Origin of the sequence: Hahella chejuensis KCTC 2396 (assembly GCF_000012985.1) — a bacterium.
GTDB lineage: Bacteria > Pseudomonadota > Gammaproteobacteria > Pseudomonadales > Oleiphilaceae > Hahella > Hahella chejuensis.
Window position 1 is genome coordinate 6,432,158 of sequence record NC_007645.1, and the last position, 115,343, is coordinate 6,547,500.

General features: G+C 51.5%; 111 protein-coding genes and 3 pseudogenes (2 of these 114 running past the window's edge). 50 read left to right on the plus strand and 64 right to left on the minus strand.

Annotation, left to right across the window (positions count from 1 at the left end; translation table 11 throughout):
• From HCH_RS28385 to HCH_RS28410, 6 genes are all read left to right on the plus strand, one after another.
• A protein-coding gene (locus HCH_RS28385; protein ID WP_011399998.1) for an SDR family oxidoreductase crosses the window boundary here: on the plus strand, positions 1–34 show its end. Its footprint begins 755 nt before the window's first position; only the last 34 of its 789 coding nucleotides appear in the window; its start codon lies off the left edge, out of view; its stop codon occupies positions 32–34.
• 114 nt (positions 35–148) lie between these two features.
• Positions 149–406, plus strand: a complete 258-nt coding sequence (locus HCH_RS28390) for a hypothetical protein (RefSeq protein ID WP_011399999.1) — start codon at positions 149–151, stop codon at positions 404–406.
• A complete protein-coding gene (locus HCH_RS28395) occupies positions 399–968 on the plus strand; it encodes a DUF924 family protein (protein WP_011400000.1) in 570 nt (189 codons plus the stop codon). Before HCH_RS28390 ends, HCH_RS28395 begins: the two co-directional genes overlap by 8 nt.
• Positions 969–1,088: 120 nt before the next feature.
• Complete coding sequence (locus tag HCH_RS28400) at positions 1,089–1,559, plus strand: hypothetical protein (protein WP_011400001.1); 471 nt, start codon at positions 1,089–1,091, stop codon at positions 1,557–1,559.
• 487 nt (positions 1,560–2,046) lie between these two features.
• On the plus strand, positions 2,047–4,719 hold the full coding sequence (locus HCH_RS28405; RefSeq protein ID WP_011400002.1) for a response regulator: 2,673 nt from the start codon (positions 2,047–2,049) through the stop codon (positions 4,717–4,719).
• 163 nt (positions 4,720–4,882) lie between these two features.
• Complete coding sequence (locus HCH_RS28410; protein WP_011400003.1) at positions 4,883–6,508, plus strand: methyl-accepting chemotaxis protein; 1,626 nt, start codon at positions 4,883–4,885, stop codon at positions 6,506–6,508.
• Between the two features lie 115 nt (positions 6,509–6,623).
• Here the strand turns inward: HCH_RS28410 and HCH_RS35305 are convergent, their stop codons facing one another.
• Both HCH_RS35305 and HCH_RS28415 read right to left on the minus strand, forming a co-directional pair.
• Positions 6,624–6,731 carry a PEP-CTERM sorting domain-containing protein gene (locus HCH_RS35305; RefSeq protein WP_083769837.1) on the minus strand — a complete coding sequence of 36 codons (108 nt, stop codon included), beginning with the start codon at positions 6,729–6,731 and terminating at the stop codon, positions 6,624–6,626.
• Positions 6,732–7,149: 418 nt separating this feature from the next.
• On the minus strand, positions 7,150–8,043 hold the full coding sequence (locus HCH_RS28415) for a peptidoglycan DD-metalloendopeptidase family protein (protein ID WP_011400004.1): 894 nt from the start codon (positions 8,041–8,043) through the stop codon (positions 7,150–7,152).
• 204 nt (positions 8,044–8,247) lie between these two features.
• Here HCH_RS28415 and HCH_RS28420 point away from each other — a divergent pair, with 204 nt between their 5' ends.
• On the plus strand, positions 8,248–9,039 hold the full coding sequence (locus tag HCH_RS28420) for an RMD1 family protein (protein ID WP_011400005.1): 792 nt from the start codon (positions 8,248–8,250) through the stop codon (positions 9,037–9,039).
• A gap of 34 nt (positions 9,040–9,073) precedes the next feature.
• Here HCH_RS28420 and egtD read toward each other — a convergent pair whose 3' ends face one another.
• Together egtD and egtB are read right to left on the minus strand one after the other, a co-directional pair.
• Positions 9,074–10,054 (minus strand): L-histidine N(alpha)-methyltransferase, encoded by a 981-nt coding sequence (gene egtD / locus HCH_RS28425; RefSeq protein ID WP_011400006.1) that lies wholly within the window; start codon positions 10,052–10,054, stop codon positions 9,074–9,076.
• Positions 10,047–11,342: an ergothioneine biosynthesis protein EgtB gene (gene egtB / locus HCH_RS28430; RefSeq protein ID WP_011400007.1), complete on the minus strand. Its 1,296-nt coding sequence runs from the start codon at positions 11,340–11,342 to the stop codon at positions 10,047–10,049. Before egtB ends, egtD begins: the two co-directional genes overlap by 8 nt.
• Before the next feature lie 422 nt (positions 11,343–11,764).
• Here egtB and HCH_RS28435 point away from each other — a divergent pair, with 422 nt between their 5' ends.
• A complete protein-coding gene (locus HCH_RS28435) occupies positions 11,765–11,959 on the plus strand; it encodes a DUF6316 family protein (protein WP_011400008.1) in 195 nt (64 codons plus the stop codon).
• 180 nt (positions 11,960–12,139) lie between these two features.
• Complete coding sequence (locus HCH_RS28440) at positions 12,140–12,595, plus strand: DUF2489 domain-containing protein (RefSeq protein ID WP_011400009.1); 456 nt, start codon at positions 12,140–12,142, stop codon at positions 12,593–12,595.
• Positions 12,596–12,669: 74 nt separating this feature from the next.
• On the opposite strand, the gene HCH_RS28445 is transcribed toward HCH_RS28440, so the two are convergent.
• From HCH_RS28445 to HCH_RS28460, 4 genes and pseudogenes are all read right to left on the minus strand, one after another.
• Complete coding sequence (locus tag HCH_RS28445) at positions 12,670–12,921, minus strand: hypothetical protein (protein ID WP_011400010.1); 252 nt, start codon at positions 12,919–12,921, stop codon at positions 12,670–12,672.
• 232 nt (positions 12,922–13,153) lie between these two features.
• Positions 13,154–14,560, minus strand: a complete 1,407-nt coding sequence (locus HCH_RS28450; protein ID WP_011400011.1) for an HDOD domain-containing protein — start codon at positions 14,558–14,560, stop codon at positions 13,154–13,156.
• Between the two features lie 160 nt (positions 14,561–14,720).
• A pseudogene (gene recG, locus HCH_RS28455) lies at positions 14,721–16,793 on the minus strand (ATP-dependent DNA helicase RecG); the annotation flags it as partial.
• Between the two features lie 21 nt (positions 16,794–16,814).
• A complete protein-coding gene (locus HCH_RS28460; RefSeq protein WP_011400013.1) occupies positions 16,815–17,753 on the minus strand; it encodes a hydrogen peroxide-inducible genes activator in 939 nt (312 codons plus the stop codon).
• 318 nt (positions 17,754–18,071) lie between these two features.
• Between HCH_RS28460 and HCH_RS28465 the strand changes: the two genes are divergently transcribed.
• Positions 18,072–18,953, plus strand: a complete 882-nt coding sequence (locus HCH_RS28465; protein WP_011400014.1) for a sugar nucleotide-binding protein — start codon at positions 18,072–18,074, stop codon at positions 18,951–18,953.
• Between the two features lie 65 nt (positions 18,954–19,018).
• Here the strand turns inward: HCH_RS28465 and HCH_RS28470 are convergent, their stop codons facing one another.
• The 4 genes from HCH_RS28470 to gmk form a co-directional block, all read right to left on the minus strand.
• Positions 19,019–19,405 carry a RidA family protein gene (locus HCH_RS28470; protein ID WP_011400015.1) on the minus strand — a complete coding sequence of 129 codons (387 nt, stop codon included), beginning with the start codon at positions 19,403–19,405 and terminating at the stop codon, positions 19,019–19,021.
• A gap of 183 nt (positions 19,406–19,588) precedes the next feature.
• Positions 19,589–21,718 (minus strand): RelA/SpoT family protein, encoded by a 2,130-nt coding sequence (locus HCH_RS28475; RefSeq protein ID WP_011400016.1) that lies wholly within the window; start codon positions 21,716–21,718, stop codon positions 19,589–19,591.
• A 162-nt stretch (positions 21,719–21,880) separates the two neighbouring features.
• Positions 21,881–22,090, minus strand: coding sequence for a DNA-directed RNA polymerase subunit omega (gene rpoZ, locus HCH_RS28480; protein WP_011400017.1), 210 nt, complete (start codon positions 22,088–22,090; stop codon positions 21,881–21,883).
• Positions 22,091–22,139: 49 nt separating this feature from the next.
• Entirely contained in the window at positions 22,140–22,766 is a 627-nt protein-coding gene (gene gmk, locus HCH_RS28485) for a guanylate kinase (RefSeq protein WP_011400018.1), read from the minus strand.
• Positions 22,767–23,142: 376 nt separating this feature from the next.
• On the opposite strand from gmk, the gene HCH_RS28490 reads away from it, so the two are divergent.
• Complete coding sequence (locus HCH_RS28490) at positions 23,143–24,102, plus strand: LysR family transcriptional regulator (protein ID WP_011400019.1); 960 nt, start codon at positions 23,143–23,145, stop codon at positions 24,100–24,102.
• Between the two features lie 121 nt (positions 24,103–24,223).
• On the opposite strand, the gene HCH_RS28495 is transcribed toward HCH_RS28490, so the two are convergent.
• The 5 genes from HCH_RS28495 to eat form a co-directional block, all read right to left on the minus strand.
• Positions 24,224–24,940: a GMP synthase gene (locus tag HCH_RS28495; protein WP_011400020.1), complete on the minus strand. Its 717-nt coding sequence runs from the start codon at positions 24,938–24,940 to the stop codon at positions 24,224–24,226.
• 16 nt (positions 24,941–24,956) lie between these two features.
• The gene (locus HCH_RS28500; protein ID WP_011400021.1) at positions 24,957–26,120 is read right to left on the minus strand and encodes an iron-containing alcohol dehydrogenase; all 1,164 of its coding nucleotides are present in this window, start codon (positions 26,118–26,120) and stop codon (positions 24,957–24,959) included.
• A gap of 59 nt (positions 26,121–26,179) precedes the next feature.
• Positions 26,180–27,568: an aldehyde dehydrogenase family protein gene (locus tag HCH_RS28505; protein ID WP_011400022.1), complete on the minus strand. Its 1,389-nt coding sequence runs from the start codon at positions 27,566–27,568 to the stop codon at positions 26,180–26,182.
• 64 nt (positions 27,569–27,632) lie between these two features.
• A complete protein-coding gene (locus HCH_RS28510; protein WP_011400023.1) occupies positions 27,633–29,012 on the minus strand; it encodes a glutamine synthetase family protein in 1,380 nt (459 codons plus the stop codon).
• Between the two features lie 97 nt (positions 29,013–29,109).
• Positions 29,110–30,588 carry an ethanolamine permease gene (eat, locus tag HCH_RS28515; protein ID WP_011400024.1) on the minus strand — a complete coding sequence of 493 codons (1,479 nt, stop codon included), beginning with the start codon at positions 30,586–30,588 and terminating at the stop codon, positions 29,110–29,112.
• Positions 30,589–30,854: 266 nt separating this feature from the next.
• On the opposite strand from eat, the gene HCH_RS28520 reads away from it, so the two are divergent.
• On the plus strand, positions 30,855–31,328 hold the full coding sequence (locus HCH_RS28520; RefSeq protein ID WP_011400025.1) for a hypothetical protein: 474 nt from the start codon (positions 30,855–30,857) through the stop codon (positions 31,326–31,328).
• Positions 31,329–31,340: 12 nt separating this feature from the next.
• Here the strand turns inward: HCH_RS28520 and zapE are convergent, their stop codons facing one another.
• Both zapE and HCH_RS28530 read right to left on the minus strand, forming a co-directional pair.
• Complete coding sequence (gene zapE / locus HCH_RS28525; RefSeq protein WP_011400026.1) at positions 31,341–32,528, minus strand: cell division protein ZapE; 1,188 nt, start codon at positions 32,526–32,528, stop codon at positions 31,341–31,343.
• Positions 32,529–32,598: 70 nt separating this feature from the next.
• The gene (locus tag HCH_RS28530; RefSeq protein WP_011400027.1) at positions 32,599–33,492 is read right to left on the minus strand and encodes a GIY-YIG nuclease family protein; all 894 of its coding nucleotides are present in this window, start codon (positions 33,490–33,492) and stop codon (positions 32,599–32,601) included.
• Positions 33,493–33,742: 250 nt separating this feature from the next.
• Here HCH_RS28530 and HCH_RS34925 point away from each other — a divergent pair.
• From HCH_RS34925 to HCH_RS34935, 4 genes and pseudogenes are all read left to right on the plus strand, one after another.
• Positions 33,743–33,880 (plus strand): annotated as a pseudogene (locus HCH_RS34925) (type II toxin-antitoxin system HipA family toxin); the annotation flags it as partial.
• Between the two features lie 13 nt (positions 33,881–33,893).
• Entirely contained in the window at positions 33,894–34,355 is a 462-nt protein-coding gene (locus HCH_RS28535) for a hypothetical protein (protein ID WP_202945279.1), read from the plus strand.
• Between the two features lie 140 nt (positions 34,356–34,495).
• On the plus strand, positions 34,496–34,996 hold the full coding sequence (locus HCH_RS34930; protein ID WP_011400030.1) for a hypothetical protein: 501 nt from the start codon (positions 34,496–34,498) through the stop codon (positions 34,994–34,996).
• Positions 34,956–35,588, plus strand: coding sequence for a hypothetical protein (locus HCH_RS34935; RefSeq protein ID WP_011400031.1), 633 nt, complete (start codon positions 34,956–34,958; stop codon positions 35,586–35,588). Before HCH_RS34930 ends, HCH_RS34935 begins: the two co-directional genes overlap by 41 nt.
• Positions 35,589–35,620: 32 nt before the next feature.
• Here HCH_RS34935 and HCH_RS28545 read toward each other — a convergent pair whose 3' ends face one another.
• Complete coding sequence (locus HCH_RS28545; protein ID WP_011400032.1) at positions 35,621–36,496, minus strand: MerR family transcriptional regulator; 876 nt, start codon at positions 36,494–36,496, stop codon at positions 35,621–35,623.
• A gap of 147 nt (positions 36,497–36,643) precedes the next feature.
• Here HCH_RS28545 and HCH_RS28550 point away from each other — a divergent pair, with 147 nt between their 5' ends.
• Positions 36,644–37,078, plus strand: coding sequence for a helix-turn-helix domain-containing protein (locus tag HCH_RS28550; protein ID WP_011400033.1), 435 nt, complete (start codon positions 36,644–36,646; stop codon positions 37,076–37,078).
• 11 nt (positions 37,079–37,089) lie between these two features.
• On the opposite strand, the gene HCH_RS28555 is transcribed toward HCH_RS28550, so the two are convergent.
• The 6 genes from HCH_RS28555 to HCH_RS28580 form a co-directional block, all read right to left on the minus strand.
• Entirely contained in the window at positions 37,090–38,403 is a 1,314-nt protein-coding gene (locus HCH_RS28555) for an ATP-binding protein (protein WP_011400034.1), read from the minus strand.
• A gap of 392 nt (positions 38,404–38,795) precedes the next feature.
• Positions 38,796–41,222 carry a TOTE conflict system archaeo-eukaryotic primase domain-containing protein gene (locus HCH_RS28560; protein WP_011400035.1) on the minus strand — a complete coding sequence of 809 codons (2,427 nt, stop codon included), beginning with the start codon at positions 41,220–41,222 and terminating at the stop codon, positions 38,796–38,798.
• Between the two features lie 226 nt (positions 41,223–41,448).
• Complete coding sequence (istB, locus tag HCH_RS28565; protein ID WP_011395129.1) at positions 41,449–42,204, minus strand: IS21-like element ISSpu5 family helper ATPase IstB; 756 nt, start codon at positions 42,202–42,204, stop codon at positions 41,449–41,451.
• An 11-nt stretch (positions 42,205–42,215) separates the two neighbouring features.
• The gene (gene istA, locus HCH_RS28570) at positions 42,216–43,757 is read right to left on the minus strand and encodes an IS21 family transposase (protein WP_011395130.1); all 1,542 of its coding nucleotides are present in this window, start codon (positions 43,755–43,757) and stop codon (positions 42,216–42,218) included.
• 493 nt (positions 43,758–44,250) lie between these two features.
• Entirely contained in the window at positions 44,251–45,117 is an 867-nt protein-coding gene (locus tag HCH_RS28575; protein ID WP_011400036.1) for a YicC/YloC family endoribonuclease, read from the minus strand.
• A 259-nt stretch (positions 45,118–45,376) separates the two neighbouring features.
• Positions 45,377–45,757: a hypothetical protein gene (locus HCH_RS28580; RefSeq protein ID WP_011400037.1), complete on the minus strand. Its 381-nt coding sequence runs from the start codon at positions 45,755–45,757 to the stop codon at positions 45,377–45,379.
• A 282-nt stretch (positions 45,758–46,039) separates the two neighbouring features.
• Between HCH_RS28580 and rph the strand changes: the two genes are divergently transcribed.
• Positions 46,040–46,756, plus strand: coding sequence for a ribonuclease PH (gene rph, locus HCH_RS28585; RefSeq protein ID WP_011400038.1), 717 nt, complete (start codon positions 46,040–46,042; stop codon positions 46,754–46,756).
• Positions 46,757–46,844: 88 nt separating this feature from the next.
• On the opposite strand, the gene HCH_RS28590 is transcribed toward rph, so the two are convergent.
• Positions 46,845–47,618 carry an exodeoxyribonuclease III gene (locus tag HCH_RS28590; RefSeq protein WP_011400039.1) on the minus strand — a complete coding sequence of 258 codons (774 nt, stop codon included), beginning with the start codon at positions 47,616–47,618 and terminating at the stop codon, positions 46,845–46,847.
• 81 nt (positions 47,619–47,699) lie between these two features.
• Here HCH_RS28590 and pyrE point away from each other — a divergent pair, with 81 nt between their 5' ends.
• On the plus strand, positions 47,700–48,347 hold the full coding sequence (gene pyrE / locus HCH_RS28595; RefSeq protein ID WP_011400040.1) for an orotate phosphoribosyltransferase: 648 nt from the start codon (positions 47,700–47,702) through the stop codon (positions 48,345–48,347).
• Here the strand turns inward: pyrE and HCH_RS28600 are convergent.
• Positions 48,344–49,123 carry a sulfite exporter TauE/SafE family protein gene (locus HCH_RS28600; protein WP_238384942.1) on the minus strand — a complete coding sequence of 260 codons (780 nt, stop codon included), beginning with the start codon at positions 49,121–49,123 and terminating at the stop codon, positions 48,344–48,346. The two genes, pyrE and HCH_RS28600, sit on opposite strands and share 4 nt — an antisense overlap.
• Before the next feature lie 83 nt (positions 49,124–49,206).
• Between HCH_RS28600 and HCH_RS28605 the strand changes: the two genes are divergently transcribed.
• Entirely contained in the window at positions 49,207–49,851 is a 645-nt protein-coding gene (locus tag HCH_RS28605) for a hypothetical protein (protein WP_011400042.1), read from the plus strand.
• 67 nt (positions 49,852–49,918) lie between these two features.
• On the opposite strand, the gene HCH_RS28610 is transcribed toward HCH_RS28605, so the two are convergent.
• The gene (locus tag HCH_RS28610; protein WP_011400043.1) at positions 49,919–50,293 is read right to left on the minus strand and encodes a hypothetical protein; all 375 of its coding nucleotides are present in this window, start codon (positions 50,291–50,293) and stop codon (positions 49,919–49,921) included.
• A gap of 368 nt (positions 50,294–50,661) precedes the next feature.
• Here HCH_RS28610 and HCH_RS28615 point away from each other — a divergent pair, with 368 nt between their 5' ends.
• From HCH_RS28615 to HCH_RS28625, 3 genes are all read left to right on the plus strand, one after another.
• Positions 50,662–51,939, plus strand: coding sequence for an MgtC/SapB family protein (locus HCH_RS28615; RefSeq protein ID WP_011400045.1), 1,278 nt, complete (start codon positions 50,662–50,664; stop codon positions 51,937–51,939).
• A gap of 39 nt (positions 51,940–51,978) precedes the next feature.
• Positions 51,979–53,319, plus strand: a complete 1,341-nt coding sequence (gene yegQ, locus HCH_RS28620) for a tRNA 5-hydroxyuridine modification protein YegQ (RefSeq protein ID WP_011400046.1) — start codon at positions 51,979–51,981, stop codon at positions 53,317–53,319.
• Positions 53,320–53,550: 231 nt separating this feature from the next.
• Entirely contained in the window at positions 53,551–54,036 is a 486-nt protein-coding gene (locus tag HCH_RS28625; protein ID WP_011400047.1) for a fibronectin type III domain-containing protein, read from the plus strand.
• A 42-nt stretch (positions 54,037–54,078) separates the two neighbouring features.
• Here the strand turns inward: HCH_RS28625 and HCH_RS28630 are convergent, their stop codons facing one another.
• On the minus strand, positions 54,079–55,044 hold the full coding sequence (locus HCH_RS28630) for a homoserine kinase (protein ID WP_011400048.1): 966 nt from the start codon (positions 55,042–55,044) through the stop codon (positions 54,079–54,081).
• Positions 55,045–55,128: 84 nt separating this feature from the next.
• On the minus strand, positions 55,129–55,407 hold the full coding sequence (locus tag HCH_RS28635) for a DUF2782 domain-containing protein (RefSeq protein ID WP_011400049.1): 279 nt from the start codon (positions 55,405–55,407) through the stop codon (positions 55,129–55,131).
• 187 nt (positions 55,408–55,594) lie between these two features.
• Here HCH_RS28635 and polA point away from each other — a divergent pair, with 187 nt between their 5' ends.
• The gene (gene polA, locus HCH_RS28640) at positions 55,595–58,330 is read left to right on the plus strand and encodes a DNA polymerase I (RefSeq protein WP_011400050.1); all 2,736 of its coding nucleotides are present in this window, start codon (positions 55,595–55,597) and stop codon (positions 58,328–58,330) included.
• A gap of 76 nt (positions 58,331–58,406) precedes the next feature.
• Here the strand turns inward: polA and HCH_RS28645 are convergent, their stop codons facing one another.
• Positions 58,407–59,534 carry a PilT/PilU family type 4a pilus ATPase gene (locus HCH_RS28645; RefSeq protein ID WP_011400051.1) on the minus strand — a complete coding sequence of 376 codons (1,128 nt, stop codon included), beginning with the start codon at positions 59,532–59,534 and terminating at the stop codon, positions 58,407–58,409.
• A gap of 62 nt (positions 59,535–59,596) precedes the next feature.
• Positions 59,597–60,631 carry a type IV pilus twitching motility protein PilT gene (locus tag HCH_RS28650; RefSeq protein WP_011400052.1) on the minus strand — a complete coding sequence of 345 codons (1,035 nt, stop codon included), beginning with the start codon at positions 60,629–60,631 and terminating at the stop codon, positions 59,597–59,599.
• A gap of 157 nt (positions 60,632–60,788) precedes the next feature.
• Between HCH_RS28650 and HCH_RS28655 the strand changes: the two genes are divergently transcribed.
• From HCH_RS28655 to HCH_RS28705, 11 genes are all read left to right on the plus strand, one after another.
• Positions 60,789–61,472 (plus strand): YggS family pyridoxal phosphate-dependent enzyme, encoded by a 684-nt coding sequence (locus tag HCH_RS28655; RefSeq protein WP_011400053.1) that lies wholly within the window; start codon positions 60,789–60,791, stop codon positions 61,470–61,472.
• A 105-nt stretch (positions 61,473–61,577) separates the two neighbouring features.
• Positions 61,578–62,408, plus strand: coding sequence for a pyrroline-5-carboxylate reductase (proC, locus tag HCH_RS28660; RefSeq protein ID WP_011400054.1), 831 nt, complete (start codon positions 61,578–61,580; stop codon positions 62,406–62,408).
• A 75-nt stretch (positions 62,409–62,483) separates the two neighbouring features.
• Positions 62,484–63,023, plus strand: a complete 540-nt coding sequence (locus tag HCH_RS28665) for a YggT family protein (RefSeq protein WP_011400055.1) — start codon at positions 62,484–62,486, stop codon at positions 63,021–63,023.
• Positions 63,016–63,324, plus strand: coding sequence for a DUF167 family protein (locus HCH_RS28670; RefSeq protein ID WP_011400056.1), 309 nt, complete (start codon positions 63,016–63,018; stop codon positions 63,322–63,324). Before HCH_RS28665 ends, HCH_RS28670 begins: the two co-directional genes overlap by 8 nt.
• 185 nt (positions 63,325–63,509) lie before the next feature.
• Positions 63,510–65,468 carry a dynamin family protein gene (locus HCH_RS28675; RefSeq protein ID WP_011400057.1) on the plus strand — a complete coding sequence of 653 codons (1,959 nt, stop codon included), beginning with the start codon at positions 63,510–63,512 and terminating at the stop codon, positions 65,466–65,468.
• Positions 65,469–65,641: 173 nt separating this feature from the next.
• On the plus strand, positions 65,642–66,799 hold the full coding sequence (metX, locus tag HCH_RS28680; protein WP_011400058.1) for a homoserine O-succinyltransferase MetX: 1,158 nt from the start codon (positions 65,642–65,644) through the stop codon (positions 66,797–66,799).
• Entirely contained in the window at positions 66,789–67,382 is a 594-nt protein-coding gene (metW, locus tag HCH_RS28685) for a methionine biosynthesis protein MetW (RefSeq protein WP_011400059.1), read from the plus strand. The genes metX and metW overlap by 11 nt, the downstream gene beginning before the upstream one ends.
• A gap of 7 nt (positions 67,383–67,389) precedes the next feature.
• Entirely contained in the window at positions 67,390–67,857 is a 468-nt protein-coding gene (locus HCH_RS28690) for a DUF4426 domain-containing protein (RefSeq protein WP_011400060.1), read from the plus strand.
• A 44-nt stretch (positions 67,858–67,901) separates the two neighbouring features.
• Complete coding sequence (locus HCH_RS28695; RefSeq protein ID WP_011400061.1) at positions 67,902–68,501, plus strand: XTP/dITP diphosphatase; 600 nt, start codon at positions 67,902–67,904, stop codon at positions 68,499–68,501.
• Entirely contained in the window at positions 68,494–69,660 is a 1,167-nt protein-coding gene (gene hemW, locus HCH_RS28700) for a radical SAM family heme chaperone HemW (RefSeq protein WP_011400062.1), read from the plus strand. The genes HCH_RS28695 and hemW overlap by 8 nt, the downstream gene beginning before the upstream one ends.
• Positions 69,661–69,719: 59 nt before the next feature.
• A complete protein-coding gene (locus HCH_RS28705) occupies positions 69,720–70,247 on the plus strand; it encodes a hypothetical protein (RefSeq protein ID WP_011400063.1) in 528 nt (175 codons plus the stop codon).
• A 35-nt stretch (positions 70,248–70,282) separates the two neighbouring features.
• Here the strand turns inward: HCH_RS28705 and trmB are convergent, their stop codons facing one another.
• Positions 70,283–70,969: a tRNA (guanosine(46)-N7)-methyltransferase TrmB gene (gene trmB / locus HCH_RS28710; protein WP_041598991.1), complete on the minus strand. Its 687-nt coding sequence runs from the start codon at positions 70,967–70,969 to the stop codon at positions 70,283–70,285.
• A 532-nt stretch (positions 70,970–71,501) separates the two neighbouring features.
• Between trmB and HCH_RS28715 the strand changes: the two genes are divergently transcribed.
• Positions 71,502–72,353 carry a hypothetical protein gene (locus HCH_RS28715; protein WP_011400066.1) on the plus strand — a complete coding sequence of 284 codons (852 nt, stop codon included), beginning with the start codon at positions 71,502–71,504 and terminating at the stop codon, positions 72,351–72,353.
• A 283-nt stretch (positions 72,354–72,636) separates the two neighbouring features.
• Here the strand turns inward: HCH_RS28715 and HCH_RS28720 are convergent, their stop codons facing one another.
• The 5 genes from HCH_RS28720 to HCH_RS28740 form a co-directional block, all read right to left on the minus strand.
• Complete coding sequence (locus HCH_RS28720; protein ID WP_011400067.1) at positions 72,637–73,137, minus strand: ATP-binding protein; 501 nt, start codon at positions 73,135–73,137, stop codon at positions 72,637–72,639.
• 518 nt (positions 73,138–73,655) lie between these two features.
• Complete coding sequence (locus tag HCH_RS28725) at positions 73,656–74,240, minus strand: hypothetical protein (RefSeq protein ID WP_011400068.1); 585 nt, start codon at positions 74,238–74,240, stop codon at positions 73,656–73,658.
• Between the two features lie 184 nt (positions 74,241–74,424).
• A complete protein-coding gene (locus tag HCH_RS28730) occupies positions 74,425–75,561 on the minus strand; it encodes a HEAT repeat domain-containing protein (protein ID WP_148212683.1) in 1,137 nt (378 codons plus the stop codon).
• Between the two features lie 189 nt (positions 75,562–75,750).
• The gene (locus HCH_RS28735) at positions 75,751–76,704 is read right to left on the minus strand and encodes a hypothetical protein (protein ID WP_011400070.1); all 954 of its coding nucleotides are present in this window, start codon (positions 76,702–76,704) and stop codon (positions 75,751–75,753) included.
• 9 nt (positions 76,705–76,713) lie between these two features.
• On the minus strand, positions 76,714–77,892 hold the full coding sequence (locus HCH_RS28740) for a hypothetical protein (protein ID WP_011400071.1): 1,179 nt from the start codon (positions 77,890–77,892) through the stop codon (positions 76,714–76,716).
• A 700-nt stretch (positions 77,893–78,592) separates the two neighbouring features.
• Here HCH_RS28740 and HCH_RS28745 point away from each other — a divergent pair.
• Positions 78,593–78,799, plus strand: a complete 207-nt coding sequence (locus HCH_RS28745; protein WP_041598994.1) for a hypothetical protein — start codon at positions 78,593–78,595, stop codon at positions 78,797–78,799.
• A 154-nt stretch (positions 78,800–78,953) separates the two neighbouring features.
• Here HCH_RS28745 and HCH_RS28750 read toward each other — a convergent pair whose 3' ends face one another.
• Positions 78,954–79,301 (minus strand): helix-turn-helix domain-containing protein, encoded by a 348-nt coding sequence (locus HCH_RS28750; protein WP_011400072.1) that lies wholly within the window; start codon positions 79,299–79,301, stop codon positions 78,954–78,956.
• A 167-nt stretch (positions 79,302–79,468) separates the two neighbouring features.
• On the opposite strand from HCH_RS28750, the gene HCH_RS28755 reads away from it, so the two are divergent.
• Together HCH_RS28755 and radC are read left to right on the plus strand one after the other, a co-directional pair.
• Entirely contained in the window at positions 79,469–79,756 is a 288-nt protein-coding gene (locus tag HCH_RS28755; RefSeq protein WP_011400073.1) for a hypothetical protein, read from the plus strand.
• 200 nt (positions 79,757–79,956) lie between these two features.
• On the plus strand, positions 79,957–80,469 hold the full coding sequence (gene radC / locus HCH_RS28760) for a RadC family protein (RefSeq protein ID WP_041598995.1): 513 nt from the start codon (positions 79,957–79,959) through the stop codon (positions 80,467–80,469).
• A gap of 51 nt (positions 80,470–80,520) precedes the next feature.
• Here the strand turns inward: radC and HCH_RS28765 are convergent, their stop codons facing one another.
• The 15 genes from HCH_RS28765 to HCH_RS34040 form a co-directional block, all read right to left on the minus strand.
• Positions 80,521–81,027 (minus strand): class IV adenylate cyclase, encoded by a 507-nt coding sequence (locus tag HCH_RS28765; RefSeq protein ID WP_011400075.1) that lies wholly within the window; start codon positions 81,025–81,027, stop codon positions 80,521–80,523.
• Positions 81,028–81,032: 5 nt separating this feature from the next.
• Positions 81,033–82,214, minus strand: coding sequence for an adenosylhomocysteinase (locus tag HCH_RS28770; RefSeq protein WP_083769839.1), 1,182 nt, complete (start codon positions 82,212–82,214; stop codon positions 81,033–81,035).
• 30 nt (positions 82,215–82,244) lie between these two features.
• Positions 82,245–85,250, minus strand: a complete 3,006-nt coding sequence (locus HCH_RS28775; protein ID WP_041598997.1) for a type IV secretory system conjugative DNA transfer family protein — start codon at positions 85,248–85,250, stop codon at positions 82,245–82,247.
• A 6-nt stretch (positions 85,251–85,256) separates the two neighbouring features.
• Entirely contained in the window at positions 85,257–85,763 is a 507-nt protein-coding gene (locus HCH_RS28780; protein ID WP_041598998.1) for a hypothetical protein, read from the minus strand.
• A 305-nt stretch (positions 85,764–86,068) separates the two neighbouring features.
• Positions 86,069–87,274 (minus strand): type IV secretory system conjugative DNA transfer family protein, encoded by a 1,206-nt coding sequence (locus HCH_RS28785; protein WP_148212684.1) that lies wholly within the window; start codon positions 87,272–87,274, stop codon positions 86,069–86,071.
• Positions 87,275–87,431: 157 nt separating this feature from the next.
• The gene (locus tag HCH_RS28790) at positions 87,432–87,812 is read right to left on the minus strand and encodes a hypothetical protein (protein WP_011400080.1); all 381 of its coding nucleotides are present in this window, start codon (positions 87,810–87,812) and stop codon (positions 87,432–87,434) included.
• Between the two features lie 91 nt (positions 87,813–87,903).
• Positions 87,904–88,491, minus strand: coding sequence for an IS630 family transposase (locus HCH_RS28795; RefSeq protein WP_148212685.1), 588 nt, complete (start codon positions 88,489–88,491; stop codon positions 87,904–87,906).
• A 22-nt stretch (positions 88,492–88,513) separates the two neighbouring features.
• Complete coding sequence (locus tag HCH_RS28800) at positions 88,514–88,930, minus strand: helix-turn-helix domain-containing protein (protein WP_049781129.1); 417 nt, start codon at positions 88,928–88,930, stop codon at positions 88,514–88,516.
• A gap of 28 nt (positions 88,931–88,958) precedes the next feature.
• Positions 88,959–89,531, minus strand: coding sequence for a hypothetical protein (locus HCH_RS28805; protein ID WP_011400082.1), 573 nt, complete (start codon positions 89,529–89,531; stop codon positions 88,959–88,961).
• 172 nt (positions 89,532–89,703) lie between these two features.
• Complete coding sequence (locus HCH_RS28810; protein ID WP_011400083.1) at positions 89,704–90,474, minus strand: hypothetical protein; 771 nt, start codon at positions 90,472–90,474, stop codon at positions 89,704–89,706.
• 60 nt (positions 90,475–90,534) lie between these two features.
• Entirely contained in the window at positions 90,535–91,011 is a 477-nt protein-coding gene (locus HCH_RS28815) for a hypothetical protein (protein ID WP_148212686.1), read from the minus strand.
• A gap of 180 nt (positions 91,012–91,191) precedes the next feature.
• Entirely contained in the window at positions 91,192–92,754 is a 1,563-nt protein-coding gene (locus HCH_RS28820) for a DUF6035 family protein (protein ID WP_011400084.1), read from the minus strand.
• A gap of 230 nt (positions 92,755–92,984) precedes the next feature.
• Positions 92,985–93,179 (minus strand): hypothetical protein, encoded by a 195-nt coding sequence (locus HCH_RS28825; RefSeq protein ID WP_011400085.1) that lies wholly within the window; start codon positions 93,177–93,179, stop codon positions 92,985–92,987.
• Positions 93,180–93,812: 633 nt separating this feature from the next.
• Positions 93,813–95,360 (minus strand): recombinase family protein, encoded by a 1,548-nt coding sequence (locus tag HCH_RS28830; protein ID WP_049781130.1) that lies wholly within the window; start codon positions 95,358–95,360, stop codon positions 93,813–93,815.
• Positions 95,361–95,393: 33 nt separating this feature from the next.
• A complete protein-coding gene (locus HCH_RS34040; RefSeq protein WP_011400087.1) occupies positions 95,394–95,600 on the minus strand; it encodes a hypothetical protein in 207 nt (68 codons plus the stop codon).
• Positions 95,601–95,653: 53 nt separating this feature from the next.
• Here HCH_RS34040 and HCH_RS32785 point away from each other — a divergent pair, with 53 nt between their 5' ends.
• Positions 95,654–97,033 (plus strand): hypothetical protein, encoded by a 1,380-nt coding sequence (locus tag HCH_RS32785; protein WP_049781131.1) that lies wholly within the window; start codon positions 95,654–95,656, stop codon positions 97,031–97,033.
• Positions 97,034–97,134: 101 nt separating this feature from the next.
• Positions 97,135–97,347 (plus strand): DUF3892 domain-containing protein, encoded by a 213-nt coding sequence (locus HCH_RS28840; RefSeq protein ID WP_011400089.1) that lies wholly within the window; start codon positions 97,135–97,137, stop codon positions 97,345–97,347.
• Between the two features lie 329 nt (positions 97,348–97,676).
• Here the strand turns inward: HCH_RS28840 and HCH_RS28845 are convergent, their stop codons facing one another.
• On the minus strand, positions 97,677–99,167 hold the full coding sequence (locus HCH_RS28845) for a deoxyguanosinetriphosphate triphosphohydrolase family protein (RefSeq protein ID WP_011400091.1): 1,491 nt from the start codon (positions 99,165–99,167) through the stop codon (positions 97,677–97,679).
• Positions 99,168–99,205: 38 nt separating this feature from the next.
• Positions 99,206–99,541 carry a hypothetical protein gene (locus HCH_RS28850; RefSeq protein ID WP_041599001.1) on the minus strand — a complete coding sequence of 112 codons (336 nt, stop codon included), beginning with the start codon at positions 99,539–99,541 and terminating at the stop codon, positions 99,206–99,208.
• Between the two features lie 453 nt (positions 99,542–99,994).
• On the opposite strand from HCH_RS28850, the gene HCH_RS28855 reads away from it, so the two are divergent.
• The 5 genes from HCH_RS28855 to HCH_RS34515 all read left to right on the plus strand — a co-directional run bounded on the left by HCH_RS28855 (position 99,995) and on the right by HCH_RS34515 (position 104,045).
• The gene (locus tag HCH_RS28855) at positions 99,995–100,507 is read left to right on the plus strand and encodes a phosphoribosyltransferase (protein ID WP_158304999.1); all 513 of its coding nucleotides are present in this window, start codon (positions 99,995–99,997) and stop codon (positions 100,505–100,507) included.
• Positions 100,508–100,513: 6 nt separating this feature from the next.
• A complete protein-coding gene (locus HCH_RS28860; RefSeq protein WP_011400092.1) occupies positions 100,514–101,215 on the plus strand; it encodes a DNA-processing protein DprA in 702 nt (233 codons plus the stop codon).
• A gap of 417 nt (positions 101,216–101,632) precedes the next feature.
• A complete protein-coding gene (locus HCH_RS35310) occupies positions 101,633–101,965 on the plus strand; it encodes a helix-turn-helix domain-containing protein (protein WP_041599003.1) in 333 nt (110 codons plus the stop codon).
• A gap of 5 nt (positions 101,966–101,970) precedes the next feature.
• Complete coding sequence (locus HCH_RS28870) at positions 101,971–102,477, plus strand: hypothetical protein (protein ID WP_148212688.1); 507 nt, start codon at positions 101,971–101,973, stop codon at positions 102,475–102,477.
• A gap of 47 nt (positions 102,478–102,524) precedes the next feature.
• Positions 102,525–104,045 (plus strand): recombinase family protein, encoded by a 1,521-nt coding sequence (locus tag HCH_RS34515; protein ID WP_011400093.1) that lies wholly within the window; start codon positions 102,525–102,527, stop codon positions 104,043–104,045.
• On the opposite strand, the pseudogene HCH_RS28880 reads toward HCH_RS34515, so the two are convergent.
• Together HCH_RS28880 and HCH_RS28885 are read right to left on the minus strand one after the other, a co-directional pair.
• A pseudogene (locus tag HCH_RS28880) lies at positions 104,018–105,061 on the minus strand (YifB family Mg chelatase-like AAA ATPase); the annotation flags it as partial. The gene HCH_RS34515 and the pseudogene HCH_RS28880 overlap by 28 nt on opposite strands.
• A gap of 106 nt (positions 105,062–105,167) precedes the next feature.
• Entirely contained in the window at positions 105,168–105,446 is a 279-nt protein-coding gene (locus HCH_RS28885; protein WP_011400095.1) for an accessory factor UbiK family protein, read from the minus strand.
• 411 nt (positions 105,447–105,857) lie between these two features.
• On the opposite strand from HCH_RS28885, the gene glnK reads away from it, so the two are divergent.
• From glnK to HCH_RS28900, 3 genes are all read left to right on the plus strand, one after another.
• Positions 105,858–106,196 carry a P-II family nitrogen regulator gene (gene glnK, locus HCH_RS28890; protein ID WP_011400096.1) on the plus strand — a complete coding sequence of 113 codons (339 nt, stop codon included), beginning with the start codon at positions 105,858–105,860 and terminating at the stop codon, positions 106,194–106,196.
• 51 nt (positions 106,197–106,247) lie between these two features.
• Positions 106,248–107,519 (plus strand): ammonium transporter, encoded by a 1,272-nt coding sequence (locus HCH_RS28895; protein ID WP_011400097.1) that lies wholly within the window; start codon positions 106,248–106,250, stop codon positions 107,517–107,519.
• Between the two features lie 176 nt (positions 107,520–107,695).
• Entirely contained in the window at positions 107,696–107,947 is a 252-nt protein-coding gene (locus tag HCH_RS28900) for a SemiSWEET transporter (protein ID WP_011400098.1), read from the plus strand.
• Between the two features lie 15 nt (positions 107,948–107,962).
• Here HCH_RS28900 and HCH_RS28905 read toward each other — a convergent pair whose 3' ends face one another.
• The 4 genes from HCH_RS28905 to speE form a co-directional block, all read right to left on the minus strand.
• The gene (locus HCH_RS28905; RefSeq protein ID WP_011400099.1) at positions 107,963–108,499 is read right to left on the minus strand and encodes a L,D-transpeptidase family protein; all 537 of its coding nucleotides are present in this window, start codon (positions 108,497–108,499) and stop codon (positions 107,963–107,965) included.
• 236 nt (positions 108,500–108,735) lie between these two features.
• Entirely contained in the window at positions 108,736–109,950 is a 1,215-nt protein-coding gene (gene fabB, locus HCH_RS28910) for a beta-ketoacyl-ACP synthase I (protein ID WP_011400100.1), read from the minus strand.
• Positions 109,951–109,981: 31 nt separating this feature from the next.
• The gene (gene fabA / locus HCH_RS28915; protein ID WP_011400101.1) at positions 109,982–110,533 is read right to left on the minus strand and encodes a bifunctional 3-hydroxydecanoyl-ACP dehydratase/trans-2-decenoyl-ACP isomerase; all 552 of its coding nucleotides are present in this window, start codon (positions 110,531–110,533) and stop codon (positions 109,982–109,984) included.
• Between the two features lie 220 nt (positions 110,534–110,753).
• Complete coding sequence (gene speE, locus HCH_RS28920; RefSeq protein ID WP_011400102.1) at positions 110,754–111,617, minus strand: polyamine aminopropyltransferase; 864 nt, start codon at positions 111,615–111,617, stop codon at positions 110,754–110,756.
• Between the two features lie 256 nt (positions 111,618–111,873).
• Between speE and speA the strand changes: the two genes are divergently transcribed.
• Positions 111,874–113,784, plus strand: coding sequence for a biosynthetic arginine decarboxylase (gene speA / locus HCH_RS28925; protein ID WP_011400103.1), 1,911 nt, complete (start codon positions 111,874–111,876; stop codon positions 113,782–113,784).
• 60 nt (positions 113,785–113,844) lie between these two features.
• Here speA and HCH_RS28930 read toward each other — a convergent pair whose 3' ends face one another.
• Positions 113,845–115,343, minus strand: the 3' portion of a protein-coding gene (locus HCH_RS28930; RefSeq protein WP_011400104.1) for an alpha-amylase family glycosyl hydrolase. Its footprint extends 172 nt past the window's final position; 1,499 of the gene's 1,671 nt are visible here — the last part of the coding sequence; the start codon falls outside the window, past its right edge; the stop codon is at positions 113,845–113,847.

The following is a 115,343-nucleotide window of genomic DNA, read 5'->3' on the forward strand; positions in this document are numbered from 1 at the left end:
CATTCTGGCCAATGGCGGTTACACCACGAAGTAGCCCGCCTTTCTGCAGGCCCCGGCGGCGCTATTCCGCCACCGGGGCCGTTCTACGCCTCGGCATAGGGTAGCCCCCTTCTTACGTTTTAAGTCAACCAACAGCGGAACCATAACCATGCACACACTTCTTGTGATCTTCGGCGGACTCTCCCTGCTGGCGATCTGTCTGATGCTTGGGCGCTATTTCGGCGCATTGGCCTTGGCGGCGCTGATCTTCATCCCTGTCTGGGCAGTCGCGGCCGCCATCAATATGTGGATTGGCGTTTCCCACGCCGGCTATTCCATTATGGAAGAAGCCCCTATATTCCTGCTCATCTTCGCCATTCCCTCTGCTGTCGCCCTGTTTTGTTGGTGGAGATTTTCCCGTGACTAGTCTTAATGCGCCGACAACACATTCCGCGCAGACGATCGCCGACGTTATCGCGTTTTGGTCAGACGCCGGCCCGCAACGCTGGTTCGCGAAAGACCCCGCCTTTGACGACATCTTTCGCGACCGGTTTCTTAAATTGCATATGCGCGCCGCAAAAAGAGAACTGGACCATTGGGCGCAATCGCCGGATGGCGCGCTGGCGTTGCTGATACTGTTGGACCAGTTCCCTCGTAACGCCTTCCGCGGCAGCGCGCACATGTACGCCACCGATGCGCTGGCGCTGCTGTTCGCAAAGACAGCGCTAACGCAGGGTTTCGACAAACAGATCGATCCTGCGTTGCGGTTGTTCTTTTATCTTCCCTTCGCACACTCTGAACATGAAGAAGATCAGCATCTGTCAGTGCGTCTTAATGCGCAATTAGGTGCTGACTACACCGCGCACGCCCGCAGCCACCGCAACATCATCCAGCGCTTCGGCCGCTTTCCTCATCGCAACGCCATGCTGGGACGCGTCACCACACAAACAGAGCAATTTTTTCTCGACGCCGGTGGATTCGCCGGATGACCGCCCCCCTTCGCGGGTTGCAAACCGTTACTGTCCGCTAAGAAAGAACAACTGAAATTGACTGAAGCATTAATTAGCATCACAGGTTATCGCTACAACACTGCAGAGGGTCGGTACACAATGCGTCTTTCCCCCGCCAAGCTGTTGCTCGTCATTCAGTGCTCCACCGTTCTTTTATCCGCTTTGATCATGATCGAAGGCAGCCGCGTCATGCACAGCGACCTGGTGAAAGGCGGACTGATGATCGCCATCTGCCCCCTTCTGTTGATGTTCCTGGGCCATCGTCTGGGTCGCGAGTGGGTGATTGAATCACTGTGCGCTTTGGACGACGAAGTCAGCCCGCAAGAGAGTGAGCGTAACGCCGCGGCTTCATTGCTGCGCCTGAGCACTATCTGCGTCAGCCGCACCCTGCTCAAACTGGTGGGCATTCTGTTGGCGGTGGTCGTCACTCCCGCCCTGTTGCTGCCGGAAATCCTGCAGACACCGGACCTGTGGCAACAAGCCCTCACAGGATCGATTGCAGTCATTCTGCTGCTGACCGCCGCCCAAGTTACTCACAACAGCCTGACTTCGCGCCCCTCCATGAAATAACCGCGTCGCCGTTGCGAAACCGCCACTGCGATTATTAATATGGCAATGATATTGGCATGTTAATCATCAGGCGCATGGATGCGCCTGCGCGGCGGCCAGCCGCGGGAGACAGGGCCTGACATGTGCAGGCCCTGTCGTTGCAGACAAATCGTCGCAGACAAATAGAAGGAAGCTATTTGTCTGCCTGATTAACAGCAACAAAGGCGCCGCGAAGAGTCCGTACTTTCCGAAGCGCCAGATGGACAATATCCATAGGCCCTCCGGTCGACTAGACTATCCAACACAGTCGTGTATGGAAATGCTGTAGCGAGTCAAGCGCCAAGCTAATCCGCCCGTTGAGGCGTTAGATGCTTGCAGCCGCTCGCCAGCGTCGACGGGGGCCGAGCGCAGGACAGCCTTTACTATAATTAGGTCTGTCAGCTTTTCGGCGTCACCACTGCTGCGCCTGAACCGGCGTGGCGAATAACAACAACCGCGCGTGTGAGTAGTGAAAAGGAAAGCCGAGTTACAGACCGCACAGAAATCGACCCAGGTGCGCAATGGATATGTGTTGCGCGTTATCGCCTGCATGATCGTTTTGTGCCTGCACATCGCGATATTCAAATTTTCCGGCCACCCGCTGATGTGGGGGCTGATCGTCCTGCACACGCTGATTTACCCTCATCTGGCTTATTTCTTTTCCGAGTCCAAGCAGCAAGAACTGGACAACATACTGGTGGATTCCTTCGCCTATGGCGCATGTATCGCGCTATGGGGCTTCAACCCTTTGATCACGCTCGCTTTCATCTGCGGAGCCTGGATGACCAATCTGGCCGCCGACGGGGCGATCTTCTTCTTCAAAGGCATCGTCGCCAATGTCACCGGAGCCCTGCTGACAGGCTTGATCACTGATTTTTATTTTCGCCCCAGCCTGGAGCTGACGCCCACGTTGATCGCCTCCGCCGGTCTATTCGGCTACACCATGAGCCTGGGTATGCTGCTGCATCGCATCAATCTCAAGCTCAACCAAACCAAACAACGCCTGCTGGAGCAGAAAGAGTCGCTGATCGACATCAGCTCACTGGCCCATGCGGTCAATACCCACCTCGAACTGGACCTGATCATGGGCCGGGTCATGCAGGCGCTAAGGCGTATCCAGCCGTTCGAGCAGGTTTACATCACGCTGTTCGAAGACAATATGGAGCGTCTGGTGCTGGTGAAAAGCTATGGCGATGCGTTGACGGCGCAGGAGGTGAAGCAGTCGGAGGGGTTCACGTTTTTCCTCCCCGAAGATGAAAACAGCATCTTCGTCCGCCCTTTGGTGAAAGACGAGCCGCTGTTTATTCCCCGGGTGCCACCCCCTGACGCCACGACCTCAAAAGTGGACAAGCGCCTCTACGATTTTCGCGCGCCCATATCCATCGCCTATTTCCCCCTGCACGTCGACAACAAAGTCATCGGCGGCTTTGGATTCGTCAACTACGTTCAACCTCTGGATCTGGACATCGCCGCCATCGAATCTATCGCCGAGTACCTGGTGCAGGTCGGCACCGCCGTGCGCAACGCGCAGCTTTTCGAACAGGCCCGGCAGGCCAAGGAGCAAGCGCTCAACGCCCAACGCGCGGCGGAAGTGTCGGAAGCCGCCAAAAGTCGTTTCCTCGCCAATATGAGTCACGAGATACGCACGCCCATGACAGCGATTCTCGGCTACTCGGAATCGCTGCGGGAGAGCAACCTGAGTCGCGAGGAGCGCAACCAGTTTATCGACATCATCGTGCGCAGCGGCCGCCACTTGCTCACCATCATTAATGACATACTCGATCTGTCGAAAATCGAGGCGGAGAAAATCGAAATCGAGCATATGCAGATCTCGTTGCCGAACCTGATTGAAGATCTGCGCTCTCACATCGGCATGCGCGCTCACGAAAAAGGCCTGACCCTGGACATCACGCCGAAATTACCGCTGCCCGCTCACTTCGAGTCGGACCCCACACGTCTCAAGCAGATCTTGTTCAATCTCGGCGCCAACGCCACCAAGTTCACCCACAAGGGGAGCATTCACTTCGGCGTCAGTTATGAGAAGGACACCAACCTGCTGCGTTTCACCGTCACTGACACAGGCATTGGACTGGGGCCGGGCGAGCTGAAGAAAATCTTCGAGCCCTTCGTGCAGGCGGACAGCTCCACCACTCGCCAATACGGCGGCACTGGACTGGGACTTTATATTTCCAGACAGTTGGCCCACATGCTCGGCGGCGAACTCACCGTTGACAGCTCCCAAGGAGAAGGCAGTCGCTTCAGCGTCACCATCAACGCTGGCGACTTAAGCCAGACGTCATGGATAAACAGTCTGGAGGAATTCGAGAAAGCCCGTCAGCGCCTGGAGTTGAACGGCGCCGCGTGGAGCGCCCCCCGCCTGCGCGGCAAAGTACTGCTGGCTGAGGACAATCTCGACAACCAGACACTGTTTCATCGCTTTCTGGTGGAAGCCGGCCTCAGCGTCACCCTGGCGAGCAATGGCAAACAAGCAGTGGAAACGGCGTCCGCGTCCCGCTTTGATCTGATTTTACTGGATATCCAGATGCCGGAAATGGGAGGCGATGAAGCCATTCTGCATCTACGCGAATTCAGCCAGACGCCCCCAGTGATCGCGTTGACCGCAAATGTTATGCGTCACCAGTTGGATGAATACCGGCAGCTGGGTTTTATTGACTTCATCGCCAAACCGATCGACCGCCTGCATTTTTATCAAAAACTGCGGCTTTACCTGCCAACCGTACCTGAGGACCTCACCGGCCGCATTCTGGTGGCGGAAGACAACGATGTGAACAGGCTACTGTTCAAACGTCAGATCGAGCGCATCGGCCCCGCCTTGACGGTAGTAACCGTAGAGAATGGCCAGGAAGCGCTGGAGGCGGCGTTGGCGGAAAGTTTCGACCTGATACTGATGGACATTCAAATGCCTGTCATGGATGGTTTGGAAGCGCTGCGCGCTTTACGCGCTCAGGGTTACGCCCAACCGGTTTACATTATTTCCGGCAATACCGAGCCCGCCGATATCGCTACCTACATGGAGTCTGGCGCGCAAGGCTATCTCGGCAAACCACTGGACCGGAATCAGCTCGATCAGCTTCTACAGGAGCTGCTCGGGCACTGCGCCACCGCCGCTCCCCAAGCCTGACATTCGCTCAAAAATCACCCACACTCCCACTAACGTTCAGCGTTCTGTCATAAAACTGCAACAAACGTGCGACATCCCGCCATAAATAGCAAAAATCCTTCTATATGCTATTACTTTATAGATACATATCACTCTTCGCTCTCATCCGTTTCCGGAGTCACTCATGCAATGGTTATCCAGAAGTTTGTTTAATCAGCTGTTAGCGGTCGTCGCCTTGAGCGGACTGTTGACGCTGGCGGCAGGCATTTTCAGCGCCCTCTCCAATGAGCGTCGCATCAGCGAGCTGGAATTGTCCCTCGCCAGAAATGGAGATCTACTGCAGGAAGCGAATGAGTCCGTGGCCTTGTTTAAAATTCAAGTGCAGGAGTGGAAAAACGTGCTGTTGCGGGGCAACAATCCGGATAACTTGAAAAAGTACTGGGACCGCTTTGTGGAGACGGAGTCCAAGGTTCAGGAAAAGGTTGCGGCCATCCGCCCGCTATTGCCGGAAGACTCAATGAAATCGATCCTGGATCAGTTTATAAACCGGCACAAGATCATGGGCCAGGCATATCGGGAAGGCTTTGCGGAGTTTAAGAGCGCAGGCTTTAATCCGCAGGCCGGCGATAACGCTGTATCCGGCATCGACAGAGAGCCCACCAAGCTTTTGCAGGATCTGGCGGACAGCCTGAAGGCGCATGTAACAGAGTCTTACAAACAAGCTCATACTGAATTCAGCAGCAGTTTCGCCTTCTGGAGCCTCGTTCTGGCTGCGGTGACGCTGGCGTCGGCGGTAATCGTGCTGACCCTGATCAATGTGCGCATCGTGCGCCCTACCCGCACCATCATCGACAAAATCACCAAACTCAGCCACGGCGAGCTGGGTCATGATTTCTCTTCCGACCGACAGGATGAGCTGGGAAGACTGGCCAATTCCGCCGCCGAGTTACAGACATTCCTCAGCGATTTCGCCACCGCCATGGACAAAACGGCGGTGGACCTCAGTGAAAACATCACTATCATTACTCGCGCTGCGGACGATATCGTTAACTGCTCTCAAGACTCCAACGGTCGCACTATTCATGTCGCCACCGCGATGCAGGAGATGACCGCAGCCTCGCAACAAGTCGCCGAGAACGCCAGCAATGCAGCGGAAGTGGCCCATGAAACAGATGTCGCGGCGAAAGACGGTATGGATGCGATGAAGCGCGCCAACGACGCCATCAAACGTCTGTCGCAGCAAGTATCGAGCAGCTCGGATACGGTGAAGAAGCTGGCGGAGGACACCAAAAACGTGGGCACCGTGCTAAACGTGATCCGTGGCATCGCCGAACAAACCAACCTCTTAGCCCTGAACGCCGCCATTGAAGCAGCCCGCGCGGGTGAGCAGGGACGCGGCTTCGCGGTGGTGGCGGATGAAGTACGCTCGCTGGCGCAGAAAACCCAGAACTCCACAGCGGAGATAGAGTCCATCATAGACAGTGTGCAAAACGGCGCTAAAAATACCGTATCCGTTATGGAGGCCAGTAATCGCATCACCGATGAGTGCAGCGGTTATTTCGCCAGCGCCTCGGAGAAACTCTCTTCCATCAGCGAAGCCATCGCCAAAGTAAACGCCTTGAATACTGAAGTGGCCACCGCTTCCGACGAGCAATTGTCGGTCTCTGAGGATATCGCCAAGAATCTGGAGGAAGTGTCGGAACTGACGGATGAGTCCGCACGCAACGCCACATCAGCCAAAGATAAGATCGGCCGTCTGAGCCATCTCGCCGAACGCGCCTCTGAGCTGTCATCCCGCCTGCGGCGCTAAGTCCGATCTCTTTTGCAATGCCCCTAAGACCAGGGAAGGTTTACGGCGAACTTTCTTCAGGGCAAAAAAAACCCTCTTAACATAACGCTAAGAGGGGTATTCACCGCCAATGAATTTAACCGTGTTTCTTGGATTTCATACTCCGATAGAGGATGATCGCCAAGAGCGCTATACCATACAGAGCCAACGTCGCAGGCTCGGGAACAGTTACTATCGGAGGCATACTTCATTCTCCCAACTGTCTGTATAACACTATTGCCCCATATACTGCACAGCCGAGGCCACAAAAATAAAATCATTTTAATAACAATGAGTTAATAACAATAAAAAGAAAGGTGAACTGGGTCACATGAGAATTTCGGGAAAAAAAGTCGCGAATGAGCCATCAACTGTAAAAATTACTGACTAGAGGTAACCGATTGGTCAGCTTTAAATCACTTTTTCACTTGAATTTGCCTTCTCCCCCTCCGCCGCACCAGACAACAGCGTAAGCCCATCGGCCTAGCCCTATAGACAAAGCCAGCTTGTTAACAGCCTTTTGTCCTATGCCCGAAATACGCGTAAAAAAAATGGACGCTTGGCGTCCATTCTTATATTGCATCAATGTTGACGCGTCATATATTCCGACAGGGATTAGGTCTTTACCAGCCAACCATTCGAGTTCTCTCCCTAATGGGATAGTCATTCCCCTCCGCGTCCTGCATGCGAAAGCGCAACGACTGCAAATCCAGTCCGACATTTCTGCGCACGACAAAGTGCAAATGCGGCCCGGTAGAAAAACCGGTGCTGCCGGAACGCGCCAGCGCCTGACCGCGCTCCACCCGATCACCAGGACGCACCTGTAAACTCCCCTGTAAAATATGCGCGTACATACCCGTAGTGCCATCGTCATGCAGTACCATGACGAAGTTGGCTTTATCCAGAAAATATGCGAATGCGGCGCTGCCGATGCTGTAATTCTCCTCCACCGCCATCACCACGCCTCCCCGGGCGGCGTGAATATAACTGCCGACAGGCATGGCGATATCCACCGCATAGGTGTTGGGCTCTTCCATATGAGAAAACTGACCGTTGAAGCCCTGGGAAATCATGTAGGACTCGCCACTGGCGAAGGGCGGCGAATAGATAACGGTATAATCGGGTTTGGCTTCGGGATCGCCGGGGATGTAATAGTACTGATAATCCACCTGCCCCTGAATCTTGAAGTGACGCGTGGAATCCGCTTCCACCAGGATGCTGTCGCGCTGATACTCTCCGGTTTTCCGTATCTGCAGCAGGAATTGCACAGGCCCCCGCCACGGATTCACGGCTGTCAGAATCGTGACGTTGTCCTCTATTTTGGAAGTAATGGAGGGTTTGTCCTGAGAATCCCGGGAGGAGGACAACTTCACCTGCTCATGCTTGCCCTGTTGCGGCGCTTTATCGGTGAAATGCCAACGACCACTGGCGTCTTGATACTTGTAGACGGTCTGCGCCGCACTGGAAAAAGCGCACAAACAGGCTGTCGCCAGAGTAAGGTAACGAAGGTATTTCAAAGGCGCGGGACTCCGGGTAGATAACTGCTTCTGAACGCAATGACAGCTTGAGCTGAGCGTCCTTAGGAAATATACCAATCCTGGGCTTTTCCGTCCTCTACCTTGTTCACTTTCGTGCTAAGCTCATTGAAGACGGCGCCGTTTCGCGCCCGGTATTCAGCGGGAGTGCGGGAACCGTCATTTTTTGTTAAATCAGGATTTTCGATGTTTCAGGATATCAGTTCATTGCTTATCCGGGCGCTTTATATTGGCGACCAGATAGATATTCGTCAGCTAGAAAAAGTAAAAGCCTGCGCCCGCAATCCACTTACTCTGATGGTGGAGCAGGAAGCCGCCTACGTGACCATCTTCCGCTACGGCGTAGTGGTGATGTTCAACGTCAAGCCTCAGGACGAGGCGGCGTTGATGCGGGAAATCATGCTGCATACCAAACGGCCGCTGGAAAAACCGGTTGTGGAAGAGTCGGAACTCTCCATCACCACCACGCCGTCAGATACCGTTGCTGACAACATCATCAGCGTGTTCGCGCCCACCGTGGAGAAACTACAGATTATCGCCGACGTTATGGCGAAATCCGTGATCCTGGAATTCTATGAACTGGAGGAAAGCCGCAACCTGGAGCGTATCAGTCCTCTTGCGGAATTCCTGCACTCCCAAGGCCGCACCGGCGCCAAGACACAGGAGTTGCTGAAGCAAATCGGTAAGGTTCTGCTGAATCAGCAGATCATGGTGGGTCGCGTCGAAGTAGGCGAAAAGCCGGACCTGCTGTGGGATTTTCCCGAGCTGGAGCGTTTCTACCTGCGTCTATCCGATGAGTTTGAAATACGGGAGCGGGACAAGGCGCTGGAGCGTAAAATGGAAATCATTTCGCGCACCTCGCAGACCGTGCTCGACATCATTACCGCCAAGCGCAGTCTGCGAGTAGAGTGGTATATCGTCATCCTGATCGTCTTTGAGATACTGCTGACGCTCTACGAGATGTTTTTCACTCATTAGTTCGTCGAATGCGGGGCCTCTCGGGCCCCGTTTCTCAATCCGTCATTCTGACGCCGCCCTCATACTGCAGCAAATGCATGCTGTACATATCGTCCTCCGCCAGCCATACCCGGCGCGACTGCCAGCCAGCGGAAGCCGCCAGGTTCTGAAAGCGCTCCACGGTGTACTTGTGAGAGTTTTCAGTATGGATGGTTTCGTCTTTCGACAAATGGAAGTACTTGCCGCCGACAGCGATAAACTGGTCGCACAGACTGCGCAAGTGCATCTCTATACGGCTTTTCACTTCATTGAACCGGGCTTCATGGGCAAACTGCTGCAGCGTCAGCTCTGCTCCCAGCTCCTGCTGCATTCGCCGTAACAGATTGAGATTGAACTCTCGCGTCACGCCACTGGCGTCATCGTAGGCGCGCAATAGAATGCGGCGGTCTTTCAGGGTATCCACGCCAACCAGCAAATACCCACCCTCTCCAAGTGTGCGGCCCACTCGATACAGGAAGCGCCGCGCGTCCTTCGCCTCCAGGTTGCCGATGGTGGAGCCGGGAAAAAAGCCCATGCGCGGCGCAGTGGTTTCCGGCAGCGGTTGCGCTTCCATGAAGTCGCCTACCACTGGCGTCACTTTCAATGCCGGATAACGCCTGCTCAGATTTTTTACGCTCTCCAACAAAAACGCTTTTGAGACGTCTATGGCGACGAATCCATCGACCTGGGGATGTGCATCCAGCAGTCGCTGCACCTTCTCACAGTTTCCGCAACCAAACTCCACAATCTGTCCGATATGCGGAAGTCTCTGCGCCATTTCCCTGGCCACGTAATCAATCATGCCCATTTCCGTGCGAGTCAGATAATACTCGTCCACTTCGCATATCTGCTCGAACAGCTCCGAACCGCGCTGGTCGTAAAAGTATTTACACGGCAGCGTTTTCGGCCAGCCGGACAGGCCTTGCACCACGTCCGCTAAAAACGCCTCATCAATGACTTCGTCTTCACATAGTTCCTTAATGACTGGTTCAATCATCTCGCGCCAACCTCACTCCTGTCGCCTGCCAACGTTGATGGGGATAAAAGAAATTGCGATAGCTGGCCCGCAACAACCGCCGCGGAGAGGTAAAGGCGCCTCCGCGCAACACAAACTGACCACACATAAACTTGCCGTTATATTCTCCCAGGGCTCCCTCCAAAGGTCTGAAGCCCGGGTACGGGGAATAGGCGCTCTGCGTCCATTCCCACACATTGCCGAACATATCCGCCAGGGCCTGTCCTTCCAGGGGCCGACTAACAGAGGGAGTCCAGCGCCCCTGTTCCATAAAATGGCCTGGCAAGACGCCCCCTGGCTCCCCTTCTTTGGCTATGCCCGCCAGGAAACTGCGAGCCGCGATCTCCCACTCGGCCTCATTGGGTAAACGCGCCTGAGCCCAGCGGGCGTATGCGTCCGCTTCAAAATAGTTCACATGGCACACCGACTCGTCCAGATTAAGAGGCGCCAGACCATGAGGAGTAAAACGCAGCCAGCCGCCGTCGCGCTTAATCCAGTAAAGGGGCGCGCGCCAGTCTTCCTGCATCCGCGCCGCCCAGCCGTCAGAAAGCCATAGTTTAGGGTCCTCATAGCCGCCGGCGTCCATAAAGGCCAGCCACTCGCCATTGGTCACAGGCCTGGAGGCGAGACGAAAGGGCGCCTGGAACACCTTGTGACGGGGACCTTCGCAGTCGTAACTGAAACCTTTGCCAAGCGCGCCGATTTCAAATAAACCGCCATCGCTGTCAAACCATTCAAGAGGGACGGCGGACTTGGATTCAGTATCAGAAGGAAGCGGCGGCTTCCAGGCGGGATAGGCGGGGTTAAAACTGAGAGCGTGCAGCATGTCGGTGATCATGAGTTCCTGATGCTGCATCTCATGATGCAGACCCAGTTCGACTCGCTGTAGTAGTTGCGGGTCCGGGTCAGGCTTGTTCAACAGGGCGAGGATATGACGATCGACATGCTTACGATACGCCAGCGCCTCTTCCAGAGACGGCCGGCTCAACATGCCTCGTCGAGCCCGGGGATGCCTCTCCCCCAACGCTTCGTAATAGGAATTGAAGTAATAGCGAAAGCCGTCGTTCATACGTTCATAACCGTTCATGAACGGGGCGAGAATCAGTTCTTCGAAAAACCAGCTTGTGTGGGCGAGATGCCACTTGATAGGACTGGCGTCGTTCATGGACTGCAGCAGCATATCCTCAACGCTTAATCCCTGGATCAGCTCATGGGAGGCGCCTCTGACGGCCGAAAAAAATTCAGCCAGAGTCTCCTTCGTCACCGCCATAGGTTCTATTCCTTGTTCTTGATGGGGTTTGACGTAGGCTGCCCGAACGGCGGATCAGAAGACGGCTGGCGCCGTCTGGTTCACAGCGGAAGTTCGGGTACTGCGAGCTCTCACATCACCATAGCAGACAAATTTCACAAATGCCTGATCAATTAACGCTCTCCCGGAGGACGACTATAATTGGCCGCCATAGCCCATGGGGCCCGGGCTTGCAGGCCCTGACGCCTTTAAAATTCAATGCATCCAGTAGGAACCCAGGCGCCATTTTCAATCTCCCTGCTTCGGCGTTTATACCTGCACGCCCCGTGAAACAGTACTTTTTATAGCCAATAAGTCTAACAATAGATCAAAAAACAACCTAACCTTAAAATAGGTTCTTATGCCCATTTCCTCGTAGTCCAAGCAGTAAGAGGTAGCAGGCTATGAAAGTACGCGCAGGCGAAGCCGACCGTTCCTGGTTCCGTAGTGAGCGATTCATCCATACTTCCGACGGGTGGTATTTCATGACTCGAGAAAACACCCAGGAAGGCCCTTACCGATCCATCACCGAAGCTGAAAACGAACTGGCCATGTATATCCGCATGACCATTCAGGCAGACCAGTTCTCCAACGCCTGAACCTGCTTTCGCGCATCTTCCCCACTATCCTGCCGCGCCTGTGTGACAGAACCATGTCCCTGGCCAGGTCATTGTGGCGCGGGTATCATTTTGCCGCCGGATCGCCAATAATCTGCACCATGATCATGTCGGCGCGAGGCCGGCGTCCGCGCGAATTGAATACCTACCGGAATTGCCCCAATGTCTGCTTCTTTACAATGGATTCTTATTTTGGTCGGTGTGGCCGCTTGTCTGTTTCTGGGATTTTTTATCCGCCGCCAGCTCCATGTTTTACGGGAACACCGCCGACTGGAAGCGGAGCAGCAAAGCCGCACTGCGGCGAATCGCGCCCGCGCTATCGAAAGCATCACAGTGCTGGCCCGCTGCATCCTGTCTGATCAGGTGGAACTGTCCGAAGGCAGCATCCGCATAAAAGTATTGCTCGACGCCGTCGACCCCAGCCTGCATGAACAGGAGCCCTACGCCATCTTCAGTAAGATCTACAAAGAAACCGAGCACATGCCCACACATGGCGCCCGTAAGGCAGTGGACAAACGCTTTCTATTCAAGCTGGACAAACAACGCTGGGACCTGGAGGAAAAGTACCGAGAGCAGATTATCAGTGCTTCCAGGGCGATTCTGGAGCACTCATTCTGAAGACAGCCGTCCTTCAATAAAAGCCCCGCAGGACGGGGCAAAAGGACTAAAGTCTCTGGGGTTTACACTAAGAATTAATTCCAGAGCTTCGGAGGAACCACGCCTCGGGACACAAGTTCTTTAATCAGTTCCGGCTCCAGTTCATGCGCGAACTTGCGGAAATATTTCTGGATAATGATGTCTGACGATTGCGATGACTTGGTAATAAGCTCCATGCGCGAACTTTCTTCAGAAAGCCGGTACCGTTCACCGAATCGACGGCGGAACTGATACTCCAACTGCTGCAAGTGATAAATGCTGGCTTGATTGAAAATAAGCGCGCCCATGACAGCCCTCCTGTCGGTAAAGTTTATCAAGCGCCTTCAGTAATGGGTTATTGCGTCCGTTCGACGGCCTTGATTGGTGGCCTTGGGAACGGATCGGTTGGTTGATGGTTCTTAAAGAGCTTACAACTTAACTATAGACACAGTTTCGAAATAATGTGAAACCTGTCACATTATTTTTTAATTCCCGCTAACACAAAGTAACCACGAAGGGGAGCTTAATCCTGGAAACGGATCAACTGCGTGTGGCCTCCGCCAGATTGTCCGCCAGACTCTTCATATCCTCGGACATGCTGAGCAACTCCTGCAGCACTTCCTCGGCGCGCTCGCGGGTCAGACCGAGATAGTCCCATACGGACTGCGGCGCGGGCTGAGCCGGGCCTTCGCCGATGCCGTGTTTACGCAGCAGTTGGGTGGCGACGAACAGCAAGGCGCTGTAAACCGAATAATCGCCGTTGTAGTAGGGGTTTTTCTGATAACGCAGCGCCATGCAGACTTCTTCCGGCATATTCCACATTTCCATCAGCTTGCCGCCCATTTGCTCACGGGTGATGCCTAACAAATACTGCTCGCAATTCTCAGAGTCCACATGCCGGTTGGCTTCACTGTAACGGCATATCAAAGAGAAGTGCGGTGGAAAAACATGCGCTAACACCAAATAACCAAAGTTGTGCAGTAACCCGACCAGATAAGCCAGTCCAAATTCGGGACGGCGCTCTTTAGGAATCGCCGTGGTCAGCGCGCCGCACAGCGTCGCGGTCCACACTGACTGCTCCCAATAGGGCGTAAAGCCATCGCCGCGCTCCTCTGGAACTTCCAGCGTTCTGCCCAACGCCAGCCCCATAGACAGGTTCATGACCAGATCAAACCCCAGCACCCGCACAATGGCGTCATGCACGGAGCGAATCTTGCCCGGCGCGGCGTAAAATGAGGAGCTGGCCCAACTGACCACCTGGGCCGACAGGCTGGGGTCCGTCTCCACAATGTCCGCCAGCTCGGAAATGCCGGCTTCCGGGTCCACGCGCAGTTTGATAATGCGTTGGGCGGTTTCCGGTAACGGCGGCATTTCCAGGGTATCCTCCAGACGACGCTGAATACGCAGGCTGGTGAAGCTGGAAATGGCCTTGTTGATCTGATCCATGTCTTTCGCCGGCTGGTTATGATTAACGGCGATTTCAGGTAGGCGCACGCTGATCTGCATGCTCTTGACGGCGCCCATAGCGGCTTCAAACAGACGCCGGCTCATGCACAGGTATTTGTCTTCTTCCGAGGACGGCAGATAAATCTCTTCGAATGCGCTCAAGCGGGCGTCGATCACCGCTTCGCAGCCAGTTAGATCCGGCAGCGCCGGGACTTCATACCATTGCAGGCGTTTGCGCAGTTCATCCAGTTCCGCCAGAGGCAAAGCCCGCAAGTTGCGGCCGGCGCCTTCATTCAGGCGATCCAGGTCAAGTATGGTGCTTTCTGGTATCACCGCCTGCAGAACGCCGGTCTCATCGTGCAGCATAATCGCCCGCACTCTCGCTTCCGTCGGCGCGTCTTTGCCCGTTACCTCCCGCACTTTAGCGGCATCTTCCGCCAAGTCGCTCCTTTGAGTGCTGTAGTCCTCTAATAAACGCGCAACGGCTGCTGGAACGGCCATATCTCTTATCGCCTCATATGGAAGAAATAAAATAAACCGGCTTCTTATATCAGGTGGGTTTTTCATCATTACTTTAATTGTAGCTTAGCAGGTTTCGGGGGTTCTGCTGGCTTAAGGTTTCTTTTGTAATGATTGGTAAAGGATTGCTGCGCGCGCCGCTCTAAACTTTGCCGTACAGCGCGCGGTGGCCGATCCAGCGACGGATAAGGGCTTCTGTGACATCGGGCTGATCAATGACGCTCAAGGCCATTTCCTTCACCACCGGCAACCATTGACGGTCCCGTTGCAGATCGGCGATGCGGAACTGAATCAAACCGGTTTGGCGGGTGCCGAGCACTTCTCCCGGCCCGCGAATCTCCAGATCCTTCTCCGCAATGACAAAGCCGTCGTTACTATCCCGCATGACCTGCATGCGCGCTTTGCCGGCCAGGGACAGCGGTGGGTGATACATCAGCACGCAATAACTCTCATGGCTGCCGCGACCGACCCGGCCGCGTAGCTGATGCAATTGCGCCAGTCCCAGGCGCTCCGGGTTCTCGATGATCATCAGACTGGCGTTAGGAACGTCCACGCCAACTTCGATGACAGTGGTAGCCACCAACAAGTGCAGACGGTTGTGCTTGAAGTCATCCATGACGGCGGTTTTCTCCGCCGCCTTCATTCGCCCGTGCACCAGGCCTACGCGCAAATCCGGCAGGGCTTCCGCCAAGTTCGCCGCCGTCGCTTCCGCAGCCTGGCACTGCAACACTTCGGACTCCTCGATCAGAGTGCACACCCAATAGGCCTGACGTCCTTCGAGACAGACTTTTCGCACCCGCTCCACCACATCGTCCCGCTTAATATCGGGTATGACCGCCGTCACCACGGGCGTGCGTCCCGGCGGCAGTTCGTCGATCACGGAGGTGTCCAGATCCGCGTAGGCGCTCATCGCCAGGGTGCGGGGAATCGGCGTCGCGGTCATGATCAGCTGATGCGGCGCCTGTCCGGAGCGCGCGCCTTTCTCCCGCAGCGATAGCCGCTGATGCACGCCGAAACGGTGCTGTTCGTCGATAATAGCGAGACCTAGTCGGGCGAACTCAACTTGGTCCTGAAACAAGGCATGGGTGCCGATAGCCAATTGCGCTGCGCCGGATGAAATCGCATCCAGCACTTTTTGCCGCTCACTGGCCTTAAGCTTACCGTTAAGCCACACCACGCTGACGCCCAGAGGCTCCAGCCACTGGCTAAGCGTTTTGTAATGCTGCTCGGACAGTATTTCCGTCGGCGCCATCAACGCCGCCTGATGGCCGGCTTCAATAGCGCACAAGGCCGACGCCGCAGCAACAACGGTCTTGCCGGAGCCGACGTCACCCTGCACCAGACGCAACATGGGAACCATGGCGCGCACATCCTGTTCGATCTCCCCGATCACGCGTTTCTGCGCGCCGGTCAGAGCGAAAGGCAACTGCTCGATAAAGCGCTGTTGTAAAACGCCGGCTCTCAGCGCCGGGGCCGGTTGCGACTGCACTTCCTGCCGCAACTGCAAGAGGCTGAGGTGGTGCGCCAGCAGCTCTTCCGCCACCAGACGTTGTTGATTGGGATGACGACTTTCCGCCAGCGCCGTCACATTGGCGCCTACCGGCGGGTGATGCAGGTAGTCCAGCGCCGCATTCAATTCCGGCATCTGATAATGGCTGCGTAACTCCTGGGGCAGCCAGTCTTTGATGGGGTAACGGCGCATCAGCGTCAGAGCCTGCTGGCATAGATCGCGTAACCGTTTTTGCATTAGCCCTTCAGTGGTTGGATAAATAGGCGTAAGACGTTGCTCCATTTCCGCTGGCTTTAGCTCGTCCACCTGCGTGGTTTCGGGGTGGTACATTTCCAGCCCGCTACGGCCGAGGCGAGCCTCGCCATAGCATAGAAATTTGCGGCCAGGGCTGAAGCGATTTTTTTGCTGCGCGGTGAAGTAGTAAAAACGCAGGCCGATCTCACCGCTATCGTCGCGCACCCGCACCAGCAGACTGCGTTTGCGTCCCAGCTCGACCCGGGAGTCCACCACGGTCGCTTCGACTTGCGCTGGCATACCCACTCGAACCTGCGCAACCGGCGTCACTCGGGTGCGATCCTCATAACGCAGGGGCAAGTGAAACAGCAGGTCTTGCACCGTATGCAGGCCCAGCTTCGCCAGCTTTTCCGCCAGGGCCGGCCCGACGCCCTTCAGTTCGGTCAACGGCTGTTCGATAGACACGCTGCGGCGATCCTTTTCCGTCTTTCTTTAACTGGCGCGCTTCTCAACTACCCGGCACTGCCCCGCCGCCAAAGCCACCATATCGATCGCTTTCGGGCGCGGGAAGGTGACGCGCCAGGCCAGTCCCACCGTACGGTAGGGCGCAGGAGATTTGAATGGCCGCGTCGTCAGCAAGCCGCTGGCGTAGCGGTCTTCCCGCACGGCGGACAAAGGCAGAACGGTGATGCCAAGGCCGGAAGCGACCATGTGGCGAATGGTTTCCAGCGAACTGCCTTCTGTGATGATATGCGCAGACCGGTCGCTGCGGGCCGGCTCTTTACCCATACGGTTGAACAGTTCCGGACAGGCGTCCAGCACCTGATCGCGGAAACAATGTCCTGGGCCCAATAACAGCAAGTCGTGGGCGGGCAGCATTTCACTGTCGATTTCGTCGTATTGAGTCAGTTCGTGGTCTTCCGGCATCAGTACGACGAACGGCTCGTCATACAGCGGCAGGGTCACCACTTCCGGCTCATTGAAGGGCAGCGCCACGATAATGGCGTCCAGCTCGGAGTGGCGCAGTTTTTCCCGCAATACGGCGGTGTAGTTCTCTTCTATATACAGCGGCATTTGCGGCGCCGCCCGGTGCAATTCAGGCATCAGATGGGGAAACAGATATGGCCCGATAGTATAAATCGCACCGACGCGCAGCGGCTGAGACAACTGGTCTTTACCCGCCTGGGCGATATCCTTGATGACGCTGACCTGATCCAGCACGCGCAACGCCTGATCTACAACGCGCTTGCCGGTGTCAGTAACGGTGATGTGGCTCTTGCTGCGCTCGAACAGGGTGACCCCGAGTTCATCCTCCAGTTTTTTCACCGCCACGCTCAAGGTGGGCTGACTGACGAAACAGCGCTCAGCGGCGCGGCCGAAATGCTTCTCTTCAGCCAGAGTGACAATGTAACGCAATTCAGTCAGGGTCATGTGTTTCTCACTATGTTGTTTACCATCCGTTAAGCGCCCAGTCATCTTTCCGGACGACTACTTATCGGCTCAAATCTCTTTATGGACAGTCGTCAGGAGCAGGCGTTCCTGTATCTCCCCCCTGGAAAACCATTTCCGAGCGCCAGGGAATACTCTACCCTGCATCACTGGTTTTCAAGGGTTCCTAATGCGCCAATCTATACGCCTGGCGCGCCGGTTAAGAAACCACCTCGCGGACTTGTCTTAATAGTCTGATCGTATTGAACTTTTCGACTTAATAGCCAAGAGCTAGCATAAGCCTGATTGGAGATAGACGCAATGCATCAACCACGCCTGTTATTACTCGGTTTCGGGGCGTTGAATCGCCAAGTGGCGGCGCGCCTGCATGACCGTTTCGACATCCTCGCGGTATCGCGTACGCCGCAACAGCCAGAGGGCGTCGCCCATTATGCGCTGGACCTGGAGCAGGACGCTTTAGACGACCTGCCCGACGATATCGACGTCGCCATCTATTGTCTCACGCCCTCCGCCTTTACCCCAGAGGGCTACGAAGCCGTCTATGTAAAAAGCCTGCAACGCGTTCTGGAGCGCCTGCGCAGCAGTTCGATCAGGCGCTTGCTGTTTGTTTCTTCCACCAGTGTGTATGGCCAGGAAAACGACGAATGGGTCGATGAAGACAGCGTCACGGAACCTTCCGGCTTCTCCGGCGCCACTCTACTGAAAGCGGAGTCCTTGCTGGCGGACTCTGATATCGCCACCACCGTCGTACGTTTTTCCGGCATCTATGGCGCTGGCCGCACACGCTTGTTGCAGCAGGCGCTGGATGGTCAGGTCGCCCTTTCGGGCCCTAGCGGCTATACCAATCGCATCCATGAACAGGACGCCGTAGGCGTTTTATGTCACTTGACGGAACTTGCCGCCGACAAGCCGCTGCAATCCTGCTATCTGGCCAGTGACTGCGAGCCGGTGCGCATGCACGAAGTGGCGCAATGGATTCGGGAACAAGCCTGCTCACGCGTGGAGTGCGCGCCGGAAGCGGCGCCAGCCCAACAAAAGCGTCGCGCAGGCAGTAAACGCTGCGCCAACCAACGACTACGGGCCAGTGGCTTTCACTTCCGCTATCCCACATTCAGAGAAGGCTATGGGGAAATGATTGAGGCCTATATCGCCGAGAGCGGGCGGGAGAACTCAAAAGAATAGTTGTCAAGCGTCAGCAGAGAAGGCTTCCCGGTCCAGAATCGGACCGGGGAAAAGAAATCAACGGATCAGGAAGTCACCATGATGCCGTCCATTTCCACCAAAGAACCTTTCGGCAGCTGGGAAATGCCGATGGCGGCGCGAGCGGGATAAGGCTCCTTGAAATAAGTCGCCATGATTTCATTGACGGTAGCGAAGTTGCTCAGGTCAGTCAGATAGATATTCAGCTTGACGATATCGCCCAGGTCGCCGCCAGCGGCGCGGCATACCGCGCGCAGGTTATCGAATACTTGTCTGGTCTGTTCGGCGAAATCGCCGCTCACCAGCTCCATGGTCTCAGGGTTCAATGGAATCTGACCGGACAGGTACACGGTTTGACCGGCTTTAACCGCCTGGGAGTAGGTGCCGATCGCCTTGGGCGCATTTTCGGTCTGGATAACGGATTTATTAGTCATATCTGTTGCCTCATTATTCTCGTTCCGCCGCGGACAACGCCGCATTGGATATAGTTACCGCCGATACTGTGTTGAAAGAACGGCATCTTACCGGATTTCTCCGGTTTGCGAATACTGTCAGACAGTATTCAGGAAACGGATCAGCCAGCAGGATAGATAGGTTGGCGCGGCGTTCCTGGCCGCTTAGTGTTTCACCCTGGAAATGGAAGTGACCGCCAGCAAATGGCGCAAGCGACGCATGACGCGAGCCAGATGGATACGGCCCTGAACTTTGATGATCAGGCTCACCACGCTGAGACGGGCGTTTTGCTCTTCCACATTGATTTTTTCGATATTGCCGTCGGCCATGGTGACCGCGCTGGCGATTTCGGCGATGACGCCCCGCTGACGCTCCACTTCCACCCGCAAGGCCACAGAGAACTCGTCGGTGATGTTCTTGGCCCAGGTCAAATGGATGCAGTGCTCGGGGTCGTGAAGGAATTTCTTGATCTTGTCGCAGGTCTCGGAGTGAATCATCAGGCCTGCGCCGCGATTGATGACGCCGACGATAGGATCGCCGGGAATCGGTTTACAGCAGTGCGCCAGATTCAACACCTGGCCATCAGCGCCTTCCACCATCAAGGACGGCTTGTTGTCGTCCTCGCGGTATTCCATGTCATGGCTTTCCGTCGGTTCGCCATCTGACACCAGTTGCCGGGCCACGATATACGCCATGCGGCTGCCCAGCCCGATTTCCTCCAGCAGCCTGTCGAAGCTGCTCGCCTGATTGTGCTTGAGCACTTTCTCTTTGTGCTGCTCGTTGATGTCGTCGAGTCGCTTGCCGAACGCCTGCAGATTTTTCTTCAGGAGACGACGTCCCAGTTCACGGGATTCGCTTTGGCGCTGCTGCTTCAGATAGTGGCGGATGTTGCTCTTCGCCTTGCCGGTGACGACAAAGTTGAGCCACCCCGGGTTCGGCTTGGCGCCGGGCGCGGTAATGATTTCCACCGTTTGTCCGCTCTTCAGCGGCATGCTGAGCGACGCCAGATGCTTGTTGATGCGGCAGGCGACAGTGGAGTTGCCGATATCCGTGTGTATCGCGTAGGCGAAATCCACCGGGGTCGCCCCGCCGGGCAGCTCCATGATGCGGCCTTTCGGAGTGAATATGTAGATTTCGTCCGGGAACAAGTCGATTTTGACGTGCTCGATAAATTCCAGGGAGTCGTCCGCCCGCTCGCGCAACTCCATCAAATCCTTCACCCACTTCTGCGCCCGCATCTGCTGATTGTCCGCCAGGTCGGAGGTTGCGCTCTTATAAACCCAATGCGCCGCAATGCCGCTGTTGGCGACTTTGTCCATTTCTTCGGTGCGGATCTGGATTTCGATATTGACGTGGGAGCCGAACAGCGTGGTGTGAATGGATTGATAACCGTTGGCCTTGGGCAGGGCGATATAATCTTTGAAGCGGCCCGGCACAGGCTTGTACATGCCGTGGACCACCCCGAGGGTTCGGTAACAGCTGTCCACCGAGTCGGTAATAATGCGGAAGGCGTATACGTCCATGATGTCATGGAATGAACGCCGCTTGGCCTTCATCTTCTGGTAAATGCTGTGCAGGTGTTTCTCCCTGCCCTGAATACGCACGGAGAGACCGCGCTCTTTCAGTTTGCCTTCCAGCTTGTGCTTGATCTCTTCGATGATCTCGTAATGGGTGCCGCGCAGTTTGCGCACCGCTTCCTGAATATACTTGGCGCGCATCGGGAACATGGCCTGAAAGCCGAGGTCTTCAAGCTCCACGCACATGGTGTGGATGCCAAGGCGATTAGCGATCGGCGCGTAGATATCCAGCGTCTCCGTCGCGATGCGTCGGCGCTTCTCCGGTTTCAATGGCCCCAGCGTGCGCATGTTGTGCAGACGGTCCGCCAGCTTCACCAGGATAACGCGAATGTCCTTGGCCATGGCCAAAGTCATCTTTTGAAAGTTTTCCGCCTGGGCTTCCGCTTTGGACTTGAACTCGATCTGAGTCAGCTTACTGACGCCGTCCACCAGTTCGGCGATGCTCTCTCCGAATTGGCTGCTGAGCGCGTCCTTGGGTATGCCGGTGTCTTCGATCACGTCGTGCAGCATAGCAGCCGCGAGACACTGATGATCCAGTTGCAGGTCGGCCAGGAGATTAGCCACCGCCAGTGGGTGGGTGATGTAAGGCTCGCCGCTTTGCCGGTATTGCCCCTCATGCGCCTGCTCGGCGTAGTAAAACGCTCGCCGCACCACATTGATATGGTGGTTATCCAGATAGGTTTTCAAACGTTCAGCAAGCGCATCAATCGTCGGCACAAGGGACCTTCACAACATAAGCGGTACACAAAATAAAAATGGCGGAGATGAAAAAAACCGGGCGATCAACCCAGATTTTTTACAGCTGTATAAATCAATATAAAGATAAAGAGGGGAATTTCAAGAGAGGGTGAAGTCAGGCCCCTTTGCGGGGCCCGGACGTTAGTCTTCGTCTTGCTCAAGCATCTCAGATGTGATGAGGCCTGCAGCGATTTCGCGCAGTGCGACGACAGTGGGCTTATCATTTTCCCACTCGACTTTAGGGTCTTTGCCATACTGGCTGATCTGACGAGCGCGCTTTGAAGCCAGCATGACCAGCTCAAAACGGTTATCTACATGATCCAGACAATCTTCAACGGTTACTCGCGCCATAACACACCCTTTACCAGTGCCAGTTCAGAAAATGACCGCGTAGTTTAGGCTAACTCGACTGGGATGACAACATCCCGCGTAGCTCTGCTTCGAAGCGCACCTGCTGCACGGACAAACGCAGCCGCTCAGCCCGGAAAACGGACTTCAATTCTTCCAGCGCATGATCGAAGTCGTCGTTGAATACAAGATAGTCGTATTCCGGATAATGGGAAATTTCATTAGCCGCTTCCTGCAAACGACGCTGAATCACTTCGGCGCTGTCCTGCCCGCGAGACTCCAGGCGCTGTTGCAAGGCTTCCAGAGAAGGCGGCAGGATGAATATGGATTTGGCTTCTGGACGCAACTTGCGCACCTGTTGCGCGCCCTGCCAGTCAATTTCCAGGATAACGTCAACGCCTTTCGCCAAAGTGGACTCCACCCATGCCTGCGACGTGCCGTAGAAATTGCCGAACACTTCCGCGTGCTCCAGGAAGTCTCCCGCCTGAGCCTGCGCCAGAAACTCTTCGCGGGAGATGAAAAAGTAATTCACTCCATCCTGTTCACCTGGACGCACCTGACGAGTCGTGTGGGAAATGGAGACTTGCGCCAGTTTATCTTCTTTGAGTAAAGCCGACACCAAACTGGTCTTACCCGCCCCGGAGGGCGCTGAAATAATATATAACTGACCTCTGGCCATGAGATATCCTTCGTTATTCTGGGTACTGCCGAAAAATGATTAAGTAATCCGGTCAGTTAACAAATCAAGTTAACCAACACGCTCTAGTTAACCAACAATATTAATATGGCAATGATATTGGCATGTTAATCATCAGGCGCATGGATGCGCCTGCGCGGCGGCTGGCCGCGGGAGACAGGGCCTGACCTGTGCAGGCCCTGTCGTTGCAGACAAATAGAAGGAAGCTATTTGTCTGCCTGATTAGCTATTTGTCTGCCTGATTAATAGTACCAGAGTTGTGATGGGTTGTAGCGGACCTTTGCATTCCGGCCTCGCTCCGTGCAATCCTGCAACAGGCGATTAACGCCCATGCAAACAACCGTGATTCGTAGAAGTTATGGCAACACGTTTCGGTTTCGATCTCCGCGCTCTAAGCATTTTCGCCCATGTCGCCAAGACCGGGAATATGAGCCATTCCGCAGAGCAGCTGGGGATGACGCAAAGCTCTATTTCCCAGGCCTTGTCCAAACTGGAGGAATCGCTGCAGACCCGGCTGTTCGACCGCACCGTACGCCCCATGGAACTGACCAGCGCCGGACGCTTTCTGTATGACCGCAGCACGCGGCTGTTGCAGGAGGCGGAACAAACCAGCCAGGCCATTCTGCAATCGGACTTTGCGCAATTGCGCCTGATAAAGATCGCGTTAACCGATTCCATCGTCACCTCGGTGGGACGATCGCTGCTGGATGCGGTGAAAAAACGCGCGCACGACTGGTCGATCAGCACAGGTCTGTCGCATCTGCACGGCCATTCCCTGCTCTCGCGCAATACCGATATTATTATCTCCGATGACGCTTTGGAGGACTACGCCGATCTATCCCGCTATCGCATTTTGCGGGAACCCTTCATTCTCGCGCTGCCCAATGACTATGACGGCCCCGTTGACGATCTCAATAAGCTGGCGTCGGAATTGGATTTCGTGCGCTACGGCGCCCACTCCCTCATTGCACGGGGGATCGAACGGCATCTGCGCGCAGTGCGGGTGGAAGCGCCGGACCGGCTGCAGCTGGACAACTCTTACGCCATTGTCTCCGCCGTATCAGCGGGTATGGGCTGGACCATCACCACGCCCCTGTGCCTGTTCCAAAGCGGCATCAAGCAACATCACGTACAGATTCGCCGATTACCAGGGGAACAGCTGTTCCGCTCCATTACCTTGACGGCCCGCAAAGGCGAATTGGGCGACCTGCCCCGGGAAGTCGCCCAGGACTGCATCGCCATTCTCAAGCAGGACTTCCTGGCGCTGATGGCGACTGAACATCCCTGGATGATGGAATATCTGACATTGGGGGATTAACCCAAAAAAACGGCCGCGCCCTGCGCCGCCCAAGGGGACGCGAGCGCAGCCAAAGAGGGTTGAGGGGAAACGACGCAGAGCCAGACTCTACGTGTTCGTTGTCATGTGCAGAGAGAGCGGCTTAACGAGTCAGCCGCCCGCCTGCGAAAAAGTTAATAATCCATTGCATCATCAGACGATCGTCCACCGGCGCCGACAGCGATGTCTTGCCTTCGCGGATGCGAGGCGCGGGAATGCGATCCGTACGCTTATCCATCAACGCGCTGGAATAAGCCTTGCTGAACTCGGGATGTCCTTGCACCGTCATCAGGTCAGAGCCGTACTGCAACAGGTAATAGGGACAGAAGCCGCTGCTCGCCAGCACCTCCGCGCCTTCCGGCAACTGCGTAATCTGATCCTGGTGGCTGACCACCAGATCCAGGGAAGGCTGATAAGGCTCCATCCAGTTTTTACGCACGCCTATTTGATTGAAGGACATGCCCACTCCCCAGCCGCGATTGGACTTCTCCACCTGCCCGCCCAGCGCCTTGGCCAGCAACTGATGCCCAAAGCAGACGCCTACGAACTTGACCCCCGCCGTAGCGACCGCCAGTAAAAAACTCTCCAGCTTCTCGATCCATTGCGCGCCATCATTCACGCCGTAACGGCTGCCAGTGGTGATATAGCCGTCGCAGGCGTCGACGGAGTCCGGCAGTTCGCCGTCCACCGCCCGATAAGTGACGAAGGTCCATTCCGGCGCCAGTTCTCCCAGCGCCGCTTCAAACATCGCCGGATAATTCCCGAACTCCGACTGCAGCTCCTCCATAACGTCGTCACACTGTAAAATGCCGATTCTCATCCGCCTCTCCCTGTCTTCAAAGACGTCCATGTACCGCGTTTCTGAAGATGTCGGCGTACCGGCTCGCATCAAACGCAACGGGATTGCCGCCGGAGGAAGGGTCTTCCACCGCCATGGCGCCGACACGGTCCGCATCATTATCGTCAATGCCGATCGCGGACAATGCGTGCGGAATACCCAGGCTTTCACGCAGCGCCAGCACCCAGTTCAGGAAGCCGTCGAACCCGGGCTCAGACAAGTCCAGGTAACGCACCAGACGAGTAATGCGCTCTTCAATCGCCTCGCGGTTCGCCTTCAGCACGTAAGGCATGAGAATCGCATTGAGCAGACCATGATGCGCGTTGTACAAGGCGCCCAGCGGGTGCGCCAACGCATGCATGCCGCCAAGCCCTTTCTGAAACGCCGTAGCGCCCATGCTGGAGGCGACCAGCATCTGCGTGCGCGCCTCGATATCGCCGCCGTCAGCGACGGCGCGGGGCAAATAGTATTTCACCAGACGGATGCCCTCCACCGCAATGCCTTCCGCCAGCGGGTGATAGAAAGGCGAACAAAATGCTTCCAGATTGTGGGACAGCGCGTCCATCCCCGTGGCTGCGGTAATGGGCGGCGGCAGGCCGACGGTCAGCTCTGGGTCCAGAATCACCAGCGCCGGCAACATGCGCGGATGGAAAATAATCTTTTTGACGTGCTTGGCGGCGTCAGTGATCACCGAAGCCCGACCTACTTCCGAGCCAGTGCCCGCGGTAGTGGGAACGGCGACCACCGGCGCCATGCCGGCTTCATTGACGCGGGTCCAGTTGTCGCCGATGTCTTCGAAATCCCACAGGGGACGATCCTGGCCGACCATCAGCGCCACCGCTTTGGCGGCGTCCAGAGCCGAACCGCCGCCGAAGGCGATCACGCCATCATGGCCGCCGGCGTGGTAGGCGGCGACGCCAGCCTCTACGTTTTCACCAGTAGGGTTGCCCTGAATGTCCGCGAACAGGCCGCATTGCAGTCCGACGTCCTGACAAAGGCCGATGGCGCTCTGCACCATCGGCAAGGATTTCAAACCTGGGTCGGTTATCAGCAGAGGCGACCGCATGCCGAGGTTACGACAGAGTTCCGGCAGTTCCCGGATACGTCCGGCGCCGGTGCGGATGGCGGTCGGATAATTCCAATTGGCTTGTAGTGCGCTCATGTACAGTCTCTCTAATACGCTCGTTAAGGTTTTTGTTTCGCCATTGTCTATGACTGGCGTTACAGCATCTTGATATGGAAAGACTTGGGCCGGGTCAGGGATTCATAGCCCAGCTTGGACAAGGTGCAGCCGCGCCCGGAATTCTTCACGCCGGTCCAGGCCAGCGCCGGGTCCAGATAATCGCAACGGTTGATAAAGAACGTGCCAGTCTCGACCTGCTCGCCCAGCGCCACGCCCGCGTCGATATCGCGCGTGAAGATTGCCGCGGTGAGACCAAACTCGCAGTCGTTCATCAGCGCCACGGCTTCCTCATCGGACGTCACTTTCTGAATACCCACGACCGGACCGAAAGATTCTTCAGTCATGACCCGCATGCTGTGATCAACGTTGGTCAGCACCTGCGGCGCCAGATAGGGCGTTCCTTCCTTGTCCATTTCAAAGTCAGCCGGATTAATATGGGCGACCGCGCCCTGCTCCACGGCTTCGCGCACTTGTCCCCGAACGAATTCCGCCGCGGAAGCGCGCACCAGCGGCCCCAAAGTGGTGTTAGGATCATCGGAACGCCCCAAGCGGTAACTTCTGACCAGGGCCACGGCTTTCTCCACAAAAGCGTCGTAAACGGATTCATGCACATAGATGCGCTCGATACCGCAGCAAGACTGCCCGGAGTTGAAGAAAGCGCCGTCGATGGTGGTTTCCACTGCGTGGTCAATATCCGCGTCCGCGCGGACATAGGCAGGGTCTTTGCCGCCTAATTCCAGCCCTACGCCAATAAAGCGACCTGCCGCCGCGCGCTCCACCATCGCGCCGCCAGGCACAGACCCCGTAAAGGCGACGTAATGAACATCCGGCGAGCCGATCAGCGCCTCGGTATCCGCATGAGTCAAATGTAGAAATTGAAACACTCCATCCGGCAGGCCCGCCTCACGGAACGCCTCGTAGATGCGCTCCGCGCACAAAGGGGTTTGCGCAGAATGCTTAAGCAGTACGGCGTTTCCGGCCAGGATCGCCGGCACAATGGCGTTAACCGCCGTCAGATAAGGATAGTTCCAGGGCGCAATCACAAAAGCTACGCCCAAGGGCTCACGTTTGATATAGCGGCGAAAGCCGGGCTTTTCATCCAACTCTATCGGCGCCAACGCTTCTTCCGCGACATCAATCATAAAGCGGGCGCGCTCTTCAAAACCGCCCACTTCTCCCGCCGCATAGCGAATGGGTCGTCCCATTTGCCAACATAGTTCCTCCGCAATGGCGTCACGCTTGGCGACAAAAGCATCCACCATCTTGCGGCAAATATCCCGCCGTTGCGCCAGCGTGGTGAGTTTCCACTCGCGCTGCGCTTGCGCCGCCTTAGTTGTGGCGGCGGCGATGGCGGCTTGATCAGCGTAAGGACGCTCAACATAGAGAGATCCATCCACAGGGGACCAAGTTTTCTGCATAGTGCTCATCTTCGATTCTCTTACCTTTACTTAAAGGATAGTCGTGGGACTGAAGGTCATTCTGATCGTCGCGCTAGATAATCTCGAAATAACGCTCCAGCTCCCAATCCGTAATATGGCGACGGAATTCGCGGCCTTCCCAGTCACGGGTGGCGGCGTAATGCTCAACAAACTCATTACCGAATAACTCACGCGCCGCTTCCGAGCGGCGCAAAGCCGCAGCGGCGTCCACCAAGGTGGACGGCAACGCCAGCTGTCTAGGATGCTCCTGATCGTAGGCGTTACCGGACACCATGGCTTCCGGCTCCAGTTCGTGCTCGATACCGTAAAGACCCGAGCCGAGAGACGCGGCCAGGGCGATATAGGGATTGGCGTCGGCGGAGCCCAAGCGGTATTCGACCCGCTGCGACTTGTCCGAGCCGGGTATGACCCGCAATGCTGTGGTGCGGTTTTCGCAGCCCCAGGTGGCGTCGGTCGGAGCCCAGAATCCAGGCACCAGGCGAGAGTAAGCGTTCACGGTTTGCGCCATCATCGCCAGCATTTCCGGCATCAGCTTTTGCTGTCCGGCGATAAAGTGACGCTGCATCTTGCTCATGTTCATGGGCTGACCGGCTTCATAGAAAGCCGACTTGCCGCTTTCTTTATGGCGTAGCGACATGTGAATGTGCCCGGATTGGCCGGGATAGTCGTTGGACCACTTGGCCATGAACGTGGCCATCATGTTCTTACGCTGCGCCCATACCTTGGTGAAGGTCTTGAACAAAGCCGCCTTATCCGCCGCTGCGCAGGCTGAATCCACCGTCAATGCCGCCTCCAGGACGCCGGGACCGGTTTCGGTATGCAGCCCTTCCAAGGGGAAGTCCATCTTTTCACAGAGGTCCAGCAGTTCATGGTACAGCTCTGCATGAACCGAATTACGCAGCATGGAGTAACCAAAGAAGCCCGGCGTGATCGGCTCAAGGTTGCGATATCCCTTGGCGCGGGCGGAATGAGGCGTTTCATTGAACATGAAGAATTCATATTCAAAGGCGGCGTAGACATCCAACCCCATGTCTTCAGCACGGCGCAGTACTCGCGACAGGACATTTCGCGGGCAGATGCGGGCGGCAGGACCGTCAAAGTCACACAGAAACAGCAACATGCCCGGTTCAAAGGGAATGTCGCGGCAGCTGTCCGGCAGGATTTTCACCGAAGCGTCCGGATAGCCCGTATGCCAGCCCGTGTATTTGACGCCAACATTCTCATAGAGCTGATCCTGTGAATCCCAGCCCAACACCACGTCACAGAAGGCGAAGCCGTTTTCCAGTGAGGAAAAGAACTTCTCCTTACTCATATATTTGCCGCGCATGACGCCATCGTTATCAAACAACCCGACCTTCACATGGGTCAGATTGCGCTCTTCCACAATCCGTTTGGCGTCGGCGATCGTTTTTACGTCTCTTGTCTTTATCATTTCTAATCCGCCTTGTTGTGATTCTTGTTCAGTCCTGTTGCAGATAATGATCCTGGAGCCGGCGCGCCGGCCCCGCAATCCCTTGTAGCCAATTAACTCAATTCAATTCAGCCTCGGCCTTGGCGATGGCTTCAAACTCTTCTTCAGGGGCCTTCGCCACCAGATGATGACGACTGTAAAAGGCGAAATACGCCACCATCACCGCATAGAATACGGCTGACCACATCGCCGCCTCACGGCTGACCAGGAAGGTGCTGATAAACGCAGCGACGGACAGGACCAGCGCAATGCCGGTCGTCAATATGCCGCCGGGCGTACGATAGGGACGGGGCATGTCCGGCTCTTTCACTCGCAGAATGATGTGCGACAGCATCATCATGGCGTAGGAGATCGTGGCGCCAAATACCGCCATGGTGATCATCAAGTCTCCTTCTCCGGTCAATGACAACAGAAACCCGATCACTCCGGGCACCACCAGCGCCATTGTCGGCACTTTGCGATTACCGGTTAAGGACAGCCAGCGCGGCAGGTAACCAGCGCGGGACAAGGCGAACACCTGACGGGAATATGCGAAGATAATGGAGAAAAAGCTGGCGATCAGACCCGCCAGGCCTACCAAATTGACAAAGGTGGCCATGGCCGAACTTTCGCCGTAAGCGTGCTGCAGAGCGCCCACTAACGGCGCGCTATGATCTTTCATCAAGTCCGCGCTGGAGCCTCCGGGGGCCAGAAACAGCACCAATCCGCCGAATATCAGCAGAATCACCATGGCGGAGATAATGCCCTTGGGCATATCACGAGCCGGATTCTTGGTTTCCTCTGCGGCCAGGGGCACCCCTTCCACCGCCAGGAACAGCCACATGGCGAAGGGAATCGCCGCCCAGATGCCGAAGTAACCCTGCGGCAAAAACGCGCTGGCGCCCACGGCGGATTCGTTAACCGCGATATCCGTCAGGTTGGCGAGTTCGAATTCAGGCAACATTCCCAGGATAAACACCAGCAAAGCCGCCGCCGCGATAGCGGTGATAACCAGCATGATCTTCAATGCTTCGCCAGCGCCCCACAGGTGAATGCCCACAAAAACGACATAGAAGGCAGCGTAAACCAAAGGTCCGTTAAGTCCGAACATTTCTCCCACATAACCGCCAATAAAAATGGCGATAGCCGCAGGCGCAATGGCGTATTCGAGAAGGATGGCGGTGCCGGTGAGAAAGCCCCCGAGCGGGCCCATGGCGCGGCGGGCGAACCCGTAACCGCCGCCGGCGGTAGGAATAGCGGAGGAGAGCTCCGCCAGGCCGAATACCATGAAGGTGTACATGGCGGCCATCAGAAGCGTGGCGATAAACATGCCGCCGAAACCACCCTGCTCCAGGCCAAAGTTCCAGCCGGCGAAATCACCGGAAATCACATAAGAGACGCCAAGACTGGCCAGCAGAATCCATCCCGCCGCTCCCTTTTTTAATTGGCGTTTTTCCAGATAATCATTGGATACATTCTCATAATCCACCGTTCCGACATGAGCAACTGAAGGCGCAATGCGGTTGTCAGACGCTGTGGCAGCGGACGTTTCGGCCATGGGTTGATCCCCCTGTTTATTGTTGTTTACTAGGACGACGCTCTATCTCCGCAGAGATGAGCGCGCAGGCTTCAAACACCAACCGATTCTAGGAGGCCCCAAAAAACCCAGCAAATACAATCACTTTCGTCGAAAAGCTAGTATTAGGGAAACTTATAGTGCGCTGAAATGACGCGCCGGGCGCGTTATCCGCATGCCCTGAAAGGGGAATTGAAATAAACTGCCGGGAGAAGATTTACAGCAAAACGGGGCCAAAAGGAGGCATTGTGCTGGAAAAGATAAACGCCTGGATCGACGACACCAACCGTAAGAACTACGATCGCCGCCGCGCCTGTACGGAGTTCGCCCAGGCGTTCGCTGGCTTCTACGCGCCAGAATTCCTGGCCAGCGCCTATTTCGTAGTGACCGACGATATTCCCAGACCCGACTTTCCGGAACTGCGTCAAATGGGATTCGGCGACTTTATGGATATGCCCGCCAGCGGCACTACCTATAAAGACACTTACTACATTAGGTCTTCAGCGGTTTCTGCGTTGCGAGTGCATTTTCATGAGTTAGTGCACGTAGTGCAGTGGCGTGAGCTGGGCGCGCTGAACTTTATCCAGCGTTACATGAAAGAAATTCTGACCTGCGGTTATGCAGACGCCCCCTTGGAGATCATGGCGTATGATCTGGATAAGCGCTACGGCGCGAAAGTCGACGCCTTTGATATACCTGAGTATGTCATCAGGAACCTGTAGCCCAACACCAAGTCAGGCCAGTTCCGACGGCTCGCGCAGACGTTGATACTCCTGCGATCCCATTTCCAGCAAGCGGCTGCGGGCGCGTTCAAACTCAAAGGTCAGCGCGCCGCGAGTGTAAAGCTCCGCCAGAGGCGCGAAGGCGGTCATGTAAAGTCGCACTTTGCGCTCATACAACTCATCCACCAGCGCAATAAACCGACGCGCCGCATCATCTTTACGCGACAACAGCACAGCCCTTTCCCCGGTTGCGCCGGAACCGATGCTGCCATCTTCCGTGCCTCGCGCCTTGATCCTCTCGTAGGCCTCGCCGCTTAGCGGTGGAATATTGAGAAGAATAATCAGATCGAAGCGTTCAGCGATATCAACATAATCCAGATGACTTCGCGGCCCTTCGCAAAGAGCCGCAAAATCGAATGCGATCCTCCGCCCGGCGCGAGCCACATAGACGATATCGCGGGACAGCACCTTCAACGTACGCGGTTTGTCTCTATCCGCCACTAACTCAAAACGCTGCAGCAAGTCGCCCTCGACATCAGACAACTCAGACTGGTCACGCTCGACAAAATAAATAGCTTCCGGCTGCAATGCGCGTTCACGGTGGTCCAGCCCGCCATCCATGTGCAAGGTTTGCGTATGCGCCTGGATCGCAGCGATAGCAGGCAGAAAGCGAGAACGCTGCAAACCATCCCAATACAGCCTTTCCGGCGGCGTATTACTCGTCCCCACCAGCGTCACATTGAACTCAAACAGCGACTGCAGCAGCCCGCCCAGCAACATGGCGTCGCCTATATCCGAGACGAAAAACTCATCAAAGCAAAGTACAGAATAGCGACGGCTGAAGTCTCTGGCGATGCGTCGCAAAGGCTCTGGCGTTCCACTCAATGCCTGCAGCTGCCGATGCACTGACGCCATGAAATGATGAAAATGTTGACGCAAAACCTGCTCTGGATTGAGGCTGGCGACAAAGAGATCCATCAAAAACGTCTTGCCCCGCCCCACTTTGCCCCACAGATACAACCCCGATACATACTCAGACTTCCCCACCAACCACTTGGAACGACCGCCAGCGCCAGCCAGCCGCTCGTACAATTCCTGCAATGCATCCAAAGCCCTCTCCTGAGACGGATCAGCCTGAATCTCACCGGCGTTGAGCAATGACTCGTAGCGCTGTTTGGGGTTTGTGGGAGTTGTGTACATCTCAACGTAGTTGTGAATTCTATAATTAAAGGGGCATCAGAAGAGATCTATGCAATTGCGATGGTCAGGGCTACTTCGCCTTTTCCGCCCTGGATATTTCTTGCTCTTCCGCCGACTTCAGATCCTTGCCTGTCGCATCCTTCCACTCGATAAGTCCATTGGCGCTTCGCCCCATAATGACAGCAGCCGCAGCCGAAGGACTACTAAAGAGATAATCTGCTGTGAAAAGTAACTTTTCGCCCGACATGCCTAATACTCCGGTTTCTATCAGCTCATCTCTTAATGCTTTGAAGCCTTTAGGAAAGGACGGCACAGTATCCACAGCAGCTTCAGAGCTGGCGAACACAACAAATCCATCACTCGTACGCCGCCCCCGACCACTGGCTCCTCTGGCGCCTTTCACATAAAAAACATCTGGTGATTGCGCCGATGCGTCATTCGCTTTCACTAAAGGTTCAAACACCCTGAACCCCATCGTGTTGACGAGGATTTTTATATACTCAATAAACTCTTCCATCTCCGCTTGGTCAGGCTCTGAAATGGCGCTTCGGGTAGGCGTATTACCATTTTGAATATCAAATCGGCCAGCCGTTTTGGCAATATCGCAAAGCCTGGATTCAAGGTACTTAATATGCGCCTTATTTAAGTTCTCATCTTTGCTGGTAAATACCACCGACTCATTCCAGAATTCTTTGTCTGACACATGCTTTACAAGACGCTCATAGGCATTTTCAGTTTCTCCCACATAGGCTTTGGGTTTAGCTGTGGGAGAGTCTGCTCGTCCGAAGAGTATGTATACAGCAGTTCCTTTCAGGTCACTGCGATCAGCACAATCTTTTACTTTTGCTCTCGGAATACGGTAGGCCTTGCCCGTCCAGTTTGATATTTCACATACCATCCGACCTTCCGGGTCAGCGTCCATCAAAAACAGCTTTATCGTCTTTCCATACTTCTTTGCGTACATGGCTTTCCTTAATCCTGAGCCTCTACAATCTAAAGAAATGCAGCAATCCTAACTGAAAGCCGGCTTTTAGCCATATGAATTTTCTGTCCTATTCAGGCAATAAAAAAAACCTGTAATCACAGGGTTTTCTGATGCTATTAACATGGCAATGATATTGACATGTTAATAGCCAGGCGCATGAATGCGCCTGCGCGGCGGCTAGCCGCGGGAGACAAATAGAAGGAAGCTATTTGTCTGCCTGATTAATAGTAAACGCTGTTCAGGCCGCCTGCATAGGCACAGTGCTTGCGGGTTGCTTGATACAGACTTTCGAACCCCAAGTTTAGATTATATTGACTTGAGCAAAGCCAGTCGTCAGTTGTGTAAATCCCCAGCCGCCGGACAGCTTTTCTGCCAGCCCTGTGATGCGCTATCTAGCCCTTATTATTGATGAAGCCATGGCGCAAGAAGGGGCATTAAAAGCCACAAGCAAAGGCAACTTACCGGCTAAGTTAGTCAAACAGACCAGTGAGTTATTGCCTGAGTTTTCAGTTGCTCAATTCGAACGTGACATAAGTATCAGTGAGTTTGCGGGCAGTAACGAAGATAAATTTAATGCCTTGCACTACACCAGAGTGCCAGCCGAAATTAGTGGTATTATTTATCGACGTAGCGGTCGTTACCATGTGAAAAGAGCAGCGCAAAAACAGTATCAGGCTTTAGGTATACAGGCATTTTTCAAACCTATGTTAGAAGCTGCAATCAGCAAATATAACTGGGGGTATTTGGACGGCTTTCCCCGATTTGCTATTGGCATTCCCTACGGACGATTACTTTTCACCGGAAAGAAACTTATGCATGCTCATCGAATCACGGTTTATTGAGCGATTTTTACAGTTTTGGGTATTTGTGACGATTGATCCAAGGCGTTATATAAACGCTGAACCTGTCGCCAGAATGGTTAAGATCCAACCTTTATTAAAGCAATCCTTTCAATTCACCATTAACGTATAAAAAGGTTATCGTGAGCGAATATCAATACTATAAATTCGAGCGTCTGGATGGGTATTTAGACGCTAAAGCACGCCAAGCTCTCAGAACCATTTCAAGCCGCGCCGAAATCAGTGCAACGTCATTTCAGGTGTATTATCACTACAGTGGTTTAAAGGCTGAGACATACAAGGTGATGCTAAAACACTTCGATATTGGATTTTACTACGCTAATTGGGGCTCCATTGATGCTTACATCAAGCTACCAGCTGGAACGATCCCTGATGCGTTACTTGGCTTTTCACGCGATGGGCTTCATGTTCATCAAAGCGATGAGTGGCAACTGCTTATTTTCTCCATCAAAGAATATTACGAGTATTTTGACGATGAAGATGCAGACGATTTCTTTCATCATCTAGCGGGCTTGCGTAGCGCCTTAATACAAGGTGATTGGCGTCTTGTGTATTTTATGTGGCTCAGAGAGCTTGACTTTAATGATGAACTTGAAGCGATACCCTTATCATTTCGACTTTGATCAACTCAGCGAAGGGTTACTGGCATTTTCTGCGCTGTATGACGCGCCCTTAGCTTTGGTTAAAGCGCTTGCCATGGTGCTGAACGCAAAACCAAGTCACCAAGCTAAACGAGCTCAGTTTCAGTTTGATGCGTGGCTACATAATCTCACTGAAGCGGAGAAAAATACGCTATTACGCACGCTCTTTGAGCAAGGCCAGTTAACCCGTCACCAAGCCTTAGCGATGACGCAAAAAACGTCTACTAACAAAGATGAAGCCTATCAGTATTGGTTAACGCCCGACGTGATTACCCCTTACATTGAACAAGCTCAAAGCCAATTACAGCAAGAGCAAGCCGAAGCGCTCGCAAAAAAATTAGCCATCGAAAAAGCGGAAAAAGAAAAAGCGTTGTCAGAGATTTATAGCCAGCGTGAGCGCCGTTGGCAGCAAGCACAAGAGCAAGCGAATCGAACTTGCGCCAGTGGCTACGATGAGGCATCACGCTATCTGCATCAGTTATTCGAAGCCTATCAGTTCAAAGGAGATGTAGCTGCATTTGAACAGCGCTTAAGCGATTTATTGCGGCCAATAATAGTCGTAAAGCGCTGTTAAGTCGGCTGAGTGATTTGCTATAGGGGCGGCTTTTACGCCCCTTTCTGTAGCACAAACATGTGATACCCAAACTCGCCTAAGTAGCGTTCATAAATTGCAATTTCTTGCTCCATATCCGCAATGGCGGTTGACGTTGGCATGCTCGCTTTTACCTCAGCAACCCGTGCTTTGAGTGGTTGGTAATAATCATGCCATGCCTGTTCACTCAGGGTGAAATGGTCGATTACCTGAAAGCCTGCTTGGCGTATTTGCTTCAAGCGTTTTTCGACCTTTTGCATATCGGGGTATTCACCCTTCCAGAACTCTACAGCCTCTGGGTTTGGGCCTTCGGTTAACCATACCAAATCACTGAGTACCATGTAGCCGCTATCGGTCAGGAATGTGCGCCACTGGGTTAACGCTTGCTCGACACCCATAATGTAAGCAGCCGCTTCCGACCAGATGCAATCAAAGCTTTCAGGTGTAAAGGGCGGTTCCGTCATGCTGGCACAGCTTAAGGTCACGCGCGCATCTAATCCTTGCGCAGTAAGGCATTCACCCAGTTCATCAAGGGCGCTTTGTTCATTATCCAGCGCAACAATTTGTGCTTGGGTATGCTGAGCCAACAAGCGGGTTGAAAAGCCTTTGCCACAGCCAATATCAATGATGCTAGTGGGTGTGATAGGCAGCTTTGACAACGCTTTAAGCGAATCGGCATCACAGCCTGGCCCCCAGCGCTCTAGGGTTTGGAACACCGTCATAAAGTCAGCCATATATTGATCGTGTTCGTTCATATCTTTTGACAACCATTTCAAATGCAGGGCTTGTTGTTCATTAAAGCCTTGCTGCTGTAACCAATCCAGATGGGCATCTGGCGCTGATTTATCGGTCTGTTGATGCCAAAGGCGAAGCGAGCCTTCACCCAGCAAGGCTGCGAGTAAATCGCGTGCCTGCTGCTTTTAGGCTATTTCTTCATCCAACTGCTGCAAGCGCTTTTCAAGCACAGCGTGCTCCACTTTGCTGTCTAAAAAGGATTTATTAATCCGGCGCCGATATAAGCATGATACAATGCCCGCATGATTATAGATGATGCTCGCTCATTACCTGCCGCCGCGCAGGAAGAAAAAAGAAAACAAGCCGTGCGACTGCGCAAGCAGGGATACAGCTATCACGAAATAGCCGATAAGGTCGGCGTCCATAACCTGACGGTGGGGAAATGGATCAGAGCTTATGAAGCGCACGGGTTTAGCGGGATTAAGTCAAAGCCCCGCGGACGAGAGCCCGGTTCAGGACAGCGACTGACGCTAACCCAGGAGAACCGAATCAGGCTTTTGATTACCGATAACAGCCCGGATCAGCTCAAGCTGGAGTATGCGCTTTGGACCCGTAAGGCGGTGCAGCAGCTCATTGCGCAGGAGACGGGAGAACAGCTGGCGATCCGAACGGTCGGCAATTATCTGGCCGCCTGGGGGTTCACGCCGCAGAGACCGGCGAAGACCTCGAGATTATAGGCAAAGCGCTTTTACCATCTCTGTGGCAAATACTGGGTGAAATACAAGGGCATCACGATATTGGTTTGCTCTAGAGTCGATGAGCCTTGCTTGCCAGTTAACTTAAACGTTTTGCTTGGTGCGCACTTTTCAACGTACGACGTCAGCGATTTTGCTCTTGTACGTTTGCCACTTTTTACTTCAACAGGGATGATATCCCCTTCATCTGTCGCCAAAATAAATTCGATTTCGGCGCGGGCGTCATTCCATGAATAACTTGGGTCAACGCCAATGGCGGTGAGTTCTTGCTGCACAAAGTTTTCTGCGACATACCCTTTGTATTCATAGTTTTGTTGCTTGATCTCTTTATAACTGCTACCCAGCATATGATTGAGCAGACCCACATCAAACAGAAACAGCTTGACCATATTCTCTTTTTTATAGGCCGCAAGAGGTGATTTCGGCAATCCTTCAATGAGATAGTTTGGCAAGGCTAAGCGGCAACAGTTAAGCCAATGGATTGCGGTTTCAAAATCGCTATAACGAGATTTACGCTCCTGAACATGTTTAAATTTAAAGCGTTTAACGGACTCATCGCTCACAAGTGATAGCTGCGCTGGAATGCTATTGAACACCGATTCAATCAGTGTGGCATCAACCTTGCCCGCGTATTTACCAAAATCGCGGCGATAACCTTCAACTAAATCGGCATGAATTTTAGTGACTCTTTCAACACGTTCTAAAATGCTTGATTCTTTATACTGATACCAAGCAGAAACTGCTTCCGGCATACCACCAGTAAAAAAGTAGTCCGTCAGTTTATCCATCAATTTAGTGTGCACTGCCGGTGTGCTTGCTTGGCCATCAAAAGCTTTGATCAGCGCTTGCTCGTTTGATGCGTAAATAAATTCTTGGAAGGTCAGTGGTCGTAAATTGTATTGTTCTACCTTGCCAACAGGGAAGGTGTTGAGCAAACCAATGTTCGAGCCGCTGGCCGCGACAAAATAGGAAGGTGCTTTTTCAGCAAAATACTTTAGTGAGGTAACGGCGCGTTCACATTCGCCAATTTCATCTAAGATCAGCAGATCTGTTTCTGGGTTGAACGCCTGATTGGTCAACAGCTCAATGTTCATTAGTAGCTCGTCAGGCGACAGTGAGCCATCGAACGCTTCTTTGTAGGCGGGATTTTCAAGAAAGTCGATACGAAGAATGTTGGCAAAGGAGTTACCAAACAACTCTTGCAGCAGATACGTTTTACCCGTTTGCCTCGCGCCATCTATCAATAATGGCTTGCGCATAGGTTGGTTTTTCCATGCAATTAGGGCATTGAGTAAGGTGCGCTGCATTGTCTTTTCCTGCCAATTAAGATTGTTAAGCAGCCTATACTATAACCTGATTTACACTTTTACGCGCAGAAAAGTGTGGATTTTTACATTTTTATGCGCATAAAAGTGTTGTGATGTTTGCTTTGTTTCTGATCCGGCAGCATTCATAGTGAAACTATATTTTCAATATCATGATAAAAATGAAGTTATAGTTTCACTTTTTCTCCGGTTTTAAGCTGTAAACCACCAAATTGCTAAAAACTCGAGGTAGAACGAGCCTAGATCTGAGCAGTTCATGTCGATCCGATCGACATATCAATTTCATGTGTCGATTTTTTCTGGTTTTTCGACATGAGCTGTCAGAGTAAAAATTTATACATATGCAAAGTGATTTGTATAAAAAATCATGTTTTTTATACATATTTAGCCATAAGTTTAAAGTAACTTATCGCCACTTGGGCATTTGGGGCCCGTGCCGTGGGCTGGTTGTTATTGTCGTTACCAACATATTGAAGGGTGTAGCCCATTGCTTTGTAGCTTTTCTCTCGTTTCTTAAACATGCGTTGCAACATAGGTAGTGCGCAGTCCACATAGTCGTGAATCGTCACTTGTGTTTTTCCTTCAGATTCACGATGGATACGACCCGCATATTGAGCCAAAGTACCTTTCCATGCGATTGGCATGGCCAAAAACAAAGTATCCAATCTGGGAAGGTCAAATCCTTCACCGACATATTTTCCTGTTGCGACGACGACTTGAGCAGATTGCAGATGATTGTCTGCGTTCTTTCGCTCCGCAGCTTTCATAGCCCCTTTCAGCACGATGGCGTTAATATCCATCTCGACAAGTTGAGTGTGTATGTACTCAGCGTGCTCTCTCCGTTCTGTTAGTATTAACGGGTGTCCGCCATTTTGAACACACTGGAATGCGTCGGAGATAATCTTTGACGTGCGGCATTCATTATCGACAAGCCAACGGTAGGCATCGGTTATTTTTGGTCGTTCATCTGTTTGTACTAACTCGGCAGGCGGTGCATCGTAGAACTGATGTATGATGACTGTCTGAGTAAACTGTTCGTCAGTGCTGCTTTTAACTTTGTAGCGAATTGGACCTGCCGCCATAAAAATGATTTTTTGGCGCCCATCTTGTCTCTCTGGTGTCGCTGTTAGACCCAACACATATTTTGCTCTTACCTCGTTGAGCACCATTTCAAACCTTGGCGCTGATAGGTGATGGCATTCATCGACAATGATATGGCCGTAGGCCTGTATTAAATGTGATATTGAGTTGTCCTTCTTATTGACCAAGCTTTGATAAGTGGCAATATCGATAACGCCACTCGGTTTTCTTTTGCCTCCACCTACACTTCCAATGTTCACATCAGGCAAAAATGTGCGTAATCGCTCGTGCCATTGCTCAAGCAGTTGACGGCTATGGACAAGGATCAGCGTGTTTACTTTTCGTTTTACGATCATGCCAATGGCTGTAACCGTTTTTCCAAATGCCGTTGGGGCATGCAAGATACCGAAGTCATGCTTACTGATAGCGGCTACCGCTTCACGCTGGTTTTTTCGCAATGTAAAGGTAGGAGCAAGTTTGATGAGTGGTTTGCCTGCTTCGCGCTTATCGTCAAATTGCATAGAGATATTGTGTTCTTGTAACAAAGCTATCGCTTCATCGAGACAGCCCCGCGGTAGTGCTAAATAACCGTTTTCAATGTGTGCACAAGAAATAAATCTTGGAATGCCATGAGTGGAAAATCGTAACGCTTGCGTTTTAAAAAACACTGGATTCGAAAAGCAGGCCAATCGCTTTAGCCCTGCCAGCAGCGGCCCAGGTAAATCGCTCATCAAAAAATAGATGTAGTTCGCAAGGGTGATGGTAATGCTTTTTGGCGGATGCTCTAATTTAATTGGGGCGGTTTTGGCGGTAATTTCCCACGGAGGGCGGTTGTCTGCTAGCCCTTGTTCAGACAGTAATAGGGTATTTGGTGAAGTTGTCGTGATGAGCTTATCAACACGTGATTGAGTTAGCGTTTTAAGCTCAGAAAGATACAGCCATTGATCGTCAATGGTATTTAACTCGCTATCGACAAAACAGCTATGGCCTGAAAGCCGAGCTTCTTTTTGAAGTGGTAACGCAATGAGATTGCCAAATCCGCCCTCAGGAAGAAAATTTTGGTTCGGAAATAGCCTGTCATAAGAGCCAAACGAAAGATTTGGAAATATTTCCATCGCCTTATCAAGCAACGAAAAACCTAATGCCCGAGCTTGGTTGGCAGGAATATTGGTTTCAAAAAATATCCATAAGTGCGCTCCGTTGCCTGAACGCGAGATTTCTATGGCATGGGGAATATCGAATTCTTGGCATGCTCTGGACATCGCTTTGACTTCTTCTTGCCAACAGCCTTTGTCAAAATCAGCTGCCAACAAATAACAAGTATTGTCTTTCAATAACGGATAAAGGCCAACGACTTGATGACCGGCAAGATGGCGATAAATAGTTTGTTCGTTTAATTCACTAAATTTTCGGTGCGTACAGTCTTGGCACTTTATGCGGGGCTTGTTGCAGACTCCTGCGATCCACTCATTGTCACAAGCAACGGCATAGCCACTGCGACCCTGCTTGTTTTGCCAACGGTTGGCGAAGATATCCTCTCGTCCGCGGAATAGTTGTCTGAAGATGGCAATTTTTTGCTCTGGGGAAAATGTCTGTATCGGACGATCGCTTTGAGCGTCAAGCAAAGAGTCTCTTAGCGCGAGGAGCTGCTGCTTTTCGTTTTCAAGCTCAACTAGCCTGTTATCAATAGCAGATATATCTTGGTAGCGAGCGTCATTCATAACAAGTGATTCTTCGCGCTAAGCATTATAAAGCACGAACTTACGGTGGCGTGATCACGTCAATATATTCTGGGTTGTCTACCCAAATGCTTTTAAGGTTGATAGTGCGATAATTCTCATGGTGCGTAAACCGCTGAAGGTTGCCACCCATTCCACGTGAAGCCTGCCACCCGGACCGGAGCAAGGCTGCCACCCATCGGAGCGTAGCGACGCGGGGTTTCTCTTCTTACTCCAAAGTCTCGGCGCCCGTCAACTTTGCCTGCTGTTTCCGCATGGACTCGCCCCTGAGATTGATCTTGTAGGCGTTGTGAACCAGACGATCCAGAATGGCATCTGCGAGGGTCGCGTCACCGATCAGTCCGTGCCATTCCTCAATGGGTAATTGGCTAGTGGCGATGGTGGAGCGCCCTCCGTGCCGGTCTTCCAGAACCTCCAGCAAGTCTCTTCGGTTCTCCGCGCTCAGCTTCATCAGCCCCCAGTCATCCAGGATCAGCACGTCAACCTTGGCGAGGCTGGTCAGGAGTTTCGAGTATTGGCCGTCGCCTTTGGCAATGATCAGCTCCCGCAACAGTCGGGTCAGGCGCACATACTGTGCGGTGTAGCCTTCCCGGCAGGCCTTATGCGCCAGGGCGCAGGCCAACCAGGTTTTGCCGACCCCGGTGGGGCCGGTGATGAGCACGTTCAGGCGCTCCTTTACCCACTGGCATCCAGCCAGTGACTGGACCAGTCCTTTATCCAGGCCTCGTGAGTTCCGGTAATCCAGGTCTTCGAGGATGGCGGCGTGTCGCAGCTTGGCCCGGCGCAACCGGCTGCTCATGCGCTGGTTGTCCCGCTCGGTCATTTCCCGGTCGACCAGCAATCCAAGGCGCTCCTCGAAGCTCAGGTCGCTGATGTCGGGGGTGGCCGACTGATCCTCCAGGGCGGCGGCCATGCCGGTTAACTTGAGAGCGTGGAGTTTATCCAGTGTGGGATGTTTCAGCATGTCAGGTTCCTTTAGTGGTAGTAGGCGGGACCGCGGATGTTGTCGTGGGTGTCGGGCAGGGCCAGCTCCTGCTGCTCTTCCAGAGGTTGCTGATCCAGGCGATGCTTGAGGATGGACTCAATGCTCTTGTAGCGGTAGCTACCCAGCGTGAGCGCCCGTTGGCAGGCGGCTTCGAGCCGTGTCTCCCCATAGCTCCGCCCCAACCGGAGAATGCCCAGGCAGGAGCGGTAAGCCTGCTGTGGGTGTTTGCGGGCGCCCAATGCGGTGCGGATAAGCTTCTCCGTCGCCAGCCCGGTCTTGGCCGCCCAGGCGATTAGCCGCTCCGCAGACCACTCACCGGCTTGGCGATGGGACTCTGGCATGTGAGCGGCGATGGTGCTATGCCGGCCCTTCTGATCCGAACGCCGATGGCTGGCGATCCGGTTGCCTCGGTAGAAGCATTTGATGGTGTTGTGGGTCATCCTGACCTCCACCTCTTTCTTGATCAGGGTGTAAGGCGCCGAGTAGTAATGCCCGTCGATGGCGATGTGGTAGTCGATGTGTACCCGGGCTTTCCTCCACTCAGCGTAGACATACGGCTCTGCGGGTAGCGGTTGTAGAACCGGTTTGTCCAGCTGTTTGAAGTGATCGAGCCGGCAGCCGGGCAACTTACGGAAGGGGCGGTTGTTGAGCGTCTCCAGTAGCTCACGAATGGTGGCGTTGAGTTGCCCCAGGGAGAAGTGCTGACGGTGGCGCAGGGCCGCCAGGATCCAACGCTCGACGATCAATACGCCGCCTTCCACCTTGGCCTTGTCGCGGGGCTTACGAACCCTTGTCGGGACAATGGCGACGCCATAATGGGCGGCCATGTCCTGATAGGTTGGGTTGAGATCCGGTTCGTAGCGGTGGGCCTTGCTGACACCGGAGCGAAGGTTGTCCGGAACCACCAGTTCCGGCGTCCCGCCCAAGAACTCGAAGGCCCGGATGTGGGAGCCAATCCAGTCTGGCAACGACTGGCTCCAGGTGGCTTCGGCATAGGTGTAATTGGATGCGCCCATCACCGCCACAAAAACCTGTGCTTCATGGATCTCACCGGTGGTGCGGTCAATAACGGGCACGGTGTGCCCGGCATAGTCCACAAACAGCTTCTCACCGGCCCGATGGTCCTGGCGCATCACCAAGTCCAGCTTGCCGCGCCAGATTCGGTAGTGCTCGCAGAACCAGCTGTATTGGTAGCCGTTCGGATTGGCTTCCCGGTACTCCTGCCAGAGCAGGAACAGGGTGACGTTCTTGCCCCGGAGTTCTTCGTGGATTCGCCGCCAGTCCGGAATACCCCGGGCCTGTGCTGGCAGGTCTGGCGGCGGCGGGAAGAGCAACTGCTCCAACTGGGCTCCACTCAGATTCTCTGGCAACGGCCAGCTAACATCCGCTTCGGCGGCCCGTCGGAGATACTCGCTTACGGTGGGGCGGCTGATGCCGCAGGCTTCTGCAACCTGCCGGTTGCTCAGCCCTCGCTCCCACTTGAGGCGAAGGACTTCTTTAATTTTACGCATGGATAACCTCTTCGCTGGCATCTGGCCCTCTCCGGATGAAAAGGGTCAAGAGTACCGTTAGTTATCCCGCGCCGGACGTTTTGATGGGTAATTCAGGCAGCGTGCCGGGGTGGCAGCTTTACCGTGGAATCAGTGGCAGCTTTGCCGTGGAATGGGTGGCAGGCTTCGTCTGGAATCAGTGGCAACCTTGGTCTGGAATACGCATCATGGAGTAGATGATAGTCCCATCATGATACTGCTACAAGAATCTCAATTTTGATTGAACAATCAGATGTAGTGGGAACATGACGTGGTACCAGTATGCCAAAGTATCGCTTGCAAAGAGGTTGACATAAAGTGATTACGGCCCATCCTGCCCCATTCCTTGGGGCAGGTCGAGTTTCTTTCATTCAACTTCTAAAGCCGCGTTGCCTCATTGCCCCAACTGCCTACGGTAAGTGAGCAAGTGGGCTGCCCACCACTTAACAGGTAGTTTTCAACGGACATCTGCAAACCGATTGGGACGGGAAAAAAGCTATTCGACGTTCTGAATCTGCTCCCGCATCTGCTCGATCAGCACCTTCAACTCTACGGCGAACTGAGTGGTCTCGGTGACCAGGGATTTTGAGGATAGAGTGTTGGCTTCGCGGTTGAGTTCCTGCATCAGGAAATCCAGGCGGCGGCCCATAGGCTCTTTTTTACCGAGGACTTCACGGACTTCGTGAACGTGGGCGTCGAGACGATCAAGTTCTTCCGCTACGTCGGCTTTCTGGGAAACGATGACCAGCTCCTGTTCCAGACGGGCGCTATCCACCGCCAGCTCCAACTCTTCGAAGCGGGACTTCAGGGCTTCGTTCTGACGCTCCAGAATGATAGGCATTTTTTGGCGCACGCGGCCGACAATATCGGTGATCGCCGTCAATCTGTCTTCCAACATGGGACGAATGCGATCGCCTTCTCGCTCACGGGTTTTCACCAGGCTTTCCAGCGTCTGTTCGAAGAGGCTAACGGCTTCTTCTTTCACCGGCTCCAGATCCGTTTCTTCAGACACCAGCACGCCAGGCCAGTTGAGAAAGTCGAAAGCGTTTATATGCGCAGGATTGTCCAGAATACGGTTGATCTGATTGACTGCCTGATTCAGTTCGTTGGCGAGCCCCAGATTCACCTGATAGGAAGGCGTCGCCTGCGATTCCTGCTGAAATTTAAGCTGACACTCCAGTTTGCCCCTTTGCACATACTGGCGCATAGCCTCCCGCAAAGCGGGCTCAATTTCCCGTAAGACTTCAGGGATTCGAAACATGGGCTCCAGATAACGATGGTTTACCGAGCGCACCTCCCAGGTGAGCACACCCCATTCTCCTCTGGATTCCTGCCGTGCGTAAGCAGTCATACTACGAATCATAAAGTCTCCAATCGCGATTCCTGAATGTTGAAAAAGACGGCGCGCCGACTTTCCGTGATGAGCAATACAGCCGGCGGCAGGTATATTATTTTCGGCGGTTCAGGTTGCTGCAGCGATAGGTGAACGGCATGACGTCTTGCGCCGTCGCGGAGCCTGAGCCGGCCTCATTGAATAATAGTCGTTTAAATTAGATGCAGATAGTCAGAGATGGCGATCCTACAGGACCGCAAAATATGCGGCGTTTTTAGCGCAAACCAAATTACCAGTTATCTACCTGCCCCCTGTCGAATACCTTACCGCTAGCTACCGACGAATGCCAAATAAATATATTTTCCCGATAAACGTGAGTGCGCTTGCTGATTGCTTCCGCCAGCGCTTCGAACATCTGGTGAACTTTACCTGAATCGATCATGTCCGCCGTCAGCAGCTGAACCTGAACCGGATGGCTGTGGGTTTCCTGTAATCCGGCCACCCTGCCTTGATGAGCGTAGTGCCCTGGTGAAAGGTATTCCCAGGTGATATACACATTATCGACGTTGATATTTACGCTTTCCGCAAACTCCTTACTAATTCCCTCCAGCACCCTCGGCAAATCAGTGTCATGAGCTAACGGTAGCGACTTAATTTTAACTACCGGCATATAACCTCCTGAAAGGTTAACTCAATGAATTTTTCGGAATGGAAAATCGCCCCGGAATAGATGAAAAACCCGGCGCCTCCTCAATCACAATAGCACAAGTTCAGGCGCCCATTCATGCGCATATTGGCTCTGGCGCAACTATTTTTTCAGTATGCCTGACGACTGTTCCGGCAGCGAAAATCCTTCTTTTGCGGCCCCTTCCAAACCGAGTCGTTTACTTATTCATATAGGTCTATCGTGCTACAATCCGCCCCCACATGAATCAAAGAGAGCCAATGCATTATGAGACCCAGCGGAAGACAGCCCGACCAGACTCGCGACATTAAGATCACCAAGAACTACACGAAACATGCGGAAGGCTCCGTGCTGGTCGAGTTCGGCGACACCAAAGTCATCTGCACCGCCACGGTAGAAAACGGCGTCCCCCGCTTTCTGCGTGGAGAAGACCAAGGTTGGGTGACGGCTGAGTACGGTATGCTGCCCCGCGCCACCGGCACCCGTAATCAAAGGGAAGCCGCCAGAGGCAAGCAGGGCGGTCGCACCCTGGAAATCCAACGACTGATCGGTCGTTCCCTGCGCGCAGCGGTGGATCTGAAGAAAATGCCGGACATTTCCATCACTATCGACTGCGACGTCATACAAGCTGACGGTGGCACCCGCACCGCCTCCATTACCGGTGGATTCGTCGCCATGGCGGACGCCATCAACAGTCTGCTCGCCAAAGGCCAGCTAAAAAACAATCCGATTCTGCACAAGGTCGCCGCCATTTCCGTAGGCGTGTACGAAGGCGTCCCCGTTGTGGATCTTGATTATGATGAAGATTCCAAGGCGGAAACGGACATGAATGTCGTCATGACGGATCAGGATGGATTTATTGAAGTGCAGGGAACTGCGGAAGCAGCGCCATTTTCAAGCGCGGAGCTGACGGCAATGCTGGATCTGGCAGGCAAGGGCATTCGCCAGTTGTTTGTAGCCCAAGAAGAAGTGCTACAAAGCTAAAAAGAGAAAAGGGCGGACGGCGCCGCAACGCCGACTGCTTGACCGCGTCCCGCCAAATAGGCGGGGCGAGGCTCCAACAAAGCCCGCCCTAGAAGTCTACGTCGTAATCGACGATCAATGGCGCGTGATCGGAGAACCGGGTTTCGGTATCGATCCAGGCCCGTTTGATAGCGCTGCGCAGTCCTTGCGTGGCGATCTGATAGTCCACTCGCCAGCCCGAATGCTTACGCCAGCCTTCCGCTGATTCCGGCCACCACGTGTATTGGTTCTTTTCCCGGTTGATCTTGCGAAATGCGTCTACATACTGCATTTCATCAAACACCTGATCAAACCAGGCCCGTTCCTGCGGCAGAAAACCGGACACTTCCAAGCGGTGATAGCGGGGATTGGCGTCCGTCACCAAGTGAGCAGTCTGGAAATTACCGCAGAAAATAAACTGCCGACGCTTACGCAACGTTTTCTGCAGATGATTGCCGAAAGCTTCCAGATACTCTTCTTTAGCCTGTTGTTTTTCGTCGTCCATCAATGCGCAGGGAACCATCAAAGAAGCAATGCTGACAGCGTCAAAGTCGGCCTGAATAAAAGCGCCGTTCATATCCGCCGGAGCATAGGAAAAACCCATCATGATGGCTTTGGGAATCTGTCGGGTATAAATGCCGACCCCGCCGTCCTCCAGCTTTTCCGCATCCAGAAAATAGGGCTCATAGCCTTCGGGACGATATTTGTCTTCGTCCAACTCATAAACCCGCATCCTGTGGTCCTGCACGCAAACGACGTCAGCGTCCTGGCGCGCCATCCACTCGAAGAATCCCTCTCCGACTGCGCGCTTCAGTCCGTTTACGCTGATTGTTACTACCCTCATAGATGTTACCTATAAAAATTTGCGTGTATGATACCTAATTCATATTTACTGCAAAAGAATCCAAGGGCTAAAGAAACTCTTATGCACGACTATCAAAAAGCGTTTATTGAGTTCGCCATTCAGCGTGAAGTGCTGAAATTCGGCCAATTTACACTTAAATCCGGCCGCAGCAGCCCGTACTTTTTTAACGCCGGATTATTCAACACATCCACAACGTTAGCGCAAATCGGACACTTTTATGCGGCGGCCTTAACTTCCAGCCCGCTGCAATACGACATGCTGTTCGGGCCGGCTTACAAGGGCATTCCCCTGGTTTCCGCTCTCGCCGTTACGCTGGCCAACGAAAAAAGCATGGACGTTCCCTACGCCTTTAACCGCAAAGAAGCCAAAGCCCATGGCGAAGGCGGCGTCATCGTTGGCGCTCCGCTGAAAGGCAAGGTGCTTATCGTGGACGATGTAATTACTGCAGGCACAGCCATCCGTGAAGTCATCTCGATCATCAAGGCGAATGGCGCGGAACCCGCTGGCGTGCTCATCGCTCTTGACAGGCAAGAGCGCGGACAGCATCAGTTGTCGGCGATTCAAGAGATAGAGCAAAACTACCAGATTCCCGTCACAGCTATTATCCAGCTAGATCAAATTCTCGAGTTTCTTAAGTCTGACCCGCACTTTTCCGACAACTATAAGCAGGTTGCCGAGTATCGTGCCGTTTACGGCGTCCAAAGTTAATTCGTAACTTCCACTAAACGCAAATCAGGCAGCCACCCGGCTGCCTTGAACATCAGACTGAACCCAACCAGTATCGTCAGCACTTCAAACGCGCGCTTCACCATTGCGCTGCCTTTGGCGATGGACCAATGCGCGCCAAGATACCCGCCAGCCAGCGCACCCAAAATAAGTGGAATAAGCCAGTCCCAACGCACTTCCGTCTGCAGCGCCAGGGAAAGAGCGCCCGCTCCATTCCAGAAAACGCCGACTAGAACCAATGTATACGCCACCGCCCCTTGATAGCTTAGCCCGAACCACACAATCAGCCACAATGTGACGAACAAACCTGTCCCGGACGTAATAGAACCATTCAATCCGCCAATACCGAACAGCCCCAGCGCGCCAGTGATATACCCCAATGCAGAGCGGTTCTTGCTGCTTTCCTGCAAGCCCAACTGGGGCGAACGCATCGAATAAACACCCAACCCTGTTGTCAAAAGTCCCAACGCCATTTGCGCCGCATTGTCGTCAACGCCCAGAATAACCTGAGCGCCCAATAAAACGCCTGGGATACCCGCCGCCAAAATGAATAAGGCAAAACGCCAGTCCAGGCCTTTCTCCCGCAAATGGCGAAAGGATGCGCCTACACCCAACGCTACACTCGCCACCTTATGAGTAGCCAAAGCCACCGAGAAACTCAAGCCTAAAAATAACAACGCGGGTAGTTGCAGCAAACCAGAGCCGCCACCAGCCAAAGCGGATAGTCCGTTGGCAATTAATGAAATTATGAATAACATTATAAAAGTCATGCTAATTCCGATATGACCTTTAAACCCACTAATCAGGGGTTACCCAAGCGAAGTAACCATAATATAACTACATGATGCCATTAAAAAAAATCAGGGGAGCCAAGATTGCCGCAGGCGTACTGCTCTGCTTGATGTCGCTAACATTCGTACAAGCCGAAACTCTATTTTATCGATACAAGGACCAAAACGGCACATTAGTGTTAGGGAATTCCGTTCCACCGGAGGCGGCGAAAAAAGGTTACCAAATTGTTGATGCATTCGGCCGCGTAATTAAGGACATCCCCGCCGCATTAACTCCAGAGCAGATTATCGAGCGCGACCGCAAGCTGGCGGAAAAAGCGCAAAAGGAAGAAGAAGCCCGCAAACAACGCGAAGCGGATGAACTCCTCCTGCGGCTTTTCAGCCATCCGGATGACGCCGTCCGAGCCCGCGATCGTAAACTACAGGAACTAGACGGATTAATCAGCCTCAAACGCAATAATATTGAGGTGCTGGAAAAGAAAGTGGCGGCCCAAGAGTCTCGGGCAGCGGACGCGGAAAGAGCGGGACGCGCAGTTCCACAGGATTTAATGGATGACATTCAGCGAGACACTAGCCAAGTACAACGGCTGCAAAGTGAAATCGCCGCTCATGAAAAGGATCGTCAAGAAACAACCGCTGATTACGCTCAGAAAATCGAGCGTCTGAAATTCCTGCTTGAGAAAATAAACAACTGATCCGCCTTTCCGCGAAACCTAACCAAAAGAGCGCCAACTGGCGCTCTTTTGGCAAGAGTGCGTTCTCTTAGGCTGCAGCTTCTTCCTCAGTGGTCTTAGAGGCCGGCTTTTCTGCAGTTTTTGTGGTTTTCTTAGCCGTGGCTTTGGATTTGTTGGCCTCGTCATCGCTGTCTTTTTCTGCGCCTTCGATTTTGGCCACCAGGTCCGCAGCAAAATCATTTACACGCTTATTCCAAGCGAGGAATGAAGAGTAAATGTTATCCAGCATTTGATCATGCATTTCACGCACGGATTTAACGGACAAATTCTTGGCTTCCTGCTCTATTTTCTCCGCGTATTCGAAAGGTTTCGCAGCAAGAGTGCGATGCTGCTCTTCTACTGTTTTGATTCCTTTTTCTACAGCGTCCTGAATTTGCTCTTGATATGACTTGAGCTTGCCCATCTTTGGTCTCCTACCGGTTTACTTTGAGATAAGGAACCCAGTTCCTTGCCTTGATTGCGCCCCCAAGATACGTGCAAAAATTAGAATAATCATACTAATCCAGCCCCCTGAAACTGGGGCTGAAGGGCAATTTGATCTACCTCAGAAAATCATGGTGAAAATCCATTTACACTATGGTTTGTGGCCGTTTCAGCACAGATGCGATCCCGTTAGCTATACTTTTTAAGACACTCGCCGTTTATTGAAAATACAGCGCGCCCTTGATGAACATGACAGCTCTATACCGCCTTCTATACGGCGACATTACCAACCAGTCTCACGCTTTTTTAAAGCGGCGCTGAACCGTTTTTCTCCCCCTCCCCGCTGGCATGAACAGTCTGATTGATGCGCAATATCCGCTCCCCCATCTAGCCGTAGCGCTGCTGCTGGGGCTGACCATCGGCATTCAGCGCGGCTGGGTCAACCGCAACGAGGAGGCCGGACATCGGGTTGCAGGGGTAAGAACTTTCGCTTTGATAGCGCTGTTGGGCGGATTGACCACCTGGCTGGGCGAGCAAATGGGAGAGTGGGTATTGGCGGCGGGCATCATCGCCCTCTCGCTGGTCCTTATCGCCGCCTATGTCACCAGCCAACGACAACGGCTGGACATGAGCATTACCAGCCTGATTGCATCAATGCTAACGTTTTTCTACGGAGCCTTATGCATCATGGGAGAGTTCTCCGTCGCCGCCACCATGACGGTAGTGACCGCCATCCTGCTCGACCTGAAGCCGGAGTTGCACGGTTTTCTGCAAAAGATACGAGATGAAGAACTGGACGCTGGACTCAAGTTGCTGGTGATGACCGTCGTCATGCTGCCCGTGCTGCCCAATCAAGGGTACGGTCCTTGGGGCGCCATCAACCCATATGAAGCCTGGTGGATGATTGTCTTAATCAGCGCGATTTCCTTTGTAGGCTATTTCGCAGTCAAGATAGGAGGCCCCTCCAAAGGAGTATTAATAACCAGCCTGTTTGCGGGCTTGAGCTCATCCACCGCGCTCACACTGCATTTGTCCCGGGTAGCCAAAGAAAATCAACAACATGCCTCGCTGCTCGCGTCAGGAATATTGATTGCCTGCGGCACGATGTTCCCACGGCTGCTACTGGTCATTTACATCGTATACCCACCCCTAGGCTACGCCCTTGCCCCTCCCTTCGCCATTATGGCCCTATGCGTGTACGCCGCTGCCTTCTATTTCTGGCGCAGCCATTCAGGAATAAAAATCGAGCAGCCCAACCTCAGACAAAACCCATTGGAAATATCCTCTGCTCTGTTCTTTGGCTTTCTATTGCTTCTCATCATGCTGCTCTCCAACGCCTTGCACGAATGGCTGGGCGCCAGCGGCGTCTACGCACTGAGCGCCATATCCGGTCTGAGCGACGTAGACGCTATCAGCCTGTCCCTAGCCCGTCTCGCCAGAGAGCCGGAAAAAATCACATTGCTGGTTGCGAGCTGGGGCGTTTTCATCGCCGCCTGCAGCAACAATCTGGTCAAAGCCGGCTTGGCTTGGACCATAGGGAATCGCCAGCTGGGTATTAAAGTCGCCGCCACTCTCGCCGCCTCTGGCGCGTCAGGGCTGGCGATTCTGATCTTAAGCCCATTTTGAATGCATTAACCTTGATAATATCAACATGAAGTACAAACCATGAACAAACCTGAACTCCTGGCTCCAGCCGGCTCACTCAAACACATGCATTTTGCATTCGCCTACGGCGCCGATGCGGTTTATGCCGGCCAGCCTCGCTACAGCCTGAGAGTGCGGGAGAATGACTTCAATCTCGCCACGCTGGCCGAAGGAATCGAGACAGCCCGGTCGCAGGGCAAGAAGTTTTATGTCGCCGCCAACATCGCCCCTCACAACAGCAAAGTGAAAACCTTTCTGGACGATATGGCGCCTGTCGTGGAGATGCGACCAGATGCACTGATCATGTCCGACCCTGGATTAATTATGATGGTTCGCGACAAATGGCCCGACACCCCGATTCATCTCTCTGTACAGGCGAACGCCGTCAACTACGCCGCGGTCGAATTCTGGCGCCGACAAGGACTGGAGCGGGTGATACTGTCGCGGGAGTTGTCTTTGGAGGAAGTCGCGGAGATTAGAGAAAGATCGCCGCAGATGGAGCTGGAAGTCTTCGTACATGGCGCGCTATGTATTGCATACTCCGGACGCTGCCTGTTGTCCGGCTACATCAATAAACGCGACCCTAATCAAGGTACCTGTACAAATGCCTGTCGCTGGAAATACAACGCCATTCCGGCAACCCAGGATGACGCGGGGAATATCACTGCGCAGACTTGGGAGCCAACGCAATCTCAGTCTGGTAGTCCGACACTGGGCGATGGCGGGGTTACCTCAGAAATGTTTCTGTTGCAGGAAGAGGGTCGACCGGATCAGCTGATGCCCGCCTTTGAAGATGAGCATGGCACTTACATCATGAACTCCAAAGACCTTCGCGCCGTGCAGCATGTGGAGCGATTGTGTCGCATCGGCGTGCATTCTTTAAAAATCGAGGGGCGCACCAAATCTCATTACTACGTCGCCAGGACTACGCAAGCGTACCGCCAGGCTATTGATGACGCCGTCGCCGGCGCGCCATTTAACATGTCCCTGATGGACGATTTGGAGAAACTTGCGCATCGGGGCTACACAGAAGGCTTTTACCGTCGCCATGTGCATGACGAGTATCAGAATTACACAAATGGCGCATCGCTCTCCGGCAAACAACAATTCGTCGGCGAAGTATTGGAATACTCTCTGGAGAATGGCCAGGCCCTTATTGACGTAAAAAACAAAATATCCATTGGGGATTCCGTCGAAATTATGACGCCAGGCGGGAATATGAACTTTATTGTCAAAAAAATGGAAAATAAAAACGGACAAAATATTGCCGTCGCCCCAGGCTCCGGCCATCGCATTCGTCTGGCGTTACCGGAAAACGCACCGAGTCGTCTGGACTTTAGCTTACTGATGCGAAACCTCTAGCCGCTCACAGATAACGTGATAAGCCTTTAAGCCTAGCCACATGGAAGTATGGCTATCAAATCCAAGTCGAATTATATTTTTGTGGGTAATTAGTCACGAATTGATCATAAAGAGATAGCGTCGAGTCCGAATGTCGACTTTACTGAGCAATCAGTTCCTTTCTAAAAACTAGAAAGTCAGATGTTTTGACAACTATTAAGCCGTTTATCCGAAAGACTTCTTAAAATCGCCATGAAGATAGAATTGCTTGGCAGCGGAGCATTGCTTCGCGCCCGGAAGTTGATTGCATTTTTGTTTTTGGGAACCGTTGTTGCGACGGGTTCCGGTTGCAACCTGTCCGACGCGATAAGCGGGGACTCACCCAAAAGCGCCGCACATAACGGAGAAACTACGGAGGAAGACGATTCATCGTCATCCAATCCAAGCGCTGGGGTGCAAGAGCCGATTACGCCGAAAACTCTTTCCTGGAACACCCCCTGGACCCGTGAAGACGGTTCGTCACTCGCCCTGAGCGAAATTGCCGCGTACGAAGTGGCCTATCGCAATATTTCCGAAGGCGAAGATGGGCGCGTAATGATAGAGGATGTGGGCGTCACCACATTAAGCCTGTCAGGATTCACATCTGGCAAATATGGCTTTAAGGTAAGAGTGATTGATTATGATGGCGTAGCGAGTGACTACTCTCAGGAAGTCACCGCCACTCTCAACAACGGATAGCTTTACTTACTTCCAGCAAAGCTTGACCGTTCCGATAGCCGCCTACAAGGCGGCTATTTTATGCGCAGAAAGTAATTTAGCCTTCATTTCATCTGGATTTTTCAGCGTATTCCCTCTTTCGGCATCATGCTGATAGCCCTTGCCATATTGGCTTATCAGACGGGAAATCCAGAATCGCAGCGCGCCGACCCGCAGCGCATCGCTCCATTGTTTTTTCTCAAGCTCTGTCAGAGGTCTCTTCTTGTCGTAGGCTGCAACAAAGGCGCGCAACTTCTCCTGATCATAACGCCCTTCCGCATCGCAGCACCAATCATTACAAGCGACGGCGAGATCAAACAGCCAGCAATCGTGGCAGGCATGATAAAAATCGATAACACCGCTCACCTTGTCGCCATCAAACATGACGTTGTCGACAAACAGGTCGCCATGAATCCAGCCATTTGGACATTGCGCCCAGATATCCGCCTGCTGCTGGAAATGCTCAATTTCGCCGCTCAATAAAGCCAGTTCATCCTGCTTGATGTGAGAAGCCAGATCATCCCGATGAGATTGCATCCACGCCACTGTACGCACCACGTCACGACGACCGGGCGCGGACTGAGAGGCCAAGTGCATAGCGCCTAGTAAATCGCCGGCAATGGCGCACTGATCAAGAGTGGGAGTATCCAGATGGCCGCCAGCAATTCTGGGTACGAGTACGCATGGCTTACCCTCTATATAAGCCAAAGACGAACCATCCAGCATGGGATGCGGCGCCGGCGCAGGAAAACCCTGTTGCGCCAGTCCCTGCATCAGACCAATAAATACAGGGAGTTCTTCCGCGGTCACCATCTCAAAGATGGTCAGCACCCAGTGTGTTTCTTCTCCACCGCTTTTTACACTGACAAAGTAGTTGGTGTTTTCTATCCCCGCCGCAATGCCTTGAAATTCCGTCACTTCAGGCGCATCGAAATAAGATTCAAGCAACGTCTGCAATTGCTCTGGAGACACTCTCGTAAAAACCGCCATTAACCCGCCTTATTCACTACTTCTAAAACTTAATTTCGTACGCATCCTGCGCCAGAAACGCCAAATCAATCGACTATCGAAAGCTTACCATTCCAGGAGCTTCCAACTCGGAACCAGTATCCGCGGCTTTTCCGACTGCACCCATTCACCCGTATCGGAGGGCACCAGATAATATTCCGGCCCGACTTTGGGCACGACCTTGATCTGCACCAGCTCGCCGTTCACTCGATACTCGTAATGAGTTTCCTTTTCGCCATAACGAATTTGCACTTCCGGCTCCGCCGTGGAATCTTCCGCCAGCGTTGGCGCCGCCAAAGGAAGAATAATTAACGCGAGCAAAGCTTTACGTATCCAAAAACTCATTGGTAACCTACACGCTGTTTTTTGGTAACCTACACACTTGTTTAATCAGGCCGCGCCTGGGGCAATTTTCGCCGGGATATCCCGGCAGCTCCGTCAGCCCTCATCCGGGCCCATTTTCGGGGATTAGCCGATCCTGCTGGATACGCTTATTCCGAGCCCATACAACCATTTAAAACCAGTACCATCTATGAGTAAAGAAAACCGTTCAGCGCCTGTCGTCCTGGTAGACGGCTCCTCGTATCTGTTTCGCGCCTACCACGTTCCCAACCTGAAAGAGCTAAGAAACTCCAAGGGACAACCTACCGGCGCCATCAGAGGCGTCATCTCCATGCTTCGGAAGTTGCAAAAAGATTATCCGGAAAGCCAAGTGGTCGCCGTTTTCGACGCCAAGGGCAAGAACTTTCGCCACGAGATGTACTCCGATTACAAGGCCAACCGGCCACCCATGCCGGAAGACCTCGCCTGCCAGATAGAGCCGTTATACGACATTGTCCGTGCAATGGGGCTGCCTTTACTGATCATAGAAGGCGTAGAGGCCGACGATGTTATAGGCACGCTGGCTCATGAAGCAACTACAAAAGGGCTGGATGCGGTAATTTCCACTGGCGATAAAGATATGGCCCAGTTGGTGAGCCCCCACGTCACCCTCGTCAACACCATGACGGACACTACCATGGATCGTGAAGGCGTCGTGGAGAAGTTCGGCGTGCCGCCTGAGTTGATCGTGGACTACCTGGCTCTCATTGGCGATACCGTGGACAATATCCCCGGCGTCAATAAATGCGGTCCTAAAACCGCAGTCAAATGGCTCGGCGAGTTCGGCTCTCTGGCGCAGGTTATAGCGCAGGCGGATGAAGTTAAAGGGAAAATCGGCGAAAACCTGCGCAGCAGCCTGGAACAATTGCCGCTGTCAAAAGAACTCGCCACCATCAAAACCGATGTCGAACTGCCTTTCACATTGGAAGAGGTTCACCCCAATCCCGTCGACACGGAAGCGCTGCACAAATGGTTTACGGAGCTGGAGTTCAGGACCTGGATAAAAGACCTGGACGCCTCCACATCGTCCCCGACAGCAGCCACAGAGGCCAGCGCCCCCCCTGCGCAAAGCGATGAGCGCGATTACCAGGTCGTAACGGAACAGGATCAGTTTGACCACTGGATCAAAGCACTGACTGACGCCAAAACATTCAGCTTCGACACAGAGACCACCAGCCTCAATTATATGGAGGCGGAGATCGTCGGCGTGTCCTTTGCGGTCGAGCCAGGCAAAGCCGCTTACGTGCCTGTGGCGCATGACTACATGGGCGCGCCGGAACAGTTGGAGCGCGATAAAGTTCTGGCCGCGCTCAAGCCCCTGCTGGAGGACCCGGCATATCGTAAGATCGGCCAGAACCTGAAATACGACGCCCACGTATTAGCTAATCATGGCGTACAACTCAACGGCATCGCCGAAGACACCATGCTGGAGTCCTACGTATTGAACTCCACCGCCAACCGTCATGATATGGATACTCTGGCCTCTAAACATCTGGGGCGGGAAACCATTCACTTTGAAGACATCGCTGGTAAAGGGGCGAAACAGCTGACTTTCAATCAGATCAGTCTGGAACAAGCCGGTCCTTACGCCGCAGAAGATGCGGACATCACCCTGCAACTGCATCACGCTCTGAACCCCAAGCTTAAGAAAGAAGGTCGACTGGAGCAGGTTTATCGGGACATAGAGCTACCTCTGGTCCCTGTACTGATGCGGATGGAGCACCGTGGCGCCTTGGTGGATAGCCAACGCTTGCGCACTCATAGCCAGGAGCTGGCGGAGCGCATGCTGGAGCTGGAGGAGGAAGCCTATGAAAAGGCCGGCCAGAAGTTCAACCTCGGCTCGCCCAAGCAGTTGCAGGAGATTTTCTACGAGAAGCTCGGCTTCGACATCATCAAGAAAACGCCCAAGGGGCAACCCTCCACCGCCGAGCCGGTGTTACAGGAACTGGCGGAGAAATATGAGCTGCCTCGCGTCCTTCTGGAGTATCGTGGCCTGTCCAAGTTAAAGTCCACCTATACAGACAAACTGCCGGAAATGATCAATCCCCGCACTGGCCGGGTGCATACTTCCTATCAGCAGGCAGTGGCGGCTACCGGACGTTTGTCGTCGAGCGATCCCAATCTACAGAACATTCCGGTGCGTAACGAGCAGGGCCGCCGTATCCGACAGGCGTTCATCGCTCCCAAAGGCTGCAAGCTGATCTCCGCTGACTACTCACAGATTGAGCTGCGCATCATGGCGCACCTGTCCGGGGACGAAGGCTTGTTAAAGGCCTTCTCTGAGGGCTTAGACGTACACCAGGCCACCGCAGCGGAAGTTTTCAACGTGGCCTTTGATGAGGTCAGCTCAGAACAACGCCGCAAAGCGAAAGCCATCAACTTCGGCCTGATCTACGGTATGTCCGCCTTCGGCCTGGCCCGTCAGATTCACGTTGAGCGCAGCGAGGCGCAAAGCTATATCGACAAATACTTCGAGCGCTACCCTGGTGTGCTGAACTACATGAACCGCATTCGCGCAGAAGCTCAGGACACAGGCTACGTCGAGACCTTATTCGGACGTCGTCTGTATCTACCGGACATACGCTCCAGCAATCGCAATCTACAACAGGCCGCCGAGCGCACCGCTATCAACGCCCCCATGCAGGGGACGGCGGCGGATATCATCAAACGCGCCATGCTGGCGGTGGACGCCTGGCTGGAAGGCGACAGTGCGCCGCCTGCGAAAATGATCATGCAAGTGCACGATGAGCTGATTCTGGAAGTAGAGGAAAGCGCCGTCGAGGCAGTTAAAGAGAAGTTGACGCAGATTATGTCTTCCGCCGCGGATTTAAACGTGCCGCTATTAGTGGAAGCAGGCGTCGGCAATAACTGGGATGAAGCGCACTAGCGCTCCCTAAAATGCAAAACGGCGGGGTGAAGGCCCCGCCGTTTTTCTATCTGCTTCAGAAAGCGCTTTTCAGCGATCAATAATCCTGATCGTCGCTCAACGACAGACTGCTGGCGGCGCCCTGCAGCTTGGAAATATTGCTGTCTGCGCCCAGTTTGATCATCAGACGCAGATCGTTCGCGGAGTCCGCATGAGACAACGCGTCTTCGTAGGTGATCTCTCCCGCAGCGTAGGCGCGGTATAGCGCCTGATCGAAAGTCTGCATACCCAGTTCCGACGACTTGGTCATCAGCTCTTTCAGCTTGTGAACCTCCCCTTTACGGATCAAGTCAGCCGCCAGTGGCGAGTTAATGAGGATCTCAACAATCGCCCGACGTCCCTTGCCGTCTGGAGTCGGCACCAATTGCTGCGCCACGATGGCTTTCAGGTTCAAGGACAAGTCCATCCATACCTGGTTATGCTGCTCCGGCGGGAAAAAGTTGATAATCCGGTCCAGCGCCTGGTTGGCGTTGTTGGCGTGCAATGTCGCCAAACACAAGTGACCGGTTTCCGCAAAGGTCACCGCATATTCCATGGTGTCGGCGGAGCGCACCTCCCCGATCATGATGACGTCGGGAGCCTGCCGCAGCGTGTTCTTCAGAGCTACTTCGAACGATTCCGTATCCAGCCCCACTTCCCGCTGCGTAATAATGCAGCCGTGATGTTGATGGATATATTCGATAGGGTCTTCGATAGAGATGATGTGCCCTTTGCTGTTGCGGTTCCGGTGGCCGATCATTGCAGCCAGCGACGTGGACTTACCGGTGCCGGTCGCTCCGACGAAGATGATCAGGCCCCGCTTGGTCATCGACAGCGACTTGATAACCTCCGGCAGATGCAGGTCATCCAGCTTGGGAATATTGGTCTCAATCCGACGCAGCACCATCCCGCACAGGTTACGCTGGTAAAAGGCGCTGACCCGGAAACGACCGATGCCGCGGGCGCTGATAGCAAAGTTGCACTCATGCCCGACTTCAAAATCCGCACGCTGTTTTTCCGACATAATGGAAAACACGGTTTCCCGCGTCTGCTCAGGAGACAGCGGCGACTTAGTGATCGGCACCATACGGCCGTGAACTTTGATGCTGGGCGGCACCCCAGCTGTGATAAAGAGGTCCGAAGCCCCCTTTTCCACCATGATTTTTAACAGCTTGTCGAAATCCATCACAACACCCCAATGGTAATAACGCTACAGCGACCGGCATACACCGGGATAAGGTCGCGGCGTCAGAAATTCTCCGGCATCTTGGCTTTTTCGCGCGCGGCTTCGCGGCTGATAAGCCCTTTAGAAATCAAATTGTGCAGGCACTGGTCAAGGGTCTGCATACCCAACGCGGCGCCAGTCTGAATAGACGAGTACATCTGGGCGACTTTGTCTTCGCGTATCAGGTTACGAATCGCCGGCGTGCCTATCATGATTTCATGGGCCGCCACACGACCGCCGCCGACCTTCTTCAAAAGAGTCTGCGAGACGACCGCCTGTAACGATTCGGAGAGCATGGATCTTACCATGGCTTTTTCTTCCGCAGGAAACACGTCGACCACCCGGTCAATGGTTTTCGCGGCGGAGGTAGTGTGCAGGGTGCCGAACACCAAGTGTCCGGTTTCTGCGGCGGTCAGCGCCAGACGGATGGTTTCCAAGTCCCGCATCTCACCAACCAGGATAATGTCCGGGTCTTCCCGCAGGGCTGAACGCAGCGCTTCACTGAACCCTAAGGTGTCACGGTGCACTTCACGCTGGTTCACCAGACACTTCTTACTTTCATGCACGAACTCGATAGGGTCCTCGATAGTGAGGATATGGTCGTAACGGGTATCGTTGATAAAGTCGATCATCGCCGCCAGCGTTGTACTCTTACCGGAGCCGGTTGGTCCCGTGACCAGACAGAGTCCGCGAGGCTTCAGAGCGATATCCTTGAACACCTGCCCCATCCCCAAGTCTTCCATCGTCAGTACTTTGGAGGGGATGGTCCGGAATACGGCGCCGGCGCCGCGGTTCTGGTTGAAGGCGTTAACCCGGAAACGGGCGACCCCGGGAACTTCAAACGAGAAATCCGTTTCCAGAAATTCTTCGAAATCCTTGCGCTGTTTATCGTTCATAATATCGTAAATCAGCGCGTGTACTTCTTTATGCTCCATCGCGGGCAGGTTGATTCGCCTGACATCCCCGTCGACGCGTATCATGGGAGGCAACCCGGCAGATAGGTGTAAGTCGGAAGCGCCCTGCTTAGCAGAAAACGCAAGCAACTCGGTAATGTCCATTAGGAATCCCCGCTTTGAACCTTATAATGACATGCAGCCTTCCGGCGGCCCTCAAACAGCGCCACCTCCCCACGACGACGGAAGGAACTGAATTTTGTCGGCGGGTTGGTTACAATCTGCGCGTTTCGACGCAGCCTAAGCTATTGATAGAAATAATATGTTCAGCATAGCAGACAACATCAAAACAGTAAGCCAAAGAATACAAAATGCAACAAAATCCGCGGCCCGACCGGCGGATTCCGTGACGTTGCTCGCAGTCAGTAAAACCAAGCCGGCCGAAGCCATTCGGGCCGCGTATGACGCGGGGCTCAGAGACTTTGGCGAAAACTATCTGCAGGAAGCCCAGGATAAGATCGCCCAATTAAGCAACCTCGCCATCACTTGGCATTTTATCGGCCCATTGCAGTCCAATAAGACCCGCCCGGTGGCGGAGTTATTCCAATGGGTGCATACCCTGGACAGGGAGAAAATCGCCCGTCGCCTGTCAGAGCAGCGCCCAGAAGGGACGCCCCCGCTAAACGTCTGCATTCAGGTCAATATTAATGATGAAAGCAGCAAGTCTGGGGTGACTCCAGGTGAGATTGCGCCTTTGGCGGAGATTGTCAGCGCCCTGCCCGGCCTGCGCCTGAGAGGCCTGATGTGCATTCCCGACCCTTCTCAGGGAGATGAGGCTCTGGCCTCAACATTCAAGGAGTTGAATCGCCATTTCGCTGCGCTGCAAAGCCGGTTCGATAGCGTAGACACGCTATCTATGGGGATGTCCGATGACATGGAAGCCGCCATCGCCGCAGGCTCCACCATCGTGCGCATCGGCTCCGCCATCTTTGGCGCCAGAAACTAACAAAATGCAGCGAAATCAGCGGATTTTGTCCGCCTGCACTTTAAATCCACCACGACAAACATTATTAAGACAGTTGGCGATAGTCGTATCCGCAAAGAGAACACTATGAAAGAACACCCACAGCTTACTTTTATCGGCGCCGGCAACATGGCCCGAGCGATACTTGGCGGCCTGATAGCCAACGGCTACCCGGCAAACCGACTGGCTGCGACGGCTCCTGCCGAGCAGGAGTTGAAAGAAGCCGCAGATGCGTTCGGCATCCCAACCAGCACGGACAACCAAACATTCATGGCCGACTGCGACGCTCTGATCCTGTGCGTAAAGCCACAGGTCATGCAGGCGGTTTGCGAAGGATTAGCGGATGCCGTACAGCAACGCCGTCCATTGATAGTCAGCATCGCCGCCGGCGTGTCCTGCGAACAAATCGAAGCCTGGCTGGGAGGCGACCTGCCAGTGGTGCGCTGCATGCCAAATACTCCAGCTCAGGTGCATCTGGGCGCCAGCGGGCTGTACGCCAACCCGCGCGTAAGTGAAGCGCAGCGGGAGATTGCGGACAACTTGTTCAGCGCCGTCGGCATCGTCGCCTGGACGTCAAAGCAAGAGGACATACACACTGTCACAGCGTTGTCCGGAAGCGGGCCCGCCTATTGCTTCATGTTCATGGAAGCGATGGAAGAGGCGGCCGCCTCCCTTGGCCTGAATCCAGCCAGCGCCCGCACCCTGGCGATTCAAACCATGCGCGGAGCCGCTGAATTGGCGACACGTAGCGAGGAAAGCCCTGCGCAACTGAAGAAGCGCGTCATGTCTCCTGGGGGCACAACAGAACAGGCGATCAAAAGCTTTGAGGAACAGGATATGAAAGCCATGGTGAAAACCGCTATCCGCAAGGCTTGGGGAAGATCCTATGAATTGAGTGGTGAACGAGCGCCGGAATAATCTCCTTGACGGTCGTGAACGAATTGTTTTTTTCTTGCAGACGGCTAGAGCAACTTCCAGACGGACATAAAGCCTATGTTACAAATTTTGTTAGAAGTCACATATTTCATCGGGATGTTCTACATAAGCGTGGTGCTGATGCGGTTTATCCTCCAAGTATCCCGGGCGGATTTCTACAATCCGATCAGCCAGTTCGTGGTGAAAGCCACCAACCCGTTGCTGTTGCCGCTTAGAAAAATCATTCCTGGCTGGAGAGGCCTGGATTTCGCTTCGCTGGTGCTGGCGCTGCTATTGTCCATTGTGCTGATTATCGTCATCACACTGACCCCACTGAGCCACATACTGCCGTTACTGGGCCTCATCGTCACCAAGGCCGTCCTGTTAATGCTCAAGTGCATCATTAACATCTACCAGTTCGCCATCTTTATTATGGTTATTATCAGTTGGGTGGCTCCGGGCAGTTATCACCCAGGCGCGCAACTCGTCCACCAGATTACCGAGCCATTGATGCGTCCCGTACGCAGAATCATGCCGCCCATCGGCGGACTGGACCTCTCACCGATGGTGGTGCTGCTGGTGCTGTTCGTAATCGGCCGGGCGCTGTCCATTGTCTGATCCAGCCGCCTCCCGCTGCGTCAGCCTGCAGGATGAGCAGACACTCATCCTGCAGTGTCATTTACAACCGGGCGCCAAGAAAGATGAGATCGTCGGAACTCATGGCGACGCGCTGAAAATAAAAATCAGCGCCCCGCCTATCGATGGTCGGGCCAATCAGCAGCTTGTCCGATTTCTCGCCAAACTCTGCCGCGTCAAGCAACAAGATGTTCAAATTCTCGCCGGTGAAAGCAGTCGTCAAAAGCGCATTCGCGTGCAAAACTTGACGGACATCCCAAAGCTACTAAAACCCTATATATAATAACAAACCGTTACATGACGATTTGATGTCCTTTCCGCAATATAAACGCTTGATTTTCCAAAGCTACCCGATACAAAATCAAACCTGAACAAATTTTCATCATTCGCAGTCGCCAACACGGACACAGCAGCGCCAACGGAATCCCATATAATGGCAACCTTAGGGTCAGAGCGAGAAACAACAATATGAGCAGTGGACTAAGTTATCACGTCGAAGCCTACCACCAGTGGAAGAACACCCTGATCCGGGAGATCGCCCATTATCAAAGCTGGCTGCGCACCAACCAGCTGAACTCCGACGATCTGGAGCTGAAACTGCAGCGCTGCGCTCAGTTACTGCATGAGGACAACCTCACCATCGCTTTCGTCGGCGAATTCTCTCGTGGTAAAACCGAACTGATCAACGCTCTGTTTTTCGCCGAGTTCGGCCAGCGCATGCTGCCTTCTCAGGCCGGGCGCACCACTATGTGCCCGACCGAGCTGTTCTACGATCGCGACGGCGGCTCCTACCTCAAACTGCTGCCCATAGAGACCCGTAGCGAAGAAAAGTCCCTGGCGGATTACAAACGCAGTCAGGAACACTGGGTGTATTACCCTCTGGACATGAGTACGCCGGAGTCCATGCGCGAATCGCTGGATCAGGTGGCGCGCACGCGTACAGTCAGTTTTGAAGAAGCCCGCCGTCTGGGCTTCGAGCTTGGCTCATTGGAGCGCGATCCCAGCCATCCAGGCATGGCGATCATTCCGGCTTGGCGTCATGCGCTGATCAGTTTGGAAAACCCCATGCTGCAACAGGGGCTGCGCATACTGGACACCCCTGGCCTCAACGCCTTGGGCTCTGAGCCGGAGCTGACAGTCAGCATGATTCCCAACGCTCACGCCGTCATATTTATGCTTGGCGCAGACACCGGCGTCACCGCCAGCGACATGGAGATCTGGACTAACCACATCTTCACCGAACACTCCGATCATCGCGCCGGTCGTTTCGCAGTACTCAATAAGATCGACGTACTTTGGGACGACATTCAGGGCGAGGAACACACCAACAAGGCCATCGCCAAGGTACAGGCCAAAACCGCCGATCAACTGGGCCTTAAGACAGAAGAAGTGCTGCTGCTTTCCGCCAAACAGGCGCTGGTCGGACGCATCAAGGGCGACGAACAGAAGCTGCGCAGCAGCCGGCTCGACGACTTGGAGGCCTTGCTTACCGACCGCATTCTGGGCCAGAAAGAACGGCTGATCACCCACAACGTGGTGAACGACGTGCTGGGCATGCTGCAAACCAGTCAGGCCATTTTGCAATCCCGTTACTCCACCTATCAGGAGAAGCTGGAAGAATACGAAAGCAAAGGCGTCAGCGCGGATTTCCTGCGCGAGTTGACTGACAAGACTCAGGACGACTACAACTTTTACTACAAAAAGCTGTTTACCCTGCGCTCCAGTCGGCGTCTGATGAAGTCGCAGGCGATGATTCTGAATAATCTGGTGAATCTGGAGCATTTTGAATCCCACGCCAAAAAGACGCGCGATGAGCTGATTAACAGCTGGACTACGATTGGCATGGGCCGCGCCATGGCCGGTTTCTTCCATGCGATCGAAAACGACATCAGCAACCTCAACCATGAAGCCAGACTGGCTCAGAAAATGGTGGGCTCTATCTATCAGCGCTACGCCAATGATGCGCGTTCAAGTCATCTACGCCCCACGCCATTTACCATTACCAAGCAGATCCGGGAATTGGAGGGGTTGAAGATGCGCGCTGATAAATTCCGCCGTAACCCCCGCACTCTGGTTTCAGAGCAGACCGTAGTAGTGAAGCGCTTCTTCACCGTTATCGTCAGCGAAGCCCGGCGCTTATACGAAGAAATTCACAAGGAAACGGACCGTTGGCCTCAAGAAGCGCTATTGCCAATATTGCAGCACACCATTGAGCAAAAGCAGTTGCTGGAGCACCAGATCCGTCGTCTGAAAGACTTGGCGAAGACCGCCAAAGACACGCGCAGTCAGGTGAAACGCATTGTGAGCATGATGGAGGAAATCAATCAGGAGATTCAGGAAGCGGAACAGATACAGCGCAAGCTGCGTCGTCCCGCCCCGCAAATGCTCACCCAGAAGGTAGTCAGCCTTCCCGGCATGCAACGCTGATACGCCCGATCATCCGCCGCGTGAGCCCAGCTCGCGCGGCGCATCTTACTTCGCCCGCAGTCTCCCGTTCTCTTATTCTCCTGCGCCATCCCGGGTTGGTTATTGCTATCCGCCGGATTGATTAATAGACTGCGCCACTTAGCATGTGTTTTTGAAAGGAATAGTACGCACTAATGCCAGAGGTCATCCCACCTGACTCTGTCGGGATCGTCACGCCGCAAGTCGCTCAATTCGATATTCCTCTCACCCTGGAATGCGGAAAACAGTTGAACAGTTTTCAACTGATGTACGAAACCTACGGGGAGTTGAACGCAGACCGCTCCAATGCGGTGCTGATCTGTCACGCCCTCAGCGGCCATCATCACGCCGCGGGTTATCATTCCATGGAAGACAGCAAGCCTGGCTGGTGGGACTCCTGTATAGGACCCGGCAAACCGATAGATACGAATAAATTCTTCGTCGTCAGTCTGAACAATCTGGGCGGCTGCGCAGGCTCTACCGGTCCAGCGTCAATCAACCCCGAGACAGGCAAAGCCTATGGTCCCGACTTTCCAGTCGTCACTGTACAGGATTGGGTGCGCAGTCAGGCTATGCTCGCGGACCGCCTTAATATTCCACACTGGGCGGCGGTAATCGGCGGTAGTTTGGGCGGCATGCAGGCGCTGCAATGGTCCATCGAATATCCCGAGCGCGTTCATAACGCCGCAGTGATCGCCTCCACGCCACGCTTGTCCGCGCAAAACATCGCGTTCAATGAAGTCGCCAGAAAGGCTATTACGTCAGACCCCAACTTCTATGAAGGTCGTTATGGCGAGCACACGACTTATCCAGACAAAGGCTTGATGCTGGCGAGGATGGTCGGGCACATCACTTATCTTTCCAACGCCTCCATGGGTGAAAAGTTCGGCCGCGACCTGCGCGCTCAAACGTTGAAGTTCGGCTTACTGGACGTACAGTTTGAAGTGGAGAGTTACCTCCATTATCAGGGCGAGCGCTTTTCCAAGAATTTCGACGCCAACACCTATCTGCTCATGACCCGGGCCCTGGACTATTTCGATCCGGCGCGGGCGCACGAGGGCGACCTCAGCAAAGCGCTGGAGCCCGCCAAATGCAAATATCTGGTGGTGTCCTTCACCACCGACTGGCGCTTTCCGCCTGATCGCTCGGAAGAGTTGGTCAATGCAATGGTGGAAGCCAAGAAGTCCGTCAGCTACGCGGAGGTGGACTCCCCTCATGGCCATGACGCATTTTTGATACCGACCCAGCGCTATATGGATGTTTTCCATGGTTTTATGGGTCGTGTGGCGAAGGAGATCCCCCATGCGCGCTGACCTATCCATTATCAAAGACTGGGTTCAACCCGGCACGGAAGTGCTCGACCTGGGATGCGGCGACGGTACGCTGCTGGACTATCTGCAAACCCATAAACAGGTTCGTGGTTACGGTCTGGAAATCAGCAGTGAGAATATCACTGAGTGCCTGCGCAAAGGCGTCAACGTCATTGAACAGGACCTGGACAGTAAAGGCCTGAGCAACTTCAAGGACAAAAGCTTCGACATGGTGGTGATGACGCAGGCGTTGCAGGCGGTCAGGCAGCCGGACGTGTTGCTGGAGGAAATGCTGCGTCTGGCCAAGGAAAGCATCATCACGTTCCCCAATTTCGGTTACTGGCGACTGCGCTACTATCTGGCGCGCAAAGGTCAGATGCCGGTATCCAAAACCTTACCCTATACTTGGTACAACACGCCCAACATCCACTTGTGCACATTCAAGGATTTTGAGGAGCTGTGCTACCAAAAGAACATCCATATTCTGCACAGGACCGTAGTGGACGACGAGCATCGGACCAACTGGCTGAACCAGCTTTGGCCAAACTTATTGGGGCAGATTGCTATCTACCACGTTACACGGTGAGGCTCGTATGAAACTATTTACAACGTTCTTCCGCTCTACTTTTTACTCCGCTCTGGTCTTGCTTGCGTTGACGCTGGTCGGTCGCCCGGCTCTGGCTGAACAAAAGCAGGTTTTCGGCGATTATGAAATACACTATATAGCGCTTCCCACCACAATTCTGGACCCGGAAGTGGCGACGCGCTATGAGCTGCCACGCAGTAAATCCACCGGCTTCGTGAATATCTCCGTGCTCAAAAAGCAGGAGGATGGCTCTATGCGCGCCGTCTCGGCGTTTATTCGCGGAAAAGTGAATAATCCCGTACAGCAAAGCAGAAGCCTGGATTTCCGGCGCATCAACGAGGGGGACGCGCTCTATCAAATCGCTCAATTCTGGTACAGCCAGGGAGAGGTATTGACGTTCCAGCTGGAAATTCAGGCCGACCCGAATCAAGGGCCTTTCTCTCTACGCTTCCATCAAGAACTGTTCCCGCAATAACTCCCGGGAACAGTCATCCGACTTATTCAAACATACTGAAAATCATGCAAAAGATCGTATTAGCCAGCCATAACGCCGGCAAAATCAAGGAGCTGAACCGATTGCTCGGCTCCCTCGACATTACTGTCGTCTCTCAGAAAGAGCTGAACATTCCCTCCATTGAGGAAACTGGACAGACTTTTATCGAAAACGCCATTCTCAAAGCCCGTCACGCAGCCGCCGTCTCCGGCCTGCCTGCTCTGGCGGACGACTCCGGCTTGGAAGTGGACGCCTTGCAGGGCGCACCGGGCATCTATTCCGCACGCTTCGCTGGCGAAAGCGCTTCAGATCAGGATAACAACGCCAAGCTGCTGCAGTTGCTGGCGAATACACCCACCGGCGCCAGAACCGCGCGCTTTCACTGCGTACTCGCCTTTATGCGACACGAAGCCGACCCAGTTCCGGTTATTTGTCACGGCGCCTGGGAAGGCTCTATTGCAGAGCAGGCGAGCGGCGGCGGCGGTTTCGGCTACGACCCATTATTCTGGCTGTCTGATCGACAGTGCACCTCGGCGGAGCTGACGCCGGAAGAGAAGAACGCTCTCAGCCATCGCGGACAGGCGATGGCGCAACTGGTTGCGGAGTTGACCCGCCTATATGGCTGACATTTTGACGCCGGGGCTGCATACGCCGCCCCTGGCGCTTTACGTTCACATCCCCTGGTGCGTGCGTAAATGCCCATATTGCGACTTTAATTCTCACACCGCCCGATCGGAGCTGCCTGAGCGGGAATATCTACAAGCGCTGTTAAGCGATCTGGATACGGAGATGTTCCGGCTGGAACAGATCGGCGGGAAAAGAGCTCTTGGCTCCATTTTCTTTGGCGGCGGTACGCCGAGCCTGCTCTCACCCGACATTATCGCATCGGTTATCGACGGCGCGCGCCAGCGACTGGGCTTCCATGACGACATTGAGATCACGCTGGAAGCCAATCCAGGAACGGTTGACGAGGCCAAGTTCAAAGACCTGTTTCAAGGCGGCGTTAATCGCTTGTCTCTGGGCGTACAGAGCTTCCAGCCTGAACTGCTGACAACGCTTGGCCGCATACATAACGGCGAGGACGCCATTCGCGCCGTGGATAAAGCCCGGCAGGCGGGATTCGATAATTTTAACCTGGATCTGATGCACGGATTGCCAGGACAATCTCTGCAGCATGCGATGGAAGATCTCGACACAGCGATTAGCCTTGGCCCAACGCATCTTTCCTGGTATCAACTGACCATCGAACCGAATACCGAGTTTTACCGCCATCCGCCCCAATTACCGGAAGACGATACCCTCTGGGAAATCCATGAGAACGGCTGCGAACGTCTAGCTCAGGCTGGTTATAACCAGTATGAGATCTCCGCCTTCGCCCAAACGGGGAAGGAGTCCAGACACAATCTCAATTACTGGCGCTTTGGCGACTATCTGGCCATCGGCGCCGGCGCTCATGGCAAGCTGACGGGATCTTCCGGGGACGTTATCCGCTATTGGAAAACCCGCTTGCCACAGCACTATCTCAGCCGCATCGACAACTATACAGCGGGGGAGGAGATAACTCCGGCCCATGAAGCCGGCGTGGACTTTCTGATGAATGCGCTAAGACTAAGGGAAGGCGTGGAGGAAGAGCTGCTGGTGCGCCGCACTGGCGTTGGCGTCTCTCTATTAGAGCCGCAACTGAGCGAAGCGCGCCAAAAAGGCTGGCTACAGGCTGACAGACTGCAGTGTACAGAATTAGGCTATCGTCACTTGAACGCTGTTTTAACTCATTTTATGGACTAGCCCAGCCCGACAGCTTTGTTTTACACTGGACACTTCCCGGATAATACAGGTTTCTACCTATGGACGACCCTCACCCGTCGCAGAAAAACCGCATTGCTTTCAGTCTCGCCGCCACGGTCCTTTTCGGCGGTCTGATTTTCTGGATTCACCCTCACCTGCAAAACGACATCGCGCCCTGGGGCTTCGTCAGTTTCGAACTGGCCAAAAATCCATTCCGAGCAGAACTCATCCTCAACTCATGGGGTCGTGAGGGACAGTTCTGGGCCACTTGGAGCCTGATTCTGGACTTTCCCTTCTTGGTCGCCTACACCGTGTTGCTTTGCGCACTGTCGCGAGGCGCGGACAGCGATCTGAAGCATTTGTTTACAGTGGGCTTTTTGATTGCGGGGATGTGCGACGCCGTTGAGAACTTCGCATTGGGCTTTGTACTGGGAGGTTGGTTATATCCACAGCTCACTGCTGCGGCCTACTATTTCGCCAGCCTGAAGTTCTTACTGCTGGTCACGGGAGGAGGATTTTTGCTCACCCGCCTGATGCGCTTCCTGCATATCAGAATCACCCGGGAAGCGACGGCGAAATCCAACTGAGGCCTGGGGCGTCCGCAAACGCCCCTTTCGCAGTATCAGTCTACGCGACGGAACATGAGGTCCCAAACGCCATGCCCCAAACGCTCGCCGCGCTTCTCAAACTTGGTGACGGGACGGGTGTCAGGGCGTGGTGAAAACTGCCCCGCTCCCGAAATATTCTCCATTCCCGGCGCTTCGCTCATGATTTCCATCATGTGCTCAGCATAAGGCTCCCAATCCGTCGCCATATGAAATACGCCGCCGCTTTTCAGTTTGGCGCGAATTCGCTGCACAAACTCCAACTGCACAATCCGACGCTTATTATGGCGCTTCTTATGCCAGGGGTCGGGAAAGAACAGCTGCACTCGATCAAGCGAAGCGTCCGGAAGGCATTTATCTATCACCTCGTTGGCGTCGTCCCAGAAAATACGGATATTCTCCAGGGACTGTTCCTCCATATTCCGCAACAGGGCGCCAACGCCCGGCTTATGCACTTCGACGCCAATGAAGTCCGCATCAGGCTCACTGGCGGCCATTTCCGCCAAAGACTGTCCCATGCCGAAACCAATCTCCAGCACTACCGTTGAGCGGCGGCCGAACACGCTTTCCAAATCCAGCAGGCCGTTCTCCACAGCCAGGCCCTTTTCCGGCCACAGGCGATCAAAGGCTTTTTGCTGGGAGGCCGTCATACGCCCACCTCGAATAACAAAACTGCGAATGGGGCGTAAATGTTGATTATCCATAGCTACTCTAAATCGTTACTCTAACTGCTTCAGGAAAGTCTGGTCACACCAATGAGGGAAACGCTATCGCCGTCATCGGCAAACAGGGGCTGGAATGATAGGCCCCGTATAAAAAACACGCAACGACTTATCGCCCCATTTTTTATATGCGTCCGCCTCAGATCCGAACAAAAGATCTCGCAATAACGCACCGAAACCTCCCGCGATCTTGCGCTATAAGAGTTCTTCAGCCTCATTACGTTATCGCAACGCACCAAAATAAAGCAGAATATAGGTGCGTTTTATCCCCGCAAAATGAGCGACGCACAACTTTGGTCCGGCGCCTGATACAAAGCAAAACGGAACCCTCAGTCCGCACCACCCGATACCATGGGCTTTAAGCTAAGCTATAAAGATAAGTGATCTAACGCTCCATGAACGGCGAGCCTTTCAGCAAGCTCCTTGGCCTTTATATTGCTTGGGCTGGAGATAGCAACCCCGGCTATTGCAGTGCCGGAAACATCAACCATAGAGCTAATAATTAAAATGGAAGATGAACATATCTATTTCTAAAGTCCGCCAAGCCTATGAACGACACCAAGCCCGGCAGCGCTGCCTGGAGCTTAGCCAACAGCTGCTGGAACTGATCACCCATATTCAGCAACATCGCGGCGCCACGCTGGCCATTCTGGGAGGCGACGACTTCTTCGAGATCCGCCTTGCCGCCATCAAACCCTATGTACTCAAAGACTTACAAGAAGTACAGCGGCTCCGGGGAGAATTGATCTCCGATGAGAGCTGGCAGAGTCTATGCGCAGAATGGTTTACTGTGAACTATCATTGGCGTCAGGATAGCGCCTTTCATAACTTTGAGTTGCATACCCATCTCATTCAGCAGTTATTGAAGCTATACAAGGACTTTCTGAACGGTCCTTTGTTTGAACATTTAGACATATCCCACCAGCCCGTGGCGCGCCTGACCTTGAATGAGCTGCCTGAGCTGATGGAAACCGCCGCCCAAATTCGCGGCATCGGCACTCACTGCCTGGCTTCAGGAGCGAAGGAGAAAGCCTTTGTCGACCGGCTTGGTTTTTTATCCCGCTACTTCACGCAATCCAGCCACCACATCAGTGGTCAGTATGACGTGGATGAGCTTCTACAGGCTGGACAGCCCTGGTACAAGCTTGGGGATATCTGGCTGGGCATTGAACGCCGCATCACTCAGGAACTGACACCTGGGCGCACAGGAGAAGGACTTCTCGCGGATCAGTTCTTCAGTGACAGCAGCCAGCTTGTGTTCCAAGCCAAACAATATGTCAAAGCGGGCCTCAAACGCCTGAAAAGCGCCACCGACAGGGAGTTGGAGACATGGATAAACAGCAGCTCTTATCATACCGGGACCTGATCCCTCTACCTCCCGCTAAATCCGCCATGCTGAGCCGTTTTTACGCTCTCAGTTCACAAGCGCTTACAATCCTTGCTGCGTTCCTTTATAGATAGATTAGAGCATTTTTTGTACAATTTAATTGACTGGGCCATGCCTATGCACCCAGTCAAGCAAATTCGATCTGAAGCGATCGAAATTGTCTTCCTAAACCCCATTTAGGAGCCCCCTTGGGCTCCTCTTTTTATCGCTCCGCTTATTCATCAGCGATTCAAGCGCTTGCGCCCCGCGCTTATACCGACGTTTATTTCGCCTGCAGCATTTCATTCAGAGGCTCCCTGCGCCGGTCTAAAGCGCGAAAGCTGAGCGACTCTAGTAAGTGCGCCGCCTGGATATGGGGGGAGCCGGACAAATCAGCGATGGTTCTCGCCACCCGCAGAACCCGGTGGTAGGCTCTAGCGGACAAGCCAAGCCTTTGCAGGGCCCGCTCCAGCAACTGTCGCTCTTTTTCTCCCAACTGACAGTGCTGTTCCAGGGGTTCACCCTGCAAATACTGGTTGGCGCAGCCTGAGCGGGCTAATTGCGCCTGTCTGGCAGCGTTCACCCTGGAAGCAATCTGGGCGCTGCTTTCCGATCTGGCGGCGCGTTGCAGCTCGTTGATAGCGACGGCGGGGACTTCAACATGTAAATCAAAACGATCCAGCAAAGGGCCTGAAATCTTCTGCCGATAGCGACTCACTTGTATCTCCGTGCACTTGCACGCCACTTCAGGGTGGCCCGAATAACCGCAAGGACATGGTTTCATTGCCTTTTTGCCAGTTCGATTAACTGCCAAAAAATCAAAGGGTTACCTCTATCCGAAAGAGCTACGGACTCTCGGAGACCACATTAGAGCGCGAAGGCTTGATTTGCACCTTTCGCAGGCAGAGGTAGCAGAGCGTATCGGCGCATGCACCGAAACAGTGCTTGGCTGGGAGCATAATAAGCACCATCCGCCTGCGCGGTTTTATCCGAAAATAATGGAGTTCCTTACCTACTGCCCATGTGTATCAGTGGGCTCATTTGGAGAAAAGCTCTCTGTGTATGCCATACATCAGGGATACACCCTTAAAGCCCTAGCAGCGGCAATTCAGGCCGATGAGAGCACAGTGTTGGGCTGGGCACGGAATGAGCACTCCCCGAGCAGGAAATATGTAGATAGCCTGAGAGAGGCTTTGGGTAATGGCATATCGCCATGACCCATAGAAATGACAAGAGGGTCTATGACCCTCTTTCTTTGTATTAACAGAGCAGACTATAAGCCTACCCCCGATTAGCGATTAGCTAGGTAGCCATATTGTCGTCATAGTTCTCACGCTGAGCACGAACTAAAGCCATGTTGACGTTCTCATCAACCAGCCTTTGCCGATCAAACTTTTCTCTGAAAGAGTCATGCGCAAGCTCTTCCGATACAAGCGCAACCCCATACCAGTTACACAGCCACGCGGTGAGCTGCTGGGAGTTTTCTACTACATATACAGGGCGCTTGAGCAACTCTCTAAGGCCGTCAACAGACTCTTTACCATCCAACGCTAATGGTTCACGAACCTCCCGTCCTTTCTTGTCCCAGCCGATCCAATAGCTATAAAAAGCAATTTTTGCAATTTTAGGACCGGGAGTGGCATGGAATTCGTAATACGCGGTATCTAAGTTCGGTTTGACGGCCGCGCAATACTTGCGCATCAATGTCAGTGATATATTTGCAAACCTGTCCGTGGGAAGTTCAGGAAGACCACTTCTTAGGTCGTTATAGTGGTTGAAGCCATATTCTTGGCAACACTTATCTATCTTTTGACAGTGTGTGCCTTCATAGTCAGATATTTTTGCTAGATATTTGATAGAGGTAATGCAGTCTTGGAATGCGAACATGTGGATACTCCGATGGCCTTGCAGTTCTTCCCGCAATTAGCATGCCGCTTGCTTGGCCTCAAAGTAAGTCCAAATGTTGAATGATTAGTTCGGTATTTCCCAACGCGGCAGGGAGGCTACCTGAGCCCACGCACAAAATTATGAAAATTTTATTGCGTGAAGTCAACAGCATGCACTTGCAAACTTACAGAACTCTTCCATTACGCACCCACTGCCCAGCGCCAACACTGATTTGAGTAGCGAGCTCATTTTTCCAGAGCTCAACTTGTGTCAATTGATCTGCGTAGTAACGCTTTTCGTCGTATGGTAAGTGCAGACCTGAAAACATCATTAAGTGCTCATGTGTTATTACACGAGACTCACGATCAGCGTTCATCATTTTGTTGGCCAGAGTCTTGAGATCAAACGCTACGCCACGCTGGTAACGAGTTGCAGCATCAAACTTAGCAATATTTTCCGCCAACCACTGATCCCAGAAAGAGGCTAGTTCATCCACATCTGCATACTGATCAACATTCCACTCACCTGTTATCTCAGAGATTGCCGTACTTGCTGCGGCTCGCACCTCTTCACTTTCGTCCGCAAGGAAAGGCTTCAGTCCATCAATTGCGCGAATATCACCGGTGAATCCCAAGCCTTTAAGTATCCCGGCGACGTCATCTTCATCATCGCTTTGCTCTTTCGCTTCGTTCAATAAGAAATGCACTACATCACCTGGATTCCCGTAACGGCCAATGAGGTATGCTAACGTTCCATCTTCCATCCTTTCTGACAGCGCGAATTTATAGAAATCCAGACCACTATCGTCGCCCATCAGCAACAAGCTTTTTGCACATTCAATGCGGAAATAGCTACTCACATCTTCATCATTCATGAGCGTTTTGAGAGCACTGGTGTAGCTGGAATCACCAACGTAACCCAGCATGGAAATGGTGTATGTGGAAGGATTAGAGATAAGGGCGTCTACTCGGTAATACGAAGCTAGCTCATTGAGCATATTCTTAGCTACAACGCTTGAAAGCGCGTCATGAATCCATGGCTTCTGCAAGGCAAGGGCTTTATGGCCAAAGCGCTTTATTGTGTCTACGTCACATACTCGCAAAGCTGGCTCAACATTCCAGTGCGCGTTACCGTCCTTCTCCCCCATCTTTTGCAGGAGTATGGAATCCATGTCAGAGTCGCCGGAATACAGTACGACATGACATGCGACCTCTCCTCGCGCTCCTTTACTGTTGATTGCCGCCTGTAGTACGGCAGCATTGTCACCCACGCCAGTAGCCAGATGCCTCGCTATTTCCTCATAGGAAGTTTCTAACTGCATGAGGGCAGACGCCTTGCTTGCGTCTGCCACATACATACTCTTCGCTAACCTTTCCCGATCAGCCCACAACTTGACCGCATTCTCGAATTCATTTTCCCAGGCGTTCATATATTTAATAGATCGTATGTAGGAAGCGTGGAGGCAATTCCAAAAAGGCCAGCCTCTTCTCCCACCACCGATACAGACAAATCACGAGTTAATCTTAGCCCATTCCATATCTGCGCCCGGTTGATATTGGACAACCCACGGCCTAGGTTGTTGTTCTGCAGGAATAAAATAAATGGCATCCTTTGCCTCAAATACACCGACGATATCAGCCCTGTCCTTTAGGCATTCAAAACGCCCATCTTTCAGTTCAAATATTCCGCTTGGCCCGCCAGCAAAAAACAACCGCTCCTTGAAATATCCAACGCCATACCATTTGTACTCTGGCGAACCAATATCCTGGAATCCATCAAGAGCATTACCTTTAAGCACTCCGCCGCTTCTTCCGGTGATATACACCTCTTCTTTACTCACCACGCGTACATCAGTAAAGACTTCTCCTTCCGGCAAGTGGGCTGGGTATGGGACATCGGACCAACTACTCCCATCAAAATGGTGAATTTTTCCGTGATAGCCAACTACATACACATCATTAGAAGCTGAACCATTAATGCCATTGGAGGTGTTACCTATGGCATGCATCGTCCAACTCTTTCCGTCCCAATGAAACGCCTGTCCATTGAAGCTCGTTACCCATACATCGGAGTCGGATGATCCCCAAATCCCCTGCAGTGAGTTGCGATCAATTAACGTAACGTTCCACTGAACTCCAGAGTCCAAGTCTTTATAGTCGAGGTGTTGATATGGTGCATTAACAAACGTCACAGGGGCATTCGTGTATACGTTCCCCTTGCGATCCACTACCCACAAATGCCCTTCCGGTGACATCCACATCGCGTTCATTTGAGTATTCGCGTATAAAAGGCGTGTCCCTTTCCCACCGAGAACAATACCGTTTTTATCTGTCGTCGCTTTCTTTATAGTCCCAACGGCAGCTAAAGCATCTGATTCATCATAGTGGGTGTAGAGTTGGTATACATTTCCGTCTGCATCTCCGCAGACGCCAATAACATGATTAATTTCATATGTGTTTGACATTTCAAATCCCTAGAACGCGTCGCGTGTAAAGTCTTCATCTTCAGGAACGGTACCGCCCCCAATGAGGTTCGAGCACAGTGCATTTTTGTCGCACCCGCACTGATCAAGGTAGTCTTCGTATTCCCTTCTAATGCATTTCGCAACAATAGCTGCCTCATCTGCCGGTACCCGTGCTCGATACTCATCTGGAGCACGCATTATGTCATTCATGGGCAGCGACATTGCGGTAATATATTCCATGTGATCAAGCCACTCGGTAACCGTCGCGTACCGTCCCTCCGCTTCAAGCATTTGTCCAAACTGCTCTTCAGCTTCTGTCAGATATCTATGCTCTGTTCCCTGGCTTTGGTCGTCGTATACAAAATAGGTAATCGCATCGCCTTCGGTATATCTGCCAAAGGCGCGCCTAATGGGTACCGCTGATCGCGCTTCCTTAGCAGCCGCATTCCTCGAACGCTCCATAAAGCAACTATGCGGAACAAAGTGCTCACGCTGATAGCCCGGTTTGCTAATTTTTTGCAGCTTTTTATACGGACCTACCGTGATACCGTGCTTTTTAAACAGCTCTTTTCGCTTCGCAGGATCATTAACAATTTCATTAACCTCTTGCTCGCTATATATTGTTCCGGCCTCGCTACTCTCCGCTTCTGAGTTAGATGTGTTGCCGGTAGAAGTAACTTTTCCTGGCTTTATCTGGCTCGCTCGATAACTCTCGTCATCTCGTTTCTCACTCGACCAACCAAGGTTCCCATTAAAGGAGGAGACATCACTCACCTCTCCGGTAATTGCAGGAGGAGGCGGCGGCGGGGGATTAGCACGCACTATCAACCGATTTGCGAGGGATGGTTCAGAGTTAGTTGGTGTCAGGCCATTCTCGCCTTCAGCAATCAGAGGGCAAAAAGGCTTTCGTTTGTCTTTAAATACAAGCAGCACTTCTCCACGCTCAACATCCCGCACGAAGTCATCACGCCACTTTCGGAAATACCGCGAACCTCTTCCCGGAAAAGTACCAAACATGGAGCGGAAATGTGAGCCAGCGAGGCTGTTAACGACCTGACCTACCGTTGCATCAGAGCTCAAACAGCGGTCAGCGTAGTGTGCTGCAAAGAACGGAGACTCAGCGAACGGAAGGTCGGCAGTGGTAATGTCAGACCAATGCTTAAATTCGTACCAGCGATTAGAGTACATCTAGAAATACATCCCTTGTATGGCGCTGAACCTGCCAGACCGCAAGCAGCGCGATGAATAGCCAAAAACACGTTACATTCATTCACAATGCAAGTGGATTGTACATATGTGGGATGTGCTGGTGAATCAGCAATCCGTCCTAACCCTGCTGACATATTGACGCACTAAAGCATAACATCCAGCTTTACAGCCTCCCCTAACCCTGGACAAAATTCGCTCAAAACGCTATATTCTAACTGTTAAAGGAATTTTGAGCTGCGTGTAGAGGTAGTCTGTATGAGCGCCAGCAAATTTGACTTGATTGAGAAGCGAACGGGAAGTTCCACATAAGGCCGCATACGTTTTTTACGTATGCGGCCTTTTTTTTAGGCTATGCAGATGCTTCCAAGATAAATAACGCAGGTTAAACTCTAGAGTATAAGATCCAGAAAAGGCTAAACGAGGAGGTATCATGAAAAATAACGGAACGTAGAAAGCCCTTCCTTAGGAAGGGCTCCATAACGAAGGTACACTAGCTGCACACCCTTCGCTCTAAGAATCGGTGTGCACGCGAACCTCCTACCCGATACTACCACGGCAATCATCCTTTGCCAAGGAGTTAAGGTTGGCTGTGTGCCCTCACACACTTACAACACACTTACAACACACTTACAACACACTTACAACACACTTACAACAAACACTGTGTGAGGAGGTAGACATGTTCACCGCACAACTGTTTCTCAACCTGGCGATTATTATCCTGATCGCTGAAACGGCTATTTTTATTAGCTCGATCATAACAGGATCAACCGAAAATCTGCCTGCGATCATAGAAGGATTCAGGCTGTTCGTCCAGTGGGTAGTGATGTACGAACAACTCCTACGTATCGTGTATATCCCACTGCTCCTGTACCTATCATCATAAGGACGCGCTTTTGAGGAAATGGATTTCCTCTTTTCCAGACTTTCTCTGTTTTACAAGGAAAAATCGCTAAATTGCTGTAAGTATAGTCAAGCTCTGAGAATTTGCTGACAATCTTTGAATTTTTTCAAGATACACTCGATCGTAACACCGCACTCTATTCCTTCGAGCAGCCATCCACACTCTCTTTCGACACTTCGTATCCTTTCGCGAGCAAAAAGCCATTGCAGAAGCCATCAAGGTACCGCTCATCATGTTCTAGCAATGCAGGCATGTCTTTATCAAACCTTTTGATGAGCTCGTGGATGTTAACTGAGAGCACTTGGCAAATCGCCATAACCTCAAAAAGATCTAGTTTCCTATCGCCAGATTCGTATCTGGTAACAAAAACCTTATATTTCTGAAGGCGGCTTGATAGCTCCTCTTGATTCATACCCAGATCTTTTCGGGCTTTTTTCAATAGGCTGATAAGTAGTTCGTATCTGGGGTCATTATTAGGCTTCATGCAGGCAGCATAGAGGAGGTACGCACACCATCCTAAAGTGAATTTTTTTTGTTTTTTCTTCTGTTTTAGAAAAAGTCAACTACACTTGATTTTGCAAGGTGTGAGAAGGCGCTCGATTGCTCGGGAACCTTTTCCTTGTATCTGTGTGTTTTTTCAGGAGGAAGATTATGAAGAAGTCCGTTGCAGCGCTGAGCATATGTGCAGCACTGAGTCTCGTTATGTCACCGGCCATGGCCGAGAATACTCAAAACCCATGCAAAGATTCGGTGTATGTATCCCTTAAAAACAAAAGCTTGGAGCAGATGACCGACCGTGAGTATGAAACGTACAAACAGGCAGACCAAGCCTGCGCTTCCTACACCACAAATGTTGCCGCCATGCAGGAATCGACAAGTTTCAAAAATAACTGGTGGTGGGTAGCATTGGCTGCCCTTCCGCTACTATTTCTCCTCTAATAACAAGGATAACCGGCGGGCAAGGATGCCCCCACCAACGTGTGCAAATCTGCACTTTTCACTGTCTTTGACCAATCCCCTTCTCGCGTATGTTGTATGCGTGCGTCACAGAGACGCGCGAGGTGAAGCCGCCAGTACGGGGCTTCACCCTTGCTGGCTGTTCTTCATGTTCTTTTGCATACCACATAGAGAGAAGCTACATGAACGAAGATGTACAACAGCACTACTCAATCCACGAAGACGGCTCATACCAATTCAATCAGGCAATACATCCAGACAAAATCATTTCCATTGCAAAACATATCCTTGATGGAAGGTTTTTCCGTGGTAAAGCATTCTGCGACCCTGACGCGACCAAGTACTATCTCGTGCTCCAGCTCGCAGAACATGAACAAGAAGTATTTGCCTGCATGTTCCTTGATAACCAGAACCGCCTCATCAGCTTTGAAAAATTGTTCTACGGGACCATTGATCAAGCGTCCGTATATCCACGAGAAATAGTGAAGCGTGCGCTTATGCTGAATGCAGCAGCAGTGATTCTTGCCCATAACCACCCGAGCGGAATGTCTGAACCCAGCGTGGCCGATATAGCAATGACAAAGACCGTGAAGAGTTCATTGGCGCTCATCGACGTGCGAGTGCTTGATCATATTGTGGTTGGAAGCGACGGAAGTTCCGTGAGTTTTATAGAGAGAGGCTATATGGCAGGGTAAATTTCCATCCCCCCCCTACTAATTGTAGGGGGGAGTTTATATTAAGTATTACTAAAAAAGCATATCCGAATAAGACACGGATACAAGGCTTTTTTCCTTAATACAAAAGTGATTCCTAAGAAACTCAACTTCTTCTCTAGCTTCTTGCTCTGTTATCCCATTCATTACAACTTCAAACTCACCAAATTCACCCAGTCCCAGAACGCTATCGCAGTGTATTCGAGAGTTCTTATAAAAATATACTCGCCTTCTTTTCGAAACAATACCGCGAGCCCCAAGAATAAAGCTCAGAATAACTTCAACAATATTAGATAGTAAACGACCAACTCTGAAGCGGTAATATCTCGAAAGTCTCTCCCCCTTACAGTTGCTCCTAAAGTAATAAATAAATGTTTTTATTCCATTCTCGTCTCTTAGCTTTAGTCTTCCCTTATTTATCGAGTAAAATATATCTTTTTGCATCAATTCAACTGGTGATTCCATGGAAATTTTCTTTGCCATGGCCACAAACTCTGACATTGATTCAATAGAAAATTTTAATTCTATATTTTTTGACATAGAAATCACAAATTAACTAATCTAAGCCAGTCCTTAGAAATTTCATTTAGATAATTAAGATGCAGCTCATGAATTATTCCTGGTGGATATTTACCTTTAGTTTTGCTTGTAAGAATAAGCATAATGCATATTAGTATTTCTGAAAAAACCAAATCAAGAATCTCTACAGGCATACTTGGAAGTATAAAGTTAACTGCTGCTCCTTGCTTAGCCACCAATACTCTTTTTGAGTTTGGTAATACATACCCCTTTAGCTCTTCTCCAACATCTTTTTCCTCTATGCAGTGCGCCTTTACTTCCTTAATATCAAACTCTGTATCTTTAGACCCCACACTAGCAAGTATAACATTATTCTTACACTCCTCAATCTCTTCATATGTCATTGATCCGCTTGGATCTCCCGTCGCAGAGAAGATAATATCTGCATTCTTAATCAGCTCTCTTTTCTTATGGATAGCATAACCATCTATAAAAGCGGAAAGGTTTTTATGATCATGTTTATCATATACTGAAACATTAAGATCACCTCCTCTCAATGCCCTAGCTACATTTTCACCTATCATTCCATAACCAATAACAAGAGCGTTTCGACCTGCCAGTGATATTCCTTTTTTCCGAAGAATATACTCTATTGCAGAAACCGCATCTCTACCAACAAATCTGGCCTCGATTTCTTTGAGCCCACTTCTTGCCACTGAAAATACAGGCACGCTTATGTGCTTAACAGACATCTGATATCTATTGTGCCCAAAAGTAGTATCTTCCACCACCCCAGAAATATATTTTTTATCTTTGTCAGATATCTCTTTCAATGGTCTAGAAAAATATCCTCCAACATCTATCAATACAACATTCTTTTTATCCGCCTTACTTTTATCTATGGCCTCCAATATAAGATACTTCAAATAATCACTTTCTTCTAAGTATTGATATGATTTTTGTATAACTTTAATCCCATCACCCTGTAGCCGCATCAGAACCTCTGAATCAATAGAGTACGGCTTCGCTAATAGGGCAAATATCTCTGCCTCTGACTCCATCAGGCATCGAACCATTTCTTCAGTTGTTGGAAGCAAATGTTCAATAATAATGAACCTTGTATTTTTCAGATATGCTTTATTTCTATCCTGCCTCGCATACTTTTTAAATATACGAAGTTGCGAACCCTGGAAATGATAGCTCATCATCGCCCTCCTAATAGGCTATATAATATAGCCCTAAATCTTCCGCACCGACCTCGCAATAATCTCCGCGATAACCGACCGCCCACCGTCAGGAGGAGGACTCCCTCGCTTCACCTTCACCCTATACCCCTTCACAGAACTGGTGGTAGGCTCAATCGGGGGAAATAGAGACTCGATATATTCCTGGATCTGCTCTGGCTTAATCACCAACACCGGGAGTTTCTTCGCATCTTCCTTCTTGAAATATTGCTCCATGCGGAGACGCATATTGGCCTTCTGCACAATCGAAAGAATCTGAGTGTATGTCCCAGCTGCCCGGCACTTCTCAATGTTTTGCAACTCGTGCTTCATGTCGGTAGTCACCGATATCTCACACGCCACCTTCACCTTTCCGCGATACAGCGCAACGTCCACAACCCCACCCGGGCACGGCTCTTCAATGACCGCCCTGCAACCCCGCTCTTCAGCAAGACGCTTTATGAGATTCTGGAGGTATATGTGTTGTGTGGTGGCGCGCTTTGTATCTTTCTCTTCTGCGTCTTCCTGGATAGCAGGGGGAGGTGTGGGAGTCTTTGGAGCAGCCCTCTCAGGCTCTTTAATGTGTTGTGCTGGTTTTTGCTTCTCTTGATCCTCGGCAGGCTCTTGTCTGGAGGGTGCGACGGCCTTTTGCGGCGCCTCTTTCCTCACATACCGTTCTTGGAAGAGTTGCTCTATCTGCGATACAGCAACTCCATACTTCTCGCGGGAACGGGACACCAACGCTTCTCGCTGCCGGAATGCGTCGGGGACTTCGATATAGTCTGTTCTAATCGCAACCTCATTCCCCATGTTTCCCCTTCTCACCAGCGCCTCACCACGCCCCAGTGAAACAATGTTCTGATGATCAAACACGGAGAATCCCTGCGCGAGAGAGCGCGCATCATTGCCGCCAACCCGAAACACAATACGGCTATGTGCATTGCCGAGCACAGCGTCTGCAACTTCAGGAGCACGGCTTAGCTGTGAAAGGTATTGATGGGAAAGCGTAAGCCCCAACTTATACTTCCGGCCTTCTCCAAAAATAGAAGCCAATGACGGCGTCACGAAGTGTTGGCATTCATCGATATAGAGAAAAAACGGTTTGCGATCCTGCTTCGGTATCGACTGCCTGGCTATCGCATACTGCTGGCATTTGGTAACGAGAAGGCTTCCGAGAAGCTGGGCGTTTGTTGCTCCCATGAGCCCAAGCGGAAGACGTGCAAGCAGGATCTTTCCTTCTTGCATAATGTTTCCCAAATGAATCCCACCTCTCGGCTGTCCAAGCACATACCGCAGCATGCGAGCTCGAAGAAACGAATCGAGACGAGTCACCAACGGCCCGATGGAGCGTGATCCTATACGCGGAAAGTCATGCTCCCAGAATGCTTGTATCGCTTGATCTGTGATAGGAGCGAGGCATTTTGCCCGATATGAGGCATCAGAGAGGAAATGCCGCAAATCGAGAAGTGAGTACGCCTCATCGCTCTCCACCAGCGCAAGCACGGCCTCTGCAAGCACTGTTGTCATCACATCGCCCCAGGACGTAGAAAGGCGCGAAATCGTAGATACGAGATCAGAGACTAATAGATTTTTTTCGTGGGAGCTTTCTGCCTGCAGGATGTTTAATCCAATAGAAAACTGCTCATCAGATGGATCAAACACGATCACATCATCAAATCGATTCTCTGGCATACACTGCAAGATATCGTCGGTTAGATCGCCATGCGGATCTATGAGCATGCAGCCGTTACCACCACGCGCATCCTGCAACATCATAGAGAGCAACAACGATGACTTTCCTGTCCCAGAAGCACCAACCACGTGCGTATGCGCAAATCGATCTATGTGCGGAATGGTAGCGGGTATGCGCTCCCCGTCATGCTGATAGGAGCCAATGACAAGACCGTTTTCATCCTCTTCTGGAAAGCCCGCGATCTCTCTCACCAACGGTCCTCGTACGGACTCGTCAGGTATATGCACCAACCCCACCAGCTCCTCAAGGGAGAGAATCATGCCTGTATGATGGCTCGCGCGCGAATACAAGAGCGTGTCGTCGTCATATGTTGGGTAGTACGTGACGTCCAGGGGAAATAGCTCATTTCCATGCACAGAGCCATACTGATCAAACACCCCATCAAACCCAGCCAAGAGCTCAGGAATCCGCAATTCATCTGCCTGTGCGCCAACCCTGAGAGATACGGCAAAGAGTGGCGAAGCCGTCTTCATTTTCGCGAATTGAAGAAACTCTGGTGCATCCGCAAAAAAGCAACTCCCGTCCTCCTCATCGGTGAGCGCATCCATGATTGTCCGCGCCCAGGGATTCTTCACCGGCTCGATGAGCACCTGCATGCAAAGACACTCTCCTTCTCCTGCACGTGAGAGTGCGGACACTAACGCGATGTATGGATCGATAGCGAAGTTGCGGACATGGACAAGGGGAATAAAGAATTCACGGAACAACCCAAAGTCTATCCGTGCTTGCGTATTGGTGCCGTCCCACGCAGCTAGGAGCAGATCATCTCCCGCGTGTACTGACCCTTCTGGAAGAAATGCTCGTAACGTGCTTCCGACATACTCCGCATCAATCTGATGGCACGTCAGCGCGCACTCTACAACACCATCAGTACCGACCAGCTCAAAGGAGATTGTCTCCATTGCGCCGGTGAGTGTTCGGAGCATGGCGCACATGCGCTCGTGATTTGTTTTGTATTCTGGAGGAATACACAGCTGAAACGATACAGGCTCATACGGAAGCGCCCTTGGAAATGGCGGCTGTTCTTCATAGCTTTTCTGGGGAAGTATCTGTCGATCTGGCCTCCGCTGAAATAACCGCTGCCAGAACGACAAATGGACTCCATCGTCATACGGCGCAACAAGCGGAGCTTCATGCTCGGGTAGCAAGAAAAAGGGGCGGTATGGAGGTTCAAGTTGTACTGCCTCATCGGCAGAAAGCCATCCCCTTCCCCGCATTTCCCAAGCATAGAAGCTCTTCGTCAGCGCCTCCTCTATGAGTTGCGACACAGCACACTACCGACCACGCCCTAATAGATCCCGAATAGTTGGTTTATAGTCCTCCCGCGCAAGGGCATGCATTCCCCTAGCTTCCAATATGCCGTCCAGTACTTGCGACACGCAGCCGGCAGTGAGTGACTGGAACATGTTCGCGGTATCCAAGCGGTAGTACGTGATCGGCTTTATGAGGTGTCTGATAACGAAGCCTATAACCGGGAGGCGGGATAACCACGCAAAAAAGCCAGAGTCGATATACCCAAGCCACCACGAAATAAAGAACCCATTACCAAACGGCGCGGCGCATACATGGAAGACATGCTCCCCTCGACGGACTTGGAGATATTCACGCTTTGAGGAGCCGATACCACCTTCAGAGAATCGGACTCGTTCAGTCCGTACTCGCGGCGCATCGTGCTCTTTAAGCTTGTGCTCGACGGCATCGTAGAATTCATTGGTGGACTGCTGTAGTCCTTCGACTCGGTAATGCCAGTTAGAAATGATATCGGTAGGAATGGTACGCATACTTAACCTCCCTTTGCAGGTAAACGCATACTGCATAACACGCGCGTACTGCGCCGTCTTATGCGCTCTTCTTGCAACGTTAAAAAGCGTAGTGTGACCTAGCGCATATCTCAATGAAGTCGGTATGACAAAATTACTTTTTAATGTATATGCGTTGGTAACGATCAGAAATAAAACGCACCGAGTTATTTATATTTACTGGTGTATATTTCCATTACCAGCGTTCAGCCTATATTGAACATGGACAGCGCCTTATATAGGAATACCATCGGTAACCATTTCCCAACAAAGTAGCTGGAGCATACCTAATGAAGCTTTCGCTTTTTCACAAAGTTCGTACGCGGCGGTAACGTATTCGCACTGAACGGTTTGCTCGCAGTACCATCAATCATGAGTGAGAGCGCAATCGAGTGATACGGCAAGCTCATCAAATCATCCGCAGAGAATACTCGATTAAAGTGCTTCGCCATAATCGGCGCATCCAGCGGCCCCAGGCGGAACGAAATGAGTGTTCCCATGTTGGATAACACTGCTTGGCTAATCTTTGGTTCAAGCTGATGGAGATGCTGGTGTGCAAACACCAACCCAACCTTATACTTCCGAAGCTCAGACACCATCGACACAACCGCCTCTGTGGTGAAGTGCTGGAACTCATCGACATAGAGATAGAACGGGCGACGTGCATGCTCTGGGATATTTGCACGAGAGAAGGCAGCACTCTGAATGATGTTTATGAGAAACGCGCCTAGGAGACGTGTACTGTCCGCTCCAAGCTTTCCTTTAGCAAGGTTTACAACGAGCACCTTCCCCTCATCCATCGCTTTGCGAATCGAAAGCTGGACTGGTGGATTTGTCAGCATGCGGTATAGACGAGGGTCAGCCAGAAACGCCCCCACCTTGTTCTCAATAGGCGCGCATGCTTCACGCTTTTGAGCTGGCGTGTACCGCGCCCACTCTTTTGTCCAAAAGCGTAGAACCGCCTCATTCTTCACATGAGCTAGAACGAGGTTTCGAAACTCTTTATCTCCTGGAAGTCTGGTGATATCGGGAAATGAAGCCTTTCCATATTCCAGGAGCGCAAACAGAGTATTACGGAGCAAATGCTCCATACGGACACCCCAAGCTCCCTTCCCCCATAGTTGTTGCAAGACGTCCATAATGCTGGACGCGACCATAGGAATATACGCTGTTCCCACGCCACGCAGCGGGTTATATCCATACGGCTGATTTGGATCAGCTGCATCCAAATAGATGAAGTTATCCTGAAGAGACTTCGGTACACGCTGAGCGATACGCTCTGCTATATCACCGTGGGGGTCGATAAAAGCACAGCCACGCCCAGCATGGATGTCCTGCAGGATGAGGTTTTCGAGAAGGGTAGATTTACCGGCACCTGTCTTCCCTATGGCGTACATATGGAAAAGCCGGTCTGGCTGCTTTATGCCAAATCGAGAATACGGTGGCCGCCAGTTCGTTTGCCCAAAATATGAAACTGCATGATTGTTTGCCATGCAGAGAGATAAACATCCTAGACACAACCTGACACGGCATGCCTTTGTGCGGAATAGACACACACTCCTCAGGGAAATTCAGTCTGAATTTCCCCATTCTCTTTACCTAATACTTGTAGGAAGGTTAATAATATGAAAGTAATATTATTAAAACCACTCAACTCTCAATTACCAAAACACGAGTAATTTCATGTTTGGTTATCTTCTTTGGCGAGGGAGTACTTGGGCAAGGATCAAAGAATAGGCCATTATGATAGACAAACCAATGTCTCAAATTTTTATCACCTCTGTATCTACCATAACAAAGAGCAGTTTTATTAGTCTTATTCAGTGAGTATTTAAGTATAGGATCTAAGCCAAATTTAATTTTAACGGCCAACTTCATTTCTGAGATTTTCATAAATCCTTTTCTCTTTATAATATTTTTATTATCTATCCATTTGTCAGCTTGCTCAAAGCTTTCAATGTCTTTGCAAATCATTGCGAAAGAAGCAATACCACACCCTTCACTGGAGTCAATTTGTTTAATAGTCTCCATACAAATCTCCTTATGTGTTTTTGATGACCATGTAAAAACATAGCGAGAAGCCAAGGTCACTCCTCAAGAACTCGGAACACTTAATAAGTACCTAAACAAAATTAATCTTATATTCCTGTCCAAACTTTGACAGAATGTCGTTCACTGACTCTTTCAGCCTGTCGAAAGTCTCATACGAATCCAAAGGCAGCCAGCTGTACTTCACCTTTCGCCACAAGATCTCTATCAGGTTTAGCTCCGGTGAATATTTCGGCAAATAGATCGGCCAGATGCCTTTATCTATCCAATCCAACCTATGTCGGCGAAACTCCGCAGAGCGATGCATGGAGGCGTTGTCCAGAAGCACCACGGCAGGCTTAAGCGGATCTTTACTCTCCGCCAGCTTATTAAAAAGCGCTACGACTTTGGCGGAGTCCACCCGCTCCTCTGTGGCATGGAATATCAGCTTCTGGCGGCGACTCATAAACCCCAGAACGTTCAGTCTCTTATTGTGTGGATAGGATTTCATTTGCGTCGGCTTCCCCACAGGGCTCCAGCCATAAGGTAAGTTAGAACGCTGACTGAACCCTGATTCATCAAAGTAGTAAAGCTCGATTTCGCCTGCATCCTCCCAGGATTGAAGATCTTTCACAACGCCTTGAAACTGGCGGAAGGCGACTTCATCCCGAAGCGCGCGCAGCGAAAAGCGGAATCGCTTGAAGCTATACTTTGATTTTTTTTAAGTTCCGTTTAACGGTCTCCAGACTGGCGCTTTTTCCAGTTTCTTTTTCCAGACGTATCTGGACATCTCGTAGTTGTTGGGGCTGCTCGTCAATCCACTTACAAACCTTTTCTTGTTCCTGCTCCGTGTAAATGGGCGGTCTTCCCGGGGAGGCGTCGCTAATGAGGCCGCATATTCCCATGCTTTCCCACTGCTCAATCCAGATCGAAATGGTGTTGCGGTGGAAGTCGATAATGTCGGCAATTTTATCGATTTTATACCCCTTATTGCTGAGCAGTATGGCGTGACAGCGAATACGGAAGCGGGAGCTCGGGCTGTAGCGAAACCCATCGGTAAGAGTCTTTATTTCAGCGGGCTTAAGATGATTGACGTACTTCACGGTGCAAAATATGATCAAATTGAGTGGTCGTAAGTCGCCTATTTTATTAGAAAATTTTTATTTTTCTACTTATAAACAGCTTAAATCCTTGCAAATCTATCAAGAGGATCAGCATAAAAAGTGGAACTTTAATATAAATACTGCTCTTATCAAAACGACACAACGCCTTCATAAGTAAAACACCATACATACCAAAAATAGTAAACACTAAAAAAGATAAAATCGGAGCTACAATATATATACTAACAACTGATACCAATGGCTTTATAGAAATGACAACAATAACAAGGATAAGTGCAGCACTTGCCATGTCCGTATAATGAGCGAGTATTGCATCAGCAGGTTTCTTTTGCTTATACTCATCCATATAAAATATTTCTTCCATTATCTTATCAACATCAATCCTTTTACTTGCATGCAAGTAGTTAATAATTGAAGTTTGGAAAAAACCACCAATAACAAGGAAAAACCAGTAGCCATCTTGTTCGGCCCACATATGCGGCCAAAAACTACCATAACTCAGACAAAATATTATATATATAGGAACAGAGAACAATAACACAAAAAGAAGGATCGCAAAGGCTATGCCCTGCCCCGTAAAACTGTCATGGCTTCTCATCTAACATCCCTTTACTAGTACTTCTGCGCATTATTGATAACGCTTCTAGAAACAAAAGTCTCACATCATTAGTATGCGACTGCACAGCGATTTAAGTTATCATTACAATTTTCATACCCACACTTGTATGCTGCTAATAACAGATTCAGTCTATTCGCTATTTTTCGACACTTCATATCCTGATAAACTCTTGTTTAGCATACTCCTCCAGAAGTCTATCGAGTATTTCATCTATCATTTCATCGTACTTTGAAAGATCAATATCGTTAGTAGCTGAAAATCCAAGATCAATACAGTCTTTCGCACTACGATAATCACGCCGACCACAATATTTAGCAAGCGCTAGAATGTCTAATTCAAGGTCTGAAACCAACTTTGATATAGTGCCACTACTTACTACGCCAGCTTCTTTCACAATCATATCTATTGTATTTTCACAAAGAACATCTACGGATAGATTATTTCGGATTGAATCTGTGTAGCGAAACACATGAGAAGCTAACGTCTCGAACTTGTCCTTTCCTCTTAATTGATATGCCAATACAGGATTCACTGTTGCCAACTCCAGAAGCGCATCGTCAAGCGGTGTAACAAGTCTTTCCTCAATATCAATTTTTAACGAATTCGAGATATCAGTGAGTGACTGGATAATAAGAGGTAGGACTGATACCTTAATATCTTCCGAATCAAACGGAAGACCTCTTTCTTCTACTCTCTTAAAATAATGTAATAAAAATTTCTCGGCAGTAGCATTAGGGTTAAATATAGACATGTTGACTGCATATCTAATTTCGAGCAGAAAATAAAGCACCTTACGTGCGCTTCTCTTACTCTCCGTCCAGTTCTTATAAAAGTATCCAGCACTGCTTATAACAGCAGCAAGCAATATTCCAACCAAGCTAACCAATGCAGCAATAAACTTCACATCAGAAAAAACGTCCATTTAGTCATCCATTAATACATAAAACTATTCAAACATGAAAATTCATTACAAAGTTCACATCTAATCATTTTTATCAATCTTATTTAGCTTTTCTTCCACATCAGACATTTTACGCTCTATATTCTTGATCGCCTTAGAATAATTCTTCAAATTGCTAAACTTTCTTATATTATCGAAAGCAACCAATATTGTCACACCCCAAACAGGAACCGACAGCGGCAAGAGGAATTTAGTCACTGGCTCAAGAACAGGAACAACCGAAATTATGATTGGACTGACTATAATCAAACCAAGTCCAATATTCATAAAGAAAAGAATAAAAAATATATCAGAATAAACAGCTCTAGCTAACGCAGCATTCGACCTTTTAACCTCAGCCAAATGCTCCTTTTCCCAAGTTAGAATTCGCATCTTATTTTCATATCTTTTAATTCTCCTTCCATTCCTATAATCAACATACTTGTTTTTCAATGGAGTACAAATATATGCCAGGACTACAACAAGACCAGATGCAGCAACACCTTGCCAGAAAGCCATACTAAAGAATTCCACAAACCACCTCTTATACTAGAAAAAACAGCAATTTATTACAAACAACCCTACTACGAGTAGCAATATTTAATTTCGCTCCATTCACTTCCAATCCATCTTAGGAAAGCGGCTAAAGTTGAGTTTTTGCGCACCTATTTTTCTCCCTTTCACCACTATTCACCATGTCTAAAATTCAGTAGGCATTACCTTTACAACTCTCTCTAACTTGGGATATACAAACGGATAAGACATGAACCAGTCAAAGAATTCGTCTAGGTCATAGTGTTGCTTGACATATCTGTACGCGGCATCGTGTTGAATGTTTTTTTGATAGTCATTATTTATCACGTCTGGATAAGGACCATTTTCAGATATTCTTTCGCATAGTGAGGTATAATGCCTAGCCTTCAAGTTAAAATAGAAGTAAAGATACGCTTCCTGATATTCTGATTCCTTCATTCTATTTCCCAGAATGTCATATCCTAATAGCCTTATTCCATTTCTTAAAATATTGACATTCATGCCAGAATAAAACCCAAATCCTTTATCTTTTAACTGATCCTCAATCTCTCTCCACCTGCTGATAATTTCGATTTCATGCATACTTCCAGAAAGGCATAGACTGTGAACAATTCTTTTCAGCTTAATTACAGACTCAACATATTTATCATCGTAGATTTCTTTAAGTACATTTTTCTCACTTTCGGATAGCATTGGCTCTGGATACCAGTAGTTTTTTGCCAAAGTATAGAAGTCTTCTACACTATCCAGACCTTTCATCCAATTATTACTTAGATACTCTTTAGCCTTTTCTCTTGCTTCAAGATATGAACAAGCCCTCATTTCCTCCAACTCTTCGTGGTAGTCTTTTAAGAAAGAATCTCCATCCTCGTATCGTATTTGGCTGAATGAAGCCCTCTCTGTCTCAAAAGAAAATGTGATCTTTCCGTTTGAAAGGCGCGGTTTAAAATATGCAACAATAAGCTGGAGCTCTGAAGCAATCACTGTTAGCTTTTGAAGCTCTTCATTAAAGACAAAAAGATTGCCTCGGCTATTAAACCCAATATCTTTATGAACTTGCCGTATCTCCGCATCAATTTTCATTTCCTCTTGTGCCACCGCAACGGAGTCAAACGAGCATATCCACATTAGTTGATAGCCCATATCCTTATATAGTTGTTGTCGTCTGCCAATTATTTCAGGCGACTCGCTGCGCAGCTGGATCTCAAACACGACATGACGCCCCTTATATTTCGCTAAGATATCGGGCTTGCCTCTCTGCCGTCGGTCAGGACTGAAAATAAATCGGTCATCAACAGCAATAACACTCCAATTAGGGAGCTGGCGAAGTGTTTCGCTAATTAAGGTCTTGAGTGCACGGTGGCGCCCGCCTTCTTTTATTCCCTTATAGACTAACGCTCGGTTAGAGTTATCAGATTTCCATTGACAATGCTGACCACAACCGCGCCGATGCTTAAAAAAGTAGAGATGTGAATTCATTGCGTTCAGAGGTATGCCAGCTACACCATCCTGCTTCTTTAAGCGTGCGGTTAGCTGTACTGGCTCGTCACAAAAATAACACCGGAAGCGATTTCGAGCGCTCACCCGCATTTGGGCAATTGCATCAAGGCCATAATATTCAGTGATGAGTACTGCTGGTACCGCATCCAGCTCTGGCCGCTCAAGATCTTTAACAAGGGGGATTTGGAGTTTTGATTCGGGAAAGTCAAATTGATCGAAGGAGTCCATCTTCGTCACTACTGCACCTCGCTACAAATTCCGTTAGCTTAAACTCTCCATCGAACTTTAATGTTCAGGCAAGCGTAGCAATATTCGCGTATTTTTTCTATTTACGCAAACTTTCTCAATTATCGAAGCGAATCTATGCGGGACGCAATGCCCTAAAGGTTATCTCTCAAAGTAAATATTTGAAAAAGAAGAGGGCATCCCCTCTTCTTTATTAATCAGGTATGACTATATCATCCCGATAAAAATGGCTCTAAAGTGAAGCGAGCAAACCAAAGCCAATCAATAATGAGTAGGCTATACTCAAACAACCATTCTTGATAGGTTTCGCCCTCATACATTCTTTCGCGACATATCTCGGCCTTCAGAATCAGTACGAGAAAATGACATACACCCACCAGTACTTTCAGCGCAACTAATATGCTCATATCCGGTTCCTCTTCACAAGAAAAAGTATTGAGGCCACCGAACCGGAGTATGTATGTCGTGTCATCGGTTGGAATTTGACAAATTTCAACGCGAGCGTATACTCAAGCTTGGTTCTTGTAGCATGTCTACTCGCCAAAGTTTTGATGCTACATGTGGCCTGTTCTTCGAAAACCCTCCCTTTGGAGGGTTTTTTATGACGTCACACTAATGGTTAGTCGCAAGCCATTCCTCCCCTATCACACAGACACAAAAAACCCGCTCTCAACATCTATCTGTCTTATAAGCGGGTGTGGGTATCTCTAATATTGTCAGGCCCCGATTCGATCATCATGCTCGATCGAATCAGGCACGTCGCTCCGTATATCAGGAGCTTGCTCGTCGTTCGTCGTCTCATAAGAAGTCACCTACTGCATCTTACTTATAATCAGCATACCAGACAGATCAAAAAACAACCAACCACTTCTACATTACGTTATTTTTAGATAAGTATATGACGTCACATGAACATCTACTTACCTGATTTATAATAGAAATATATCTATTATTCACCTTTCAACTCATGAGTAGAAAACGACATTTCCGTCACAGCTTTCATTTTGATATTGGATGAGGGGACATGGGGACGTTACACATTATGCTCCCCCATCTTCCTTCCACACATCTCGTCCGAGTAATATGCTACGTGCAGCAACCTGCACACGCTCCTTTGTCCAAGTAAAACGTCGGTAGCAGATCGGCCGTTGCTCACCATAGTAAAATTTACGGTCATTAAAGACTGCCGACATAGGAAAATCCCAAGTAATTTCAACGTTTTTTCGCTGTATTTCGATGTTCGAGATTGCAGATTTTAAAATTACTCGAATTTCGTCTGATGGCTTCAATTTATCTATATTTTTCAAGCTATTTACTTGTTCGAGGAAAATCCGCTCTCTATCTTCAAATACGGTTTTTTGCTGAAGCTCATGCAACCTCCGATCTATATCTAATCGCTCGTCAATTATGGCTTTTCTCCGATCCTGCAACATCACCTCATCGATAACACGATCAAGATATGCGTCGGTTAAACGAACTTCTTGTTCCTTTAATGTGGCAAGTCTCAGTTTAAGATATCCTCTCTGGCTCTCTACGTCTCTATTTAACTCATTAATAACAAAAGTAAACTCTTCAGCAAATGCTTTTAACACACCTTTTCTGAAGATACCCCGAGCTCGGAGGGTCATAGCAATAATTCTAAGTACAACATCTTCTCGAATACACGTACCGGCACACGCTTTTGTATGGCAACGATAGTATGCAATTCCCCGTTGTGTTTCGGCATAGAGACCATAGCTGCAATTTTTACAGCGTATTAGACGCTGTAACGCGTAAATGCGCTTCACAGGCCGCTTACTATTGAGTGGACGACGCATAACCTCTTGAACCCGATCAAAAAGTGCTTTTGTTATAAGTGGCTCGTGATTTCCCTGGAAGACTTGATTCGTACGCCTGATACGCATGAGTCCATAGTAAAATGGATTTTGAAGCAGGCACGAAATGCCATTCAAAGACAGAGGCTTGTTCTGGCGATTAACCAAGCCACGTTTACTGAGCTCTGTCAGCAAAGAAAATAAAGTATAACTTCCTGTCGCATAACGCTCGAAAGCCTCTTGAACTAGTGGTCCAAGTTTCGGACATATAGTTTTTGCTTTTGCAGACCCATTATCTAGATATCCAATAGGTGCCCGGAGAGGATAGAAGCCCTGCTTCAACCGACCGTACATTCCCTTTCGAACTTCTTCGCGGAGATTTCGAATATAGTCAGCAGCCACCACCGCTTGAATATCAGCGGAGAGACGTCCGCCTCGCGACTGAAGATCAAGATTCTCGTTCGCAAAATGTACCTCGATCCCGCTATCTATTAGTTTACCTAGATCTGCCCAATCTTTGAGATTGCGGGCTCCGCGATCAATCTTGTGCATGATGACTCCATGCGCCTTTCCCTTTTCAAGAGCCTGAAACATCTTTCGGAAAATAGTTCTGCCCTGCTTCGCTGCAGTTTCTCGCTCCTCAAACCATTCCGTAATGGTCAGGTTTTCGCGCTTTGCGAATGCATTGATAGCAGCTCGCTGTTCTTGCAGCGAGGAACCTTTATCACCCTGTCTTTGCGTTGAGACTCGTATGTATGCGAAATATTTCCTCATATGATGAATTGATTATGAATACAGCCTATCAAATTAAGGGGTATTGTCATCCTTCGTCCCCATGTCCCCCCGTCCATGTGAGTCATTTTCTTTGCGACTTTGCACACTACGGTTGAGCGAGATCAAGGCTTTGAGAAAAGCCCGCAGCTTTTCTTGAGCAACAAGCTTCTCCTCCAACGATGCATTCGGCATCTGCATCTCAACCAACGGTGAGATGTTTGTTTCTCTTTTTTCTGGCATGCCCGTACCTTGCAGGCGCGCAGGATAACTTCATAGCGGAATAAGAGTGCGCAATGCGCACCTTTACCCGTCTATTTGTTTTCGCCTCAAGCGATACCATCTGGCGCATGCGTGAAAATCAAAAGAAGAAGTCAGAGCCAACTGTCTCTCGTCGGCTAAGCGATGGGGGCATTGTTGAGATGGTGTACCGATCAAGCGAGCGACGCACCGAGCTTGCAATATGGGACGGCAACCAGGTTACCTATCAAGAATCTCTATCCCTGCCGAATGGCGAGACGCTCGTTCCGATCAAGGGAAGCAATAACCTTATCCGCCACAAGGCTATATTGCTGCCTGAGCGAGCAAAGGAGTACGGAACAACTAAACAGTTAATCGACGCAATCCGGTCGTACATCGATCGATATGTCCATCTTTCTGATCAATTCCGCTCTATTGCGCCTGTCTATGTGCTTCTTTCTTGGGTGAGTGACGCATTCAATGAAGTCCCGTATCTGCGTTTTCGCGGTGATTTTGGAAGTGGGAAAACCCGAGCGCTACAAGTCCTAGGGAGCATCCTATACAAGCCGTTTTTCGCCAGCGGCGCTTCTACACTTTCCCCGCTTTTTCATACTCTGGATCTCTTTCGCGGTTCTCTGGTTTTCGACGAAACAGACTTTCGCTATTCGGATGAGCGTAGCGATATCGTGAAGATATTTAACAACGGCACGTCACGTGGACTGCCAGTGCTGCGAACAATCGTGAACAAGGATAATGAGTACAATCCGCGTGCGTTCTCTGTCTTTGGTCCGAAAATCGTAGCCATGCGGCGCAACTTTAGCGATGAAGCGCTTGAGTCCCGTTTTATCACTGAAGAAATGGGCACGCACCCGCTTCGACTCGATATCCCCATTAGTCTCCCCAACACATACAAAGACGAGGCAAAGGAACTCCGCAACATGTTGCTAATGTTTCGATTTCGGCACATGCAGGGCGCGCGATCCGGCAATATCGCCGCATACAGCACATCACACCCAACACTCTCCGCCCGAACGCAACAAATGCTTTTGCCGCTGCTTTCACTTGCACAGGATGAGGAAGCGAAGGGGCACATTCTCGACATTGGCCGCGTAATGGACGAGCGCGTTCAAAGTCTTCGCTCACGGTCACACGAGGCAATGCTCTTACCTATCCTGGCTTCATTCATGTACACAGAGCAGGACATTCCGATCCAGCAACTTACCGCAGCCTTCCTCGAAAAGCATGACGCAGATATCGATCGCCCTATCACCTCTCGATATGTAGGAAGCTTGGTGCGTACCCGTCTATACCTGCCGACATACAAGCGGCATGGCGTGTTTGTGATCCCAGTTACTGAAAAGGTAAAGGAGCAGGTACATGGACTTTGTGTGCGGTATGGGGTTGGGAAAGATAGCGCCGCCTCAGACCGTTCATGAGCCCGAAAATAGCCAGCACACAACCATTAAGATCAAAATTTAATCTACACTTCTAATGGGTATATTACCCGTACTTATATCGCACCCATGGAGGCACGGCTATGACAAAAATCATCGGCAACAATGACGGTCCTGGCGGACGCAACGATACATACAAAATTGGCAACAGACCTAACGTGCCAAGAGCACAAGCTGTTAAAGAGGTTGAGCAAGGGAAGCATCCTGGAGCCCATGTTGTTGAAGTTAATGGCCAGAAATACGTTCGGGACAATCCCGACAACTCAAAGAAAGACAACGTAAACAGAAATAAATAGCTCATGTTTGCCCAGAAAGCATGAGGAAGATCCTGTGAAGGCGCGATGCTTTCTTTGGTCTGGCGCCTTCATACTCTCGCTAGTCTCCCCGGCATTGTCTGCCGATGCGAACGAGGATATAAAAAGAAAAATAATTGAGCTGTCTATACAAAGCTATCCGGGAAATTGTCCTTGCCCGTATAACCGAGATCGAGCCGGAAGGAAGTGCGGAAAACGGAGCGCGTATAGCAAGCCGGGAGGATATTCCCCTATCTGTTATATATCTGATGTAACGGATGAGATGGTGAAAGAACACAAAAGGATGGATAAAAAGTAGACGATTTCTGTTTTTAAAGAAGAGGTTTAAATATTGATATTCCATCGGAAAAGAGACGACCATGAAATTCAGCAGCTTGTCTATCGGTCATACTAGCAACATAATCACAGACTACTCTGTGTGCATCAGATATATTCCTTTTTCTAGCCCTATCATAATCTATCTTCCATGGCCCAGGCAAAAGCTTACCCTCACTATCAATAATGGATTTAAATATTTGTTTTATGTATTCTTTTCCTTTAAATTCGAAAACAGAAAGTCTTTGAGAGTTGATCGTCAACATAAAATTCAACTTCTTCAATAGCTCAACCGTTATAAGCTGTTCTCTTTTCAGCCTAACCCTAGAAAGCTGCGGGTAATTCTCATTTTCATGAGGCAAGAACTCAACTGACTCAATTAGCTTTCCGACTCTTCTAGCAGTAAACTTCACTCTTTCGAGAGGCTGCTCTGTAAACTTTGTATCAAACATATAGGTTAACAGCGTACAGAGCACATTATCTGCAACATTATTATCAGAAGATTTATCTATGTATTTTTTTATTTCGACAACTTCGAACAGATCAGACACAATATTCACTATATCATCAGGATCAGAAAGTTCCTTATATTTCTCTTTTTTTAAAGCCTTATTTATTTCCGAAAACAACTTATATTTAAGCGGTGGTATGCCGGCTCCATCACCAATTGTTATAGATTTAAGCAAATATAAAGGCGTTATAAATCCGGCGTGAAAAGAGTCTTCCAAATCGTATGTAGAGTATGCAATATCATCAGCAACATCCATGATGGAGCATTCAATTGTCTTAAAATTTTCTCCTGTATACCCAGGTGCAACATGTTTCTTTATTTGATCAACAAGGTTTCTTTCAACCCCATAGAACCCTTTTCTGGGCTCTATTGCGTCTTTCCTTAAAGGGCTAATTTCCTCGTCATACTTTAGAATAGATGCCAATGATCGATAGGTAAGATTAAGTCCATATGGCGCATCAACTGTACCGTCCTCTAAATCTAATAACTTTTTCTCCACATTAGATAGTATTCGGAGCGTTTGAGCATTACCTTCAAACCCGCCATATAGCCTCATCAATTCATCAAGAGCTTTTTCTCCATTATGCCCAAATGGTGGATGCCCTATATCATGTGCTAGAGAGGCAAACTGAACAAGATCCAAATCTATTTGACATTGTTCGCCAATTTTTTTGGGTAGTTCGCGCACATTTAGATACTGAGCAATTCCAAAGGCAATTTGCGCAACTTCAAGTGAATGAGTCAGCCTATTTCGAAAAAAGTCATCCTCGTGCCCAGGATAAAGCTGGGTTTTTCCTTGCAGCCGGCGGAAAGATGCGGAATGGAGTAAACGTGCATAGTCTTTCTGGAATGGCGTACGGCCTAATTTACTTTTCTCTTGTCTTTCTTTATTGCCGTATGCTCTTCCATCCTGACGCTTACAGTCATTTTTTACGTTATACAGCTTGTTACTGGAATTATATAGGGGACTATCCATGAAAAAGAGCCAAATAGAATTGGCTCCTCCCTTAATGCTTATGTGCTTTTAGCTAGGTTTTTTGCAGCATTGTGCTTTTTAGGCAACACACCAAAAGCTGCATACACTGCATCCGCCGCTCTTCTTGCAGCACTATCAAAGTCGTATGGTGAACTATCAAAGTCGTATGGGCGAGATGGTTGTTGTTCATCAACCTCCCCGCTCTTACTAGTAGTCATAGTTCCATGACCAGCACGTTTTTTAACATCAGTCATTAGAGCTTCTCCCAACTTGTTTCTATGAATTAATTCTTCAATAACTTCCTGCTGCTCATCAACAGAAAGCGTGGAAAATTCTCGTAGGATCACATCAATAATCCGCTGTGTATTGCTCATACCCTACACTCCTCATCAGATGGACATGAGGGCCAAGAAACTATTCTGGACCCGCAATGCCACCCCATAAGAAGATGGGCTTTCTAAGCTTTATAGTAGCATAGGTTATAAAAAGACCAAATTTCCCTTTTTCACGTATCCAAGCAGAACGCCATAACATTCTGATTTGTATAAAAATAAACCTGGACGCGGTTCTGTAAAATTCTGTAAGCCCAGCCATTTTTACCCACTTTTCCGTCAGAACACATCGTCTCTCCGATCACTTCAAAACAACGACCACACCTTAACCACAATTTCATAAAACAGTCATGACGGGTTCTTGCTGGCAATATCGCTTTCTTAAGCGCATACCGTTAATTTTACAGAAGGAGCCTGAGAGTGAATGGCACTCGACTAGACTGGAATCAGGTCAAAATACCCAAATATCACGAAAGCGGAGTCCCCGTATTCTCCATGAGCGAATACTACCCAATCCGCTCATCGAACCACGGTGATTTCAGCCGCCTAATCTTGGACTTTAAAGACGCGAAGCAAAACGCAATTCAGTATTTCACCAAAGCACTCTCCTATTTCCTTGCCCGCACGTCTCTGGCAACGACGCCGTTTTATGTTGCGGTAGTCCCGCCATCAGAAAGGGGATCGCAGAGCCAAGGCTTTGCACACGTGCTCCGCAATATCTCCAACCAGTTTCAGATACTCAATTTGGAACAGAATTTGTTTAATCGAATTGAGACCAAGGAAAAGTCACACGCTGGAGGCAGCAGGGATTTAAGCGTACACTTGCGCACCATGGCAGTTGAACCAAGCCTGATCAACGCTATACAGTCTCCAGCGACAGAGATATTGGTACTGGATGACGTCACTACAACAGGAAATAGCTTCAAAGCCGCAATTCAGCTATTACAACAGGCAAATGCCAAGAAGATTACAGGGGCAATAGCCCTCGCTAAAACAGCAAGAACCTAACTCCCTATGCACAAAAAGTTTGGCGTTATCGCCATACCACTTAACTCGTCAGAATACCCCAAACACCTCAAAAGCATTGCGAACCCTCCGGCGACTCTGTACGCCAGAGGAAATCTCGATCTGCTATACGAGGCACCAGGGATAGCGATAGTCGGCACGAGAAACGCCACGGCAAACGGCTTGGAGATTACAAAGCGGGTTGCAGCTTATGCAGTCAGCAAAGGTGCAATTGTTGTAAGTGGTTTAGCTCTTGGCATTGATGCTGCCGCCCATCAAGGCTGCTTAAATGCTGGAGGCCGTACTATTGCTGTTCTCGCGAGCGGACTACACATAGCCACTCCCCGGCAAAACGCAGGACTGGGTGACGCCATTCTTGAGTCTGATGGACTGTGGGTTTCAGAACATCCTGAAGGTACCCCACCCGCACGGCAGTATTTTGTACCGAGGAATAGAATTCAGGTAGGGCTTTCTGCCTGCTCAGTAATTATTGAGTCAGACGTTAAGAGCGGTACAACAACACACGCCAAATTCTGCGTTCAAGAGAAGCATCCATTATTCGCGGTGGTTCCGCAGCCTAGAAACCCCTTTGGACTCAATAGCGCTGGCCCTGAAATGATGGTGAGAGATATGGGGGCAATTCCGTTAAAAACGAGAAATGACTATACCTTATTAAATCAAGCTTTACATGCTAGCCACAATCTGAACTGAGTATTCTTGTTATAGCAATCGCCCAGACACTTTTTCTTTCAGTTCATGCTTCTTAATGCAGAGACCGTTTACGTATAAGTTATAAAAACAAGAAGTGATGAACTTGTGAATAAAAAGCGTTTATTAAACGTAACCTATGGTACTGTGAAGATATCAAAGCACTCGCTAAACACACTCTCACAGCAATACGAAGCGCTTTGATCCATAGACAGTAAGGCAAGACTACACCCGTCCACGCATTCTGCTCACATACCGGCAGAATTTTCATGTTTTTCAGATGTGCACCCACCGCACATTTTTGCGTCTCATAGAATCGTATCCTCCATGCCAAAATCCCCCCGTTCATTCGCACACAGCGACGAACAAGGCATTTATCAATAACTATCCATCCCTATGCCAAAGAGAACCCCAAAAGACATGCTCCGGTACTACCGCCGCAGCAATGGCTTTACCCAAAAGGAGTTTGCGAGTCTGCTTGGCTTTAGAAGCCGCTCACAACTCTCCCGAGTCGAACGAGGAAAACGAATCCCCCGATTAGATCAGCTACTACGCTTCCGTATTTTGTTCGGCGTGCCAATGCAGAAACTCATTCCAACCACCTGGACCCGTACCCTCAACGGGCTCTGGGAGGATATTGAGCTCATGCGGACAACCTGCACGAAGAATAGCGACTGCAAACAAACAGAGAAGCACGCGTTCCTCATGCATGCCAAGGAGCAGGTTGAAACATTAGAAACAACTGACGCTTAGTTCCTATGACCAACCAGAAATCAGCAACACTCGCCCTGTATATCACCCGGCGAGGAGTTTCTTTCGTGTTCCTGCTTGGAACCACCCCGCATGACTGGGGCACCAAAACAGTGCGAAAACGAGATACTGCAAAGATACGAAAAATCACGCGCACGCTTATAGAGCAATACAAACCAGACACCCTCGTCACAGAACAAAAAGGGGCACCACGTGCCAAATGGGTATGGTCTGTATGCCGATCAGCTATACAGTTCGCGACGCGTCATAGCATCCCAACGCATCGCTATGCGCGCAAAGATATCCAACAGCTTTTTAAAGCGGCCAACGCTTCAAACAAACACCAGATGAATCATGTCATCATGGCTACCTTCCCCGCCCTAAAGCCGCGTATGCCACGCAAACGCCTTGTATGGCATACAGAGTCATACGCACAAGGACTTTTCGACGCGGCCTCTCTCGCGCTCGTGTATCTTCATACGGAGCACGGGCACACGATTAAGATAGAAAGCTAATCAGCTACACTTTCCAACAAACCTCATAGAAATAGTGGAGGTACATCATGCGGACATCGCATAAGAGAGTAGGGATATGGATTCGAGTCTCTACCGAGGATCAGGTAAAAGGAGAAAGTCCAGAACACCACGAACGGCGCGGTCGTCTATACGCCGAAGCAAAGGAGTGGGAGGTCGTTGAGGTGTATCGCCTCGACGCTCTTTCAGGAAAGACCGTTAAAGAGTATCCGGAAACAAAACGGATGCTCGCCGATATTAAAACCGGACACATAACAGGTCTCATCTTCTCAAAGCTTGCTCGCCTTGCGCGAAACACCCGCGAACTTCTTGAGTTTGCCGAGGTGTTTCGTGATTGTGGCGCGGATCTCATATCGCTTGCCGAATCCATAGACACATCAACTCCCGCAGGCCGCCTCTTCTACACCATGATTGCCGCAATGGCACAGTGGGAACGAGAAGAGATCGCAGAGCGCATATCCGCGTCCGTACCCATCCGCGCCAAGATGGGCAAGCCACTTGGCGGACAAGCATCATTTGGGTATCAATGGGAGGATGGCAAGCTCATCCCCCACCCTGATGAAGCTCCGATACGGAAACTCATGTATGAACTTTTCCGGGAGCATAAGCGGAAGAAGACCGTTGCACGGATACTGAACGAACGCGGATACCGCACCCGAAAAGGAGCAAAGTTCTCAGACACAACGATAGGGCGTCTCATAGAAGACCCAACCGCAAAAGGCATGCGTCGCGCTAACTACACGAAGTCCACAAACTCAACCAAAGCGTGGACACACAAGCCAGAGCATGAGTGGGTATTCCATGAAGTGCCCGCTATTGTCTCTGAAGAGGTATGGGAGGAGTGCAACGCAATACTCACGACACGCAAAGGAACCCGACCTATCGCCAAACGTGTACGACACCTATTTGCAGGCCGCACCTATTGTGAATGCGGTTCAAAAATGTACGTTCCATCAAACAGCCCGAAATACATCTGCGCCAATTGCAGGAACAAGATACCAACTGAAGATCTAGAGACCATATTCCACGAACAGTTGCGAGACTTCTTCTGTTCGCCAGACGAAATCGAGCACCATCTCTCATCATTCTCAAACAGTATTGCAGCGAAAGAGGACGTGCTTACAGTCCTCCAAAAAGAGCGTGAGAAAGTAGTTACTCGAACAGACAAACTATACGAGCTATACCAAGAAGGAGGAATTGATAAACGAGGCTTTGGAGAACGCTATAAGCCACTGCAGGAACGCCTGGAACAAATCGATGCAGAGCTTCCGCAACTCCAAGCAGAAGTCGATTTTCTGAAGATCACCCAAATCTCACAGAACGAAATTGTCGATCACGCGCAAGACTTATACGCCCACTGGGACAATCTCACCAGCGACGACAAACGACAGATCGTCGAAGCAATTACCGACCGCCTGATCATTGGCAAGGAGGAAGTTGAGATCGAGCTCTACTACGCCCCAACCCCCACCCCAAAGTGCAATAGCACTCCCCAAAACGCTGGCATTTTGGCAACGCATCAACATGGATTCATCGCAGCAATCAGCTGAAAACGGGCTGGAAACGTGGTCTGCTGCGCCGCTCTGGAAATCACGATCTCTCCAGATTCCATTGGCTCTCGCAACACTTCCAGGACTTTTCGGTCAAATTCCGGCAATTCGTCGAGAAATAACACACTATTGTGCGCCAATGATATTTCTCCCGGTTTGGGATTGGAGCCGCCACCAACCAAAGCGACCGCAGAAGCGGTATGGTGCGGGGCCCGAAAGCGTCGCTGCCGCCACTGCGTCATATCCAGACTGACTCCCGCCACGGAATTGACCGCCGCCGTTTCCAGCGCTTCCATTTCCGTCAACTCGGGCAAGATGCCCACCAAACGCAACGCCAGCATGGTCTTACCCGTTCCCGGTGGGCCGAACATCAGCATGTTGTGATTGCCCGCAGCGGCGATCTCCAGCGCTCGCTTGGCTTGAAACTGCCCCTTGATGTCAGCCATATCGGGCGCTTTACGCCCGGAGGCGGCGCACTTCTGTTGGCGTATCGGCGTCATGCGCTCATGTCCCAGCAGAAAGGCCACTAACTGCCCCAAAGTGGCCGGCGCAAATACGTCCAGCGCAGACACCAGGCTGGCCTCCTGGGAATTTTGCGGCGGCAGTATAATTTTGGCGCCAGACTGGGCGCAGCGAAGCGCGGCGGGCAACATTCCCGTTACCGGCCGCAATTCTCCAGAGAGCGCCAGTTCGCCATAGAACTCATATCCTGCAATCGCCTCATCAGGCAATTGCCCTGAAGCCGCCAGCACGCCGACGGCGATAGCGAGATCATAACGACCTCCCTCTTTAGGAAGATCTGCGGGGGCGAGATTGATCGTGATGCGGCGGGCGGGAAATTCAAAGCCGCTGTTGAGTAATGCGCTCCTGACCCGATCTTTGCTTTCTTTGACTGCGGCTTCAGGAAGTCCAACGATAGACAGGGCCGGCAAGCCGTTCGACAGATGGGCTTCGACTTTTACCAGCGGGGCTTCCACGCCAAGTTTGGCGCGCGTGTTGACGATTGCGAGTGACATACTCCCTCCTTGGATAAATTCAGCCTCGTTCCTGAGGCGCTAATGTGTGTAGATATTAAAGCGAGACCGGCGATTTGATTCTCATCGCCGGTTAATAAAAAGTCCGTTAGGCTTGATCGCCTTGCTCACTCTTGGCTTGCAAAGCCGCCTCCAGTTCAACCACGCGTTTTTCCAGGCTGTCCAGTTTCTCGCGGGTGCGGCGCAACACTTCCAATTGAACATCGAACTCTTCCCGGGTCACCAGATCCAGTTTAGAGATGATGCTGGATAAAGCCGCCTTGGCTTGCTGCTGCACATCTTCATGCGCCGATTTAGCGACATCCGGCAGAAACTGCCCGAAATGCTGGTTAAACGCGTTAAGTAAATCTACTGGTGATACCGACATGGAAAGTCCTCCGTTTTTCGGAGCGGCGATTGTACCACGGCGATCCTGGTTTGTTTATGCAATCCTCACCGTTTCCCGCCATTGGCTATAGAACCGAAGTGAAAGTGACAACAAATCCTGTTTATAACGTTGCCTGCCTTCTTTTTTGCACAAAATTTGTGCATTTTTATAAATGCGCACCAGCCACGGGCGCCAATTAACCTCAAACAGGGGCGTGCTGCGCTATAATTGTGCCCTGGTTTTTCCACAAGGTAAGAAATATTCATCTAGTTAACTGTTTTAAATAAATTTTTTATCATTGGCACAGCAGATGCTACATCACGCACAAATTCCGCACATATTTTTGTGCGTGGTTGAGCTTGCTGATTGTGCGATTTCTATAACAGGCGGGTAGATACAAAGGAGAAAAAAATGAAACTGGTAACTGCCATTATCAAGCCATTCAAGCTGGATGATGTGCGTGAAGCACTCTCCGAGATTGGCGTTCAGGGCGTGACCGTAACCGAAGTAAAAGGGTTCGGTCGTCAAAAGGGCCACACCGAGCTGTACCGTGGCGCAGAGTATGTCGTCGACTTTCTCCCCAAGGTGAAAATCGAAGTCGCTATCGGCGATGACTTGCTCGATCAAGTCGTAGAAGCCATCACCAAAGCCGCAAACACCGGCAAGATCGGCGACGGCAAAATTTTTGTGGTGGATCTGCAACAAGCCATCCGCATAAGGACCGGGGAGACTGGTACAGACGCGATTTAATCAAAACTAACAACAACTGGTAACTGACAAGCGTAGTGCGGAGGGCTTTTCATGGAAAACAATGTTTTTCACTTACAATATGCATTAGATACCTTCTATTTCCTTGTGATGGGCGCATTGGTCATGTGGATGGCCGCCGGTTTCGCCATGTTGGAATCCGGCTTGGTTCGCGCCAAGAACACCACTGAAATTCTTACCAAAAACGTCGCGCTCTACGCCATTGCCTGCATCATGTACCTGATCTGCGGCTATGAAATCATGTATGGCAGCGGCGGATATTTCCTGACCGGCATCATGCCCGGCGAGACCTATGTCGACGATACCTTGAATGCTTTCGCTGAACGCGATGGTGGGTTCTCAGGCACCGCCATCTACTCTGGCGCATCCGACTTTTTCTTCCAGGTTGTGTTTGTCGCAACCGCCATGTCTATCGTATCCGGCGCTGTCGCAGAGCGCATGAAACTATGGGCGTTCCTGGCTTTCGCTGTAGTGATGACAGCATTCATCTATCCGATGGAAGGCTCCTGGACTTGGGGAACTCAACCAGTATTCGGACTATATAGTCTTGATGAAATGGGCTTCAAAGACTTCGCGGGCTCCGGCATCGTCCACTTGGCTGGCGCTGCGGCGGCTCTGGCTGGCGTATTGCTGCTTGGCCCACGTAAAGGCAAATACGGCCCTAACGGACAAGTTAACGCTATCCCGGGCGCCAACCTGCCTTTAGCGACACTGGGCACTTTCATTCTGTGGATGGGTTGGTTCGGTTTCAACGGCGGCTCAGTATTGAAACTGGGCGATATCGGCAACGCCAACTCCGTGGCAATTGTTTTCCTGAACACTAACGCCGCAGCGGCCACCGGCGCGATAGCCGCTCTGATCACCGCTCGCCTGTTGTTTGGCAAAGCAGATCTGACCATGCTTCTGAATGGCGCACTGGCCGGTCTGGTGGCAATCACCGCCAATCCTGACGCGCCGTCCCCCGTGGCCTCCTCTCTGATTGGCATAGTGGCTGGCGTGCTGGTCGTATTCTCCATCGTGACCCTGGATAAACTGAAAATCGACGACCCTGTTGGCGCAATCTCCGTACACGGCGCTTGTGGTCTGCTGGGTCTGCTGGTAGTGCCTTTCACTACTGACGTCAGCTTCCTGGCTCAGTTGGCTGGCGCGTTTACCATCTTCGGGTGGGTGTTCACAACCAGCCTGGTGGTGTGGGGTCTGATCAAAGTGATCATGGGCATCCGCGTCAGCGAAGAAGAAGAGTATGAAGGCGTGGATCTGGCGGAATGCGGGATGGAAGCCTATCCTGAGTTCACCCGCGACTGATCTCCAAAACGACCTCCAAGAGGGCTGCCATTCGGCGGCCCTTTTTCGTGTGGGCAGATGCCGGTGGTATTAGAAGTCTGCGCCCCCGGCCATAACGACGGGGCGTACATATTTTCCCCTAGTTACGCTGCCAGATAGCGTGATTAAAATGCGCGCAATTCTATAGGGTTAATAAGATGTTAGCATCCATCATCGGCACACTGGCGGCGTTGTTCACCACTTTGGCGTTCTTGCCCCAGGTCAGACAAACGTTGAAAACGAAAAACACGTCCGGCATCTCTCTGGGCATGTACAGCATTTTTACGTTGGGCGTATTTCTGTGGCTGCTTTATGGAATCATGATGGTGGCGTGGCCAATCATTATCGCCAATACCCTGACATTGGCCTTGGCGTCCACAGTGCTTGCGCTGAAGCTGAAACATGGCTAACCGCCGTGCGTCTATCTACGGAAGAATTTCGATAGGCGTGCCATCCGGCACCAAAGACCAGATCTCATCCATCGCCTGATTGTTAACGGCGATACATCCATCCGTCCAATCAAACTCGTAAAGCCAGATGCTGTCGCGGTCATGATTAAAGCCATTGGGCCAACCATGGATCATGATCATTCCGCCAGGCTCACGTCCTTGACTCTTTGCATACTCAATGTCCTGGTCATTGGGGTAAGAAACGTGGATGGATTTATGAAAGGCGCTGTTTGGATTACGCCAGTCAAGAGAATAAGTGCCTTCAGGAGTGCGCTCGTCGCCCTCAAACTGCTTATGGCCAAGCGGCTTGTCGCCCAAGGCAATCGGATACACCCGAAACGGCTTCCCTTCTTTCAATAGAATCAAAAGTCTGGACGCCTTCTTAACCTGCACTTTATCCACCAGGGGAGCCATGTATGCGGACTCAGACAACGCCAACGATGTCTGCGCCTGCTCCGCTCCGGCGCTGCACGCAAAAAGAACACCCGTCAGAAATAAAAAACCTTTCCGCATGAGACCCTTTAGAAATCGAATGGATGACGCTTACTTAAAAGCATAGCAAACATAGAAATACTACACAGATTCGAACTGTGACCAACGCCTTCTATTTGTATCTCAGCCATGCATATGATGCGTTTTTTACAACACAATCAAAAAGATGCCAACTGTGTTTGATGAAAATACCAGAAAACAGGCACAAAAAAGCCCGCGCCGAGCGCAGGCTTTTTATGTTTTCGCAGTATCTGGAATCAGCCTTTGTATTTGCTGAAAGCCAGACAGGCGTTAGTTCCACCGAAACCGAAGCTGTTGCTCAGAACGGTATTCAGTTCCGCATCTGTAGGTTCTGTGACAATCGGGAAGCCCGCCGCTCTCTCATCCAGCGCTTCAATGTGACGTGAAGGCGCAATGAAACCGCCTTCCATCATCAATAAGCAATAAATGGCTTCGTGAACGCCGGCGACGCCCAAAGAATGGCCGGACAGCGATTTAGTGGAGCTGATGCGCGGCAGATTGTCGCCAAAGGCTTCTTTCACTGCTTTCAGCTCAATGATATCGCCGACTGGCGTACTGGTGCCGTGAGTGTTGACGTAGTCAACTGGCGTGTTTACGGTAGACAGCGCCTGATGGATACAGCGCACAGCGCCTTCTCCAGATGGAGCCACCATGTCATCGCCGTCGGAAGTGGCGCCGTAGCCCACCAACTCAGCGTAGATCGGCGCGCCGCGACGCAGCGCGTGCTCCAGCTCTTCTACGACGACCACAGCTCCGCCGCCAGCGATGACAAAACCATCACGGGTGGAGCAGTATGGACGTGAAGCGCGGGAAGGATCGTCGTTGTACTTGCTGGACAAGGCACCCATAGCGTCGAACAGAACCGCCAGGCTCCAATGCTCTTCTTCGCCACCGCCAGCGAATACAACGTCTTGTTTACCCAACTGAATTTGTTCCCAAGCATGACCGATACAATGAGCGGCGGTCGCGCAAGCGGAAGTGATGGAGTAGTTGACGCCGCGAATTTTGAATGCGGTGGACAAACAGGCGTTTACAGAGCTGTTCATGGTGCGGGGTACGCGATAAGGCCCCACGCGCTTGACGCCTTTCTCACGCAGAATATCGACGGACTCGACGACGTTGCTGGTGGAGGCTCCGCCAGACCCCATCACGATGCCGGTGCGAGTGCTGCTCAACAGCTCGTCGTCTATTTTAGCGTCCGTGATGGCCTGATTCATGGCGATATAGGCGTACGCAGCCGCGTCGCCCATGAAGCGCAGATGTTTGCGGTCGATGTGTTCAGCGAAATCGATCTGGACGCTACCACTGACCTGGCTTCTTAAGCCCGCTTCTTTATAGCTTTCGTTAAACCGAATGCCTGAGCGGCCAGCTTTCAGTGACTCGGCCACCTCCTCTTTGGAGTTGCCCAAGCAGGATACGATTCCCATTCCGGTTATGACGGCGCGTTTCATTCAGAAACCTCTTACATTTGCAAAGGATAACTTATTTGATTTCCGCGCCGCTCATAGCGGCCGGGTCAAACAAGCCCACTCGTAAATCCTTGGCAGTATAAATGGCTTTACCGTCGACATACACGGTTCCATCAGCCAAGGCCATAATTAACTTACGAGCGATTACTCTTTTGATATCGAGAACATACTCGACTGATTTTGCGGACGGCAGCACCTGGCCGGTAAATTTAACCTCGCCGACCCCCAGCGCCCGGCCCAGTCCCTTGTGACCTTTCCACGCAAGGAAAAAGCCTACCAGCTGCCACATGGCGTCCAATCCGAGACAACCCGGCATGACCGGATCGCCCACGAAATGACACTTAAAAAACCACAGATCCGGATTGATATCCAACTGCGCACGCACGATCCCGTGACCGTATGCTCCGCCTTCTGCGGAGATTTGAGACACCCGGTCGACCATCAACATCTGATCTACGGGAAGTTTCGCAGCGCCCTCGCCAAATAACCGTCCCTGTCCGCAGGCTTGAAGTTCTTCTTTCGTATATGAAGCTTTCACTCCATGGTTTTCTGCTATTGCGTGCACGCAGTTAACTCCGATTTCTATTCACGTCCAATAGCCTGCCAACCATATACCGGCTGTATTGCCGTTTCTTGACAGGAGTTATGGTTTGCATGTTAGTGCGCCCGAAAAAAGTACGTCTATTGGACAAAGGTAGGTTCGCACCCTGTTCGGAAGGCCGGATTCCCTTATGGCATCTGGCCTTAAGCATTAAAATACAGATGTATAGAAATAAACGTTCGGACTAATCTAAGTCAAGTTCATTCTTCATAAATTCAGGCAGGGCCAGGGCTGCTTTATGCACTTCCGCATTGTAGTAGCGGGTGACGAAAGGACGCTCCGCCGCATCTTCTTCTCGGAAAAACTCCAGCTTCTTACCCTTGCCCGCCATGGTGCAGCTCCACCAGCCGGTAGGATATACAGGCTGTGGGAACGGCAGCGTTCTGACGCCGTCAAAACCAGCCTGACGCATATCGTCATGCACTTTCTTGATGATGCTGGAAGTGTGCAGCAAAGGGGATTCCGTCTGCTGCACGATCATGCCGCCTTCGCGCAGCGCCATGAAACAGTTGCGGTAGAAGTCGACGGCGAACAGACCTTCAGCAGGTCCAACCGGGTCGGTGGAGTCAACAATAATCAGGTCGATGGATTCCAATGGCGCGTCAGCGATCCATTTGATGCCATCGCCGAAGAAGAAGTTGGCGCGCGGGTCATTGTTGGCGGTGCACAGGTCAGGGAAATACTTCTCTGCAACGCGAGTGACGCGCTCATCGATTTCCACCTGCCAGGCTTCCTCTACGCCAGGGTGTTTGAGCACTTCTTTCAATGTGCCGCAATCGCCGCCGCCAACAATCACGACTTTCTTCGGCGCGTGATGAGTAAACAGCGCGGGGTGGGTCATCATTTCGTGGTAGAGGAAATTGTCACGGTCAGTCAACATGACGCAACCGTCCAACACCATCAGATTACCGAAGGTTTCCGTCTCAAAGATTTCAATCTTTTGATACTGGCTCTGCTCTTCGTGCAGTTTACTTTTTACTTTGAGGGAAAACCCGGTGCCCTGGTCCTGAAAGATTTCGGTAAACCACCCGGGGATCTGCTCGCTCATTATGTTCTCCCAATGATTCGGTTAATTATTTGTCGGCGCGATGCGCCTGCGGCTAAAGCAGCATATTGTAGGCGCAAGGCGTGAAGATCACAGCATTATTTTAGGAGTCGCCTGCACTGCTCCGCTCCCATAAAACACAGAAAGATATAAAGCCCATAACTTATTAACGCTAGGGATTCCGCTTGCTTTAAAATGGCGCCCCTTGACGATAACCTTAACATTTTATCCGGGGGCATATTGCCGAGGAGACGCATTGATGGAAGATTGGACCCGCGATCACGCACTGTCCACCTACAACATCCCATTCTGGGGTGACGGTTATATAGATGTTGACGCCAATGGCGACGTTATCATCCGCCCCAAAGGCTCAGAGCATAACGCCAGCGTGAGTCTGAAAGGACTCGCCCAACAAGTACGCGACGCCAATCTAGGGTTGCCGGTCCTGGTGCGTTTTGCGGATATTCTGCATCACAGGGTCAACCATTTATGCGAGGCGTTTAACCGCGCCGCCGAACAACTTGCGTATTCAGGCCGCTATACTGCGGTCTATCCGGTCAAAGTGAACCAGCAACGCCGCGTCATTGAAGAAATCGTCGCAGCACAACCCGCCGCCGCCAATGGCCAGATTGGTCTGGAAGCCGGCAGTAAACCGGAGCTGATCGCCGTCCTGGCCATGAGCAACCCCGGAGCCACTATTGTTTGCAACGGATACAAAGACCGTGAGTTCATACGCCTGGCCCTGTTGGGCCAGCAGATGGGCTACAAGGTTTACATCGTGGTCGAGAAGCTGAACGAACTGACTTACGTGCTGGAAGAAAGCCGCAGTATGGGCGTTACCCCGCGCATTGGCGTACGCGCCCGTCTGGCTTCTATCGGCAAGGGCAATTGGCAGAATACCGGTGGCGAAAAGTCAAAATTCGGTCTGTCCTCCGTGCAAATCCTGCAGGTGCTGGACACGCTGAAACAAGCCAACGCACTGGAATCTCTCCAGTTACTGCACTTCCACCTCGGTTCACAAATCGCCAATATCCGGGATATTCAAACCGGATTGCGCGAATGCGCACGTTTTTACGGCGAACTCCGTCGCCAGGGCGCTGACGTAAAAATCGTCGACGTGGGCGGCGGTCTGGGGATCGACTATGAAGGCACCCGCTCCCGCAGCGCCTGCTCCGTTAACTACAGCGTGCACGAGTACGCCTTCCACGTTCTGCGTACGATCAAAGAAGAGTGCGACCGCGAAGGCATTCCACATCCCAATGTGATCACTGAATCCGGCCGGGCCATCACCGCACATCACGCCGTGCTGATCACCGACGTCATTGATAGAGAAAGCGTGGCGCAACCGGACGCCGTCAGGCAACCGGATGCGGAGGCCCCATCTGTCGTTCGCGATTTGTGGCAGGACTTGGAGGCGTTAAAGGACCGCAATAACCGTCGTTCGGTAATTGAAATCTATCACGACGCCGCCCATGCCCTGCAGGAAGCGCAAACCCTGTTTATTCATGGCGTGCTGAGCCTCAGCGATCGGGCGCAGGCGGAAACCATTTATCAAGCATTGTGCTTATACATCCGCGAACATCTGCAACCGGAAATCCGCGCGCACCGGGAAATCTATGACGAGCTGAACGAGAAATTGGCGGATAAACTGTTCGTGAATTTTTCCCTGTTCCAGTCTCTGCCGGATATTTGGGGCATCGACCAGATTTTTCCGATTCTGCCCCTGGCCGGACTGAACAAACGCCCAACGCGTCGCGGCGTCATTCAGGACATCACTTGCGACTCCGACGGCCGTATCGACCAATACGTAGACAGCCATGGCATTGAAACCACATTGCCGATCCCCGAACCGGAAAAGGATCAGCCTTTCCTTCTTGGATTCTTCCTGGTGGGCGCTTATCAGGAAATCCTGGGCGATATGCATAACCTGTTCGGCGACACCGATTCCGTTGACGTCTGCCTGAATGAGAAGGGCGAGGTGTCACTGCAACATCCGATCAGCGGCGATACGGTGGACAAAGTGTTGCGCTACGTGAACTTCGAGCCAGAGCAGTTATTACGGGCCTTCGAAGGCAAAATGGCGGCGGCGGATCTGAAAGAGCAGCAAAAGCAGGATTACCTGCAGGAACTGAAGGCGGGTCTGACTGGCTACACCTACCTGGAAGAGTAAACCGAAAGTCTGGGGTGACCGGACCGAAAAGCCGGTTACCCCAGACATGGTTGCAACGATTTATAGCGTTGGCGCAGTCACCAACATAAAGCGCGCGCTGTATGGCGGCACGACAATACTGTGATAACCGGACAATAAAGCAATTTCTGCATCACTCATCAGGTCTTTCAAGTTCCCTTCACTACCAATAGTCGTTCCCTCCAACTCAACGGTGACAGGATCGCCAGTAATATTCAGTAGATATAACACCACTTCACTACCCGCCTGCTTGCGATCGACATAGACCTTGCCTGACTGACCATGATTGACCGACGTCCGCGTTCCCGCGTACAGGGCTGGATGGAGGGCGCGCATCCCCATAAGGTCACGAATATAGTCGCGTATTTCCGTTTGTTTGGCGTCAGCCGCGAACAGCGCGCCATCTTCCCCGCTCGGCAAACCTTCCACCTTGGCGCTGGAGCGCGAGACATGATCGTCGCACAAGCCTGCTTTAGCGCCGGCGCCATTGTCCGACTCACATGGGACGCGATCCGAGAAGCCGACCACATCATCGCCAATTTCGTCGCCGTAATACAGCGTGATAGGCCCGGTGTAAGCGGCAAGGAAACTGTAGGCGGCTTTGTGCAGGTCGGTATAACGTTCCTCGCCCGGACTGGCGATCCTGCCCCGCTGCAACAAGTCGCCAAAGCGCACCAGGTCGTGATTGGTCAGGAACCCATTAGGTAATGCATGCGCCGGATAGGCCGCCTGCGTGGCGTATCCTTCCTTGAGCGTTGAAACGGCGGACGCGCGATGCCCGCTCTCTTCTACCCCTAACGTCTGGACAATCCGATAGCGCATGGGGAAATCAAAAGAGGAGCACAAGCCGGGCTGCGCTTCTGAACCATATGCCTGTGCAGCAATTTCAGCCTCGCCTTTCCAGACTTCGCCCACCATATAGCCCAGCGGATTCACCTGCTCTCCGTTCATGGTGTAAGTCACGCTTTTTGAGGCATCTTCCACAGACTTGCGGATTTCTCCCCAGGCGCCGGTTGGAACCTGGTAGGCCTGATCCAAACGCCATCCGTCTATCTTCAGTTCTTTCACCCAATAGGCGGCGACTTCCTTGAAGAAGTCCAGATCATTAGGATAAACCGCTTCCCTTCCCGTCCCCGCCTGGGCGACGCCATTAGCGCTGACCACACGCCCTTGCGGCGAGGGGAAGTCTCCGGCGTTATTCTTGAAATGGCCGAACACGCCGTCAAAGAAAACATAAATGCCGCGCGCGTGCGCCTGCTCCACCAGCTCCCGGGCTTGCGCCATCGTGCCGAAATTAGGGTCTATGGAAAAATAGTCGCTGGTGAAATATCCCGTCGCATCGAGGCGATCCGCCCATTCATCCTGGCCGGATATAGGCGCGCTGTGAAACACTGGGGTCAACCAGATCGCGTTCATGCCCAGATTCTTGATGTAGTCCAGGGAGTCGATAACGCCTTGCAGGTCGCCGCGATGATGACTGCTTCCATATCCCGCGCCGTAATTGGCGTTCAGATCGCCGTCAATGAACGACTCCACCATGA

Excerpts from the sequence above, each read along its gene's own strand:
- HCH_RS28390 (WP_011399999.1), top strand. The coding sequence starts at position 149 with ATGCACACACTTCTTGTGATCTTCGGCGGACTCTCCCTGCTGGCGATC.
- HCH_RS28400 (WP_011400001.1), top strand. The coding sequence starts at position 1,089 with ATGCGTCTTTCCCCCGCCAAGCTGTTGCTCGTCATTCAGTGCTCCACC.
- HCH_RS28410 (WP_011400003.1), top strand. The coding sequence starts at position 4,883 with ATGCAATGGTTATCCAGAAGTTTGTTTAATCAGCTGTTAGCGGTCGTC.
- HCH_RS35305 (WP_083769837.1), bottom strand. The coding sequence starts at position 6,731 with ATGCCTCCGATAGTAACTGTTCCCGAGCCTGCGACGTTGGCTCTGTAT.
- HCH_RS28420 (WP_011400005.1), top strand. The coding sequence starts at position 8,248 with ATGTTTCAGGATATCAGTTCATTGCTTATCCGGGCGCTTTATATTGGC.
- egtD (WP_011400006.1), bottom strand. The coding sequence starts at position 10,054 with ATGATTGAACCAGTCATTAAGGAACTATGTGAAGACGAAGTCATTGAT.
- egtB (WP_011400007.1), bottom strand. The coding sequence starts at position 11,342 with ATGGCGGTGACGAAGGAGACTCTGGCTGAATTTTTTTCGGCCGTCAGA.
- HCH_RS28435 (WP_011400008.1), top strand. The coding sequence starts at position 11,765 with ATGAAAGTACGCGCAGGCGAAGCCGACCGTTCCTGGTTCCGTAGTGAG.
- HCH_RS28440 (WP_011400009.1), top strand. The coding sequence starts at position 12,140 with ATGTCTGCTTCTTTACAATGGATTCTTATTTTGGTCGGTGTGGCCGCT.
- HCH_RS28445 (WP_011400010.1), bottom strand. The coding sequence starts at position 12,921 with ATGGGCGCGCTTATTTTCAATCAAGCCAGCATTTATCACTTGCAGCAG.
- HCH_RS28450 (WP_011400011.1), bottom strand. The coding sequence starts at position 14,560 with ATGGCCGTTCCAGCAGCCGTTGCGCGTTTATTAGAGGACTACAGCACT.
- HCH_RS28460 (WP_011400013.1), bottom strand. The coding sequence starts at position 17,753 with ATGACCCTGACTGAATTGCGTTACATTGTCACTCTGGCTGAAGAGAAG.
- HCH_RS28465 (WP_011400014.1), top strand. The coding sequence starts at position 18,072 with ATGCATCAACCACGCCTGTTATTACTCGGTTTCGGGGCGTTGAATCGC.
- HCH_RS28470 (WP_011400015.1), bottom strand. The coding sequence starts at position 19,405 with ATGACTAATAAATCCGTTATCCAGACCGAAAATGCGCCCAAGGCGATC.
- rpoZ (WP_011400017.1), bottom strand. The coding sequence starts at position 22,090 with ATGGCGCGAGTAACCGTTGAAGATTGTCTGGATCATGTAGATAACCGT.
- gmk (WP_011400018.1), bottom strand. The coding sequence starts at position 22,766 with ATGGCCAGAGGTCAGTTATATATTATTTCAGCGCCCTCCGGGGCGGGT.
- HCH_RS28490 (WP_011400019.1), top strand. The coding sequence starts at position 23,143 with ATGGCAACACGTTTCGGTTTCGATCTCCGCGCTCTAAGCATTTTCGCC.
- HCH_RS28495 (WP_011400020.1), bottom strand. The coding sequence starts at position 24,940 with ATGAGAATCGGCATTTTACAGTGTGACGACGTTATGGAGGAGCTGCAG.
- HCH_RS28500 (WP_011400021.1), bottom strand. The coding sequence starts at position 26,120 with ATGAGCGCACTACAAGCCAATTGGAATTATCCGACCGCCATCCGCACC.
- HCH_RS28505 (WP_011400022.1), bottom strand. The coding sequence starts at position 27,568 with ATGAGCACTATGCAGAAAACTTGGTCCCCTGTGGATGGATCTCTCTAT.
- HCH_RS28510 (WP_011400023.1), bottom strand. The coding sequence starts at position 29,012 with ATGATAAAGACAAGAGACGTAAAAACGATCGCCGACGCCAAACGGATT.
- eat (WP_011400024.1), bottom strand. The coding sequence starts at position 30,588 with ATGGCCGAAACGTCCGCTGCCACAGCGTCTGACAACCGCATTGCGCCT.
- zapE (WP_011400026.1), bottom strand. The coding sequence starts at position 32,528 with ATGTACACAACTCCCACAAACCCCAAACAGCGCTACGAGTCATTGCTC.
- HCH_RS28530 (WP_011400027.1), bottom strand. The coding sequence starts at position 33,492 with ATGTACGCAAAGAAGTATGGAAAGACGATAAAGCTGTTTTTGATGGAC.
- HCH_RS34935 (WP_011400031.1), top strand. The coding sequence starts at position 34,956 with ATGATGAACTTGAAGCGATACCCTTATCATTTCGACTTTGATCAACTC.
- HCH_RS28550 (WP_011400033.1), top strand. The coding sequence starts at position 36,644 with ATGATTATAGATGATGCTCGCTCATTACCTGCCGCCGCGCAGGAAGAA.
- HCH_RS28555 (WP_011400034.1), bottom strand. The coding sequence starts at position 38,403 with ATGCAGCGCACCTTACTCAATGCCCTAATTGCATGGAAAAACCAACCT.
- HCH_RS28560 (WP_011400035.1), bottom strand. The coding sequence starts at position 41,222 with ATGAATGACGCTCGCTACCAAGATATATCTGCTATTGATAACAGGCTA.
- istB (WP_011395129.1), bottom strand. The coding sequence starts at position 42,204 with ATGCTGAAACATCCCACACTGGATAAACTCCACGCTCTCAAGTTAACC.
- istA (WP_011395130.1), bottom strand. The coding sequence starts at position 43,757 with ATGCCAGCGAAGAGGTTATCCATGCGTAAAATTAAAGAAGTCCTTCGC.
- HCH_RS28575 (WP_011400036.1), bottom strand. The coding sequence starts at position 45,117 with ATGATTCGTAGTATGACTGCTTACGCACGGCAGGAATCCAGAGGAGAA.
- HCH_RS28580 (WP_011400037.1), bottom strand. The coding sequence starts at position 45,757 with ATGCCGGTAGTTAAAATTAAGTCGCTACCGTTAGCTCATGACACTGAT.
- rph (WP_011400038.1), top strand. The coding sequence starts at position 46,040 with ATGAGACCCAGCGGAAGACAGCCCGACCAGACTCGCGACATTAAGATC.
- HCH_RS28590 (WP_011400039.1), bottom strand. The coding sequence starts at position 47,618 with ATGAGGGTAGTAACAATCAGCGTAAACGGACTGAAGCGCGCAGTCGGA.
- pyrE (WP_011400040.1), top strand. The coding sequence starts at position 47,700 with ATGCACGACTATCAAAAAGCGTTTATTGAGTTCGCCATTCAGCGTGAA.
- HCH_RS28600 (WP_238384942.1), bottom strand. The coding sequence starts at position 49,123 with ATGTTATTCATAATTTCATTAATTGCCAACGGACTATCCGCTTTGGCT.
- HCH_RS28605 (WP_011400042.1), top strand. The coding sequence starts at position 49,207 with ATGATGCCATTAAAAAAAATCAGGGGAGCCAAGATTGCCGCAGGCGTA.
- HCH_RS28610 (WP_011400043.1), bottom strand. The coding sequence starts at position 50,293 with ATGGGCAAGCTCAAGTCATATCAAGAGCAAATTCAGGACGCTGTAGAA.
- HCH_RS28615 (WP_011400045.1), top strand. The coding sequence starts at position 50,662 with ATGAACAGTCTGATTGATGCGCAATATCCGCTCCCCCATCTAGCCGTA.
- yegQ (WP_011400046.1), top strand. The coding sequence starts at position 51,979 with ATGAACAAACCTGAACTCCTGGCTCCAGCCGGCTCACTCAAACACATG.
- HCH_RS28625 (WP_011400047.1), top strand. The coding sequence starts at position 53,551 with ATGAAGATAGAATTGCTTGGCAGCGGAGCATTGCTTCGCGCCCGGAAG.
- HCH_RS28630 (WP_011400048.1), bottom strand. The coding sequence starts at position 55,044 with ATGGCGGTTTTTACGAGAGTGTCTCCAGAGCAATTGCAGACGTTGCTT.
- HCH_RS28635 (WP_011400049.1), bottom strand. The coding sequence starts at position 55,407 with ATGAGTTTTTGGATACGTAAAGCTTTGCTCGCGTTAATTATTCTTCCT.
- polA (WP_011400050.1), top strand. The coding sequence starts at position 55,595 with ATGAGTAAAGAAAACCGTTCAGCGCCTGTCGTCCTGGTAGACGGCTCC.
- HCH_RS28645 (WP_011400051.1), bottom strand. The coding sequence starts at position 59,534 with ATGGATTTCGACAAGCTGTTAAAAATCATGGTGGAAAAGGGGGCTTCG.
- HCH_RS28650 (WP_011400052.1), bottom strand. The coding sequence starts at position 60,631 with ATGGACATTACCGAGTTGCTTGCGTTTTCTGCTAAGCAGGGCGCTTCC.
- HCH_RS28655 (WP_011400053.1), top strand. The coding sequence starts at position 60,789 with ATGTTCAGCATAGCAGACAACATCAAAACAGTAAGCCAAAGAATACAA.
- proC (WP_011400054.1), top strand. The coding sequence starts at position 61,578 with ATGAAAGAACACCCACAGCTTACTTTTATCGGCGCCGGCAACATGGCC.
- HCH_RS28665 (WP_011400055.1), top strand. The coding sequence starts at position 62,484 with ATGTTACAAATTTTGTTAGAAGTCACATATTTCATCGGGATGTTCTAC.
- HCH_RS28675 (WP_011400057.1), top strand. The coding sequence starts at position 63,510 with ATGAGCAGTGGACTAAGTTATCACGTCGAAGCCTACCACCAGTGGAAG.
- metX (WP_011400058.1), top strand. The coding sequence starts at position 65,642 with ATGCCAGAGGTCATCCCACCTGACTCTGTCGGGATCGTCACGCCGCAA.
- metW (WP_011400059.1), top strand. The coding sequence starts at position 66,789 with ATGCGCGCTGACCTATCCATTATCAAAGACTGGGTTCAACCCGGCACG.
- HCH_RS28690 (WP_011400060.1), top strand. The coding sequence starts at position 67,390 with ATGAAACTATTTACAACGTTCTTCCGCTCTACTTTTTACTCCGCTCTG.
- HCH_RS28695 (WP_011400061.1), top strand. The coding sequence starts at position 67,902 with ATGCAAAAGATCGTATTAGCCAGCCATAACGCCGGCAAAATCAAGGAG.
- hemW (WP_011400062.1), top strand. The coding sequence starts at position 68,494 with ATGGCTGACATTTTGACGCCGGGGCTGCATACGCCGCCCCTGGCGCTT.
- HCH_RS28705 (WP_011400063.1), top strand. The coding sequence starts at position 69,720 with ATGGACGACCCTCACCCGTCGCAGAAAAACCGCATTGCTTTCAGTCTC.
- trmB (WP_041598991.1), bottom strand. The coding sequence starts at position 70,969 with ATGGATAATCAACATTTACGCCCCATTCGCAGTTTTGTTATTCGAGGT.
- HCH_RS28715 (WP_011400066.1), top strand. The coding sequence starts at position 71,502 with ATGAACATATCTATTTCTAAAGTCCGCCAAGCCTATGAACGACACCAA.
- HCH_RS28720 (WP_011400067.1), bottom strand. The coding sequence starts at position 73,137 with ATGAAACCATGTCCTTGCGGTTATTCGGGCCACCCTGAAGTGGCGTGC.
- HCH_RS28725 (WP_011400068.1), bottom strand. The coding sequence starts at position 74,240 with ATGTTCGCATTCCAAGACTGCATTACCTCTATCAAATATCTAGCAAAA.
- HCH_RS28730 (WP_148212683.1), bottom strand. The coding sequence starts at position 75,561 with ATGCAGTTAGAAACTTCCTATGAGGAAATAGCGAGGCATCTGGCTACT.
- HCH_RS28735 (WP_011400070.1), bottom strand. The coding sequence starts at position 76,704 with ATGTCAAACACATATGAAATTAATCATGTTATTGGCGTCTGCGGAGAT.
- HCH_RS28740 (WP_011400071.1), bottom strand. The coding sequence starts at position 77,892 with ATGTACTCTAATCGCTGGTACGAATTTAAGCATTGGTCTGACATTACC.
- HCH_RS28745 (WP_041598994.1), top strand. The coding sequence starts at position 78,593 with ATGTTCACCGCACAACTGTTTCTCAACCTGGCGATTATTATCCTGATC.
- HCH_RS28750 (WP_011400072.1), bottom strand. The coding sequence starts at position 79,301 with ATGAAGCCTAATAATGACCCCAGATACGAACTACTTATCAGCCTATTG.
- HCH_RS28755 (WP_011400073.1), top strand. The coding sequence starts at position 79,469 with ATGAAGAAGTCCGTTGCAGCGCTGAGCATATGTGCAGCACTGAGTCTC.
- radC (WP_041598995.1), top strand. The coding sequence starts at position 79,957 with ATGAACGAAGATGTACAACAGCACTACTCAATCCACGAAGACGGCTCA.
- HCH_RS28765 (WP_011400075.1), bottom strand. The coding sequence starts at position 81,027 with ATGTCAAAAAATATAGAATTAAAATTTTCTATTGAATCAATGTCAGAG.
- HCH_RS28770 (WP_083769839.1), bottom strand. The coding sequence starts at position 82,214 with ATGATGAGCTATCATTTCCAGGGTTCGCAACTTCGTATATTTAAAAAG.
- HCH_RS28780 (WP_041598998.1), bottom strand. The coding sequence starts at position 85,763 with ATGCGTACCATTCCTACCGATATCATTTCTAACTGGCATTACCGAGTC.
- HCH_RS28785 (WP_148212684.1), bottom strand. The coding sequence starts at position 87,274 with ATGGCAAACAATCATGCAGTTTCATATTTTGGGCAAACGAACTGGCGG.
- HCH_RS28790 (WP_011400080.1), bottom strand. The coding sequence starts at position 87,812 with ATGGAGACTATTAAACAAATTGACTCCAGTGAAGGGTGTGGTATTGCT.
- HCH_RS28805 (WP_011400082.1), bottom strand. The coding sequence starts at position 89,531 with ATGAGAAGCCATGACAGTTTTACGGGGCAGGGCATAGCCTTTGCGATC.
- HCH_RS28810 (WP_011400083.1), bottom strand. The coding sequence starts at position 90,474 with ATGGACGTTTTTTCTGATGTGAAGTTTATTGCTGCATTGGTTAGCTTG.
- HCH_RS28815 (WP_148212686.1), bottom strand. The coding sequence starts at position 91,011 with ATGGCTTTCTGGCAAGGTGTTGCTGCATCTGGTCTTGTTGTAGTCCTG.
- HCH_RS28820 (WP_011400084.1), bottom strand. The coding sequence starts at position 92,754 with ATGGACTCCTTCGATCAATTTGACTTTCCCGAATCAAAACTCCAAATC.
- HCH_RS28825 (WP_011400085.1), bottom strand. The coding sequence starts at position 93,179 with ATGAGCATATTAGTTGCGCTGAAAGTACTGGTGGGTGTATGTCATTTT.
- HCH_RS28830 (WP_049781130.1), bottom strand. The coding sequence starts at position 95,360 with ATGAGGAAATATTTCGCATACATACGAGTCTCAACGCAAAGACAGGGT.
- HCH_RS34040 (WP_011400087.1), bottom strand. The coding sequence starts at position 95,600 with ATGCCAGAAAAAAGAGAAACAAACATCTCACCGTTGGTTGAGATGCAG.
- HCH_RS32785 (WP_049781131.1), top strand. The coding sequence starts at position 95,654 with ATGCGCACCTTTACCCGTCTATTTGTTTTCGCCTCAAGCGATACCATC.
- HCH_RS28840 (WP_011400089.1), top strand. The coding sequence starts at position 97,135 with ATGACAAAAATCATCGGCAACAATGACGGTCCTGGCGGACGCAACGAT.
- HCH_RS28845 (WP_011400091.1), bottom strand. The coding sequence starts at position 99,167 with ATGGATAGTCCCCTATATAATTCCAGTAACAAGCTGTATAACGTAAAA.
- HCH_RS28850 (WP_041599001.1), bottom strand. The coding sequence starts at position 99,541 with ATGAGCAATACACAGCGGATTATTGATGTGATCCTACGAGAATTTTCC.
- HCH_RS28855 (WP_158304999.1), top strand. The coding sequence starts at position 99,995 with ATGAGCGAATACTACCCAATCCGCTCATCGAACCACGGTGATTTCAGC.
- HCH_RS28860 (WP_011400092.1), top strand. The coding sequence starts at position 100,514 with ATGCACAAAAAGTTTGGCGTTATCGCCATACCACTTAACTCGTCAGAA.
- HCH_RS35310 (WP_041599003.1), top strand. The coding sequence starts at position 101,633 with ATGCTCCGGTACTACCGCCGCAGCAATGGCTTTACCCAAAAGGAGTTT.
- HCH_RS28870 (WP_148212688.1), top strand. The coding sequence starts at position 101,971 with ATGACCAACCAGAAATCAGCAACACTCGCCCTGTATATCACCCGGCGA.
- HCH_RS34515 (WP_011400093.1), top strand. The coding sequence starts at position 102,525 with ATGCGGACATCGCATAAGAGAGTAGGGATATGGATTCGAGTCTCTACC.
- HCH_RS28885 (WP_011400095.1), bottom strand. The coding sequence starts at position 105,446 with ATGTCGGTATCACCAGTAGATTTACTTAACGCGTTTAACCAGCATTTC.
- glnK (WP_011400096.1), top strand. The coding sequence starts at position 105,858 with ATGAAACTGGTAACTGCCATTATCAAGCCATTCAAGCTGGATGATGTG.
- HCH_RS28895 (WP_011400097.1), top strand. The coding sequence starts at position 106,248 with ATGGAAAACAATGTTTTTCACTTACAATATGCATTAGATACCTTCTAT.
- HCH_RS28900 (WP_011400098.1), top strand. The coding sequence starts at position 107,696 with ATGTTAGCATCCATCATCGGCACACTGGCGGCGTTGTTCACCACTTTG.
- HCH_RS28905 (WP_011400099.1), bottom strand. The coding sequence starts at position 108,499 with ATGCGGAAAGGTTTTTTATTTCTGACGGGTGTTCTTTTTGCGTGCAGC.
- fabB (WP_011400100.1), bottom strand. The coding sequence starts at position 109,950 with ATGAAACGCGCCGTCATAACCGGAATGGGAATCGTATCCTGCTTGGGC.
- speE (WP_011400102.1), bottom strand. The coding sequence starts at position 111,617 with ATGAGCGAGCAGATCCCCGGGTGGTTTACCGAAATCTTTCAGGACCAG.
- speA (WP_011400103.1), top strand. The coding sequence starts at position 111,874 with ATGGAAGATTGGACCCGCGATCACGCACTGTCCACCTACAACATCCCA.